Annotated in this window: 101 protein-coding genes and 3 tRNA genes (2 of these 104 only partly in view); 42 read left to right on the forward strand and 62 right to left on the reverse strand. The window is 34.9% G+C overall.

The window, feature by feature from the left end; genetic code table 11:
• Positions 1-59, forward strand: partial view of an L-glutamate gamma-semialdehyde dehydrogenase gene (pruA, locus tag FFWV33_RS01320; protein ID WP_108739226.1) — the 3' end only. It extends 1,570 nt beyond the left edge of the window; only the last 59 of its 1,629 coding nucleotides appear in the window; its start codon lies off the left edge, out of view; the stop codon is at positions 57-59.
• 186 nt (positions 60-245) lie between these two features.
• Here the strand turns inward: pruA and rsmG are convergent, their stop codons facing one another.
• On the reverse strand, positions 246-875 hold the full coding sequence (rsmG, locus tag FFWV33_RS01325) for a 16S rRNA (guanine(527)-N(7))-methyltransferase RsmG (protein ID WP_108739227.1): 630 nt from the start codon (positions 873-875) through the stop codon (positions 246-248).
• 111 nt (positions 876-986) lie between these two features.
• Here rsmG and FFWV33_RS01330 point away from each other — a divergent pair, with 111 nt between their 5' ends.
• The 3 genes from FFWV33_RS01330 to FFWV33_RS01340 all read left to right on the forward strand — a co-directional run bounded on the left by FFWV33_RS01330 (position 987) and on the right by FFWV33_RS01340 (position 4,250).
• Positions 987-2,084 (forward strand): fatty acid desaturase family protein, encoded by a 1,098-nt coding sequence (locus tag FFWV33_RS01330; protein ID WP_108739228.1) that lies wholly within the window; start codon positions 987-989, stop codon positions 2,082-2,084.
• A gap of 64 nt (positions 2,085-2,148) precedes the next feature.
• Entirely contained in the window at positions 2,149-3,339 is a 1,191-nt protein-coding gene (locus FFWV33_RS01335; protein ID WP_108739229.1) for a pyridoxal phosphate-dependent aminotransferase, read from the forward strand.
• Positions 3,340-3,659: 320 nt separating this feature from the next.
• The gene (locus FFWV33_RS01340) at positions 3,660-4,250 is read left to right on the forward strand and encodes a hypothetical protein (RefSeq protein ID WP_108739230.1); all 591 of its coding nucleotides are present in this window, start codon (positions 3,660-3,662) and stop codon (positions 4,248-4,250) included.
• 1,257 nt (positions 4,251-5,507) lie between these two features.
• Here FFWV33_RS01340 and FFWV33_RS01350 read toward each other — a convergent pair.
• Both FFWV33_RS01350 and FFWV33_RS01355 read right to left on the reverse strand, forming a co-directional pair.
• Complete coding sequence (locus tag FFWV33_RS01350; RefSeq protein ID WP_108739232.1) at positions 5,508-7,421, reverse strand: DUF2207 domain-containing protein; 1,914 nt, start codon at positions 7,419-7,421, stop codon at positions 5,508-5,510.
• Positions 7,422-7,424: 3 nt separating this feature from the next.
• Positions 7,425-7,979, reverse strand: coding sequence for a LemA family protein (locus FFWV33_RS01355; RefSeq protein WP_108739233.1), 555 nt, complete (start codon positions 7,977-7,979; stop codon positions 7,425-7,427).
• A 625-nt stretch (positions 7,980-8,604) separates the two neighbouring features.
• Between FFWV33_RS01355 and FFWV33_RS01360 the strand changes: the two genes are divergently transcribed.
• Entirely contained in the window at positions 8,605-9,270 is a 666-nt protein-coding gene (locus FFWV33_RS01360; RefSeq protein WP_108739234.1) for a DUF4844 domain-containing protein, read from the forward strand.
• 73 nt (positions 9,271-9,343) lie between these two features.
• Here FFWV33_RS01360 and FFWV33_RS01365 read toward each other — a convergent pair whose 3' ends face one another.
• The gene (locus FFWV33_RS01365) at positions 9,344-10,204 is read right to left on the reverse strand and encodes a helix-turn-helix domain-containing protein (protein WP_108742418.1); all 861 of its coding nucleotides are present in this window, start codon (positions 10,202-10,204) and stop codon (positions 9,344-9,346) included.
• Positions 10,205-10,295: 91 nt separating this feature from the next.
• Between FFWV33_RS01365 and FFWV33_RS01370 the strand changes: the two genes are divergently transcribed.
• The 10 genes from FFWV33_RS01370 to fabD all read left to right on the forward strand — a co-directional run bounded on the left by FFWV33_RS01370 (position 10,296) and on the right by fabD (position 19,321).
• Positions 10,296-10,658: a DUF983 domain-containing protein gene (locus FFWV33_RS01370; protein WP_108739235.1), complete on the forward strand. Its 363-nt coding sequence runs from the start codon at positions 10,296-10,298 to the stop codon at positions 10,656-10,658.
• A gap of 135 nt (positions 10,659-10,793) precedes the next feature.
• Positions 10,794-11,471, forward strand: a complete 678-nt coding sequence (locus FFWV33_RS01375) for a TIGR02117 family protein (RefSeq protein WP_108739236.1) — start codon at positions 10,794-10,796, stop codon at positions 11,469-11,471.
• A 16-nt stretch (positions 11,472-11,487) separates the two neighbouring features.
• Positions 11,488-11,880 carry an inner membrane protein YiaA gene (gene yiaA / locus FFWV33_RS01380; protein ID WP_108739237.1) on the forward strand — a complete coding sequence of 131 codons (393 nt, stop codon included), beginning with the start codon at positions 11,488-11,490 and terminating at the stop codon, positions 11,878-11,880.
• 174 nt (positions 11,881-12,054) lie between these two features.
• A complete protein-coding gene (locus FFWV33_RS01385; protein ID WP_108739238.1) occupies positions 12,055-13,914 on the forward strand; it encodes a peptidase U32 family protein in 1,860 nt (619 codons plus the stop codon).
• A gap of 147 nt (positions 13,915-14,061) precedes the next feature.
• Positions 14,062-14,523, forward strand: a complete 462-nt coding sequence (locus FFWV33_RS01390) for a ferritin-like domain-containing protein (protein WP_108739239.1) — start codon at positions 14,062-14,064, stop codon at positions 14,521-14,523.
• A 26-nt stretch (positions 14,524-14,549) separates the two neighbouring features.
• Positions 14,550-14,810, forward strand: coding sequence for a hypothetical protein (locus tag FFWV33_RS01395; RefSeq protein WP_108739240.1), 261 nt, complete (start codon positions 14,550-14,552; stop codon positions 14,808-14,810).
• Positions 14,811-14,919: 109 nt separating this feature from the next.
• Positions 14,920-15,495, forward strand: coding sequence for a Crp/Fnr family transcriptional regulator (locus tag FFWV33_RS01400; protein WP_108739241.1), 576 nt, complete (start codon positions 14,920-14,922; stop codon positions 15,493-15,495).
• A 333-nt stretch (positions 15,496-15,828) separates the two neighbouring features.
• The gene (locus tag FFWV33_RS01405; protein WP_108739242.1) at positions 15,829-16,971 is read left to right on the forward strand and encodes a hypothetical protein; all 1,143 of its coding nucleotides are present in this window, start codon (positions 15,829-15,831) and stop codon (positions 16,969-16,971) included.
• A 629-nt stretch (positions 16,972-17,600) separates the two neighbouring features.
• Positions 17,601-18,317 (forward strand): pirin family protein, encoded by a 717-nt coding sequence (locus FFWV33_RS01415; RefSeq protein ID WP_108739244.1) that lies wholly within the window; start codon positions 17,601-17,603, stop codon positions 18,315-18,317.
• A 131-nt stretch (positions 18,318-18,448) separates the two neighbouring features.
• The gene (gene fabD, locus FFWV33_RS01420; RefSeq protein ID WP_108742419.1) at positions 18,449-19,321 is read left to right on the forward strand and encodes an ACP S-malonyltransferase; all 873 of its coding nucleotides are present in this window, start codon (positions 18,449-18,451) and stop codon (positions 19,319-19,321) included.
• 78 nt (positions 19,322-19,399) lie between these two features.
• On the opposite strand, the gene FFWV33_RS01425 is transcribed toward fabD, so the two are convergent.
• The 3 genes from FFWV33_RS01425 to FFWV33_RS01435 form a co-directional block, all read right to left on the reverse strand.
• Positions 19,400-19,726, reverse strand: coding sequence for a hypothetical protein (locus tag FFWV33_RS01425; protein WP_108739245.1), 327 nt, complete (start codon positions 19,724-19,726; stop codon positions 19,400-19,402).
• Positions 19,711-19,905 (reverse strand): hypothetical protein, encoded by a 195-nt coding sequence (locus FFWV33_RS01430; protein WP_108739246.1) that lies wholly within the window; start codon positions 19,903-19,905, stop codon positions 19,711-19,713. Before FFWV33_RS01430 ends, FFWV33_RS01425 begins: the two co-directional genes overlap by 16 nt.
• A gap of 152 nt (positions 19,906-20,057) precedes the next feature.
• Positions 20,058-21,191, reverse strand: a complete 1,134-nt coding sequence (locus tag FFWV33_RS01435) for a DegT/DnrJ/EryC1/StrS family aminotransferase (RefSeq protein ID WP_108739247.1) — start codon at positions 21,189-21,191, stop codon at positions 20,058-20,060.
• A gap of 150 nt (positions 21,192-21,341) precedes the next feature.
• Between FFWV33_RS01435 and FFWV33_RS01440 the strand changes: the two genes are divergently transcribed.
• Positions 21,342-22,571, forward strand: coding sequence for a 3-deoxy-D-manno-octulosonic acid transferase (locus tag FFWV33_RS01440; RefSeq protein ID WP_108739248.1), 1,230 nt, complete (start codon positions 21,342-21,344; stop codon positions 22,569-22,571).
• 284 nt (positions 22,572-22,855) lie between these two features.
• Positions 22,856-23,056, forward strand: a complete 201-nt coding sequence (locus tag FFWV33_RS01445; protein ID WP_108739249.1) for a hypothetical protein — start codon at positions 22,856-22,858, stop codon at positions 23,054-23,056.
• Positions 23,057-23,326: 270 nt separating this feature from the next.
• Here FFWV33_RS01445 and FFWV33_RS01450 read toward each other — a convergent pair whose 3' ends face one another.
• The 4 genes from FFWV33_RS01450 to mutS form a co-directional block, all read right to left on the reverse strand.
• Positions 23,327-23,683, reverse strand: coding sequence for a DUF1508 domain-containing protein (locus FFWV33_RS01450; protein ID WP_108739250.1), 357 nt, complete (start codon positions 23,681-23,683; stop codon positions 23,327-23,329).
• A 115-nt stretch (positions 23,684-23,798) separates the two neighbouring features.
• A tRNA-Leu gene (locus FFWV33_RS01455) sits at positions 23,799-23,884 on the reverse strand.
• A 114-nt stretch (positions 23,885-23,998) separates the two neighbouring features.
• Positions 23,999-24,071, reverse strand: a tRNA-Gly gene (locus tag FFWV33_RS01460).
• Between the two features lie 145 nt (positions 24,072-24,216).
• Positions 24,217-26,823 (reverse strand): DNA mismatch repair protein MutS, encoded by a 2,607-nt coding sequence (mutS, locus tag FFWV33_RS01465; RefSeq protein WP_170111532.1) that lies wholly within the window; start codon positions 26,821-26,823, stop codon positions 24,217-24,219.
• Positions 26,824-26,988: 165 nt separating this feature from the next.
• Between mutS and FFWV33_RS01470 the strand changes: the two genes are divergently transcribed.
• Together FFWV33_RS01470 and FFWV33_RS01475 are read left to right on the forward strand one after the other, a co-directional pair.
• The gene (locus FFWV33_RS01470; RefSeq protein ID WP_108739251.1) at positions 26,989-27,444 is read left to right on the forward strand and encodes a DUF1573 domain-containing protein; all 456 of its coding nucleotides are present in this window, start codon (positions 26,989-26,991) and stop codon (positions 27,442-27,444) included.
• Between the two features lie 137 nt (positions 27,445-27,581).
• Positions 27,582-28,118, forward strand: coding sequence for an RNA methyltransferase (locus FFWV33_RS01475; RefSeq protein ID WP_108739252.1), 537 nt, complete (start codon positions 27,582-27,584; stop codon positions 28,116-28,118).
• A 41-nt stretch (positions 28,119-28,159) separates the two neighbouring features.
• Here FFWV33_RS01475 and folK read toward each other — a convergent pair whose 3' ends face one another.
• The gene (gene folK / locus FFWV33_RS01480; protein ID WP_108739253.1) at positions 28,160-28,669 is read right to left on the reverse strand and encodes a 2-amino-4-hydroxy-6-hydroxymethyldihydropteridine diphosphokinase; all 510 of its coding nucleotides are present in this window, start codon (positions 28,667-28,669) and stop codon (positions 28,160-28,162) included.
• Between the two features lie 132 nt (positions 28,670-28,801).
• Here folK and sppA point away from each other — a divergent pair, with 132 nt between their 5' ends.
• Both sppA and FFWV33_RS01490 read left to right on the forward strand, forming a co-directional pair.
• Positions 28,802-30,562 carry a signal peptide peptidase SppA gene (gene sppA / locus FFWV33_RS01485; protein WP_108739254.1) on the forward strand — a complete coding sequence of 587 codons (1,761 nt, stop codon included), beginning with the start codon at positions 28,802-28,804 and terminating at the stop codon, positions 30,560-30,562.
• A 128-nt stretch (positions 30,563-30,690) separates the two neighbouring features.
• Positions 30,691-33,324 carry an AsmA-like C-terminal region-containing protein gene (locus FFWV33_RS01490; protein ID WP_108739255.1) on the forward strand — a complete coding sequence of 878 codons (2,634 nt, stop codon included), beginning with the start codon at positions 30,691-30,693 and terminating at the stop codon, positions 33,322-33,324.
• A gap of 437 nt (positions 33,325-33,761) precedes the next feature.
• On the opposite strand, the gene FFWV33_RS01495 is transcribed toward FFWV33_RS01490, so the two are convergent.
• Positions 33,762-34,556, reverse strand: coding sequence for a DUF2797 domain-containing protein (locus FFWV33_RS01495; RefSeq protein ID WP_108739256.1), 795 nt, complete (start codon positions 34,554-34,556; stop codon positions 33,762-33,764).
• Positions 34,557-34,688: 132 nt separating this feature from the next.
• Between FFWV33_RS01495 and FFWV33_RS01500 the strand changes: the two genes are divergently transcribed.
• Positions 34,689-36,215, forward strand: a complete 1,527-nt coding sequence (locus tag FFWV33_RS01500; protein WP_108742421.1) for a GH3 auxin-responsive promoter family protein — start codon at positions 34,689-34,691, stop codon at positions 36,213-36,215.
• 187 nt (positions 36,216-36,402) lie between these two features.
• Here FFWV33_RS01500 and serB read toward each other — a convergent pair whose 3' ends face one another.
• The 4 genes from serB to FFWV33_RS01520 form a co-directional block, all read right to left on the reverse strand.
• A complete protein-coding gene (serB, locus tag FFWV33_RS01505; RefSeq protein WP_108739257.1) occupies positions 36,403-37,641 on the reverse strand; it encodes a phosphoserine phosphatase SerB in 1,239 nt (412 codons plus the stop codon).
• A 164-nt stretch (positions 37,642-37,805) separates the two neighbouring features.
• Positions 37,806-39,038: an ATP-dependent Clp protease ATP-binding subunit ClpX gene (clpX, locus tag FFWV33_RS01510; protein ID WP_108739258.1), complete on the reverse strand. Its 1,233-nt coding sequence runs from the start codon at positions 39,036-39,038 to the stop codon at positions 37,806-37,808.
• A gap of 71 nt (positions 39,039-39,109) precedes the next feature.
• Positions 39,110-39,784 carry an ATP-dependent Clp endopeptidase proteolytic subunit ClpP gene (gene clpP / locus FFWV33_RS01515; RefSeq protein ID WP_108739259.1) on the reverse strand — a complete coding sequence of 225 codons (675 nt, stop codon included), beginning with the start codon at positions 39,782-39,784 and terminating at the stop codon, positions 39,110-39,112.
• A gap of 305 nt (positions 39,785-40,089) precedes the next feature.
• Positions 40,090-41,415: a trigger factor gene (locus tag FFWV33_RS01520; RefSeq protein ID WP_108739260.1), complete on the reverse strand. Its 1,326-nt coding sequence runs from the start codon at positions 41,413-41,415 to the stop codon at positions 40,090-40,092.
• 347 nt (positions 41,416-41,762) lie between these two features.
• Between FFWV33_RS01520 and FFWV33_RS01525 the strand changes: the two genes are divergently transcribed.
• Complete coding sequence (locus FFWV33_RS01525; RefSeq protein WP_108739261.1) at positions 41,763-44,174, forward strand: GAF domain-containing sensor histidine kinase; 2,412 nt, start codon at positions 41,763-41,765, stop codon at positions 44,172-44,174.
• Positions 44,161-44,553: a response regulator gene (locus tag FFWV33_RS01530; RefSeq protein ID WP_108739262.1), complete on the forward strand. Its 393-nt coding sequence runs from the start codon at positions 44,161-44,163 to the stop codon at positions 44,551-44,553. The genes FFWV33_RS01525 and FFWV33_RS01530 overlap by 14 nt, the downstream gene beginning before the upstream one ends.
• A gap of 56 nt (positions 44,554-44,609) precedes the next feature.
• Here the strand turns inward: FFWV33_RS01530 and FFWV33_RS01535 are convergent, their stop codons facing one another.
• The 16 genes from FFWV33_RS01535 to FFWV33_RS01610 all read right to left on the reverse strand — a co-directional run bounded on the left by FFWV33_RS01535 (position 44,610) and on the right by FFWV33_RS01610 (position 61,710).
• Entirely contained in the window at positions 44,610-45,413 is an 804-nt protein-coding gene (locus FFWV33_RS01535; protein WP_108739263.1) for an MOSC domain-containing protein, read from the reverse strand.
• A gap of 98 nt (positions 45,414-45,511) precedes the next feature.
• Positions 45,512-45,583: transfer RNA gene (locus FFWV33_RS01540), tRNA-Glu, on the reverse strand.
• Between the two features lie 209 nt (positions 45,584-45,792).
• A complete protein-coding gene (locus FFWV33_RS01545; RefSeq protein WP_108739264.1) occupies positions 45,793-48,117 on the reverse strand; it encodes a multicopper oxidase domain-containing protein in 2,325 nt (774 codons plus the stop codon).
• Positions 48,107-48,583 carry a DUF305 domain-containing protein gene (locus FFWV33_RS01550; RefSeq protein ID WP_108739265.1) on the reverse strand — a complete coding sequence of 159 codons (477 nt, stop codon included), beginning with the start codon at positions 48,581-48,583 and terminating at the stop codon, positions 48,107-48,109. Before FFWV33_RS01550 ends, FFWV33_RS01545 begins: the two co-directional genes overlap by 11 nt.
• Before the next feature lie 17 nt (positions 48,584-48,600).
• A complete protein-coding gene (locus FFWV33_RS01555) occupies positions 48,601-51,132 on the reverse strand; it encodes a heavy metal translocating P-type ATPase (protein WP_108739266.1) in 2,532 nt (843 codons plus the stop codon).
• 86 nt (positions 51,133-51,218) lie between these two features.
• A complete protein-coding gene (locus FFWV33_RS01560) occupies positions 51,219-51,779 on the reverse strand; it encodes an AraC family transcriptional regulator (RefSeq protein ID WP_108739267.1) in 561 nt (186 codons plus the stop codon).
• A 54-nt stretch (positions 51,780-51,833) separates the two neighbouring features.
• Positions 51,834-53,048 carry an efflux RND transporter periplasmic adaptor subunit gene (locus FFWV33_RS01565; RefSeq protein ID WP_108739268.1) on the reverse strand — a complete coding sequence of 405 codons (1,215 nt, stop codon included), beginning with the start codon at positions 53,046-53,048 and terminating at the stop codon, positions 51,834-51,836.
• 2 nt (positions 53,049-53,050) lie between these two features.
• On the reverse strand, positions 53,051-54,295 hold the full coding sequence (locus tag FFWV33_RS01570) for a heavy metal-binding domain-containing protein (protein ID WP_245891614.1): 1,245 nt from the start codon (positions 54,293-54,295) through the stop codon (positions 53,051-53,053).
• Positions 54,295-55,548 (reverse strand): TolC family protein, encoded by a 1,254-nt coding sequence (locus FFWV33_RS01575; protein WP_108739269.1) that lies wholly within the window; start codon positions 55,546-55,548, stop codon positions 54,295-54,297. The genes FFWV33_RS01570 and FFWV33_RS01575 overlap by 1 nt, the downstream gene beginning before the upstream one ends.
• A complete protein-coding gene (locus tag FFWV33_RS19630; protein WP_108739270.1) occupies positions 55,535-57,472 on the reverse strand; it encodes an efflux RND transporter permease subunit in 1,938 nt (645 codons plus the stop codon). The genes FFWV33_RS01575 and FFWV33_RS19630 overlap by 14 nt, the downstream gene beginning before the upstream one ends.
• A gap of 7 nt (positions 57,473-57,479) precedes the next feature.
• Positions 57,480-58,760 carry an efflux RND transporter permease subunit gene (locus tag FFWV33_RS19635; RefSeq protein WP_108739271.1) on the reverse strand — a complete coding sequence of 427 codons (1,281 nt, stop codon included), beginning with the start codon at positions 58,758-58,760 and terminating at the stop codon, positions 57,480-57,482.
• Positions 58,761-58,811: 51 nt separating this feature from the next.
• Positions 58,812-59,501, reverse strand: coding sequence for a DUF3347 domain-containing protein (locus FFWV33_RS01590; RefSeq protein WP_108739272.1), 690 nt, complete (start codon positions 59,499-59,501; stop codon positions 58,812-58,814).
• A gap of 88 nt (positions 59,502-59,589) precedes the next feature.
• Complete coding sequence (locus FFWV33_RS01595) at positions 59,590-59,940, reverse strand: heavy-metal-associated domain-containing protein (RefSeq protein ID WP_245891615.1); 351 nt, start codon at positions 59,938-59,940, stop codon at positions 59,590-59,592.
• A 175-nt stretch (positions 59,941-60,115) separates the two neighbouring features.
• Positions 60,116-60,490: a hypothetical protein gene (locus tag FFWV33_RS01600; RefSeq protein ID WP_108739274.1), complete on the reverse strand. Its 375-nt coding sequence runs from the start codon at positions 60,488-60,490 to the stop codon at positions 60,116-60,118.
• 70 nt (positions 60,491-60,560) lie between these two features.
• Positions 60,561-60,902, reverse strand: coding sequence for a phage holin family protein (locus tag FFWV33_RS01605; RefSeq protein WP_108739275.1), 342 nt, complete (start codon positions 60,900-60,902; stop codon positions 60,561-60,563).
• 46 nt (positions 60,903-60,948) lie between these two features.
• Positions 60,949-61,710, reverse strand: a complete 762-nt coding sequence (locus FFWV33_RS01610; RefSeq protein ID WP_108739276.1) for an alpha/beta fold hydrolase — start codon at positions 61,708-61,710, stop codon at positions 60,949-60,951.
• Positions 61,711-61,898: 188 nt separating this feature from the next.
• Between FFWV33_RS01610 and FFWV33_RS01615 the strand changes: the two genes are divergently transcribed.
• Complete coding sequence (locus tag FFWV33_RS01615; protein ID WP_108739277.1) at positions 61,899-63,248, forward strand: hypothetical protein; 1,350 nt, start codon at positions 61,899-61,901, stop codon at positions 63,246-63,248.
• Positions 63,249-63,300: 52 nt separating this feature from the next.
• Here the strand turns inward: FFWV33_RS01615 and FFWV33_RS01620 are convergent, their stop codons facing one another.
• The 3 genes from FFWV33_RS01620 to FFWV33_RS01630 form a co-directional block, all read right to left on the reverse strand.
• Positions 63,301-64,155: a DUF4249 domain-containing protein gene (locus FFWV33_RS01620; RefSeq protein WP_108742423.1), complete on the reverse strand. Its 855-nt coding sequence runs from the start codon at positions 64,153-64,155 to the stop codon at positions 63,301-63,303.
• A gap of 5 nt (positions 64,156-64,160) precedes the next feature.
• On the reverse strand, positions 64,161-66,452 hold the full coding sequence (locus FFWV33_RS01625) for a TonB-dependent receptor (protein WP_245891618.1): 2,292 nt from the start codon (positions 66,450-66,452) through the stop codon (positions 64,161-64,163).
• Between the two features lie 219 nt (positions 66,453-66,671).
• Complete coding sequence (locus FFWV33_RS01630) at positions 66,672-67,385, reverse strand: pyridoxine 5'-phosphate synthase (protein ID WP_108742425.1); 714 nt, start codon at positions 67,383-67,385, stop codon at positions 66,672-66,674.
• 118 nt (positions 67,386-67,503) lie between these two features.
• On the opposite strand from FFWV33_RS01630, the gene FFWV33_RS01635 reads away from it, so the two are divergent.
• The 8 genes from FFWV33_RS01635 to murI all read left to right on the forward strand — a co-directional run bounded on the left by FFWV33_RS01635 (position 67,504) and on the right by murI (position 76,013).
• On the forward strand, positions 67,504-68,160 hold the full coding sequence (locus FFWV33_RS01635; protein ID WP_108739278.1) for a CBS domain-containing protein: 657 nt from the start codon (positions 67,504-67,506) through the stop codon (positions 68,158-68,160).
• Between the two features lie 49 nt (positions 68,161-68,209).
• Positions 68,210-69,094 carry an NAD kinase gene (locus FFWV33_RS01640; protein ID WP_108739279.1) on the forward strand — a complete coding sequence of 295 codons (885 nt, stop codon included), beginning with the start codon at positions 68,210-68,212 and terminating at the stop codon, positions 69,092-69,094.
• Between the two features lie 177 nt (positions 69,095-69,271).
• On the forward strand, positions 69,272-69,955 hold the full coding sequence (porG, locus tag FFWV33_RS01645; RefSeq protein ID WP_108739280.1) for a type IX secretion system protein PorG: 684 nt from the start codon (positions 69,272-69,274) through the stop codon (positions 69,953-69,955).
• 3 nt (positions 69,956-69,958) lie between these two features.
• Positions 69,959-70,699: an undecaprenyl pyrophosphate synthase gene (locus FFWV33_RS01650; RefSeq protein WP_108739281.1), complete on the forward strand. Its 741-nt coding sequence runs from the start codon at positions 69,959-69,961 to the stop codon at positions 70,697-70,699.
• Entirely contained in the window at positions 70,632-73,373 is a 2,742-nt protein-coding gene (locus FFWV33_RS01655) for a BamA/OMP85 family outer membrane protein (RefSeq protein WP_108739282.1), read from the forward strand. The genes FFWV33_RS01650 and FFWV33_RS01655 overlap by 68 nt, the downstream gene beginning before the upstream one ends.
• A 30-nt stretch (positions 73,374-73,403) precedes the next feature.
• Positions 73,404-74,603 carry an OmpH/Skp family outer membrane protein gene (locus FFWV33_RS01660; RefSeq protein WP_108739283.1) on the forward strand — a complete coding sequence of 400 codons (1,200 nt, stop codon included), beginning with the start codon at positions 73,404-73,406 and terminating at the stop codon, positions 74,601-74,603.
• A gap of 21 nt (positions 74,604-74,624) precedes the next feature.
• Entirely contained in the window at positions 74,625-75,125 is a 501-nt protein-coding gene (locus FFWV33_RS01665; RefSeq protein WP_108739284.1) for an OmpH/Skp family outer membrane protein, read from the forward strand.
• A 111-nt stretch (positions 75,126-75,236) separates the two neighbouring features.
• Complete coding sequence (murI, locus tag FFWV33_RS01670; protein WP_108739285.1) at positions 75,237-76,013, forward strand: glutamate racemase; 777 nt, start codon at positions 75,237-75,239, stop codon at positions 76,011-76,013.
• 1 nt (position 76,014) lies between these two features.
• Here murI and bamG read toward each other — a convergent pair whose 3' ends face one another.
• A complete protein-coding gene (bamG, locus tag FFWV33_RS01675; RefSeq protein WP_108739286.1) occupies positions 76,015-77,250 on the reverse strand; it encodes a BamG family beta-barrel-assembly machinery protein in 1,236 nt (411 codons plus the stop codon).
• Complete coding sequence (locus tag FFWV33_RS01680) at positions 77,251-78,573, reverse strand: DUF4270 family protein (protein ID WP_108739287.1); 1,323 nt, start codon at positions 78,571-78,573, stop codon at positions 77,251-77,253.
• Positions 78,574-78,802: 229 nt separating this feature from the next.
• Between FFWV33_RS01680 and FFWV33_RS01685 the strand changes: the two genes are divergently transcribed.
• Genes FFWV33_RS01685 through FFWV33_RS01705 form a run of 5 tightly spaced genes read left to right on the forward strand, consistent with a single transcriptional unit; the run spans position 78,803 to position 82,816 of the window.
• A complete protein-coding gene (locus tag FFWV33_RS01685) occupies positions 78,803-79,639 on the forward strand; it encodes a DUF6268 family outer membrane beta-barrel protein (protein ID WP_108739288.1) in 837 nt (278 codons plus the stop codon).
• Positions 79,640-79,654: 15 nt separating this feature from the next.
• On the forward strand, positions 79,655-80,647 hold the full coding sequence (locus tag FFWV33_RS01690; RefSeq protein WP_108739289.1) for a Kelch repeat-containing protein: 993 nt from the start codon (positions 79,655-79,657) through the stop codon (positions 80,645-80,647).
• A complete protein-coding gene (locus tag FFWV33_RS01695; protein ID WP_108739290.1) occupies positions 80,634-80,996 on the forward strand; it encodes a DUF4907 domain-containing protein in 363 nt (120 codons plus the stop codon). The genes FFWV33_RS01690 and FFWV33_RS01695 overlap by 14 nt, the downstream gene beginning before the upstream one ends.
• A 42-nt stretch (positions 80,997-81,038) precedes the next feature.
• A complete protein-coding gene (locus tag FFWV33_RS01700; protein ID WP_245891620.1) occupies positions 81,039-82,064 on the forward strand; it encodes a sensor histidine kinase in 1,026 nt (341 codons plus the stop codon).
• 35 nt (positions 82,065-82,099) lie between these two features.
• A complete protein-coding gene (locus tag FFWV33_RS01705; RefSeq protein ID WP_108739292.1) occupies positions 82,100-82,816 on the forward strand; it encodes a LytR/AlgR family response regulator transcription factor in 717 nt (238 codons plus the stop codon).
• Here the strand turns inward: FFWV33_RS01705 and FFWV33_RS01710 are convergent.
• Positions 82,813-83,337: a gamma carbonic anhydrase family protein gene (locus tag FFWV33_RS01710; RefSeq protein WP_108739293.1), complete on the reverse strand. Its 525-nt coding sequence runs from the start codon at positions 83,335-83,337 to the stop codon at positions 82,813-82,815. The two genes, FFWV33_RS01705 and FFWV33_RS01710, sit on opposite strands and share 4 nt — an antisense overlap.
• Positions 83,338-83,353: 16 nt before the next feature.
• A complete protein-coding gene (locus FFWV33_RS01715; protein ID WP_108739294.1) occupies positions 83,354-84,352 on the reverse strand; it encodes a PorP/SprF family type IX secretion system membrane protein in 999 nt (332 codons plus the stop codon).
• A 155-nt stretch (positions 84,353-84,507) separates the two neighbouring features.
• On the opposite strand from FFWV33_RS01715, the gene FFWV33_RS01720 reads away from it, so the two are divergent.
• From FFWV33_RS01720 to FFWV33_RS01730, 3 genes are all read left to right on the forward strand, one after another.
• The gene (locus tag FFWV33_RS01720; protein ID WP_108739295.1) at positions 84,508-85,401 is read left to right on the forward strand and encodes a NifU family protein; all 894 of its coding nucleotides are present in this window, start codon (positions 84,508-84,510) and stop codon (positions 85,399-85,401) included.
• A 132-nt stretch (positions 85,402-85,533) separates the two neighbouring features.
• Complete coding sequence (locus tag FFWV33_RS01725; RefSeq protein ID WP_108739296.1) at positions 85,534-85,893, forward strand: hypothetical protein; 360 nt, start codon at positions 85,534-85,536, stop codon at positions 85,891-85,893.
• 75 nt (positions 85,894-85,968) lie between these two features.
• The gene (locus FFWV33_RS01730; protein WP_108739297.1) at positions 85,969-86,793 is read left to right on the forward strand and encodes a mechanosensitive ion channel family protein; all 825 of its coding nucleotides are present in this window, start codon (positions 85,969-85,971) and stop codon (positions 86,791-86,793) included.
• 235 nt (positions 86,794-87,028) lie between these two features.
• On the opposite strand, the gene FFWV33_RS01735 is transcribed toward FFWV33_RS01730, so the two are convergent.
• The 4 genes from FFWV33_RS01735 to FFWV33_RS01750 form a co-directional block, all read right to left on the reverse strand.
• Positions 87,029-88,381 carry a M20/M25/M40 family metallo-hydrolase gene (locus FFWV33_RS01735; protein WP_108739298.1) on the reverse strand — a complete coding sequence of 451 codons (1,353 nt, stop codon included), beginning with the start codon at positions 88,379-88,381 and terminating at the stop codon, positions 87,029-87,031.
• A gap of 308 nt (positions 88,382-88,689) precedes the next feature.
• Positions 88,690-89,358: a tRNA (adenosine(37)-N6)-threonylcarbamoyltransferase complex dimerization subunit type 1 TsaB gene (gene tsaB, locus FFWV33_RS01740; RefSeq protein ID WP_108739299.1), complete on the reverse strand. Its 669-nt coding sequence runs from the start codon at positions 89,356-89,358 to the stop codon at positions 88,690-88,692.
• A 44-nt stretch (positions 89,359-89,402) separates the two neighbouring features.
• The gene (locus tag FFWV33_RS01745) at positions 89,403-90,689 is read right to left on the reverse strand and encodes an efflux RND transporter periplasmic adaptor subunit (protein WP_108739300.1); all 1,287 of its coding nucleotides are present in this window, start codon (positions 90,687-90,689) and stop codon (positions 89,403-89,405) included.
• 2 nt (positions 90,690-90,691) lie between these two features.
• Positions 90,692-92,065, reverse strand: a complete 1,374-nt coding sequence (locus FFWV33_RS01750; RefSeq protein WP_108739301.1) for a TolC family protein — start codon at positions 92,063-92,065, stop codon at positions 90,692-90,694.
• Between the two features lie 595 nt (positions 92,066-92,660).
• On the opposite strand from FFWV33_RS01750, the gene FFWV33_RS01755 reads away from it, so the two are divergent.
• Positions 92,661-94,070: a DUF4403 family protein gene (locus FFWV33_RS01755; RefSeq protein WP_108739302.1), complete on the forward strand. Its 1,410-nt coding sequence runs from the start codon at positions 92,661-92,663 to the stop codon at positions 94,068-94,070.
• Between the two features lie 3 nt (positions 94,071-94,073).
• On the opposite strand, the gene FFWV33_RS01760 is transcribed toward FFWV33_RS01755, so the two are convergent.
• The 18 genes from FFWV33_RS01760 to FFWV33_RS01845 form a co-directional block, all read right to left on the reverse strand.
• The gene (locus FFWV33_RS01760) at positions 94,074-94,289 is read right to left on the reverse strand and encodes a hypothetical protein (RefSeq protein WP_108739303.1); all 216 of its coding nucleotides are present in this window, start codon (positions 94,287-94,289) and stop codon (positions 94,074-94,076) included.
• 8 nt (positions 94,290-94,297) lie between these two features.
• Complete coding sequence (locus tag FFWV33_RS01765) at positions 94,298-94,840, reverse strand: DUF420 domain-containing protein (protein WP_108739304.1); 543 nt, start codon at positions 94,838-94,840, stop codon at positions 94,298-94,300.
• A gap of 3 nt (positions 94,841-94,843) precedes the next feature.
• Positions 94,844-95,530, reverse strand: a complete 687-nt coding sequence (locus FFWV33_RS01770; protein WP_108739305.1) for an SCO family protein — start codon at positions 95,528-95,530, stop codon at positions 94,844-94,846.
• 4 nt (positions 95,531-95,534) lie between these two features.
• Positions 95,535-96,182, reverse strand: a complete 648-nt coding sequence (locus FFWV33_RS01775; protein WP_108739306.1) for a hypothetical protein — start codon at positions 96,180-96,182, stop codon at positions 95,535-95,537.
• 84 nt (positions 96,183-96,266) lie between these two features.
• Positions 96,267-96,617 (reverse strand): cytochrome C oxidase subunit IV family protein, encoded by a 351-nt coding sequence (locus tag FFWV33_RS01780; protein ID WP_108739307.1) that lies wholly within the window; start codon positions 96,615-96,617, stop codon positions 96,267-96,269.
• A 19-nt stretch (positions 96,618-96,636) separates the two neighbouring features.
• Positions 96,637-97,620 carry a cytochrome c oxidase subunit 3 gene (locus FFWV33_RS01785; RefSeq protein ID WP_108739308.1) on the reverse strand — a complete coding sequence of 328 codons (984 nt, stop codon included), beginning with the start codon at positions 97,618-97,620 and terminating at the stop codon, positions 96,637-96,639.
• 42 nt (positions 97,621-97,662) lie between these two features.
• A complete protein-coding gene (locus FFWV33_RS01790) occupies positions 97,663-98,250 on the reverse strand; it encodes a cytochrome c oxidase subunit 3 (protein ID WP_108739309.1) in 588 nt (195 codons plus the stop codon).
• Positions 98,251-98,252: 2 nt separating this feature from the next.
• Positions 98,253-99,155 (reverse strand): heme o synthase, encoded by a 903-nt coding sequence (gene cyoE / locus FFWV33_RS01795; protein ID WP_108739310.1) that lies wholly within the window; start codon positions 99,153-99,155, stop codon positions 98,253-98,255.
• Positions 99,156-99,268: 113 nt separating this feature from the next.
• Positions 99,269-101,368: a gliding motility protein RemB gene (locus FFWV33_RS01800; protein WP_108739311.1), complete on the reverse strand. Its 2,100-nt coding sequence runs from the start codon at positions 101,366-101,368 to the stop codon at positions 99,269-99,271.
• A 150-nt stretch (positions 101,369-101,518) separates the two neighbouring features.
• Positions 101,519-101,890, reverse strand: a complete 372-nt coding sequence (locus FFWV33_RS01805) for a VanZ family protein (protein ID WP_245891621.1) — start codon at positions 101,888-101,890, stop codon at positions 101,519-101,521.
• Between the two features lie 10 nt (positions 101,891-101,900).
• Positions 101,901-102,281, reverse strand: a complete 381-nt coding sequence (gene gcvH / locus FFWV33_RS01810) for a glycine cleavage system protein GcvH (RefSeq protein WP_108739312.1) — start codon at positions 102,279-102,281, stop codon at positions 101,901-101,903.
• A gap of 81 nt (positions 102,282-102,362) precedes the next feature.
• Positions 102,363-109,532, reverse strand: coding sequence for a T9SS outer membrane translocon Sov/SprA (sov, locus tag FFWV33_RS01815; protein WP_108739313.1), 7,170 nt, complete (start codon positions 109,530-109,532; stop codon positions 102,363-102,365).
• Positions 109,533-109,550: 18 nt separating this feature from the next.
• The gene (gene ruvA / locus FFWV33_RS01820; RefSeq protein ID WP_108739314.1) at positions 109,551-110,132 is read right to left on the reverse strand and encodes a Holliday junction branch migration protein RuvA; all 582 of its coding nucleotides are present in this window, start codon (positions 110,130-110,132) and stop codon (positions 109,551-109,553) included.
• A 65-nt stretch (positions 110,133-110,197) separates the two neighbouring features.
• On the reverse strand, positions 110,198-112,477 hold the full coding sequence (locus FFWV33_RS01825) for an NADP-dependent malic enzyme (protein ID WP_108739315.1): 2,280 nt from the start codon (positions 112,475-112,477) through the stop codon (positions 110,198-110,200).
• 147 nt (positions 112,478-112,624) lie between these two features.
• Positions 112,625-113,059 carry a CBS domain-containing protein gene (locus FFWV33_RS01830; protein WP_108739316.1) on the reverse strand — a complete coding sequence of 145 codons (435 nt, stop codon included), beginning with the start codon at positions 113,057-113,059 and terminating at the stop codon, positions 112,625-112,627.
• A gap of 146 nt (positions 113,060-113,205) precedes the next feature.
• On the reverse strand, positions 113,206-114,126 hold the full coding sequence (gene queG / locus FFWV33_RS01835; RefSeq protein ID WP_108739317.1) for a tRNA epoxyqueuosine(34) reductase QueG: 921 nt from the start codon (positions 114,124-114,126) through the stop codon (positions 113,206-113,208).
• Between the two features lie 112 nt (positions 114,127-114,238).
• The gene (ruvB, locus tag FFWV33_RS01840) at positions 114,239-115,261 is read right to left on the reverse strand and encodes a Holliday junction branch migration DNA helicase RuvB (protein ID WP_108739318.1); all 1,023 of its coding nucleotides are present in this window, start codon (positions 115,259-115,261) and stop codon (positions 114,239-114,241) included.
• An 81-nt stretch (positions 115,262-115,342) separates the two neighbouring features.
• Position 115,343, reverse strand: a 1-nt sliver of a protein-coding gene (locus FFWV33_RS01845) for a cytochrome c oxidase subunit I (RefSeq protein WP_108739319.1). Its footprint extends 1,796 nt past the window's final position; just 1 of its 1,797 coding nucleotides falls inside the window; the start codon falls outside the window, past its right edge; the stop codon is cut by the window's right edge — 1 of its three bases falls inside, at position 115,343.

Consider the following 115,343-nt stretch of genomic DNA (forward strand, 5'->3'; position numbering starts at 1 on the left):
CAATCAAAGAGACTTTTGTAACTCCAGTAGATTACAGATACCCGTTTTTGGGAGAATAGTCCCTCGAGGGCGTACCCCCTAGCCCCCTGAAGGGGGAGAAAAAAAAGAGCCCACAAGATTTCAATTTTGAAATCTTGTGGGCTTTTATAATTATAGATTTAAAAAAAAGAAATAAAAATCAATCTTCAACCGATATTCTCGGTCGCTATTTAAACTTTTAAACAATCAAACCTTTAAACTTTTTTCTATACCACAAACTTTAACGGTAAGTGTACTACTTTTTTTGTTTCGAAAAATTCATCTTCAAAAATCGTAGCTAAATCATACTCTGTAGCCTTAGGGAAATCCTTCAATTCTTCGGTTAGATCACCTCCTTTTAGATATAAGATTCCGTTTTTCAATGCGTGTTTGTGCTGTTTTTTGATTTTAGTTTTTACCCACGAAACAAAATCCGGCATATTGGTAACGGCGCGGCTAACAATAAAATCAAAATCACCTTTTACATTTTCGGCTCTTATTTGCTCTGCTTTAACATTCTTCAATCCCAAAGCATCAGAAACTCCTTGTACTACTTTTATTTTTTTGGCGATTACATCAATCAAATAAAAACGAGTCTCTGGAAATAAAATCGCTAACGGAATTCCAGGAAAACCTCCACCTGTACCTACGTCCAAAACATACGTACCTGGTTCAAACTTCATGATTTTTGCAATTCCCAACGAATGCAAAATATGTTTGGTGTATAGTGAATCAATATCTTTTCGTGAAATCACATTGATTTTTTCGTTCCAATCATGGTATAAAAAATCCAATCTTTCAAATTGTTCTTTCTGAATTTCCGTCAAATCTGGAAAATACTTCAAAATCTCGTCCATTGTCTAATTTTTTAACAAAAGTAACACTTTTAAATCTTAAAATTTAGCCGAATTTCGCAAATAGAAATTTTTAATAATTACCTTTGCAAACTATTAGAACCTAAACTATTTATGAATTTGACTCCTCCAACTTTTCCAAGACAAGATGCTTTAAAATTTTTTAAAATTTTAAATTCTCGTGTAAACGAATATTTCAGGGAAAACAACATTAAGAAAACGGGGAACTGGAAATTGTATATCAAAACAGCTATTATGTTTTCGTTACTTTTCATTCCATACTTCGTACTTCTTTTTTTACCAACCATGCCATTTGGCATCCATTTACTCCTAAGTTTTGTCATGGGTGTAGGTATGGCAGGCGTAGGTATGAACGTGATGCACGATGGTAATCACGGCTCTTATTCGACCAAACCATGGATCAACAAAATAATGGGAGGTAGTATCTACATTCTAGCTGGAAACGTTTACAATTGGCAAGTACAACACAATGTTTTACACCACACCTATACCAACATACCTGGACATGATGAAGATCTTGAAGCAGGACGAATCATTCGATTCACCAAACATGCCAAATGGTATAGTTTTCATAGATTTCAACAATATTATGCTTTGTTTGCTTACGGCTTATTAACCATCAACTGGTGCCTAACAACCGATTTCAAGCAAATGGGCGCTTACCTAAAAAGAAAATTATCTTACGGTGGACCAGCAAATCCAAAAAAATTATGGACTGGATTAGTCATTTCTAAAATTGTATATTTCTCCTTTTGGTTAGTGGTTCCAATGTTGTTACTTACTTGGTGGAAAGTTTTAATTGGCTTTTTCATCATGCATTATACCGCAGGATTAATTTTGAGCATGGTCTTTCAATTGGCGCATGTGGTGGAAGAAACAGATAATCCAACACCAAATGAGTTGAACGAAATGGAAAACACTTGGGCAATACACCAATTGTACACCACAACCAATTTCGCACCAAAAAGCTGGCTACTTAACTATTATACAGGAGGGCTTAATCACCAAATTGAGCACCATTTGTACCCACACATTAGCCATATCCATTACGGAAAAATTGCTCAGTTTGTCAAACAAACGGCAAGCGAATGCAACCTTCCCTATTTCGAATATAAAACCATGTTTAGCGCTGTGGCAGCCCACATGAAACATTTGAGAGATTTAGGAATGCAACCAGAAATTACGCAATAAAAAAAAATAAATCAGTAACCGCTTTGGTTTCTTCACAGAGACCAAGCCTTTTAAATCAACCTTAATGAACCATATTCTTTCAGACAGAATTAACAATTTGGCTACTTCGCAAACATTGGCAATGGCAGCATTGGCTCGCGAATTAAAAGCGCAAGGAAAAGACATTATCAGTTTAAGTTTAGGAGAACCTGACTTCAACACACCAGACTTTATCAAAGAAGCAGCAAAAAGAGCTGTAGATGAAAACTATAGCACCTACTCTCCAGTAGATGGATACGGTGAGCTAAAAGATGCTATTTGCAGAAAATTCAAAAGAGACAACGAGTTGGATTACAAACCAGCAAATATCGTAGTTTCTACAGGAGCAAAACAATCATTGTACAACATTGCACAAGTAATGCTAAACGATGGTGACGAAGTTATCTTGCCTGCACCTTACTGGGTTTCGTACTTCGAAATCGTAAAATTATCAGGTGGTGTACCGGTTGAAGTTCCTACTTCTATCGATACCGATTTCAAAATGACACCTGCACAGCTAGAAGCAGCCATCACACCAAAAACAAAAATGATGTGGTTTTCATCACCTTGTAACCCATCAGGATCAGTTTACAACCGTGAGGAATTAACAGCGCTTGCAGCAGTATTAGAAAAATACCCAAACATCTACGTTGTAGCAGATGAGATCTATGAGCACATCAACTTCTCTGGAACTTTTTGCAGCATTGCCTCTATCCCAGGTATGTTTGACAAAACGATCACTGTAAACGGAGTTGCCAAAGCATTTGCTATGACAGGATACCGTATTGGTTATATTGGAGCACCAGAATTTATTGCAAAAGCCTGTACCAAAATTCAAGGTCAAGTAACTTCAGGAGCCAATTCACCAGCACAACGCGCAACAATCACAGCAGTAGATTCAGATCCATCTGTGTTAAAGCACATGGTTGATGCTTTCCATTCTCGTAGAGACTTGGTAGTTGGATTGTTAAAAGAAATTCCAGGAGTAAAAATCAACGTTCCAGAAGGAGCATTTTACGTTTTCCCAGATGTATCTTCATTCTTCGGAAAAACATTGAGAGGAACTGAAATCAAAAATGCAATGGATTTATCGATGTACCTTTTGGCCGAAGCAAACGTAGCTACTGTAACAGGTGATGCTTTTGGTAACCCAGACTGTATCCGTTTCTCTTATGCAACAAGCGACGACATTTTGAAAGAAGCTTTAAAAAGAATCAAAGACGCTTTGGCAGCTTAATTCTTTTTTCGATTATAGATTACAATGCCTCAAGATTCAGTTCTTGAGGCATTTTTATTTTGTATTATAATTGAAAAATACTGAGCTTGTCTAAGTATGGGCGTGCCACCAGTATCAAAAGGGGCTTACTTTCCTTTGCGGTGACAAAGCCCCTTTTACTACTGTTGTCGGGCTTTCGGCTATATCTCTTCGTTTCACTACGAGGATACCGCCTCTATCCCTCACGCAGGTATCGTGGTTGCATTCATGTATATTTCTGTTTAACGTTTTGTAGATCCAGAAAAAACGCATAAACTTGCTCTTTTTATAAATAGTAACATATGAACAAACTGACTAATTTCTTAGTATTATCATTTATCCTATTGAGTCTTAATTGCTTTTCTCAAACAATAGATGCTACTATCTTCTTCAAAGATGGAGGTTCAATAATAGGCTACGGATTAATTAAAGATAATAAGATAAAATTTAGAGTTTCATTAGATAGTAAAGCTGATTCTTGGGATTTTGAAATGGTTGATAAAATTGAATTTCAACATTTTTTCGAAAAACAAGTATATAAATACATTAAATTAAACAAAACTAATGACCCTGTTCTAATGGAGCTAGTTACCGAAGGAAAAGTTTCCCTTTATAGACTGACTGATTCTTCTTGGATATCGAATTATAATTTTGGATATAATCAGTATGTAGGAAATACTAAAATCACGAAAATAACTAACTTTGTAATTAGGAAAAATGAGGAGTACCCTTCATGTTTAAATTGTGAACTTTTCAATAAATGGAAAAAACGAACAATGGACTACCTAATTGATTGTCAAACTCTAATCAAGAAGATTAAATCGAATGAATTAACAGAAAGTGATTTAAAAGAAATAGTTGAGTACTACAATGACTTATGCACTGAATTATAATACTTCTGGCAGAAATGCATGCAAACGTCAAATTTTCCCATGCTAGCGCAAGGCTCTGCCTCATGCTAGCGCGAGCGTTTCGCTCGTGCACGCAAAGTTTTTCATAGTATGAAAACATAGAAATAGTCAATTAAGACTTTTGACACGAGTAAAGTGCAAGTCTCACACCTACCCTACTTCGATAGCTAGCTCCTAACATTCAAGCTTGTTTGGAGTAGTATACGTGTATATTTCTATTTTACGTTTTGTGGATTCAGAAAAAACGCATAAACTTGCTCTCTTTATAAATAGTAACATATGAACAAACTGACTAATTTTCTAGTATTATCATTTATCCTACTGAGCCTTAATTGCTTTTCTCAAACAATAGATGCTACCATCTTCTTCAAAGATGGAGGTTCAATAATAGGCTAAGGATTAATTAAAAATAATAAGATAAAATTTAGAGTTTCATTAGAGAGTAAAGCTGACTCTTGGGATTTTGAAATGGTAGATAAAATTGAATTTCAACATTTTTTCGAAAAACAAGTATATAAATACATTAAATTAAACAAAACTAATGACCCTGTTCTAATGGAGCTAGTTACCGAAGGAGAAGTTTCCCTTTATAGACTGACTGACTCTTCTTGGATATCGAATTATAATTTTGGAACTAATATGTATGGAAATAATATGTATGGAACTAGCCGAAAAATAACAAAAATAACCAACTTTCTAATCAGGAAAAATGAGGAGTATCCTTCATGTTTAAATTGTGAACTTTTCAATAAATAGAAAAAACGAACAATGAACTACCTAATTGATTGTCAAACTCTAATCAAGAAGATTAAATCGAATGAATTAACAGAAAGTGATTTAAAAGAAATAGTTGAGTATTACAATGACTTATGCACTGAATTATAATACTTCTGGCAGAAATGCATACTAACGTCAAATTTTCCCATGCTAGCGCTAGCGTCTCGCTCGTGCACGCATAGTTTTTCATAGTATGATAACACAGAAATAGTTAATTAAGACTTTTGACATGAGCAAAATGCAAGTCTCACACCTACGCCACTTCGATAGCTAGCTCCTATCATTCACGCGTGTTTTGTGGTTATATTCATGTATATTTCTCTTGTACGTTTTGTAGATTCAAAATTAACTTCTAATCATAACTATCATAAACAAACAGATGACCAACGATTCGGTTGAAGTATGCAAAACACCTAGTTGATTTAACGATGTTTTCTATAACAGTTAAGATGTAGGCAGCAACTACCAGCCGCCACCACCACCACCACCACCGCCGCCGCCAGAGCTTCCGCCACCTGAACTACCACCGCTCCAGCTTCCGCTGCTTCCACTAGAAGAGGAAGACGATGACCTTGAAGGTGTAGGATCAACTCTAGAATTGCTTACATTTTTAGAAATGCTCGATATAAAATGACTTGAATTTCTAAAACCATCATCGCCGGAGTACCAACTAGGATCATATTTGGCTAGTTCAAGAATCGTTTCAAATTGTTTTCCCCAAGCCACATCTACTTCCAAGGCAACTGCATATGGCAACAGCTCCTCAAACAAAGCCGGAGTTAATTCTGGTGGTTTAAGCATGTTCATTTTGTTTTTCTCTGCAGTTTCCAAATACAGCTTAAAGCCTTCTAGTCTCTCCAACGATTCGGCTCCTTTGACAGTGTACTTTCCTAAATTAAAACTGTAAATAAGATAGCCGATAAATACCGCAACTTGCACTCCAATTTCGATCCAAGATCTAAAGAACAAGGAGGCAAAATAAATAAATATTGCAGGCAACAACCACATAAAACACAAAATACCTCTAAGAATTATCCAACCCGAACCTTTCACTGTTTTCGACACCCAATAGGTTAAGGACGATGATCCGATTACTAGGACGATATAAAAAAAGTAATTCATATATCCATTAGTATGACTTAGAATCAAAAAGACCAGCCCCACATTAATAAAAATCAAAAACCCAATTGTTTTCTCCCAACCATTGTTGATATAGTAGTCTTCGACATTTATTTTTTTGGTTACTACAGACAACCAACCCTTGTACGCTTTTTCAAAAACCCTGTAACTAGTTTGACTTACAATTATTTTCTTCCTGCTCGCCATGGGCTTAAAAAGTGCTTTTTCCTCCTCACTTAAATTATTTGGAGAAGCATTTAATACCTCTATCTGGTATACTGTACTAGTTGTGAAAAGCGATTTTTCGATGGTAGAGGTTATTTTTATCGCTCCTTTGATAGCTACTTGCACCATCGATGCCATATATATTCCGTCGGTCACTGCTCTATTGTACACGTAGCCCACAATAGCGGGTGACCAATCAAAGGGAGGTCTAAATTCGGGTACAATTGTTTTTATAACAGGATCCTTCCCTTTTTTCTTCCATTGAAAAAAATAGAATAGCAACATTCCTAGTCCAAAAACTGTAGACCATAAATTGTTTTTAATTTTTTTATAAAAAGAAGATGCTTCCTGGATTTTACTCGGTGGTAAAACAATGCCTTTATCAAATGAAGCTGCTACAGTTAAGCCTTGAGTGGCGCCTAATCCTGTAACATAAAAATGAGCAATTGTTTTGTTGGAATCCAAACTTGCTGTGCCTTGCGAACCCTTATCTCCTTCATAGCCAGTGTACGCATTTACATTTCCAAAAGTAGCATTCTCATTTGGTAGATACAAAGTACAACTTGCTTTATCAATTGGAATATCCCAACCGTTTCCCGTTACGTTCCAATATAATTCATCGTATGAATCAAAATACCCAATTTGAAACGGAACAGTATACACTATTTCGTACTCATAAATACCTGAAGGCAGATCAATATCTTTGTCCCCAATGTATATTTTGAAATCACCGTCGGCTTCTTTTGTGAAATAATTTTCAGAAACCCCATCTTTTTTGATCGATTGCAGTGTATAACCCACATCGACAGCATTGCCATCAATATCTTTTCGGTTTAATGGCAATTGCCGTAACAAACCGTGCACAAATAGTTGCCCTTCTGCCTTTATGGTTATTGTTTCGTTTACCTGAATTACTCCAGAATGCTCTATTTTGATCGTTGTATCAAAATTTAATATGCGCTCTTGAGCATTATTGAAAAAGAAACACAGTAAGAACGAGACAGTGACAATTATTTTAAAATACTTCTTCATCAATTAGAATTTTACTTTTGGAGTTTCACGTACCGAAGCATCTGTCAACTCAAGGAAACTCTTTTTGGCAAATCCAAAAGCACCTGCAATAAGGATGCCTGGAAAGGACTCAACGGCCGTATTATAATCACGCACAGTACCATTGTAATAACGTTTGGATCGCTCAATATCAGTTTCTAATGTAGCTAAATCTGCTTGTAGACTTTGGAAATTGGTGTTTGCTTTTAAATCTGGATATTGTTCTGCCAAAGCAAATATTTTGGTGACAGCTTGACTCAAGCTGGACTCTAGTTGGTTTTTTTGTTCCGCATTTCCAGCGGTAAGGGCTTCGTTGCGCAGCTTTACAATTGCACTCAAGGTTTCCTTTTCGTGTGTTGCGTAACCTTTGATGGTTTCGACTAAATTAGGAATCAAATCGTATCTTTTTTTGAACATGACATCGATTCCGCTTAATGCCTCGTCTACCAAATTTCTTTTAGCTACGAAACCATTGTAAGTCATTATTAACAAACCAATCAAAAGAACACATAGTGCTAGAATTACAAAACCTACTATCATTTTTTTACTATTTATTATTTTTATAAAATTCTATTTTTTATGCTTTAAACCTCAAAATATCTTTTTAAACAAGGGCCTAAAATACACATTTTGAAACATTTTGTAGCGATTTTTGCTATAAAAGCTCTTTTTCTGAGATTACTCTTGAAGTAATATGCTATTTAATTAACCCTCTTTTCGAATCATAAACTTTCTTTTATCTATAAAATTGGCTTGCGTAAGGGATAGAAACGGAAATCCTTTTGTGGGGTGTTTTCGACCCCACAAAAGATTACAGTGTATAGCCCGACCCGCAGTTTTTACGGAGGGATACGCCCAAAAAAAGCATTTAATTTTAAAAACATCAAATTAAGTATGTACCCCACACATAACTTTTTGTTAGTATCGAACGAAAGCCTGAAATTGTAGAAATTATTATGGTAGTCCAATGCAGGCGCAAGCATCTCGCTCGTGCGTATAAAGGTTTTCATGATTTAAAAACAAATTATTGCTTGCAATTTTTGGTTTTAAGATTTGTAGACAACAACTAAACGGTACTTATTCTTAATAAAATCCTATCTATTCTGAAGTGCAAGCTTAATCTTTAAATACTGATTAATACAATGCAATTGACTAGCTTTGTTATATGTCAGAAAATCACAATATAGTAACGCTACTAAACGAATTTAGGAATAAGAGTAAGTTTTCTGCGGCTTGCTGGGAGGAGCGTGGGCTTAACCCTTCGAATATTGAAGTCTGTGATTATCTCGAAAATATTTTTAATGATTGTTCTGATCACCTCATCAAGGGGGTACAAAAAAATGCTATTGACAAACAATTAAAAAAAACAATTACAGACTGGTTAAATAGTTTGAGCAACTCACAATACGATACCGAGGAGCTAGAATTTATTTGTGATTACTTTTATCAACTAGCACAGATTGTCGAAGTCGATTTAAAAGACAGCTTAAACGTTTGGAATTACGGAAAAGTGCTTAACAATTTATTTAAAATCACCAGCTTCCTGAAGGGCAAAGAGAATATTATCGCTACCCTAAAACAACATTGCACCGATTGTAACGCACTACTGGAAACTTTTATTCTGAAAAAAGAAGCAGGAATACCAGATCACAACTGGCATGTTGTGAGATGTAATAAATGCAAAGGATACAACCTATTGTCACTAGGTCCCAATATTAAAGAACTACGTTACGGTGAATACCAAACCATTGAACAACTGGCAAAAGCTAGTTTTAACAAAGAGCAAGCAATGATACGCCTGAAGCAAATTAAAATTTTTAGAAAAAACTAAGAAAGCTATAACGGTCAAAGTCTTTCATAGAATCAACCATTACGAATTGTTTTCTAACAATTGCGAACTTCTATCATTTACTTAAACGAAAATCCTTGGGTGACATTCCTGTATTTTTTTTAAAGAACCGAGCAAAATAGGAATAATCATCGTAGCCTAACTCAAGTGCTATTTCACTAACGAGGCTATTTTTATCCATGAGCATTCGCTTCGCTTCCAATACTATTCGATTCGTAATTATTTCGGTTGTGGTCTTATTGACGGTTTCGTTACAGATACGATTGAGATGTTTAAGGGATATGTGCAAGGCATTTGCATAAAAAGAGGCTGCTTTTTCGGTTTTAAAGTGACTTTCTAAAACTTTTGCAAACATTTTCAATTTCGAATTATAAGCATGCACCTCAGAGGCAAAGGTTTCCTGATACTTTCGTGCCAGTTCAATATGAATGAGGTCTAACAAATTCATTATTTTGTCTTTTTTAAACAATTCATCTGATTGGCTTTCTTTAAAAATCAAGTCAAAAAATGGCTGTAAACTTTCCATTTCCTGTTTGGTCAAAATAATCTCTGACTTTGTATCATTCGAATAGAAAAACGGAAAAATATCAATTTCCTTTTCTCCAAAATACAGATTGTACATTTCTTGAGAATAGAATAACACATATCCACCAATATCCTCAGACAGACTCCAATGGTGCATTTGGCCCGGCTGTAGTACAAATACACTGCCGGGAGCAACGCTATAGGAATCAAAGTCTATCTCGTGCGTACCAGATCCTTTGGTAAAAAAAGCCATGACATAAAAATTGTGACGGTGTGGCTTCTCGACAAATGGATGTGTAACCAAATGTTTCTGGAACGTGTTTACATAAAAATCGGCTTGCACTGAATTGCAATTAAACTGCTGAATTGAATAAACTGGATATTTCTTCACTGTCAAAAATGTCTTTATTATGCTATAAGTAGCGAAGATAGTAAATAGCTATTTGAATGGTATAGAATATCTTTGTAAAAAAATAGGACCGATGGCACATACCTTGATAAATATTTTGAACAACACTTGTCCACATTGCCATGAAGGCAAAGTTTTTGACGAGAAATCTCCATTTTTAAATTTTGGTTTTCCAAAAATGCACAAAAGCTGCTCGCATTGTCATAACAAATATGAAAAAGAGCCTGGCTACTTTTTTGGTGCAATGTACATGAATTATGGTATCACGGTAGCAGAATCTATTGCTACTTTTGTGATTGCTCAACAATTTTTTACAGAAAGATTTGATCTTAGAATCATTCCGATCATAGCATTTGTTATTATTTTCTTTGCCTCTTTTAACATTCGCTTATCGCGAATGCTTTGGTTGTACATGTTCAAAAATTACTCGATGTAACCTTATAGAAAGCCTTTTACCTTTCGATAAAAAAAACAAGACAAGTACTACTTTCAAAATCAAAAACAATATTCTATATTTGACGCTAACATAAAAGTCTAGTTTGTAAAAAAATTCGACATAGCGTCACAACTTATGAATTGGAAGCCGATACTCAAATACACTGCAATTACACTCCTAAGTGTGGTAGGCTTTGTTTTACTATACAGTCTTACAGCCTACTGTTTATCAAGAATTACGGTAGATGGCGAACCACAGTCTTCGTCAGATGTTACCATATACATCCAAACTAACGGTGTACATACAGACATTGTTGTACCCATAAAAAGCGAACAAAGAGATTGGAGCAAGAATGTTTTATTTAAAAACACGATTGCAAAAGATAGCACTGCTCAATTTTTGGGTATGGGTTGGGGAGACAAAGGTTTTTACCTTGAAACACCAACTTGGGCAGATTTGAAGGCTTCGGTTGCATTCAAAGCAGCAACTGGACTTAGCACAACTGCAATTCATGTTACTTATTTTAAGACCATTACTGAAAATGAATCTTGCAAAAAAATCAATATTAGCAAAAAGCAGTATCGTAGACTGATCGCTTATATAGATACAAGTTTTCAAAAAGACCTCAACGGAAATTTCATAAACATAAAAACAAATGCTAATTATAGTAAACACGATGCTTTTTATGAAGCAACGGGTAATTATAGTTTGCTCCACACGTGCAACACTTGGGCAAATAATGCCTTGAAAAGCTGTGGCCAAAAAGCGTGTTTATGGACTCCTTTTGACACTGGAATATTCTTAAAATACTAATCAATAACAATTAATTATGGTACAAAAAACTTCAAACGCATTTATTGCAGCCTCATGGGTAGCTCTTGGAACAGGAATGACAGGTTACTTAATAGGACTTTGGAGATCGGAAATGGCGCTTAACGAAATCGGATATTATTTTACAATTTTAATGTTTGGTTTATTTGCAGTAATATCACTGCAAAAAAGTGTTCGAGACCGATTAGAAGGTTATCCTGTTACTGATATTTACTATGGACTATGTTGGTTTTCGACCTTATTGTCTATTGCATTATTAATTATAGGTCTTATAAATGCGACTTTATTACCTAGCGAAAAAGGTTTTTATGCCTTTGCTTTTCTTTTAGCCTTATTTGGTGCTATTGCTGTTCAAAAAAACACAAGAGACAATTTGGTTACCGAAAAATAGATACATCATTGTACGGACAGCCTTCTAGCTGTCCGTACAATAGCTACGTATTATTTACTAAAAAGTCTTTATTTAATTAGAAATCTTGAATATTTTATTAGACCTTTGCACACCTTTTTTTTCGTGTAAAACGAAAGCCTAAAGTTGTAGTAATTCAAATAGTATCATCAAAAGATGAAGAAAAAAATAGAGATTCTAGCCCCTGCAAAAGATTTATTTCACGGTATGGCCGCCATAAACAGCGGTGCCGATGCAGTTTATATTGGTGCTCCATTGTATGGTGCACGATCAAATGCCACCAACTCAATTGAAGATGTGGCGGCTTTGGTGCAATATGCGCACTTGTATCACGCACAGGTTTTTGTGGTAATCAATACCATTTTGTATGACAATGAGCTAGAAAACTGCCGAAAAATGATTTACCAATTGTACGATATAGGCGTAGATGCCTTGATCGTGCAAGATATGGCAATTATGGAAATGCAGTTGCCCCCGATCGTGATACATGCAAGTACACAAGCCAATAACCGTGATGCCGACAAGATTAAATTCTTGAAAGATGCAGGTATAAAACGTGTGGTTTTGGCGCGTGAATTGAATTTACATCAAATTAAAGAAATAAGTTCGGCTAGTGATGTTGAATTGGAGTTTTTTGTGACGGGAGCACTTTGTGTATCCTTTAGCGGAAATTGCTATATGAGTGTTGCCAACGGAGAACGTTCTGCCAACAGAGGTTCTTGTGCTCAAAACTGTCGTTTGCCATACAATTTAATTGATGGTAACGGCGATACATTGATTAAAAACAGTCATTTACTTTCGATTAAAGATTTTGATGTATCCGATCAGATTCCAAATTTGGTTGAAGCGGGAGTAGTTTCTTTCAAGATTGAAGGTCGTTTGAAAGATGTTGTTTATGTGAAAAATAACGTTTCCTATTTACGTCAAAAGCTAGACAGCTTTTTGGAAGGAAGCGACAAATACACCAAAGCATCTTCGGGTAAATGTACCTTTACCTTTGATTCGGCTTTGAACAAAAGCTTCAACCGCGGCTATACTGACTATTTTGTAAACGGAAGAGATGCCTCGATTGGTTCTTGGGAAAGTCCAAAATCAAAAGGACAATACATTGGTAAACTGATCAAAACGATTGGAAATGCGTACCAAATTGAAAATGGTGAACTATTAAACAACGGTGACGGACTTTGTTTTATCAACGAAGAGAACGAAGCCGAAGGTATTTATGTTAACAAAGCCGAAAACGGTATGGCATACCCTAACGTTTTTAAAGAAATAAAAGACGGTACCTTTATTTACCGAAATAACGATGCTGCCTTTATCAAATTGGTAGAACGTGAAGATAGTGCGGTACGAAAAATTGGCACTACCCTATTGCTAACCGAAAACGAAACTGGTTTTGAGTTAATCGTAACCGACGAAGATGGTTATGTTAGTATGGTAAAACTAGAAGCACCAAAGGAAGAAACCAAAACGGGACTTTCGATGGAAGACAACATCAAAACACAATTGGCAAAAACGGGATTTACTCCTTATACTTCTGACGAAATTAATGTGATGTTTACCAAAAACTGGTTTATGCCTATTTCTAAAATTAACGAAATGCGTAGAACGGCTTTTGAACAGTTGAGCGAAATACGTTTGGCAAATTACCACCGTGAAGAGTACCAAATTGTAAAAACGTCACACCCTTATCCTGAAACCAAATTGGATTTCATGTATAACGTAGCTAATAAAACTGCTCGAAAATTCTACGAACGCCACGGTGTTACCGAGATAGAACAAGCCTTTGAATTACAATGGGAACCTGGGAAATCACGTGTGATGACCACCAAGTATTGCATTAAATACGAACTAGGCAAATGCCCAATTCACCAAAAAGCAACTATGGGTGAAAAACTAAAAGAACCACTAGTGTTGAAACAAGGCGAATTGGAATACAAATTGAAATTTAACTGCAAACCTTGCGAGATGGAAATTTGGGAAAAAGACGCCGAATTTGAAATCGAAGAGTACTAAAACATACCTAGCCTCATTTTTTTAATGAGGCTTTTTTTTGTACTAATTTGAAGCTAAAGAAATTATATAAAATCCGATTCAAATTCTGTAAGACAAAAAAAGGATAACTGTGCCACCTTTGTATAATAACATTTAAAAAAAAATACAATGGAAAATACAGCCCACAACACAGAAGCAACAGTAAACATTTTAGAAAATTTAATCGTTATTCTTAATGATGGAAAACTTGGTTACACTAATGCTGCAGAATCAGTAGAAGATACTCATTTAAAAACTGACTTCTTAGTTTTTGCAAGAGAACGTTCGTTGATGATTGTTGAATTACAAGACGAAGTTAATAAATTAGGAAAGTCAACAGATACTGAAGGTGGACCAATGGGAGCTTTGCACAGAGCTTGGATTGACCTTAAATCTATTTTTACAGGAGGCGACAAAGAAGCTATCATTAATGCTTGTATCACTGGAGAAAAAGCAGCAATCGAAGAATACGAAAATGCACTAAAAGATGTACAGTTAAACACGATGCTACACCCAGTAATCATCAAACAAATGGCGAGCATTCAAAGTACGTTAGCTAGAATTGAAATGAAGAAAATGACTTCAATATAATTGAATAGCAGCTAAAAAAAGACATCATGAAAGATCACAGTAACAATACACACCAATCAGACACTGCAAAAATGAGGCAAGAAACTCTTGACTCAACTTTAAGTGACAGCTTATCACCTAAAAAATCGGCAGATACTACCGGTGCTGAAGATTTGATTGATGATATTAAAAAAGACAAAATTGATCCTTTGACCGAAGGCGACACTAATCTTGGATACGAGGAAAAAGCACCACGTAAAAAAGAATTAGAACAAAAAGAACATTTAGACCAGGATGAGGAATCATAAGTACTTAAGTCAAACAGACTAAAAAAACAGTAATCATAATTGATTGCTGTTTTTTTTTGATCGAAAACCATCCTCGATTTGCGTTAAAAATAATTGTACTTTTGAAACTATGAGCACGATACTACAAAATATTGCCAAGCAAATTGAATTAACTCCAGCTGAAGAATTGCTCTTTCTATCTAAAACAGAAGTTCAGACTTTTAAAGCTAAGTCGATACTTCATAGTAGTGGCTTGGTTTGCAAAAACTCGTATTTTGTTAATTCGGGTGTGCTTCGAAGTTTTAGTATTAATGATAATATCGTAGAACACATACTCACTTTTGCCTGCGCAGGATGGTGGATTAGTGACATGTACAGTCTACTATCACAAAAGCCTGGAACCTTATTTATTGAAGTTTTAGATGATGCCGAAGTTGTGATTTTATCGAAAGAAAATCAAGAAATACTATATCGCGAAATCCCAAAATTAGAACGCTTTTTCAGAATTCTAATCGAAAATTCATTGGTCGCCAACCAAGAACGATTAATGGACAACCTCAGTCTGTCAGCCGAAGAACGGTTTGAAAAATTCCAGAAAAAATTTGGTGACTTGCAACATAAAATTCCACAAAAGCAAATTGCCTCCTATATAGGCGTAACGCCTGAGTTTTTCAGTAAGATGAAAAGTAGGTTGTTAAGGAAGTAGTAATCGGTTTTCAGTCGCAGTTTTTAGTTATTGTAGAATATCTTTTCAATTGATTAAGTCTTCATTTTCCTTATAATTTTCAGCTGCATTTTGCAAAATACGTTTCATTCTGTTGCGTATTTTTTCTGGTTTTAGGACAATAAGACCTTTGATTCAATTACTAAATTGTAAATATAGCGTATGCTAAAAGAGTTGAATAATAAAACCATGAATTCTTCAAGTGATTGAAAGGTTTGTGGTTTATTTATTATTAATTTGCAATACATTTCGACCAAATATCAAGTAGTATGCTAGATGATTCGGCTGCGATTAAAATCCTTTAGCTCAAATAATATGTCAAACCGAACAATTAAAATCACAGTATTGTTACTAGTAGCTTTATTTGCTATTTCTTGTAAGAAAGAAATCGTCAAAGATGTTCCTAAACCACCTAAAGATAGCATAACTGTAGCAGAAACTATACAAGAACCAGAACAAGAGGAAGAAGAAATTGTTGGAGAAAAAATACAATTACCTGACGGGAATCGAGATTTTTTAAAAAAACTCATTTACGACGAAATTGGTTATGAAAAATATTCAAATCTACAGGTTACCAAATCACCCTACCAAGTTACATTTGATAACGATGGCGATTCGTATACTTTATCCTTTTCGATTATTAAAATATTTGATTTCAATAAAGACGGAATTATGGATTATGTGATCAACAGGAATTCAGAAGGAATGCTGGGCGGTAGCGCCAATTCCAATCAAGAATATTTATATTATATCATGAAAGATGAAACTAATTACTCAGAGTGTCATTCCATTTTGGGTTACGCACCATTTTCATACAATATAATTGACAAAGCTATATTTGTAAATAACAAATTTAAAATTGACATTACACAAAACTTTAGATCTTATGATGCAGATAATTTAGAATCTGCTTCGTTATCTTTTGTATACAAAAACGGTAACGTCTATGAGGAAACTTACTTGTCAGATTGTAAATTGGCGAAATTAAAATCTAAGACCATTTTTAAAGATATTCCTGAGATTGAAAAACGTGTCAGAAGTATAGAAATGCACAATTACACCGAGACCATAGAAGAAACCTTTAAAAATGGAGACACTATCATTACTGCAAATCTAGAAGGTTGCGATAATTTGAGTTTGACTTTTGAAAAGAAATACAACATTTCTAAAAATCAAATTATTACTGCCGAATTCAAAAAAAATGCTGGAATACAATTTTTGAAATTTCTAAGCAAGAGTACACAATTTCTAAAAGAAGCAACAATAGCAGAGAGATATTACAGTCAAAAACCGGTAACCGATAAATTTATAGAAACGATAAAAGGATATTCTTTCAGAATTTTAATCGAAAGAGATAGCCAATACAAAAATGAAATACGTTTATTGTTTCAAATAACTGTACTTGATAATCCAAATCAATTAGAGAATTGGGGTGTTACTACTCGCCAAAAAAATTGAAAACTAGGCTACTCTATAACTTCTAAAAAAGAATTAGTATCTTAAAATAATTTTAAAAATAGCACTGATAAAAGATCTGACACAATTTGAAATTAAAGAAATAGCCGAGCAAATGGATTGTGGTATGCGATGTTATCATAATATCAAAACAAACAAACTCTTGTTTTTTCCTGCTGATTTGGAGTTAGATGATGATTATGCCATAGAATTTTTTGAAGATGTATTAAACGAGCTAGAAAAAACCCTAACGATTATCACGAAATTGAAAAGCCCCAAAGTCGTGAATCCTTTAGAATCATTGAAGAATTTGCAAACACTGCTCAAATCGATGAAAAGTTTAGAATTAAATTGCAAACGGCCTTAGAACGTGAAAAACCATTTTCGAATTTTAAAACCTGTATCGATAATTCGGACTACAGAGATGATTGGTTTAGTTTTAAGAGCATTTGGTTGCAAAAATGGGTAAAACGTCAGATAGAAATTTATTCTAAAGAATAGATTAGCAGTTAATAATAACCAAAATATTTATGCAATTTAAACAGTCCTACTCTTTTCTTAACCTACATTAAGTGACAAACCCTTCCTCCTGTCGTAAATTTGTATAACAATAATCACTAAATTATAAAGTTATGGCAACTACAGTTTTACACACAGCAGATACAAGAGGAAACGCTAACCACGGATGGCTAAATGCTTATCATAGCTTTAGTTTTGGAAATTATTACAATGCAGACAGAAACCAATTTGGTGTTCTTCGTGTTTTGAATGATGATACTATTGCAGCAGGAATGGGTTTTGGAACACATCCGCACAAAAACATGGAGATTATTACGATTCCGTTTGAAGGCGATTTGGCACACAAAGATAGCATGGGAACCAGTTCTACCATCAAAAGCGGAGACGTTCAAGTTATGAGCGCAGGATCTGGAATTCAACACTCTGAATTTAACCCCAATGCTGACCAACAAACAAAGTTGTTCCAGATTTGGTTATTCCCAAATAAACAAGAGGTAACGCCACGTTACCAACAAATCACACTAGATCAATCGAAACAGAAAAATAATTTTGCTCAAATACTTTCTCCAAATGCAGATGACGAAGGCGTTTGGATCCATCAAGATGCCTGGTTTTTCATGGCCGATTTTGATGCTGATTATAGTAAAAAGTATGAAATTAAAAAAGGTGGAAACGGAGTTTACCTCATTGTAATCTCTGGGAGCATAACTGTTGAGGGAAAAGAATTAAATACCAAAGACGCTATTGGAATTACTGATTTTGAAACTTTGGAAATAAAAGCACAAACGGCAGCACGATTTTTAATCATGGATATCCCAATGAAAATGTAAGTAGTTTAAGTAACCCCTGAATGGTTTAAAACCCTTCGAGGGTTAAAATGTTGGTGCTCCTAAAAAAAATACTATTTTTGCAACCAGTTTTTAGTTCGCAACTTAAAACTTCAAACATTAAAAAAAAATTTATGAAAGCATACGTTTTTCCTGGACAAGGAGCACAATATACCGGAATGGGTAAAGATCTATACGACAACTCACCGCTTGCTAAAGAATTATTCGAACAAGCAAATGAAATACTAGGCTTCCGTATCACAGACATCATGTTTACAGGTACGGCAGAAGAACTAAAAGAAACCAAAGTTACCCAACCAGCCGTTTTCTTGCACTCGGTTATCCTTGCAAAAACACTAGAAGATTTTAATCCAGAAATGGTAGCTGGACATTCATTGGGAGAATTTTCTGCCTTGGTAGCGAATGGAACTTTGTCTTTTGAAGATGGCCTAAAACTAGTTTCCCAAAGAGCATTAGCGATGCAAAAAGCCTGCGAAATCACGCCTTCTACTATGGCTGCAGTTTTGGCTTTGGCAGATAATGTAGTCGAAGAGGTTTGTGCTTCTATTGATGGTGTTGTGGTTGCTGCAAACTACAACTGTCCCGGTCAATTGGTAATCTCAGGAGAATTTAAAGCAGTTGAAGCGGCTTGTGTAGCCATGAAAGAAGCAGGTGCAAAACGTGCATTGTTATTACCTGTAGGTGGTGCGTTCCACTCGCCTATGATGGAGCCCGCACGTGAAGAGTTGGCCGCTGCTATTGAGGCAACAACTTTTTCTACTCCAACTTGTCCTGTATATCAAAATGTAACGGCTTCAGCTGTCTCTGATGCTGATGAAATAAAGAAAAACTTAATCATTCAATTGACTGCTCCTGTAAAATGGACACAATCTGTGCAACAAATGATCGCCGATGGTGCAACTTTGTTTACCGAAGTAGGTCCAGGAAAAGTATTAACTGGATTGATTGGAAAAATTAATAAGGAAGCAGTTACTGCAAACGCATAATTAATTCTTCAGCAACCCGTTGAATATCTTGCAATAAAAATCCTCAAGAACAAAAACTGTTGTTGAGGATTTTATTTTTTAAAGCTCTTTTGCTTCTATGCAATGGTTATTTATTATTCCGGTAATCAAATAATTATTCTCTTTTTTTTCGAAAAAGATAAACCAAGTGGTTCTTGCATTTGATTTATAAAAAACATAATTCGAACCTAAATTACTAAGCTTTTTTGGCGTTATTCTCGACGTACTCAGCCGAATATGTCGTGGTACCGCATCGTAAATTTTGGACACATACTCTTCAGCTGTTTCTACAAACCCGAAATATTCCTTTTTGTATAAAATTTGGACTAAATCATCTAGCAGACCAATCACTTTTGGTGTGAAAATTACTTTTATTTCCCCCACCATTCCCTAATTCTCTTTAAAGCTTCAGCCTTTGCCTCCTCTGGAGTATATCCTTTGGAAAACTCAGCGTCAAAATTAAAGTCTTCTTGATCTGCCAAAGCAATTTTCGATTGAGAACCAGTGTAGGCAACAGTCGGTTCTTTTACCTCTAAAGACTGTTTTTTGTTTTTTTCTGTACTCATAGCTATTGAATGATTTTTTTGTAATTATATAAAGATGCTATACACTTCATTTAAAACGCATTAAAAAGCAAATTTACAAAATATTTGAACACAAAAAATCCCAAAACACAGGCACTGTACTTTGGGATAATTTTACATTTAGTTTGAAATTTTTACTTGTTCAAGAATTCCAATACACTGTTTGTTATAAATTCAATTTGATCGTCTTCCAATTCGGTATGCATTGGCAACGAAAGCACTTCTTTCACCAACTGATTAGTAACCGGAAAATCTTCTTCTTTGTAACGAACATCTACGTATGCTTTTTGCAAATGCAATGGAATCGGATAGTAAATCGCACATGGAATTCCTTTATCCAGCAAGTGTTGCATTAGTCCATTTCGATCTGCATCGACAATTCGTAACGTGTATTGGTGGAATACATGACAATCGCAAATATCACAAATAGTAGGTGCAATAATATTTTTATGACCTTCAAGCGCTGTTGAATATTTCATTGCTGCCGTTTGTCTCGCCTTATTATAGGTATCCAACAAAGGTAATTTTGCATTCAAGACCGCAGCTTGAATACTATCCAAACGAGAATTTACGCCCACAACATCATGGTGGTAACGTTCATACATTCCGTGATTTACAATTCCACGTATCGTATGTGCCAAAGCATCATCATTGGTAAAAATTGCTCCACCATCACCATAACAACCTAAGTTTTTGGACGGAAAAAATGAAGTCGCTCCAACGTGACCGATAGTTCCAGCCTTCTTTTTTGTACCATCCAAAAATTTACAGTTAGCTCCAATGGCTTGTGCATTATCCTCAATTACAAATAAATTGTGCTCCTTGGCCAAAGCCATAATTGCTTCCATATTAGCAGCACGGCCAAACAAATGTACTGGAACAATCGCTTTTGTTTTTGGTGTTATCGCGGCTTTAATTCTTTCGATCGAAATATTCATGTTGTACAAGTCAACATCAACCAAAACGGGTGTCAACTGCAATAAGGCAATCACCTCAACAGTAGCTGCAAAAGTAAAATCGGCAGTAATAACCTCATCACCAGGTTGCAAACCCAATCCCATCATGGCAATTTGCAAAGCATCGGTACCATTGGCACATGGAATAACGTGTTTTACATCCAAATAATCTTCTAGCCCTTTTTGAAACTGATGAACCTGTGGTCCATTAATATAAGTATTGGTATTCAAAACTTCTTGAATCGAAGCATTAACAGTATCTGCAATCTTATCGTATTGACTTTTTAGGTCAACCATTTGAATTTTCTTCATTGAAACGTAATTTATAGTTAGAAAGTTCGAAGTTGCTACATCCGCAAAAACGCACTACTTTCTTTAAAGGATAACAAAAATAGGGATTATTGATTTCAAACCAATGCAATTAAACTAAAGAAAACGTATTTTAGCCCAAAAAAATATCGAATGCATTTTCTCTACAATCTTATTATTGGTATCGCCTCCTATTTATTAAAAATTATAGCATTGTTTAGTCCGAAAATGCAATTATTCGTTTCTGGTCGAAAAACAGTTTTCGAGACACTTTCGAAAAAAATAGCTCCAAACGATAAAACAATTTGGATTCACGCCGCATCATTAGGCGAATACGAGCAAGGGCTACCTATAATCGAAAAATTAAAAGAAAAACACCCTACACATAAAATCATCATTTCGTTTTTTTCACCCTCAGGCTATGAGGTCCGAAAAAATAATACTATCGCAGATGCCACCGTATATTTACCTTTAGACAGCGAATCAAACGCTAAAAAGTTTATAGCACTCGCCCACCCAGAGATGGTTTTCTTTATCAAATATGAATTTTGGATTAACTACTTAGCAGAACTAAAAAAACAAAACATACCCACCTACCTTATTTCAGGTATTTTTAGAGAAAAACAGTTGTTTTTTAAATGGTACGGAGGTTTTTATCGAAAAGCACTAAGCACCTTTACGTACTTCTTTTTACAAAATGAAAGTTCGAAAACATTAATCGAAAATCTGGGATTAAAAAATGTTGTGGTTTCAGGCGATACTCGTTTTGACCGTGTAGCAGCTATTTTAGAGAAAGACAATCAAATTGATTTTATATCGAAATTCAAAAACAAAACCACAACGGTTGTCATCGGAAGCTCTTGGCCAAAGGATGAAGAATTACTGGTGCAGTATCTTAACGAGACCAATCAACAAGTTAAATTCATAATCGCTCCTCATAATATAAAGAGCGAACAAATTCAGCAGCTCCAAAGCAGTCTAAGCAAAAGAACAGTTCTATATTCACAAATGAAAGGTAAAAACCTTGAAGACTACGACGTATTCATTATTGATACGATCGGAATTCTAACCAAAATCTATAGCTACGCAGATATTGCGTACGTAGGCGGCGGATTTGGACAGCCTGGTGTTCACAACATTCTAGAACCAGCCACTTTTGGAGTCCCTATTGTTATCGGAACAAACTTTTCGCATTTTGCAGAGGCAACAGCATTAGTAGCATTGGAAGGATGTTTTTCAATTTCAAACGCATCCACTCTAAAAACGGTAATAGACAAACTGATTACAGATGTTAACATAAGAGAACAAACGGGAGCAATTTGCAGTCAGTTCATTAAAGAAAACACCGGTGCAACCGCTACCATTATGACCAAAATAGGGTAATAAATAAGCACCACCTATTCAAAGCTAGTTAATTTTGGATTTTTAGGCTCTAAAAAGTAGCGTTTACAAGTACAATTGTAATACAAAACAAACAAAAATACTAGCAGTTATCCTATTGACAATTATATTTTAATAGCTCAATATTAGCTACTTATCCATAAAAATAAGGGGTTAAATTAAAAATTCAATAAATTTTACAAAAAATAATTAAAAAAATATTCTACATATCAATTATTTTATATCTTTGCTCCGAATTAATAATTAACCTTTTATATTAAAGTAAGATGAAAAAAGTATTTTTAAGTTTAGCTGTAGTTGCTGTTTTGACTGTTGTATCTTGTAAAAAAGCTGACGCTGCTGCTGAAGAAGTTGTAGCTGTTGACACAACTGCTGTAACTGTTGACACTGTATCTGTTGATACTGCTGCTGTAGCTGCTGACACAACTGTTACAACTACTGAAGTTGAAACTCCTGCTGCTCACTAATCAAGAATTTATTCTAGAAAAATCAAAGCCATCTTTCAGATGGCTTTTTTTTGTTTTATATCGAAACAAGAAAAACATAGAACTAAAAAAAGGAACCCAAGAGACCAACTCCCGACTTCCTTTCGTTTCTATTCTTTATATCACCTACATATTACTTCATCTGTTTGTGCTTTCAGACTCGGGTCAATACAACCCTATTGCATTGTAGTATTTTCACACTACATCAACATTGGGACCCAAATATAAATTCATTTGGCATTATTTTAAAGTTTAACCCTCCCAGTCATCAAATAATACCTCTGAAGCTGCAAAGTCCAAAATCTCTGCCCTAGCTCCATATTTTACAATTTCATCAATTCCCTTTTGCGCCATAAGCACAGTGCTGTATTTTCGACTTACTGCAACCAAAACATCATCTAGTACCACTTTGAAATAAAACTTCCCTTTTGCGGTCTTATATTTCAAAAACGAGCAACTATCAAACTTTGCGCGCAAGAGTTCAGCTTCAGCTTCGCAATCCATACGCAATTCATAAGCATTACTGGTAAAAATAGGCTTACCCTTTCTTGAAGTGTATTCAAACTTATAATCCCCACTAAAACGCTTACTAATCACAAAAGACCCCATACTTAAACTACATTTTTTTTAGAAAATTAAAAATACAATCTTTATAACCAAATACATCAAAAAGATCGGCTTAGTTATAAACAAAAAAAAAGCCTCTTCAAAAGAAGAGGCTTTGTACTCAGAGCGGGACTTGAACCCGCACGAACATTGCTGTTCACTGGATTTTAAGTCCAGCGTGTCTACCAATTTCACCATCCGAGCGTTTGGTATTAATGGTTTTAATTTTCGAAAAAATTAATTGAAGCTTACCATTGTAGCTTTATATTTTTCAAAGATACTATTTTAATTGATATCTTTTTGAGCTTTTACGCTTTGAGCGAAAAACGGGGCTCGAACCCGCGACCTCGACCTTGGCAAGGTCGCGCTCTACCAACTGAGCTATTTTCGCATTTTCAATTCTTAAAAAGAACCGCGATACTTGTTCTGTATTGCGGATGCAAATTTAAGACTTTTATTGAGTTAAACAAGGGGTTTTGCAATATATTTTAAAATTATTTTTTAACCCCTTGATAACGTTTATTTTAAATATTGAATTATTTTCGAACCAACATCCTTTTCAGCTCATTTAGCTTCATTAACGCTTCAACGGGCGTAACCGTGTTAATATCCAAACTCAAAATTTCTTCTTTGATTTCCTCCAATAATGGGTCATCAAGGTTAAAAAAACTCATTTGCATCTCGTCTTTCTCTGCTTTTATTCCGTTTAGAGCGTCACTACTATGATCTTTCTCCAATTTCTTCAAGAGTTTTTGCGCCTTTTGAATCACAATCTGCGGCATTCCTGCCATTTTAGCTACATGAATTCCGAAACTGTGCGCACTTCCCCCCTTGACTAACTTTCGAATAAATAAAACCGAATCTTTTAATTCTTTTACAGAGACGTTATAATTTTGGATACGTGGTAATAGCTCATTCATTTCGTTCAGCTCGTGGTAATGCGTAGCAAACAAAGTCTTAGGCTTAGCCGGATGCTCGTGTAGATACTCCGCAATTGCCCATGCAATCGAGATTCCGTCATAAGTACTCGTTCCACGACCAATTTCGTCCAACAGTACAAGACTTCGATCAGAAAGGTTATTCAAAATAGAAGCTGTTTCATTCATTTCAACCATAAAAGTTGATTCTCCCATTGAGATATTATCACTCGCTCCTACCCTAGTAAAGATTTTATCAACGATTCCCATTCGAACTGCATCTGCAGGAACAAAACTTCCCATCTGAGCCAATAGCACAATCAAAGCCGTTTGCCTCAAGATAGCCGACTTACCCGACATGTTTGGCCCTGTAATCATGATCAGTTGCTGTGTTTCTCTATCCAAGAAAACATCATTGGCAATATAAGGCGTACCCAACGGCAATTGTTTTTCGATAACAGGATGGCGACCATTTTTTATATCCAATTCAAAAGTTTCATCCAATTGCGGACATACATATTGATTTTCGATTGCCAATTGTGTAAACGAACACAAACAATCCAACTGCGCAACTAAATTGGCGTTCAATTGCACTGGTTTTATATAGGTAGTAATCCAAGCCACCAATTGCTCAAACAGATCAGATTCAATTTTTTGAATTTTTTCTTCGGCACCTAATATCTTAGTTTCGTATTCCTTTAATTCTTCGGTGATGTAGCGCTCGGCATTTACAAGAGTTTGTTTTCTAATCCATTCTGTTGGCACTTTATCTTTGTGGGTATTTCGAACTTCGATATAATAACCAAACACATTATTGAAAGAAATTTTCAACGATGTTATCCCAGTACGTTCTGATTCTCGCGCTTCTATTCCAGCCAAATATTCTTTACCCGAAGTAGATATTGCTCTAAGCTCATCCAACTCTAGGTTCACCCCCGTTGCAATAGCATTTCCTTTCGAAATAGCCACAGGAGCCTCTTGATTCAAGGTCGTTTTAATTTTTTCGCGAAGCAATTCGCAACTATGAAAACTATCACCAATTACTTTTACCGCTTCTTGAGTACTTTGCAAAGCCAACGTTTTCATTGGAATAATGGCGTCTAAGGATTCTTTTAAATAAATCACTTCTCGAGGCGATACTTTGCCAGCAGCGATTTTAGAAATCAAACGTTCTAAATCTGATATTTGCTTAATTTGATATTGCATTTTCTGCAAGACCTCTTGACTTTCTTTCAAATAAGTCACCACTTGGTGACGGTTTTTAATTTTGTTCGCATCCTTCAAAGGCAAGGCCAGCCAACGCTTGAGCAATCGACCACCCATAGGCGAAAGTGTTCTGTCAATTACATCCAATAAGGTCACTGCATTGGGATTGTAGCTGTGGTAAAGTTCTAAATTTCGAATAGTAAAACGGTCCATCCACACATACGCATCTTCTGCAATACGTTGGATTGATGTGATGTGCTGCACGCGATTGTGTTGCGTTTCAGACAAATAATACAAGATTGCGCCAGATGCGATAATACCTTCCTTCAAATCTTCGATACCAAATCCTTTTAAAGATATAGTTTGAAAATGTTTGGTTAGGGTTTCAAAAGCATAATCCTCTTTGTAGAGCCAATCTTCTAGAAAAAAACAATGAAAATCATTACCAAACTGTTCTTTAAAATCATTTTTACTAGCTTTTGGCACCAATATTTCTGACGGGCTAAAATTTTGCAGCAATTTATCTATGTATTCCGTATTTCCTTGAGCGGTAAGAAACTCACCCGTTGAAACATCTAGAAATGAAACTCCGATACTCTTGCTTGTAAAGTAAACAGATGCCAAGAAGTTATTGGACTTAGAATTCAATACCTCATCATTCATGGATACACCAGGAGTCACTAACTCCGTCACACCACGTTTCACGATTGTTTTGGTCATTTTGGGATCTTCGAGTTGATCGCAAATAGCAACACGCAAACCTGCCTTCACCAATTTTGGCAGATAGGTATTAATAGAATGATGCGGAAAACCTGCCAAAGCAGTTTCAGTTGGTGACCCAGCACCACGCTTGGTTAAAGTTATTCCTAAAATTTTTGAAGCACGAACGGCATCCTCACCGAAAGTTTCATAAAAATCGCCCACTCTAAACAACAAACAAGCATCAGGATACTTCCTTTTGATTTCGTTGTACTGCTTCATTAACGGGGTTTCTTTTACTTCTTTTTCTTTTGCTGCCAAAATATTTATGTTTGATTTATGATTCACTGAAACTAGAAGCGAATTTATAGTTTTTAAAGCGAAAATGTAAATACTTGAAAAATAATCTTCATTTTTAAGGAAATTTTGTGGCATTGGCATGATATTTTCTTTAGTTTTGTTATACGAACTTAAAAATCTAACAAAATGAAAAAAATAGTTTTAATTGCCGTACTAGCGGTATTCGGAATCTCATCTTCTAATGCGCAAGAAACTTCAAAAAAAATGAGAGCATCTGCTAAAACTGCAGTAGCAAAAGTTGCTAATGTTAATGGAGCTGGTCTAGTTTTTGAAAATGAAACTATCGATTACGGAACAATTGCTCACAATGCAGACGGTAACCGTCAATTTGTATTTACAAATAACGGAAACAAGCCATTAATTATAACAAACACACAAGGATCTTGTGGATGTACAGTACCTACTACTCCAAAAGAGCCAATTTTGCCTGGTGCAAAAGGTGTGATTGGTGTAAAATATGCTACTGATAGAGTTGGACCTTTTACAAAAACAGTAACAGTAACCTCTAACGCTGAAGGACAAGCAACAAAAACACTTACTATTAAAGGAACAGTATTAGCTGATAACGAAAAAAAGAGCTAATTTTGCCCCACAATTTATAAAAGCTTCCAAATTGGAAGCTTTTTTTTTACCCTTTTACCAAGGCCGCAGTAGATAAGCAGGTTAGTAATAAAACCAAAAAAGGTTAATTTGCGGTAGCTAATTAAACAAAAAAAACAATGAGAAAGCTCGAAAACAGTGAACTAGAACGCAAATCAATTGAAGATTTTAAAAAATCTGAAAAAACACCCATTATCTTGGTTTTGGATGATATTCGTAGTTTGCACAACATAGGATCTGTTTTTAGAACTGCCGATGCTTTTTTGATCGAAAAAATTTATTTGTGTGGAATCACCGCTACACCACCCAACAAAGAAATGCATAAAACCGCTCTTGGCGCTACCGAAACTGTAGCTTGGGAACATCATGAAAATGTTTTGGATGTAATTTCGAATTTAAAAAAAGAAAACGTTTTGACTCTTGCTATAGAACAAGTAGAAAGCGCTACTTTTTTGCAAGATTTTAAAGTAAGTGCCAATCAAAAATACGCATTAGTTTTTGGGAACGAAGTTTTTGGCGTTTCTCAAGATGCAGTACAACTTTGTGACGGTTGTATCGAAATTCCACAACTGGGAACTAAACATTCATTAAACATTTCAGTAAGTGCTGGAATTGTGGTTTGGGATTTATTTCAAAAACTAAACTGGCCGCAATAAATCGGTATTATTTTCTACTGAAATTTCGATAAAAAAATTTTCTATAAAAAAGCTAGCGCTTGAACAACGACACATTCACTCTGATCTGAACAATTTTCGAGTAAAACAGGAATTGATTGTTTCAAGATAGGATGCTCCCAGTCTAAATTTAAATCAGTTAATGGCAATAAAACAAACTTTCGTTCTTGCATCAAAGGATGCGGAAGTTGAAGTTGCTCGCTATCTACCACTTCATTACCAAACAAGATTAAATCAATATCAATAATTCGAGATTGATAACCTAATTGCTCGCTACGGGTACGCCCCATTTCTTGTTCAATTGCCAAAGCTAGTTCCAAGGTTTCAATAGGCGTTTTATTCGATACCAACTCCAAGGCACAATTAAAAAAAGGATCACTCTCAAAACCCCAAGATGGCGTTTGATAGATTTTTGAAACTTGCGTTACCATGCCAATCTTTTCTTTAATCAATTGAATACACTGCACTATATTCTCTAGCTTATCCCCTTGATTTGTTCCAATTGACAGCACTATTTTCTTTCCTTCCTTCATTTTATTCTATTCTATTTCCGATTTAACCCCAAATTAACTAAAACATTTTTAGAAATAGGAATATATTTGTATAAACTAAATCGAACATAGCATAACTTTGTGCAGATCGATTCTTTTTAAAACGAAATAAATATGAGATTTTTAGGAAATGTATTAGCTACCATAGTAGGTATTTTTGTTTTTTGTCTATTATTCCTAATTGGTATAGGCGTGATCGCTGCTGCAGTAGGTGGCGGGTCTGAGGTGGCTACCGTAGACAACAATTCTGTTATTGAATTGAATTTGCAAGACGTATCTCTTGATTATGCCGGGAAATTCAAAGATCCTTGGATGAGTAAATTTTCTGCAGGAGATGGAATTGGCTTGACCGATATCATAAATGCGATCACTGTGGCTAAAACAGATGACAATATAAAAGGTATTTCAATTTTAAACAATAGTTCTGCTCTGGGAATGGCACAAACCAAAGAGCTACGTGATGCATTAGAAGATTTTAAAAAATCAGGAAAATTCATCATGGCCTATGCCAATACCTATTCACAAAAAGAATATTACCTAAACTCTGTGGCCAACACCATTTATTTAAATCCTGTTGGAGACATGGACTTTAAAGGACTTTCGTCTGAGATCATGTTCTACAAAGATTTGCAAGAGAAAACCGGAATCAAAATGGAAGTCATTCGACACGGAAAATATAAAAGTGCCGTAGAACCCTTTTTGGAAAATAAAATGAGTGATGCTAATCGGGAACAAGTTACTGCTTTACTACAATCTATTTGGAGTGCAACCTTGACAGATATTGCCATTAGCAGAAAACTATCGGTGGCAAAACTAAATGATATTGCCAATAATTTGGCCGCTAGAACACCTGAATTGGCAAAGCAAGAAAAATTAATAGACATTATAGGTTATGAAGATGAATATCACTCTGCTATTAAAAAAGCATTAAAAGTTGCAGAAAAAGAGGACTACAAAAAGATCTCGATAAGTGACTATACTTCTAAACTCTTGACGGAATCTGAGCTAACCGAAGCCGACGACCAAATTGCAGTCATATATGCGCAAGGCGAAATCCAATCTGGCGAGGGTGATGTGAATACTATTGGAGAAATATCGATGAATCGTTCGTTACAAGATGCAAGAAAAGACAAAAACATTAAAGCAATTGTACTACGCATCAACAGTCCAGGTGGAAATGCATTGACCTCTGATTTAATTTGGAGAGAAATTGAATTGACCAAAAAAGTAAAACCTGTAGTAGTGTCTATGGGGAATTATGCTGCTTCGGGCGGGTATTACATTGCGTGTAATGCGAATCAGATTTTTGCTGAGAAAAATACCATCACGGGTTCTATTGGTGTTTTTGGGATTTTGCCCAACTTTAGCCAATTAACTGCTAAAATCGGAATCAATATCGAACAGGTAAAAACAAATGAAAACGCTTCAGAATACAGTCCTTTTGTGCCAATTGATGAAAAATTCAAAGCGGTTACACTGGAAGGCGTTGAACACATTTACAAAACCTTTGTTACACATGTAGCCCAAGGACGAAAAATGACATTTGCACAAGTAGACTCGATTGCGCAAGGGCGCGTATGGACTGGAAACGAAGCCCTAAAAATAGGACTGGTTGATAAAATTGGAAACTTAAACGACGCTATCAAAGCTGCTGCAGCCATGGCAAAAACTAAAGAATATTCGACTAAGAATTTTCCGGAATTTAATAAAAGTTTTGAAGATATGTTGAGCCAACTCCCATTTGTGAAATCAAAATCTGATTTTATAAAAGAAGAAATAGGAATTGAGAACTACAAAATAATCCAGCAAGTAAGAAAATTGCAGGCCCGCAAAGGAATTCAAGTGATCATGCCTTATGAATTTGACATTAATTAAGCACAAAATACTACTATTGAAAAAGGTATTGATAATTGTATAAAACCAACAGTTACTCAAAGTCGTATATTTCAAAAACTGTTAGGCAACATTTTTGATGCTTATCGAATATTAAAAACAATTACAATATGGTTAAGAAAATCGCACTAATAATTGGAGGACTCCTTCTCTTGGTAATCGGAAGTTTATTTGCAATTCCTTATTTTTTTAAAGATCAAATTAAAGCAAAAATTGCTTTAGCTATAAATGAAAAAGTTGATGCAAACGTAAGTTTCAAAGATGCTGATTTAAGTTTATTCAAAAGTTTCCCAAATGCCACAGTGACTTTGGACTCTTTGGTAATCATCAATAAGGCACCTTTTGCGGGTGACACCTTGGTCGCTTTGGGTGAACTAAATTTAAAGATGTCTGTCAAAGAACTTTTCAAAGAAAACAATGAGGCAATAAGTATTCAAGGAATTACCAGCAAAAACGGATTGATCAATATCATCTTCAACAAAGATGGATTAGGGAATTATGATATTGCCTTGAAAGACGACAAACCTGCTACAGACAAAGCGAGTGATCCATTGAATTTATCGATTCAGGAATATAAGATTGAGAACTTTCAATTTCGCTACACCGACCAAGGCTCAAAAATAAAAATGGTTATTAATAGTTTAAATCATGAAGGAACAGGTGATTTTGCAGCATCAAAATTAGATTTAAAAACCAAATCTACTGCAAAAGTTTCATTAGATATGGACAAGGTCAACTATATGAAAAATGTAGCCCTTACGTTGGATGCAGTTTTAGGAATCGATTTGGAACAAAGCAAATACACCTTTAAAGAAAACAAAGCTTTAATCAACCAATTGCCATTGGAATTTGACGGTTTTATTCAAATGGTTGAAGCCGGTCAAGTATATGATTTAAAATTTAAAACCCCAACCTCTTCCTTTAAAAATTTCTTAGGATTAATTCCGGTGGCCTACGCATCAAGTCTTGACAATGTAAAAACCACGGGAGATTTCAGCGTAGTGGGATTTGCAAAAGGAACGCTTACCGAAACAACGGTACCAAAATTCAATATCGAAATCGCATCCAACAATGCTTCTTTTCAATATCCAGACTTACCAAAATCAGTACAACACATAGTTATTGATACTAAAATTATTAATGAAACCGGAATTTTGAACGACACCTATGTCAACCTAGACAAGTTATCGTTTCAAATTGATAAAGACGTATTTAATGCCAAAGCCAACATCAAAAACGTAACACAAAATGCATTGGTAGATGCAATGTTGAAAGGAACTATTAATCTTGGAAACCTATCAAAAGCCTATCCTATTAAATTGGACACACCCTTATCTGGGATTTTAAAAGCAGATGTGGAAACTAAATTTGATATGGAATCTGTGACTAAAAGTGACTACGCAAAAATATACAATGCAGGAACTATGAGCCTTTCTGGGTTTAAATACACGGATGAAAACGGCAAAGGAATGAATATTAGTACTGCCATGGTTCAATTTAATCCTAGTCAAGTAAATTTGAAACAATTTAATGCAACAACCGGAAAAAGTGATATTGCTGTAACTGGAATATTGGACAATTTCTATGGTTTTATATTTAAAAATCAAGAATTGAAGGGGAATTTCAGTCTAACTTCTAACCAATTGGCAGTAAGTGATTTTATGACTACCGAAGAGCCTGCAAAAACAAGCACTGAAGCCGCTAAACCTGCTGATGCCATGAAGATTCCTGCTTTTTTAAATTGTACGCTTAGCGCAAAAGCCAATACGGTTTTGTATGACAATCTAACCCTGAAAGATGTTTCGGGTAAACTTATCGTAAAAGATGAGAAAGTTACCATGGAAAACGTGAAAACATCCATTTTTGGTGGAAGTATTGGTTTGAATGGATCAGTATCTACTAAAGGAAAAACACCTGTATTTGATATGAATCTAGGTCTAAACCAAGTAGATATTGCACAATCGTTCACGCAACTGGACATGCTGAAAAAGATTGCTCCAATTGCCGGAATCATCAATGGAAAATTAAACTCAACCATCAAATTAAACGGAAATTTAACCAAAGACATGAGTCCTGACCTTACAACCTTAACGGGTGATTTATTGGGTCAGTTGCTTTCAACTACGGTGAATTCAAGTAATTCGACATTATTGACTGCGCTTACATCAAACATTAATTTTTTGGATTTAAGTAAAATCAATTTCAATGATTTAAAAGCAGCGGTAACATTTAAAGACGGAAAAATAAATGTTCGACCTTTTGACATTAAGTACAAAGACATCAAGGCTACCATTGGCGGTACACATGGATTTGACCAAACGATGAATTACAATTTAAAGTTTGATGTACCAGCCAAATATTTAGGTTCAGATGCGAATGCATTAATCGCAAAATTAACTCCTGCAGATGCTGCCAAGTTAGAAAACATTCCGATTAACGCTTTGATGACCGGAAATTTTTCGAATCCTAAAATATCGACCGACCTTAAAACGGCGGTTACCAATCTGACTAATCAATTGGTGCAACAACAGAAAGCAGCTTTGATTAGCAAGGGAACATCAAAATTAACCGACCTGATCAATAAAAATAAAAAACCGGGAGACACTACCAAAACGGTTATCCCAACCACTAAAGCTGAGGTGCAAGAACAAGCAAAAGTAGAAGTTAAAAAACAAGCTACAAACTTACTAAAAGGCTTTTTGAATAAAAAGAAACCTGCCGAAGAGCCAAAAGCTGCCGAATAAAAATACAAAAGCCGTTTTAAGATTAAAATCTTGAAACGGCTTTTTTTTTAGATTGGGTGTGAACTGAACAGCTTGGTTACTTCTTCATTTTTAGTACGACTTGCTATTGCGGGCACGGATTGCATGTCTGAGGTAGCTGTTTTTTTTCACCATAAAAGTCATATAAGTTTTGCCTTTATGATAAACTGAATATTGAGCACTGCTGTAAATTAAAGACCATATAAGTTTTTTTTTGCTAAGTAAAAAAGCGCTACAATCTTGTCATACTGGGAGTGTCTCACGTGAAAATTTATTAAACCATCATTATATTTAGTACAATCTCGCGTGAGGGATAGAAATGGAAAGCCCGCAAACAAGTGTAGCGATAGCGAAACTTGTTGAGGACTTGCAATGTATAGCCCGACCCGCTTTTTCTGCGGGTCACGCCCAAATAAAACTTACACTTTCAACTGCACCACATACCCCTCAGAACCTCGGACATTAAAAACGGTATTGTCTTCAAAAATTAGATATTGGCCTTTGATTCCGGTTAGTTTTCCTTGAAAAGTGGGTGTTTTGTCTAGGCTTAAACTTTTTACTTTGGTAGGATATTGCAAAACAGGATACTCCATTTGGTATAAATCATTTTTATCTAGAACGAAATACTCGCGTGCTTCGGCTGGAATAAGCGCCTCAAGTTTCATGCGTTCTGCGATTAAATCTGCTGCTGGGACGTCATTGGTTAACATTTTGCGCCAATTGGTTTTGTCGGCATAATGATTTTTTAGGGCTACCTCGGTGATTCCGGCCAGGTAGCGGTTGGGAACTTCGATAATAGAGATGGCTTCGTTAGCGCCTTGGTCGATCCATCGTGTGGGCACTTGGGTTTTGCGCGTTACCCCGACTTTTACCTCACTTGATAAGGCTAAATATACGATATGCGGTTGCAACTGCACCTTTTGTTCGTAATCCAAATCACGATCAGCTACGCCAAGGTGAGCGGTACTTAGTTCGGGACGCATGATCCAATCGCCCACAGCGGCACTCGAGTAAAAACAGTCGTAACAGAATCCTTGACGAAAGATTTTCTTTTTTTTACCACAATTCAAACATTGATAGCCCACAAAACTAATTTCGATCTCTTGATTCAGGATTTGGTTCATATTTAAAAAACTATCCTCAAAAACCAAATAGTACTGAATAGGATTTCCGAATTCTGTTTGCATTTTGGTAAGTACGCCTTCGTATGTCATAACACTATAGGATTTTTAAAATTTAGGATTTTATATATAATAATTTTAGTATTTTTGATACCGCTGTAAAATTAGCATTTGTTGACCGATATTCAAATCCTAATTCAAAAATCCTTAAATTACAATCAAAAAATGCCGCTAACCATCATCAATTCATTTGCTTCTTGGGTTTTAAAACAACGCATTCATCAAATTGAGCTTTTCTTGAAGTATCCTAATGAGGTTCAGGAAGAGTTACTTATGGACTTGATCCAGTCAGCACGCTATACTGAAGTTGGCAGAAAATATGGATTTGACTCTATCTTGTCTTACAAAACATTTTGTGATCGCGTCCCTGTGTGTACATACGAAGAGATTCAGCCCATGATTGAGCGCACACGTAATGGGGAACAAAATTTATTTTGGAATACCCATATCAAATGGTTTGCAAAATCAAGCGGTACAACCAATGCCAAAAGCAAATTTATACCCGTAAGCAATGAAGCGCTAGATGGTTGCCATTACAACGGTAGTAAAGATTTGTTGTGTATGTACTTGAACAACAACGAAAACTCAGAGATGTTTTTGGGCAAAAGTTTGCGCCTGGGTGGTAGCTCACAAATTTATGAGAATAACAACAGCTTCTTTGGGGATTTATCGGCGATTTTGATCGAAAACATGCCTATTTGGGCCGAATTCAGTAGTACGCCAAATAGCAAAATTTCGTTAATGAGCCATTGGGAAACAAAAATTGCTGCCATCATTAACGAAACCAAAAATGAAAATGTGACTAGTTTTGCTGGTGTACCTTCTTGGATGTTGGTTTTAATGAATAGAATGCTCGAAGAAACCGGCAAAGGAAATCTATTTGAGATCTGGCCGAACCTGGAAGTTTATTTTCATGGCGGTGTAAGTTTTGAGCCTTACCGTGAACAATACAAAAATATTCTTCCGAAAAACGATTTTAAATATTACGAAATATACAATGCCTCTGAAGGTTTTTTTGCCATTCAGGATTTAAATTATTCTGACGAATTATTACTGATGTTGGATTATGGTATTTTTTATGAATTTATACCAATGGATGTCTTTGGCACCGAAAACCAAAAAGCCATTCGATTGGTGGATGTCGAATTGAACAAAAATTATGCAATTGTAATTACCACCAATTCTGGTTTGTGGCGTTATCTGATTGGCGACACCATTCGTTTTACCTCTTTGAGTCCGTTTAGGATTAAAGTAACGGGGCGTACAAAGCACCATATTAACGTCTTTGGCGAAGAATTGATGATCGAAAATACAGACAAAGCCCTAGCCCAAGCCTGTAAAGCAATGCAGTGTGAAATGATCGATTATACGGTTGCACCCGTTTTCATGAAAGACAGAGAAAAAGGAGCACATGAGTGGATGATTGAGTTTAAAACGCCTCCTCAGGACTTGGAACGCTTTAGAACTATTTTGGACGAAAGCCTGCAAAACATCAATTCTGACTACGAGGCCAAACGTCACAATAATATGACTTTGAATCCACTAACAATTAATGTAGCTCGCAAGAATTTATTTTATGATTGGCTCAAAGACCGTGACAAACTAGGAGGTCAACATAAAATTCCGCGTTTGTCAAATAGTCGTGATTATTTGGAGCAATTAATAAACATGCAAGTTAAAGCTACTGTATAAAAATAGTACTTAATGATTTTTGATTTCTTTAAATTGATTTTTGACCTTTGACTTTTGACCTTTGATTTTTGACCTTTGATTCTTGATTTTTGATTTTTGAAAATCCCTCAAATTTGTATTTCATCAAAAAAAAAAAAAACGGTAGCACAATAAAGCACTACCGTTTGAATATATTTAGTTATAAATATTAGATCTCATCCATCATATCAATGTGTCTATCGTGGTATCCTAATAAGTATAGCACACCATCTAATCCTAGACTAGAGATAGACGTCTCAGCACTTTCTTTTACTGTTGGTTTGGCATGAAACGCAATTCCTAATCCCGCAAGATTGATCATTGGTAAATCATTGGCTCCATCACCTACTGCAATCGTTTGATTGATATGTATTCCTTCTTTCTCTGCAATCTCCTTCAAGTATTGTGCTTTCTTTTTACCGTCTACAATTTCGCCTAGATAGTTACCCGTAAGTTTTCCGTCTTTAATTTCTAATTGGTTGGCGTGAACGTAATCAATTCCTAATTCTTTTTGCAGGTATTCGCCAAAGTAGGTAAATCCACCAGATAAGATTGCTGTTTTGTAACCATAATATTTAAGCGCTTTCATCAAACGATGTGCACCTTTTGTGATAGGCAAATTGATTGCTACATTGCGCAAAACATCTTCGCTAAGTCCTTCTAGCAAGGCCATTCGCTTTTTAAAACTTTCGTTAAAATCGATTTCACCATTCATAGCCGATTCAGTAATGGCGCGTACTTGCTCACCTACTCCGTTTAAATCTGCCAATTCGTCAATAACTTCTGTTTGAATCAAAGTTGAATCCATATCAAAGCAAACCAAACGTCTGTTTCTTCTATAAATCGTATCTTCTTGAAAAGAAATATCGACATCCAAAGCTCTAGAAGTCTCCATGAAACTAGCCGTCATTGCTTTTTTGTTGACAATATCTCCCGACACAGACAACTGCACGCAAGAGCGAGGATATTCTTCAATATCAATAACCGATGTTCTTCCGGTTAATCTTTTGATCGAATCAATATTCAAATGTTGATCAGACATGATTTTGGTCACCGCTGCGATTTGTTTGGCCGCCAATTTTTCACCAAGAATATTAATGATGTAGCGTTGCTTGGACTGGGTTTTTACCCAACTCTCATAATCACTGATCGAAATCGGAATGAATTTTACTTTGATTCCGAGTTCATATCCTTTGAACAACAAGTCTTTCAACACGGGAGCCGAACAAGAGCCTGCTTTTATTTCGAATAAAATCCCCAAGGATAAAGTATCATGAATATCTGCTTGCCCTATATCTAAAATAATTGCATCATAAGTAGCCAAAACTGATGTTAACCCTGCGGTAACCCCTGGTTTGTCTTGACCTGAAACTTTTAATAAAATAATCTCCTTATCTTCTATTGCCATTTTATTTATCTATTGATTACGTTTGAACAAAAATCGGTAATCTAATGTTTATAAAAAAGGATAATCACCGATATTTTAAGAACAAAACAAATACATATTGTTGGAAAACAAAAAAACCTGCTCCAATGAAGGAGCAGGTTTTTTTATAGTTTTTATATTAATCGTTAAGAAGCGATCTCTAAACGTTTCAATAAATTTTTATTCAACGTCTCTTGAGCATAGTCTTTGTCAATTTCTAACACCTTGTTTTCAGAACTTGGAAGTTCGTACATGGCATCTGTCAAAATTGCTTCACAAAGAGAACGCAATCCACGAGCTCCTAATTTATATTCTAATGCTTTGTCAACAATAAAATCTAATGCTTCGTCTGTGATTGAAAATTCAACCTCATCCATCATGAATAACTTTTGATACTGCTTGATCAATGCGTTTTTTGGCTGTGTCAAGATGGATCTTAAAGTCGCTCTGTCCAAAGGATCCATATGTGTAAGCACTGGTAAACGACCAATGATTTCTGGAATCAATCCAAAATCTTTGATATCTTTTGGAATGATGTATTGCAATAAATTGTCTTTGTCGATATTGTCTTCATTTTTTGAAGTCGAATATCCTACTGCTTGACGGTTCAAACGTTTCGAAATAATTCTTTCGATTCCGTCAAAAGCACCACCAGCGATAAACAAGATATCTTGTGTGTTTACCTCAACAAATTTTTGGTCTGGGTGTTTACGCCCACCTTTTGGAGGTACGTTTACTACTGTTCCTTCCAATAATTTAAGCAAAGCTTGTTGCACACCTTCACCAGAAACGTCACGAGTAATAGACGGGTTATCACTTTTACGAGCAATTTTATCAATTTCGTCAATAAAAACGATTCCGCGTTCGGCTTTGGCAACGTCATAATCTGCTGCTTGAAGTAAACGTGTCAAAATACTCTCTACATCTTCTCCAACATAACCAGCTTCTGTCAATACGGTAGCATCTACGATTGCCAAAGGAACATCTAACATTTTTGCGATAGTTTTGGCTACCAATGTTTTTCCTGTTCCTGTTTGTCCCACCATGATGATGTTACTTTTTTCGATCTCTACCTCATCGTCTTGTTGCTGTTGCATCAAACGTTTGTAATGGTTATAGACTGCTACAGACATTACTTTTTTGGTTTGATCTTGCCCGATAACATATTGATCTAGAAAAGCTCTAATTTCTTTTGGCTTTTGCAAAATTAAATCTCCTACAGTATTCGCTCCTTTTCCAGATTTAATCTCCTCTAGCACTATGCCATGCGCTTGCTCGATACATTTGTCACATATGTGCGCATCGATACCTGCAATAAGCAAATTGGTTTCAGGCTTTTTTCGTCCACAAAATGAACATTCTAATTTTTCTTTTGCCATTCTTTTATAGTTTTCAGTCTCGGTTTACAGTCACAGTATTGAACACTGTGACTGTAAACTGCAAACTGATTTTATCCTCTTCTCAATACTTCGTCAATCATTCCGTATTCTTTTGCTTCGTCAGCAATCATCCAGTAATCACGCTCGCTATCAGTATGTACTTTATCAAAAGTTTGACCTGAATGGTGAGAGATAATTTTGTATAATTCATCTTTCAACTTCAACATTTCGCGTAAGTTGATTTCCATGTCTGTAGCCACACCTTGTGCTCCTCCAGATGGTTGGTGAATCATTACTCTTGAATGTGGTAAAGCCGAACGTTTTCCTTCTGCTCCTGCACATAAAAGTACTGCTCCCATAGAAGCCGCCATACCTGTACAAATAGTAGCAACGTCTGGTTTGATGTACTGCATCGTGTCATAAATACCTAATCCTGCATATACGCTTCCTCCTGGAGAGTTCAAGTAAATTTGGATATCCTTAGAAGCATCTGCGCTTTCTAAAAACAATAGTTGTGCTTGTACGATGTTCGCAATTTGATCATCAATACCTGTTCCTAGAAAAATAATTCTGTCCATCATTAATCTAGAAAAAACATCTAGTTGTGAGATATTCAATTGACGTTCTTCAATAATATAAGGAGTCATATTGGTAGGATTCATAGCAGCAATGATTTTATCATAATACATTGCGTTGACTCCTTGGTGCTTTGTAGCAAATTTTTTAAATTCTTTACCGTAGTTCATATTTTTTTATTTCAGGTTTAACTTTAAGTCTTCAATTGTGTAATTTATTGCAAAGGTCGTTCCGCTTTACAGATAATGTCAATATGTCGTATATTTTTTAGCCCAGATGGTAGTGGAAAGCTTTTTGAAATGGATGCCTATTTTTGTTGGTAAAAAAAAGCGACCAAAGGAAGCTCTTTTTTTGCCGTACAAAAAAGGCAGTAATGAAAAAACTTGTAACGAACAGCTGGAAAAGCTCCATAAAAATAAAAGAGCGCCAAAGAAAAACTTCTTATGACGCTCAAATATACTTAATTTTTTAGAAATTATTCTCCGTAAGACGCAGCAATAAATTCGTCATAAGTTACTTCTTTGATTGTTGGTTTTGCTTTTTCTTTGAAAACCTCCAATAACTTCTCAGCAACTACTTGCTCAGAAAGTCTTTTTACTTCGTCTTGGTTAGACAAAACTCTTGCAACGATTCCTTGAACTTCTTCGTCAGTTGGGTTTGTTTGACCAAATTGCGCCATTTGTTGACGGATATTTTTGGTTGTAAAAGTTTTTAAATCTTCAAAAGAAACTTTGATATCTGTTTGAGACATTGCTCTACCTTCGATCAATTGAAAACGCAATCCTTTTTCAGAACGCTCGTATTCAACTTCTGCTTCTTCTGGAGATAATTTTTTCTCTCCTACAGTTTGCAACCATTTTTTAAGGAAGGCAGCAGGTAAGTCAAACTTTGTGCTTTCGATTAAAAATTCAGTAACATCACCTAATAATTTTTGGTCTGCTTGTTGTGCAAATTGCGACTCAGCATCTTCTTTAATTTTAGCTTTCAACTCATCAAGAGAAGCTACAGTTCCTTCACCAAACAATTTATCAAACAATTCTTGGTTCAATTCTGCTGGCTCAGATGTAGTGATTTCTTCGATTGTGAAGTCAACATCAACTGCCAAATCATGTACGTTATCATGTGGTACTTTTAGGTAGTCCATCAATTGATGAGCATCTTCAAATAATCCACTAGTATTTACAGTAACTACGTCACCAACTTTTTTACCGATAAATTTATCTGCAGTTGCTTTGTCTTTGAAAGCAGACAATGCGATAGTAGTAGTATTTCCGATTCCTTCAGCTTCATTTGTAAAGATACCTCTCAAATCTACACCTTCAGAAACAGTTTCTTGAGGAACTGCAGTACCGAATTGTTTTTGAATACGCTCTACTTGTCCGTCGATTAATTTGTCATCAGCAGAAACTACATATTTTACGATTTGGTTTTCAGCTTCTAAGTCTAAAACGAAATTTGGTACTAAACCAATTTCGAATTCAAAAGTTAGTTCTTCTGCAGACCAGTCTAAATCTTCGTTAACTACAGGAAGTGGAGTACCTAAAAGATTCAATCTTTCTGACTGAATGAAACGTTCAAGAGCTAAATCAACAACTTTTTTGATTTCTTCTTTTTTGATCTCTCTTCCGTATTGTTTTTCAACAAGATCTTTAGGCACAGCACCTTTTCTAAATCCCTTAACTTGTGCCAATGGCATTTTTTCGTTGATTCTTTTGGTTATTTGACCTTTGTAATCCATGTGAACCACATTCATTACTATAGTTTCGCTTACTGCGTCTATTGCTACTCTTTTAATATCCATCTTCTTCTTTAATTTACATAATAAAATTGGGTGGCAAAATTATAAAATTTTTAGAACCCAAACAAGCTTTTTTATTTATTGGATGCCATCACATGATCATTACCCTAAAATGATAGCGCACTAATTATTAATGAATTAAACTAAAAATAATTTAAAGTACATAATTTAAATAAAAAAGACATAATCAACTCGTGTTTTTCACGGACTATTTGTCACTTTATCGGCTTAAGGACATAAGATGATAATATTTTAATAATTAATTTGTTATGCATTATAATAATCTTACTTTTATATCTGCTTTCTAAAGTAATTAAAAGTTTAGAGAGGAAAATACCGCAATAAAAAACATGAAAGAACCTACTACGCCACTGCATGAAGCTGAACGATTAAAAGAACTAGAATCCTATAAAATTATTGGAGAGCTCGAAAGTTCAGACTATGACTTTTTGACCCAAATGGCAGCTGAAATTTGTGGTACAAAAATCTCATTAATCAGTTTAATTACCGAGGATAAGCAGTGGTTTCTATCTCATCATGGGATTGACGCTAAAGAAACTCCAAGAGAACTGGCTTTTTGTGCACATGCCATAAATGAACCTGAGGAATTGTTTTTGGTAGAAGACGCAACGATTGATCATCGCTTTTTTGACAATCCGTTGGTGACAGGAGCTGCTCAAGTAATCTTTTATGCTGGTATGCCCTTGGTTACAGAAAAAGGTGTCCCGCTAGGAACTCTTTGCGTGATTAATGACAAACCACAAACCCTAAACAAAGACCAAGTCAAAAAAATGAGGTTGCTAAGCGCTCAAGTAATGAAATTACTTGAACTGCACAGACAAACCCTCACGCTCAAAAAGCAAAATATTGAATTACAAAAGGTTACTGAGCTATTCAAAGAAAGTCAACGGATTAATCATGTAGGTACTTGGGAACTTGACCTTACTACCAACGAAACAATTTGGACAGAGGAAGTTTTTAAAATTCATGAGGTTCCAATGAATTTTGATCACAATAAATCAAAAGCAGTTGAATTTTACCACCCAGAGGACCAACATATTATACTCGAAGCCATCACTAAAACGCTGGAGACAGAGGAACCTTATGATGTAATATGTCGCTTTGTTACAGCCAAAAATAATCATAAATGGGTGCGTGCTGCAGGCCGAATATGGAAAGAACCGGGGGAAAACCCAAAAATGATTGGTATTTTTCAAGATATTACTGAGCAAAAAAATACTGAAGATCAATTAAAAATAAGCGAAGAAGCCTTTAGAGGAAATTTTGAACACGGTGCCATCGGTATGGCATTACTAACCGAAAAGGGTAATTGGCTTAAAGTAAACAAGAAACTTTGCGACATACTGGGCTACCCTGAAGAAGAGTTTTTAAACCTATCCTTTCAAGACATAACACACCCTGAAGATGCAGCAACTGATCTATATTTACTAAAACAACTTATCCAAGGTAAACGTGACAATTACACGCTAGAGAAGCGTTACATTCATAAAAACGGTGCAATAGTACATATTATACTCGCCGTTTCTACTGTGAAAAACGAATTAAATAAAATACAATATTTTGTAGCTCAAATAGTTGACATAACCATAGCTAAGAATTTTGAATTAAAGCTATCAACGACATTATCCAATAAACAAGCTATTCTAGATGCAAATACGCAAGTAGCCATTATAGGTACAGATCTTAATGGTATTATTACTTTGTTTAATAAAGGAGCTGAACAAATGCTTGGTTACGATTCTAGCGAAGTAATTAATGTATGTAATACAAAAGCATTCCATCTAGAAAGTGAACTTAAAGAGTATTACGCACCAAAATTGCATAAATCTAAGAACGACATAAATAAGGATACTCCTTTTGGACAAAAAGTCCAAGTTGACCTACACCAAACTCATGAATGGACCTATGTACGTAAAGATAAAACGACGTTAACCGTTTTACTCTCGGTTACGCCAATTACACACGAGGGAGAAACTACTGGATACCTTGGCGTTGCCGCAGATATTACTGAGACTAAAAAAGCAGCACAAGAAACAGCAGCATTACTTGAAATAGCAGAGTCACAAAACGAACGTTTAAAGAACTTTGCTTATATCGTATCACATAATTTGCGCTCTCATTCTGGCGGAATTTCATCATTGATCGACTTAACAGAAGCGGAGTTTCCAACTTTTAGTGATACAGAAATTTTTGATTACCTAAAAAAATCATCACAAAACCTAACCGAAACTATACAACATTTGACTGAGGTAGTCCAAATTAACTTATCTGATAAGTCAAAGTTAAAACCTACCCTAATCAAACCATTTATTGAGAACACCTTTAACAGTCTAGTGATCCAAGCTCAAAATGCAAATTTCAAACTAATTAATAAGGTTTCAGATAGCATTGCAGTAAATGTAATTCCTGCCTATCTTGACAGTATAATTATGAATTTTGTGACCAATGCAATCAAATACAGTTCTCCTGAGAGAGATAGCTTTGTACAAGTTGAAACGGAACAGACGGAAAATTATGTCATACTTAAATTCATTGATAATGGACTCGGAATTAACCTAGAGAAACATGGCGACAAATTATTTGGAATGTACAAAACATTCCACAACCATCATGACTCTCGCGGAATTGGACTATTTATCACCAAAAATCAAGTCGAAGCGATGAACGGAAAAATTGAAGTTGAAAGCGAAATTAATAAAGGGACCACTTTTAAAATATATTTTGAACATGAAAAAAATTGATCAAGTCTGTATCATTGACGATGACCCTACTCATATATTTATAACAAAAAAATATGTTGAACTTTCAGGTCTGGTCGAAAATATCATGATTTACAAAAATGGCAAAGAAGCCTACGACCATCTAAAAGCTATTTTTACGGCCTCTGAAAAGTTGCCCGAAATAATCTTATTAGACCTTAATATGCCTATTTGGGATGGATGGCAGTTTCTAGAAGAGTTTATTAAAATTCCAATTAAGTCAAAAATTAATATTTTTATATTAACGAGTTCAGTAAGTGCAACTGACAAAATACAGGCTGAAAAATTTAACCTTAATGGAAATTACTTAGTTAAGCCTATTGCATTCAGCGAAATAAAAACGATTTTCAGCACGCTTTAACTTCGAAAAATGAGCTTTAGTTTTTATTCGATATAAAAAATCTAATGCTCATTTTATTACTCGAACATTATTTTCTCACCTACAGTGACCAAACCACTATCCTTGGCGATTAAATTTTGTCCGAAAATAACATTATTACCTTCCATTTTATATTTAGATAAGGTAGCGAGTGGTTCTTTACCTGAAACGATTCCTTTTTCTGGATCAACAGATATCATCACACAACGCCCACAAGGTTTAACTCCTTGAAATTGCTGATTACCTATAGTAAAATTCTTCCACCCTTCTTCCTCGTATGCAACACCACCCTGAAATACAAAATTGGGACGAAATCGCTGAATAGAAACGGGTTCTTTTAATCTAGAATTTAAATCATCCAATGATGATTGTCCAATTATTAAAAACGGATAACCATCTGATAACGAAGTAATATTATCCGACTCAATTGCATATCTAGGATCCACCTTTCTGTGACTCTCATCTGGCATGTACACTAGTCGAACCGAAAACCTTAAAATAGCCGAAAACCATTTAGCTATATTTTCATCTTCAACAATGGCCTGAACCTCATCTTCCCAAACCATACTCGATATAGCAGGTCCTTTTTTTGTATTCGAAAGTGATATTGTAACATTTGAGGCAGTTGATGGATGAGATACTTCTAAAAAACCATCCTTAATGGCTGTTTTAAACAAAACCATCTCTGGGAAATTTCGTTGTGTCACAAAAACACCAGCATCATCAACCAACATCCAACGACGGTCAAATTCAAGGCCGCGAGAGGTAACTTGAGATTGCTGCAATGAAATTCCGGCCAATGATTTTATTGGATAAATCCAAATCTGAGAGAGCTGAAGCATAACTGTTCATTTTTTTTCAAAACTACAAAAAACCTTCATTGAAGCCCATAAAAAAAGCCTCGAAAAATTTCTTTTTCGAGGCTTAGCCTTTTGAATTGTAGCCCGTAGCGGAATCGAACCGCTCTTACATGGATGAAAACCATGCGTCCTAACCGATAGACGAACGGGCCATTATTTCTTGTTGCGGTTGCAAAAGTAGTACTATTTTTGAGATTTGCAAAGACTAAACCTCAAAACACCGCTATTTCTTATAACCAACCGAGCGATATATTTTATAACCATTTCATAACTAGTACTTACCAGTTAAAAAAAGAAGGAAATATTTTTTAAGGATTTGTTTCTTTTTCTATATTAGCATAACCCTACCTAAGAAAACCCCTTAATAATTAACATTTACTCCAAAACCAAATCCCATATCACTATCATAATGAGTAGTTACACCTATGTTTTTCCCAACGATATATTTGAGACCTCCCATATATTCTTTGTCGGTGTTTACCATTAATGCCATTCTTAGCCTTTTGGTTAGCGGAATATCTTCACGCATCAACTGCAACCTTACATTTCCGTCATGAAAAATCTCCGTTTGAAAAACAACTAGCATGGGTAAAGTATAATTAAACCCCAAACTAGCCTGAATGCGTTTGTCTTTCGTACTGGTTTGATTAAAAATCGTTCTCTCCACTTCATTATGCCCTAATTTTCTATATCGAGCATCCAATCCGATGAAAGGCATAAACCATTGATTTTTACCAATGTATCGACCAATGTGTGTTTCTGACTCGTAACCGTGTTCATCATGATATCCCAAACGCCATTCGGTTCCAAAACTCCAACGTGCATTTTGCAACATGGCTTGCCCATCATTACCATTGCTAGCAAAATCATTTTCTACCATAACATGTAGCTGATCACTCTCTGACTGCAACTTTTTATATGCCTCTTTTTTATTAGGTATTAATGGATTCGGAGCAGAATTCTCATAGCTAAAAACCCTGTTCATTCCCGCCATCATGTGATACAAAATATGACAATGAAAAAACCAGTCGCCATCAGCATTTGCTTCAAATTCTATGACATCAGTTTCCATTGGCATAATATCAAGAACATTTTTTAATGGAGCATAATCCCCTTTGCCGTTCAACACTCTAAAATCATGACCATGAAGATGCATTGGATGGCGCATCATCGAATTGTTATATAATGTAATGCGAACAATTTCGCCCTTCTTGATTAAAATTTTGTCGCTTTCTGAGAGTACTTTATTATCCATACTCCAAACATAACGATTCATATTACCTGTCAATTCAAATCGAAGCTCGCGAGTCCCTCCATCCCCAGAAGACGGAGTGGGTAACGTGGTAACTGTTGGCGATTTTAGCATGCCATAGTTCAAAGTAACTATTTTAGCCTTTTTCGAATTCATGTCCATTTTTGAATGATCCATCTTCATAGTATTCGTTTCTGTTGTTTTACCATCAGTTTTTTTCATGGCCTCGTGATCCATTTTCGAATGATCCATTTTCATACTACTCATCTGCTCCCCTGCTTTCGACTGGTTCATGGAGGACTCTGGATACATGACAGCATTCATATCCATTTGTTGCATGCTCATTTCCATTCCCATATCATCCATGGTACCGTCCATGTTCATCATGTTATTCATCATTTTCATCCCTTCAAAATACTTTAATTTCGGTAGAAGATCGGCTGCCTTTTTCGTTCCTTCTCCAATGTAAATTGCAGTAGATTTGGTTCTATCTTCTGGAGTTGCTAAAAACGCATAGGAAGTATCTTTTTCTGGAACAGTCACAATCACATCATACGTTTCAGAAACACCAACAATTAATCTATCCACTTCAACTGGATCTACATCATTTCCGTCATTAGCCACGACTGTCATTTTTCCGCCACCGTAGGTTAGCCAAAAATAGGACGACGCTCCACCATTTGAAATTCGTAAACGTACTTTATCACCTGCTTTAAATTCTGACAACTGACTTTCCGTTTTTCCATTGATCAAAAACTTGTCATAATACACATCGCTAACATCCATTGCTAGCATTCGTTTCCACTCGTTGATTATTTTTGTCTTAAAGTGCCCCGCTTTTATCGCTTCAGCATAACTTTGAGTGGTACCTTTTTTTATTGCAAACCAATCTGAAGCGTTGTGTAACATCCTATGCACGTTTTCAGGTTTGTAATCCGTCCATTCGCTTAAAATAATAGGAACTTGTGGAAGATCATCAATTCCTTTTCGAAAGGTTGAGTCGTCTGATTTTTTCTTTAAAATCAAAGAACCATACATTCCTATTTGTTCTTGCAAACCACTATGACTGTGGTACCAATGCGTACCCGATTGAATTATAGGAAAACGATACACGTGCTCGGTTCTTGGTTTTATAGGCATTTGTGTCATATAAGGAACACCATCTTCTTTATTGGGCACAAACAAGCCGTGCCAATGCAGAGAGGTTCCTTCTTTCAGTTCATTGTACACATGAATTTCGGCAATATCCCCTTCGGTAAAAGTTAAGGTTGGCATTGGAATTTGTCCATTTACTGCGATCGCTTTTTTTGGTTTCCCTGTAAAATTGACTACTGTATCCCTAACATACAAATCATACCGAACTACCTTTTGAGCAGTAATTTTAGTTGAAACAAATACTAGTAAAACCAATAGCATTAAAGTATTATTTTTCATTTTCTAACCTTTTTATCATCAATTTCATTTCTTCTATTTCCTTCTTCTGAGCTTTTATAATATTATTCGCTAGCTTCTTAACCTCTGGATCTTTGACATCTGCTCTTTCACTAGTCAATATGGCAATAGAATGGTGTGGTATCATCCCTTTTAACCACAAAACATCACCAATAATTGGTTTTTGAGTTCGAACAAGAAATAAAGCCGAACTAAAAAGAAGTACACTCCCCAGAAATATCGCTGTATTTTTCTTCTTGTTTTTATACATTCCCATCATCATCATCAACATGATCACTGCCATTGCAGATATCCCGAGACAGCTCATGTAGAACCTAGTAAGACTAAAATATACATGGTCTATCGAATAAGTATTCAAGTACATTGTGATATACATTGCTACGAATGATAGGCCTAACATTACAAAGAATCTGCTGTAATTTTTATTATTCATATTATTATTTTCCATAGTACTATGATTTAAGATTAAATTTTTAAATTTCGTAATCTAAGCGCATTTGCAATTACCGAAACAGAACTAAAACTCATTGCCAAGGCAGCAATCATTGGTGAAAGCAATATTCCAAAGAAAGGATACAATACTCCTGCCGCAATTGGGATTCCGATTACGTTATAAAAGAAGGCGAAAAATAAATTTTGATTGATATTTTTCATCACGGCATGACTTAGTTTTTTAGCTTTTACAATTCCTTGTAAATCTCCTTTCACCAAGGTTATTTTGGCACTTTCAATTGCCGCATCTGTCCCCGTTCCCATTGCTATTCCTACATTGGCTTGAGCCAAAGCGGGTGAATCATTAATTCCGTCCCCTGCCATTGCTATAATTTTGCCTTCGGTTTGCAAACGTTTAATTTCATTAAGTTTATCCTGAGGCAAACAACCTGCTATAAACGAAGTCAAATGCAGTTCATCGGCCACAGCCTTAGCGGTGTTTTCATTATCACCAGTAAGCATAATGACCTCAATTCCTTGCGCCATCAACTCTTTGATCGCATTGGCACTTGTAGCTTTTATAGCATCTTTAATCGTTACATAACCTACCGCTAAGCCATCTACAGCAATGTAAGAAACTGTTTTCCCTAGTTTTTGCTCCGCTATGATTTGGTTTTCAAGTTTAACGTCAACTTGAGCATTCACTTGATCCATTAGTTTTTTATTTCCTAATGCTACTTTTTTACCCGCTACAGTTCCTACCACTCCTTTTCCTGTTATGGAATCAAAATCGTTAACTTCGTTTAAAACGATATTTTTCGCTTTCGCAAAATTGACTACGGCTTGCGCCAAAGGATGTTCGCTATATTGATTTACCGAAGCAATCAATTGAAGCAAATCCTGCTCATTATTATATACAGCCACCACTTTTTCTACTGAAGGTTTCCCCTCTGTAATTGTTCCTGTTTTATCTGTAATCAATACATTTACTTTGTTCATTACCTCTAAGGCTTCGGCATTTTTTATCAAAACACCTGACTGCGCTCCTTTACCAACTCCTACCATAACCGACATGGGAGTCGCTAATCCCAAAGCACAAGGACAAGCAATAATCAACACCGCAATCGCATTGATAAAACCATACACTAATGCCGGTTCTGGACCATAAATTGCCCAAACAAAAAAGGTAATTATAGAAACACTAACAACGATAGGCACAAAATACTTCGCGATGCTATCTGCTAGTTTTTGGATAGGCGCTCTAGATCGACTTGCATCAGTAACCATTTGTACAATTTGCGCCAACAAGGTATCTGAACCAACTTTTTCGGCCACCATTACAAACGATTTTGTTCCATTGATAGTTCCTGAGACCACCTCATCATCAACCACTTTATCAACCGGAATAGGTTCTCCAGAAATCATTGATTCATCAATAGTACTTTCTCCTTGCGTGATTTTTCCATCTACCGGAATTTTATCTCCTGGCTTGACACGTAACAAATCACCTTTTTTAATGTCATGAATCGAAATGATTTTATCTACTCCATCCATCACCAATGTGGCTTGAGTAGGAGCTAATTTCAACAATTCTTTTATTGCTCCACTAGTTTTACTGTGCGCTTTTGCTTCTAACAACTGTCCCAATAATACTAAAGTCAAAATTACTGTGGCTGCTTCAAAGTACAAATGAACACTCCCTGTTTCCGTTTTAAATTCTGCTGGAAATAGTGCTGGAAAAAACAACCCAAAAACACTAAATAAAAATGCTACTCCAGAACCAATTCCGATCAGGGTAAACATGTTTAGATTCCACGTTAAAACCGATTTATAGGCACGGACAAAAAACATACTACAGGCATAAAAGACCACGGGAAGCGATAAGGCAAATTGTACCCAATTCCAACTTTCCATGCTCATGACTTTCATCAAAGGATTATTCGGAATCATATCTGACATGGCAATGATAAAAATAGGCAAGGTAAAAAATAGTGCTATTTTCATTTTACGCCATAATTCATTGTAGGTTTTATTGTCATCGCTTTCTTTTGGCTCCATTGGCACTAAATCCATTCCGCAAATAGGACAATCACCGGGATGATCTTGAATGATCTCTGGATGCATTGGGCAAGTATATTCGACCTTTCGATTTACAATCGGCTGTTGTACCAGATCCATTCCGCATACGGGACAATCTCCTGCTTCATCATAAACTTTATCTCCCTCGCAGTGCATTGGACAATAAAACTTACCTGCTTCTACGGCCTGAGATTGAATTTTACTATGGTCGTGATTATGTGACGCCGAAGATGCGCAACATGATTTCTTTTTAACTTCAGGAACACTAGCTTCTTTGTCACCTTCCATTCGAATAGTATAATTACCCAAGCCCGCTAGTACGGTCGCAAAAGCGGTGGTTTCAATGTGATTATCCATGGTGATCACAGCTTCTTTTTTCTCAAGTGAGATATTAGCCTGAACACCTTCTATTTCGTTCAATGCTTTTTCTACTTTTTTACGGCAGCCATCGCAGGACATTCCGTCAATTATATAGGTATGTTTCATAATGTGGCTTTTTGAATATTACAATACAAAGATCCTACTATTACACCTCATCATTGTTACACAATTATGGAAGACATTTGCATCATTTATAAAGCATCAATTTGCTTGCGGTGATTATCTTTCAATTTCTTGAAATGGGTTGGAGTCATACCCGTTACTTTCTTAAATTGATTACTCAAATGAGCCACATTGCTGTAGTTTAACTGCAATGCAATTTGGCTTAAACTCAATTCGTCATAAATCAATAACTCTTTGGCTTTTTCGATTTTTTGAGCTATAAAATAATGTTCGATAGTAATGCCTTCCTCTTCTGAAAAAAGCTTACTCAATGCACTGTAATCTTGGTGTAGTTCAGTAGCTAAAAACTCAGAGAAATTGACTTTTAGTTTTTCATTTTGATAGTGCACTAAATCAATGATGAGGTTTTTTATTTTCTCAATAGTTTTACTAATTTTATCTTCTAATAATTCAAAACCAAGTTCCTTAAGAGCCACTGCTAACGACTGTTTTTCTTCGCTGGTTAATTCCCGCGAAAGAATTACTTCGCCTAAATTTACCGAAACTACAGCAAGCGACATTTTTTCTAAGACTGTCTTTACAGCGGCCTCACAACGACCGCAAACCATATTTTTTATATATAATTTCATTTAAACTTTATTATTTAAGAAAATATTGAAATCAAAATCACTATAAATACCAACCTACATTTTCATTCCCGCCATAGGATCTTTTCCTTTTCGGAATTCGTATTCGCTATTAACAGCATAAACACCGGTAATTACAATCTTTTTATTGGTATCTATTGTTGATGTAATTTCGATCATGCCATTAGACTCCAATCCTGTAGTTACCTTTAAGTTTTCAAAAACACCATGACTTTTTTCGACCCATATAAAAGTAACTTTTTCATCTCGAACAACAGCATCAATAGGAACAAAAATCCCTTTTTGATTGGATTGTGTTACCTGAACATTTGCCTGCATTCCGGGTTTTAAAAGCAAGCCTGGATTGGCTACTTCTAACTGAATCAATAGCAATCGTGTATCTGGATTAATCTCTGGATTGATAAAAGAAATTGTCGCTTGTACCGACTTGGATGGGAAATCTACAAATGAAATCGTTGCCGTTTGACCCAATCGCAAACTTTTGGCATAGTTGACATTTACTTGGGTTTCCAACCAAAGTGTGTTAAGGTTTGCGACTTTAATGATTGGGGCACCTTCCATGACATAACTTCCTTCAGTAGCCGTGATTTCGGATATTGTTCCGCTGTAGCTGCTATAAAAAGTAGTATACGGAGAGACTTCTTTGCTTTTTTTAACTGCCTCAATTTGTGCGTTTGATAATCCGTAAAACAAAAGCTTTTGCTTGGCCGCTGCCACCATCGTTTTGGCATTTTTTCCAAAATCTCCCGGCATTGCGAGTTGACTATAAGCCGAAACATAATCTTGTTTCGCTATTGCTATCGGCTCACTATACAATTGATAAATTGCTTGTCCTTTTTGAATAAAATCACCTTCGGTTTTAAAATATAATTTTTCAATTCGCCCCCCTGCTCTTGCCGAAATACTTTTTACTCCTTCTGGATTTACCGTCAAAACTCCAGTATAATCTCCTTGTTGACTTTGTTGTGACGTTCCAATAAAAGCTGTGCTGATATTCCCCAATTTAATTTGTTGGTCACTTAACGAAATCGAATTATAAGCCCCATTGTCTTTTTTTGCAGGCGTTAAATCCATGTGGCAAATAGGGCATTTCCCTGGCTTATCTTCTTTAATTTGAGGATCCATCGAACAAGTATAATAGATACTTTCTTTGAACTCACGAGTTTCGTGTTTATCTTCATTTTTAGAATTACATCCCAAAACGAATATAAAACCAATTATTAAAAAACAAATTTTATGTAGCTGTTTCATCGTTATTTCGTTTTTATAAAGCTTCCGCTATCAATTAAATACTGTGCATTTTGCGCTAAGCGATCTCCTACTACAACTCCGTCTAGCACTTGTAAAAAACCATTTATCTCTAATCCTGTCGTTATTTTAATAGCCTGAAAACCTTCGCCTTTTTTTACAAAAACCACTTTTTTATTTCCTAAACTAACCAATGATTCTTTTTGCAACCACAACCCTTTTTGGGGGTTGGTCTCCATTGATCCTTCAAGACGCAAACCAATAGGATATTTTAGTTTTTCATTATCGAGATACACTCTAATTCGGTTCGTTTTTTCTTTTGGATCTAATTGTGTTTCCACAAAATTTACTTTGGCATTCACCACTTCATTAGCGTCTAATTCTGATTTAATCTGAATCGACTGATTAATCTTCACAAGACTATTGTAACCTTGGATAACATTAAAAACAGCCCAAACTTTTTCAGTATTTACTAGTTTAAACACTACAGCACCCTTAGTTACATAATCGCCTTCTTTTAAACGCAACACTTCCGTAGCGCTGGTTTGTTGACGGGTTTGATTTTGCGAATCACTATTTTCAGTACCATCTACAATTCCGTTTGCAGGACTATAAATTGAAACTACTGGATTTAATTTTTTGGCTGTAGCCAAAGCATTTACTTGACTAGTACTCATTCCGTAAAGCAACAGTTTTTGTTTTACTGCCTTAATTATAGTAGCGTTTTGCGCATCATTTGCAATCAAATAAATAAAATTTTGCTGCTCTGTTTGCAACTCAGGACTATATAAATCAAATAGTTTTTGTCCTTTTGTAACCCTTTGAAATTTACGATGCACATACATTTTCTCGATTCTCCCGCTAATTCTTGCGGCGACATTCACACTTGAATTTGGATTATAAGTCACCGTTCCAGGTAAATTTACAGTACTTGCGATAACGGTATCTTTGACGGTTGTTGTTTCAAAATCGCCAACAACAAAACCATTGGCAGGCTGTAACAAAGCAGCAATAGCATTGCTATCTACTGGTTGATCCTCCGTAACTTTCTGAATTAAATCCATTCCGCAAATAGGACATTTCCCTGGTTCGTGTTTTATAATTTGAGGATGCATTGAGCAGGTGTAAATTTCTTCGTTATGACTGTGAGTTCCATGCTCATTTGAGTTTGAAACAAAATAATACACGCCAAAGCCAACCAATGCAATTAGTACAATCAACAAACTATATTTAAAATATTTATTTCTCATTATTTTGTTTCTAATTGTTTTTCTATTGCGACTTGTGTGCTTAAAATAGCTTGTAATTTATCTAACTTATCCAGTTGCGCCATATTCAACGCTTCCCAAGAATCTAAGGCTACAAATAATTCTCCTGTATTATTTTGCCAAGCTAAAATTGCAGTATCATAGTTTCTTTTTAAAGCGGGAATGATGCTTTTATCACTAATATCATATTGTTTGTGCAAGTTGATCAATGCCCTTTGCAAGCCCGAAAGCATTCCGGTTGCTTCATTTAAAATCATTTGCTTTTGCCATTCTAAACTTTCGTTTTTTATCTGGATGCTATTGATGGTTGCTTTATTAGATTTGGTAGACCAAGGCATCGGAATAGAAACCATTCCCATCAAAGAAAATTGTTGTGGCCTGTCACCAAAAGCAAACATATGATCGTATTTCACACCAAATTCAGGTTTCATTTTTGACTTTTCGATCGCGATTTTTAGTCCGTTTAGCTCCTTTGTTTTTTCAATAGCTTTTATATCGCTACGACTCTCAGAAAGTGAGATTGAATCGATCACTACAGCATTAAAATCTTTTAGATCTGCTACTAAATCAATTTCAAAAACAGTGTTTTTATCACTAGCCATCAAAGTATTTAGCAGGAACCTTCTTTGTGCTATCTCATTTTGCAACGTAACTATTTCGCTTTGCAAACTGCTGTATTGTGATTTTGCTTTGTAATAAGTTGCGAGTTTATCACTGTTGTATTTATAGCGTATTTCGATACTTTTAATCATGTATTCTAAAAGCAATAAATTCTCGTTGGCGATTTTTGTTTTTTTATCTAAAATTCCCCATTGGTAATAATTGGTTTTAGCCAAAGCATTCAATTCATTAATGGTATAATTTTTATTTTCTACCTCAACCGAAGACAACGCATTTGCATAATCCGCATCGGCTTTTAGCTTGGAAGCATTCGGAATCATCTGTGTAACTCCAACCATATAGGCACCCATTCCAGGATTCATGCCGTCTGCTTTCCACATACTAGTAGCATAAGGCGTCATGAACAAACCCGTATTAAGCTGTGGAGCAGACCAACTTCTAGCACCTTTTGCGGAGGCATCCATACTCTGAATTTCGGCATCATACATTTTCAGTTGTGGATTGTTTGTTTTTATTATTTCCAAAACCTGCTCTAATGACATCGTTTGTGCTTTTGCGAAAGCAGAAGACAAAATCAAACAACTAATCAAGATATATTTTTTAATGTTTTGCATCGATAAGATCTATTTTGCCTTTTGTTTTTAGCTCGTGTAATTTTGACATTTCAAAAACAACTGGCGTTACTAATAATACATAAATAATGGATGTGATCGTACCACCAATTAACGGAACTGTAATAGGAATCATCACATCTGCACCTGTTCCCGTGGACCATAGAATAGGAATTAATCCAAAAAGAGCAACAAATACAGTCATTAATTTGGGACGCAATCGCTTAGCAGAACCTTCAATAACATATTCTCTTATAATATCTTCATTGATTGTCTCAGCAGTATTCCCGTGTTTCGCAACCATTTTCATCATGGCTTCATTAAGATAAATAGTCATCAACATTGCTGTTTCTATCGCCATCCCGAATAAAGCAATAAAACCTACTGCAACGGCAACTGATAAATTTATACCGTAGAAATACACCATAAAAACGCCGCCAATTAATGCAAACGGAACAGTAATCATGGTTATCATTGCTTCTTTCATCGAATTGTATGTAAAGTATAAAATCAAGAAAATGATACAAATCACAATAGGTAAAATCAAACTCAAGGTTTTATTTGCCCGAAGTTGGTTTTCCCATTGTCCACTCCATTCTACATAATAGCCTTTGGGCATTTTGGTCATCATCGCATTCAATTTATCTTGCGCTTCTTTTACGGTACTACCTAAATCACGATCCCTAACATTAAATAGCACGCTCCCTCTAAGCATAGCATTTTCGCTATTAATCATAGGAGGACCGTCCGAAATTTTAATATCTGCCACAGTTTCTAGCGGAATAGGACCAAAATCCATTGTTTGAACCTGCAATTTCTTCAATCCGTTAAGGCTACTTCTATATTCTTGAGCATAACGCGCATTGACTGAAAAACGTTGTCGCCCTTCAATTGTAGTTGTCAAAGTCATTCCACCAATCGCCGCTTCGACTACAGTATTAATATCGTCAACACTGAGACCATAACGGCCAATCACTCCTCTTTTGGCTGAAATATCAATGTACTTTCCGCCTGTAATAGGTTCTGCAAACAAATCTTTTACGCCTTCCGTCCCTACTAATGCTCGTTTAATTTTTTGAGACAAAGCATCAATTGTATCCAGATTAGCACCATAGACTTTGATTCCCACATCTGTCCTGATACCAGTAGAAAGCATATTGATTCGATTAATAATAGGTTGTGTAAATCCATTGGTCACACCCGGAATTTGAAGTTTATTGTTAATTTCAGTAATAATTTCACTTTTTGTGATGCCAGCTCGCCATTCATTATGAGGCTTTAGTAACACAATAGTTTCAATCATACTAATCGGACTATTGTCTGTAGCGGTATTTGCTCTTCCTGCTTTTCCTAAAACATGTGTCACCTCTGGAATTGATTTTATCAATTTATCCTGAACCTGTAATATTCGTTTGATTTCTGAATTAGAAACATCCGGCAAAGTTACTGGCATAAACAAAATCGAACCTTCATCTAAAGGCGGCATAAACTCTGATCCTAATCTCGTAAACATTAATCCCCCAATTAGCAAAGCAACAATATTGACGGCCAAAACTGTTTTTCGCCACTTTAAACAAAAAATTAAAACTGGCGTATACAGTGTTTCTAGTTTTCTATTAATAGGGTTTTTAGACTCTGGTCGCAATTTTCCTTTTAGCAAATAACTAATTAAAACGGGGGTTAAGGTAATTGCCAAAAACGCATCTACTATTAGAATAAAAGATTTAGTCCATGCCAAAGGGCTGAACAATTTACCTTCCATTCCTGTTAACAAAAAGACAGGCAAGAAAGAGGCAATGACAATTAATGTCGAATAAAAAACACCTGGACCAACTAACTTTGAAGAATCTGAAATAAGCTTCATTCTTTCTTCCGAAGACAAAGGGTCGTGTTCTTTTTTAAATATTTTTTTTAATAAATTTTTCATTGCCCTACTATTGATTATTATCTAATTCTTCTTGTCTTTCCGAAATACTACGATAGGCATTTTCGACCATTACGATTCCGTCATCGACCACCACGCCAATTGCTAGTGCGATTCCGGTTAGTGACATAATATTAGACGAGATCCCAAAAGCTTGTAATAAAATAAATCCAATCGCTACTGAAATGGGTAACTGGATCAAAATAATCAGGGCACTACGCCAATGAAAAAGGAATAATAAAATCACAACCGAAACTGCAATCATCTCCTCAATTAAAGTTCCTTTGACAGATTCAATCGCTTGTTCTATCAATTCGCTTCTATCATAAGAGGTTTTAAAAGTTACTCCATCAGGCAAGCCTTTTTGGACTTCCTTCATTTTTTCTTTAACTGCTTTTATAACTTTATCGGCATTTTCGCCGTAGCGCATCACTACAATTCCGCCTACAACCTCACCTTCGCCATTAGCGTCAAAAACTCCTAATCGTAAATCACCACCCATTTGCACCGAACCAATATCGCTAACTTTCACAGGAACCGAATTGTAATTCTTGATAGCAATGTCTTCGATATCTTTTATGTTTTTTATATAACCCAAACCTCTAACGACATACGAGCGATCACTCATTTCAAATTTCCGACCACCAACATCGTTATTGCTTGTCTTTACGACTTTCATGACTTCCATCATACTCACATTATAGTATTGCATTTTAAGTGGATCCAAAACCAATTGGTATTGCTTTTCGAAACCACCAAAAGAAGCAACCTCAGCAACGCCTGGAACGGTTTGCAAAGCAAATTTCACGTACCAATCCTGCAACGCTCTTTGCTCACCTAGATCCATTCCATTGGTTTCCAAATGATACCAAAACACATGCCCTACGCCTGTTCCGTCAGGACCAAGTGTGGGAACTACATTTTGTGGTAACAATCGTTGTGCATAATTTAATCGTTCCAGCACACGGGTTCTTGCCCAATATGGATCTACATCATCATCAAAAATGATGTAGACAAAACTCATCCCAAACATAGAAGAAGCACGAATGTTCTTGATTTTTGGGATTCCTTGTAAGTTTGACACCAAAGGATAGGTCACCTGATCCTCAATTACCTGCGGACTTCTCCCCATCCATTCTGTAAAAACAATTACCTGATTATCAGATAAGTCCGGAATGGCATCAATAGGATTTTGTTGTACACTATAAATTCCCCAAGCAAACAAGCAGCCAGAAATGATCAAGACTATTGCCCGATTTTTTAAGGAAAATGATATTAGTTTTTCGACCATAATAGTTTAATTAATGAAAATATTTTTCATCTTAAAGGTTAGAATCACGTATTACAATTCTTTTGTAATTCTGCCACAAGTCAACATTTCAGCTCCGTAATATGGATTTTCAATGTCTTTAACTTCACTAATCCAGTACCCGTTTTTCCCTTGATTGTACATTGGGCAATAGTCTTGGTACAGTTTTTTATCGGTAGTAAACATTTTAATAAAGTTATGCATGTCAGCACTTAATAAAGCAAACGCATTTCTTTGCGCAGCAATTTTACCTGCATTCTCAGTGATTGTTGCGGTGTGTTTCTTAGCAGCATCAGCAATAGTGCTGTATTGCTTTAGTAAATCAGCTTCAATTTTGTCCGTGGTCGTTTTTTGTAAAGTTGTTTCTAATGCTTTGCTTGATGCAGTCGCTAATGCAGCGTCATCATTAGCTAAAGCATTTTTTAGTTTTAAATAATCATTTAAAATCATATCGATTGAAAAACCTGATTTGCTTTTTGTAACGTCCATTTCTTTTACTTCTTCTACCACTTCTTCATGGGTTACAGGCACCGTTAAGGCCATTCCGCATTTAGAACATTCTTCTCCTTTTTTACCGTGTACTTCAGGATGCATTTCGCATGAATATTGTTGGCCGTCTGCTGTTTCCTTGGTTGCTTTATCTGTCGTTTCTGATTTGTTGTCTTTACAAGAAGTAAAAGTGATTAAAATTGCCAACACCATTATTTTTGTTATATTTTTCATTTTATTTTATTTTAAAAATTAATTTCGTGATTTCATTTACAGATCAAGTAAACTTACTTCTCTGCAATACTGTATGTTTTTGTTTAATTTATTTTGAAACTTTAGATCCTTCAACCACTGTATTGCGTTCATATTGACAACACACAGGTAGTTTATTATATGCCTTATCTGAAGCGAGGTGTTTGTCACTTTCATATCCCGATAGCGCTATTTTTTCCAAAACAGCATCAAGATTGGTTTTAGTTTCATCATAGGTAATGGTTGCTACTTTTGACTCAACATCCCAAATCACATGAGATAGATTATTAGAGTTAGCTGCTTTTTCAATTACTTTTTTACACATACCACAGTTTCCATTAACTGTTACGGTTTCTATTTTTGCGTTTTTTATTTGAGCGAATGAGATTGTTGTTGATAGCAATAGAGTTATTGCTATCATTACTTTTAGAAATGATTTCATTTTAATACTATATAGAGTAGAATAAATAATTAGCTTATGCAACAAAATAAATATAAGACATAGTTATTTTGAGTTTTACATTAAGCCGATAAAAGTAAAGATGGTAAACCAAAATGGTTTAAAATGGATAGAACTATGGCTATCCAAAGTGTATTTAGCCTATTTTAGGTATAAGCCATAAAGAAGAATAACCGTCAGAAAGAAATCCTACGGCTTGATCTATTTTTAATTTCTGAACAGAGAAATCAAAACAATTAAAAGGAATTGTCGCATCAAAAGCCAAGAAAGCTATTGTCTGTACAGAACTTGTACTACATTTTGAATGACCACATTTGCCGTCACAACCTTTTTTATCTTCTTTAGATTTTTTTGAACAGCAATCCATTTTTTCTGCATCCTTGGATGCCATTTTTTCTTTGGCGCATTCTTTTTTAGGAGCATTAGATTGTGTATTCCCACATGCCATAGCGCTATTAGGCATCAAAAAGACGCCTAATAGTACTAGTATATATATGTAGAAATTTTTCATTTATTATCTAATGTTTGACAAAGCTACAAAAAACTGCTGTAGTGGCATTAAAATTTTATGTTAAAGAAATTTAGTTCTTACCTAACACAGCAAACATAATAGACTGAGATAGTGACAATACAACACTAAACAATAAAGCAGGTAAGAATCCATCAACAACAAAACCGCCAACTATGGCTGAGCATAATAAAATCATGATGGCATTGATCACCAGTAAAAACAACCCCAACGTAAAGATGGTAATTGGCAAGGTAAAAAGTTGAATAAGTGGTTTGATAAATGTGTTTAGCAAACTCAAAACAAAGGCAACAATAAAGGGAGTTGCATAGCCTACAACGTGAATCCCTTTTAAAACATGTGACAAAATCACAACCAATATAGCCGTGATAACCATTCTGTATAATAATTTCATAAATATGTGTGTTTAAAACAAAGGTAATTTATTTTAGTTTTAAAAATTACTTCAAAAAATCGCTTGCGAATTGATGAAACAATTTAGGGTTCTCAGCATGAAGCCAGTGTCCAGCATTTGGGATCGTTTCCAGTTTCATGTCTGGAAAATGAACATTGATGTTCTCAATATCAGCATCCAAAATATATTTTGAATTTCCACCACGAATAAAAAGTGTTGGTTTGTTGAAAAAAGCATTATCTGGAAGCGCTACTCCTATCTCATTTACTTTTTGGTTAAAAACAGCCAAATTAAATCGGAAGGCCAATTGCCCCGGTTCGATCCAATACAAGCTCTTCATCAAAAATTGACGGGTACCAAAATCGGTGATAAAGTTACCAATGATTTCTTCAACCTCTGAGCGGCTTGGTTTTTTTGAAAAATCGACAGCATTCAGACCAGCCAAAATTGTTTGGTGGTGCTGTGGGTAAAATTTCGGACCGATATCGGCAACGATTAATTTATGAACTTTTTCTGGATACGTACAAGCAAACAGCATAGCGGTTTTACCTCCCATAGAGTGACCGATGACGTCTACTTGTTCTAAATTGTGCCCAACACAATAATCATAAATATCTTTGGCCATGATCTCATAATTAAAATCGTCTGATTGCATACTACGACCGTGGTTGCGCATGTCGAGCATGTGTACCTCAAAACCTTCGGTACTAAATTGCGTTCCGATTGTTTTCCAGTTATCTAGCATTCCTAGAAACCCATGTAGGATTAAAAGCGGTTTTCCTTCTCCTTCTATTTTTGAATATAGCATTTTTCTATTATTAGATATCTAAATACAAAGATAAGAAATGAAAGAGTAATAAGTAAACAGCAATACGAATTCAAACAAAAATATCACTAAAAGTGGGTATTGTATCTCAATTTCAATTGCTTAATTTTGTAGGTGTATTTCACATAAACAAAGCTTAATAAATAGCGCCAAATCTTAAAAATTAAATTATGATCAAAAAAATCCTTTTAATGGGACTTGTTGTCACACAACTTACTACATCATGTACAAATTCTGGCACAGATACAGCCACTGAAAACCTGTCAGATCAAATTGCAACCTTAACCAAACAACCTTATTCTGCATTAACCCCTGCACAGCAAAAAGTAAAACTAGAAGCAGAAGCAAATGCTATGTTAACTCAAATGGACAAATCAAAAACGTCTGGAGCAGTAGAAGCTATTCAAAACTTAGGGCGCTTACTTGACATAAGTTCTGTTGATATATTTAATGGAAAGAATGATAATAAAATTGCGGACATCTTAAATGTATCGGGAGTTTATGGTATCTACACATGGAATAACTCAAAAAAAATCTGGGTTAGAACTACTTCAACTACTGAGTTAAAATTTATTTTCCCTGCAAAATCATCTCAAACAGCGAACAATGCCTCGTTAACTTCAAATGCAACTTCCTCAGACATAAAGGTTAATCTTATAGACACGTTTGGAAATTGGATTTACAATAATACTACACAATTGTATACGCAAACAGCTTCAGTATATGATGAAATTTACTTACCTACATCTGTAGATGCAACTTTAACTATAGACAACGCTCAAGCAGCGACGTTTGCAACCAAAGGAAAATACAACAATGGAAAAAATATCCCTGTAGAATCAAGTTTCAAAATGGTTTTAAATGACGGTTACGCTTATGAGATTAGCGGTATAAAAGGAGATCCAAATTCTGCACAATCATCATTTTCATACAATAACAAAAACCTAGTAAAATTCACCGCTGGAAGTACTGCCAAAATTGATGCATTAATAGATGATAGCTCCCTAGTTTCATACAGAGGATCTGCAAATGGTCTTGTTGAAATAATGGACAACTTCGTTATTATAGCAGATATAGACATCGCTGCGTTAGCAAATGACGAGGCAGAGTTAGAAAAAACTTTGATTGAACCAACATACAATACTAGCACTTATTATTCTAAGATTAGTGAATATAATAGAGCATACTCTGCTGCTGCGGTAAAATCGCAGAATAAAAATACTAAATTAATTTTGGTTTCTAAAAAAGATGGAACTAAAATTGCCGACGTAATTCAGTCCTCAGAAAAAGGATATAGCTATACTAATTATTCTGTCTGGGTTAAAGACAATAGTACTAATGGCGGATACTGGAGCTGGAACAGTAACAACAATGCCGGAACCCTTGTTCAACAATATGACGAAGTCCTTTATTTAAAGTTCAACGACAATACACAGGTTGAAATGAGTGCTTATTTTTCTAGTGGATTTGATGATTTAGAAAAAAAATTCGAGGATTTCTTAAAAGCTTTTGAAAGATAGATAACTTCAAAAACTGACTTAAAGCCGAACTGAAAACCTATTCAGTTCGGCTTTATTTTTTTAATGGTGTACGCACAATAATTGTACTCTGTCCATAACCTGTCCATAATCCTAAACCTCCTTTAATATTTGATTTTAAACTTGAATTTGAAGGATATATAGGATTCCTACCATTTACAATTTCGTTTTGCCAACTATTCCAAAAATCAAAAGCTTCTTTATTTAAAGTTTTTAATTTCACATAAATCAGATCTCCATCAGTAAAATAAGGTCTGAATTTAGTTTTAGGAAAAATTAATATACCTCTATTGATCTGCATCGAGACCAAACTCGAATTAAAACTATCATCATTTAAGTTTCCATAAAAAGCAGGCACAAAAATAGGCTCCTCTTTTTCGATTCTTGTAGTGACTTGATAATAGTTCTTTTCGAGAATAGGATCTTCAAATGTTATAAAAACATAGCCAGTAGTATCTTGCATACTCTCCTTTATATAAGTCGCGGTTTTCAAAGGAACAGTATTAGGAATTGTGGTTTTGGCCTGAATTATGCGATCTAGATATTCAATTTTTAAAGAATACTCATTGCCAGATTTACCAAGTAATTCACTGCCATAATAAATAAAGGGTGGGATTCGATCATTATTCCTTTTCAACCTTAAAACCTCTTCATTTTGACCATCAGAAACAGTAATTTTTGCTGATCTAACGACATGGTTTAATATCGTTGTAGAATCTACCGCAGCAGCAATTGGAATACTTGTTGATAAAATGACTTGCGCATAATCACCCGACTCAATCCAGCCTTCGACCACAATTTTTGATTCTAATTGTGAACTTTTATCAAAATCGGCTTGATCACATTTAATAAACAATACACTTATAATTACTATAATAAAGTATTTCATATACATCAAAATTTAAATCTCCAACTTATAGAAGGAAGAATGGAGTAAAGTGTTTTTCTTTCGGGATTAACCTCTATATTTTGTTTATCTTTATCAATGGCAACATTCAAAACAGTGTAGATTGGATTTTCTATATTAAAGGTATTAAAAACAGAAAAATTAAGTGAACTTTCGTTGACTTTAGTTTTTATAAGAAAATAATTAACCGATAAATCTGTTCTAATATAATTTGGCATTTGAGAATTATTATACTTACCATACTCTTTTACAGGATTATTATTTATAAAATACCAAGATGTAGGAGTCGTGAAACGATTACCAGAACTATAGATTTGCGTAATTCCAAAATTCCATTTGGAATTCAAATCATAAGTCCCAACAATAGCAAGGTTATGTCTGCGATCATACTTTGCAAAATAACGTTCCCCATCGTTAATTTGATCAAATTGCCGATTAGCCCAACTCAAAGTATAACTCAGCCATCCTTTAAATTTACCGCTATTTTTTTTCAGCATCCACTCTAAACCATAAGATTCCCCTCGCCCTACCAAAACATCATTTTTAAAAGTTGTAATTTCATTAAACTGAGTCACGCCATAAGGGTATTCAATTAAATTATTCATAGTCCGATAAAAGATATTTGTAGAAAAATCGAATTGTCTCTTCAAATTTAGATTGTAACCCAAAGAAAATTCATTGGAAGACTGAGCAGGAATACCATCCGAAGTAGCAACCCAGAAATCAGTTGGAATACCAACACTAGATGTTGTAATGAGATTTAAATATTGATTTTGATGCGTATAAGACGCAAAAAACGAGCTGTTTTGCAGGGGATTAAATTCTAGAAGCAATCGAGGTTCTGCTCGTAAAATAGCTGTTTTTCCATAATCAGAACTATAATAATTAATTCGCAAACCAATTTCAGCAACCAACTTATCTGACAACCTCGGCTTTGCAGCGGTGTAGATTGCTATATTATTTGCTTTATATATTTTAGGTTGCTGGTCAATCATACTAGCACTTAAATTTTTTACATCAATTCTTTGAGGTTGCAATTCGTAATTACTAAACTGTAAACCTGATTCAAAAGGAATATTACTAATAGTATAATTTACAGCATTAGATAATCCAAAATCTTTAACATAGGAACCAATATTAAGCTGTACACTAGCTTGCTCCATCCTTAAATTATTTTCATACCACGTAAAGTAAACAGAATTAGTCATTACTGTTTTTTCGGATAATTTGTACTTCCATGCGGACGATATAGTTCTATTACTCCATTTTAAATTTGCATTTAATGATAAATTTGAATCTGCAATTCGTAAAATATCTCCGCTTACAAAAGCATTAACAGTAAATAGATGCTTATTTGATGGTGCAGTAATAAAGGTTAAATTACCATCTCCAAAACTATACTTCAAATCTTTAGTATCACTGTTTTTATTTTGTTTTGAAGAATCAAATAGCGGAGCAATGATCTCGTCAATATATGTTTTCCTTCCTGAAAGATACAAGCCCATTTTGTTAGTTATAGGGATTGCTACAGTAGCCTGAGAAGCCAAAACCCCTATATTACCTTTAATTGAAAAATTCGTTGGTAATTTATCTGTAGGAGAAACTGCAACAGTAGCACTTAATCTCCCTCCGTTCCTCGCATTTGAATTGGATTTGTCAAATTGTACTTCTTGCACATGGTCTGGATTATAAAAGGGAAAAACACCTAATAAATGAGACATCCCATATACGGGTGTCGTTGCATAAAGCATTAAATTATGCCCAGGATCACTTCCTCTTACATACAAATAGCCATTTGCATCTCCTGAATTTTGAACTCCAGGTGTCAGTTGTAATAATTTAATAATATCCGGCACACCCATCAATGATGGGACCGACGATAATTTCTCAGGGGCAAATATTAAACTATTTCCTGAAGAAATAGAGAGCATTTTTTTTGCATTTGAGAAAATCACAACCTCTTTTAACGAACTACTTTCTTTTTCTAAGGTAAAACCTAATTCGCTATCGACTTGGAAACTGCACTTCAAATTCTGCCTATCAAAACCAATACAACTAATATCAATATCATAAATACCTGCAGACAATTTAATTTTGTATTCGCCCACCTTATCAGTTACAATACCATAGCTCTTATTACCCGACACAAATACTAATTTAGCACCTGAAATCGGATGTTCTTTTTTATCCTTAACGATACCTGTTAATGAAATTTCAGATTGACCTCGGGACTTTAGGCAAAACAACAGTAATAAAGTAGAGAGTATAAATGCTTTCAATCGCTCATTTTTAATAAAGCGCTAAAGTAAGCATTTACATTGTAAAAATATCATTGTACACCTACTTGCTCTAATCAAATGTGAACTGCAAAAACTTTTTAAAAATATCTTAAAACACGGGCATATTGCGTTATATTTTCCACAAAGAGGATTACAGCAAGTAGCTAACACGTACTTTCAAAAAAATCTTCTTTCACGAAAGGTCACGCCCCAATTATTTTATTTTAATTTTTGCAAATACATGTTCACAACATTTTCGAGACCTAAATATAAGGACTCGGCAATAAGTGCGTGACCAATGGATACTTCTAAGAGTCCTGGAATATTTTGCTTAAAAAACTGAATATTATCTAAACTCAAATCGTGCCCTGCATTGATTCCTAACCCAAGTTCGATGGCCAATTCAGATGCTTTGATGTAAGGATCAATTCCGCTATGGTTACCCAGACTATATTGGTGCGCAAAAGCTTCGGTATACAATTCAATACGATCTGTACCTGTTTTTTTTGCTCCCTCAATCATATCCAATTGTGGGTCTACAAATATAGACGTACGGATATTGTTGCGTTGAAACTCCTGGATCATCTCGGTCAAATAGGCTTGATTTTGAACCGTATCCCAACCTGCAGATGAAGTAATGGCACCAATAGCGTCAGGCACTAAGGTTACTTGCTCTGGTTTGCATTCTAAAACCAAATCGATGAAATTATGTTGTGGATTTCCTTCGATATTAAATTCGGTATAGACTACTGATTTTAAATCTCGAGCATCTTGGTAGCGTATGTGACGCTCGTCTGGGCGTGGGTGAATGGTGATTCCATGCCCACCAAATTTTTGAATATCGGCAGCTACTTTTAGTAAATCAGGCACATTTCCGCCACGGGCGTTGCGCAAAGTTGCTATTTTATTAATATTTACACTTAACTTTGTCATGGGAATACTTTTTGTTTCGGTATTTTTACAGAATATTGACCACAAAAATACAAAGTAAAAGGTAGGTGGATTTGCCTTTTTTTGATTATTTTGCATAAAATTAGAGGATTTATTGACGATGAATATTACAGACTACATAACAAACGACTACAAACCCCTTGACTGCCAAGAAACTATTGAGACAGTGAAGGACTTTTTTGCGGAATTACATTTTTCGCATTTTCCCGTTGTTGAGGAAGGCATGTACATTGGAAGCATTGCCTCTGACGACATTGAAACCTTTGATGACGACAAAAAAATCATCGATTACAAATATACGCTCGAAACTTTTTTTGGTAGATCGAATGCGATTTGGCTCGAAATATTAGAGGTGTTTGCAAAAAATCATAGCAATTTGATTCCTGTACTTGACGGTGAAAATCGTTATGTTGGGTATTATGAAATTGAAGAGATAATGACCTTTTTTCACCAAACTCCGTTTTTAAAGGAACCTGGACGCATTATCAAAATTAAAAAAGGGGTTCTAGATTACTCCATGAGCCAAATAACACAGATAGTAGAAAGCAATAATGGAAAATTATTGGGTCTATTCATATCCGAATCTGATGTGGATTCTATTGAGGTAACTTTAAAAATAAGCCTTGGAGCTATAAATGAAATTGTTCAAACCTTTAGAAGATACAATTATGAAATCACCTCTGAACATGTTGAAGATAATTACATCAACAATCTAAAAGAACGATCCGATTATTTGGACAAATACTTGAACATATAAGTTTAAGATCAACTACTAAACAACACTCACCATCGATTCAATCACACCAATGAAAATAGCCATTTACGGTCAATATTACCAAGACAGCACAGAGCCCATAATTAGGGAAATACTGGATTTTTATTCGAAAAAGAAAGTAGTATTGGTAATGGAAAAGAAATACCAAGAGATGCTATTGGAACAAAAAATTATCGATAAAGAATATCCAACCTTCTCTACTCACGACGAAATTAACTCCAGTTACTTCATGCTTGTGAGCATAGGTGGCGACGGTACTATCTTGAGGGCTGCAACGTATGTGCGTGATTCTGGTGTACCTATATTAGGAATTAATGCTGGAAGACTAGGTTTCTTAGCCACTGTGCAAAAAGAAAACATAAGCGAATTTTTGCAACTTGTATTGGACAAAAAACATACATTATCAAAGAGGACACTACTAAGTTTGACCTGCTCTCCGTCTAATGAAAGTTTAGAAGACATCAATTTTGCTATGAATGAGGTTTCAGTAAGTCGAAAAGACACCACGTCGATGATTACTATAGACACTTATTTGAATGGTGAATATTTAAATAGTTATTGGGCTGATGGATTAATAATCTCTACCCCTACTGGATCCACAGGATACTCTTTGAGTTGTGGAGGACCGATTTTGACGCCAGAAACCACTAGTTTGGTCATAACGCCAATATCTCCGCACAATCTTAATGCTAGACCATTAGTAATTCCTGATGACACCGAAATCAGGTTGAAAGTATCAGGAAGAGAAGAAAATTACTTGGTTTCACTTGATTCACGCATTACCTCTGTCGGTAACGAATCAATATTAAAAATCAAGAAAACTCCTTTTAAAATTAATATGATTGAGATTCCGGATGAAACTTTTTTGAAAACCTTACGTTCCAAGTTACTTTGGGGAGAAGATAAACGCAACTAATTTATAGTTATTTCGCAAGCCAATTATACGAATACGGCTTATTTTTCGTTTTCAATTTATCAAAATGAGATAAATTATAAACTAAAAGGCCTAATAATCAAATACCAGTATACATTTATCGCAAACCATATTGTTTGGTAGTGATAATTATTATATTTGCAGGCTATTTCGAATAAAATGACACAAAAAATCAGCTTATTTATTTACTTTTTACTAAGTACATCACTTTATTCTCAAATTCATGAGGTAGGTGTTTTTTTGGGAGGAAGTAATTTCATTGGAGATATTGGTCCAACAAACTACATCAATCCAAATGAGCCCGCATTAGGAATTTTATACAAATGGAACAAAAGTCCTAGGCATGCGTATCGTATATCGTACACGCAAACAAAGCTAGCTTCAAACGATTTAAATTCGAATGAAGGCAGCCGTAACCTAAGAGGGTACAATTTTGAAAATAACATAAAAGAACTATCTTTAGGCCTTGAATTCAATTTTTTTGACTTCAATTTACATGAATTAGGAAACAAAACAACACCCTATATATATAGTGGTATGACCTATACGAGATATAGTAGTTTGCACTTCAACTCAGGTGAGCAAGTTGATGATTCTAGAAAAGGTACAGTAGGAATACCTATTATATTAGGAATAAAAACAAGATTAGGTCGTATGTTTGTGCTAGGATTAGAGGCAGGAGCACGATATACATTTGCAGACGACATAGACGGTAGCAGACCTGCGAACGAAAATCTAAGCCAATTGAGCTTTGGAAACATTAATAACAATGATTGGTATGTTTTTTCGGGGGTTACATTAACGTATACCTTTGGTGAAAAACCTTGCTATTGTACAGATTAAAAAATGAACTTACTAGACAAAATAGACAAAGACAATTTGCCAGGACATATTGCTATCATTATGGATGGTAACGGTCGCTGGGCAAAAAAACAAGGGTTCTTTCGTGCATTTGGCCATGAAAGAGGAAGTGAGTCTGTAAAAGACATCATTCAGACTTGTTTTGAATTGGGCATTCAAAATCTTACTTTATATACGTTTTCAACTGAAAACTGGAACAGACCAAAACTAGAGGTTGATACTTTGATGAAAATCTTAGTAAAATCGCTAACTAAAGAACTGGTGCTGCTTGAAGAAAAGAAAATTAGACTGACAACGATTGGAAATTTCGACAAATTACCTGACAATGCAAAAAAAGTAATCAAGGGAGTCGTTGATAGAACAAAAGATCACACCAAAATGACTATAACACTAGCACTCAGCTATGGTTCTAGAGAAGAGTTAGTTAATGTGGTAAAAACAATCAGCGATAAAGTTAAAAATAATATAATTTCAATTGACGATATTGACGATTCAGTTATTAATGAGCATCTTTACACGCATGATTTACCAGATGTAGATTTATTAATTAGAACTAGCGGAGAACATCGTATTAGTAATTTTCTACTTTGGCAGATTGCATATGCCGAATTTTATTTTACAGATATATTATGGCCTGACTTTAAAGAACAAGATTTATATGAGGCTATTATTAGTTATCAAAAAAGAGAACGAAGATTTGGAAAAACAAGTGAACAAATTAAATAAATTTTTAGTGTTGAACAACAGTATAAAAGCAGTATTAACCTTTTTATTTTTGGCAAGTTTTTCGCAAGTCAAAGCACAAAAGAGAGTTGATTTTGACAAGGGTGAAAAATACATCATCGCCAAAGTGGCTCTTACAAACAAAATAAGTTTTAACGACCAAACAGTAGTTACTTTTTCTGGATTAGAAAAAGGACAAACAATTACTGTACCAGGAGAAGAAATTAGTAGCGCCATCAAAAAACTAGGTAAACTAGGTCTTTTTGATGAAATTTCGTTTTACATTAATAAAATCGAAGGAGATAGTATTTATTTAGACCTAGATATCAAAGAGTTACCAAAACTGAGTGAGGTAAAATTTGTAGGGGTTAAAAAGAATAAAGTTGACCAATTAATCAAAGATAATGGTCTAACGCAAAGCAAAGTAGTAAATGAGAACTTAATTACTACCACTAAAAACTACTTAGAAAACAAATACAAAAAAGATGGTTATTTTAATACTAAAGTAAACATCAAAACAATTCCGGATACTACTGCAGTCAATCAAGTGAAGATGCTTGTGAATATTGACAAGGGTGAGAAAGTAAAAATCCATGAAATTGATTTTGTTGGTAACGAAAAACTGTCTGATAAAACATTGCGTAAGGCAATGAAAAACACCAAACAGAAAAACCCAATTCGAATTCTAAAAGCTTCGAAATTTATAAAATCGAAGTACAAAGAGGATTTAGAAAAAGTGATTGCTTCGTATAAAGAAAAAGGATATCGTGATGCCAGAATTGTATCTGATTCTGTTTCATTTAACAAAGAAAAGAACGCACTTGCAATAAAAATCAAAATCGAAGAAGGTAATAAATACTATTTTGGAAATATCAAATTCCTAGGAAACACAGTTTATCCTGACCAATTTTTGAGTCGTATAATAGGTGTTAAAAAAGGAGAAACCTATAACGGTGTTTTATTAGAAAAAAGAATTGCAGATAAATCTAAACCTGACGGTGAAGACATTACGAACTTGTACCAAAATAATGGTTATTTATTTTCGAACATCAATGCCGTTGAGGTAAAAACTGTTAATGACAGTATTGATTTTGAGATTAGAGTTACCGAAGGTCCATTGGCTTATTTCAACAAAATTACAGTGGTTGGAAATGACAAGACAAATGACCGCGTTATTTACAGAGAATTACGTACCAAACCAGGTGAAAAATACAGTAAAGAATTATTGGTAAGAACCATTCGTGAGATTGGTCAATTAGGATTTTTTGATCCTGAGGCTATCGATCCAAAATTTAAAAATGTAGATGCAAGTGCAGGTACAGTTGATATTGAATACAACTTAGTCGAAAAAGGATCTAGCCAAATCGAACTACAAGGTGGTTATGGTGGTGGTGGATTCATTGGAACACTCGGACTGTCGTTCAACAACTTCTCGGCAAGAAATATCGGGAACAAAGAAGCTTATAAACCATTACCAATGGGAGACGGTCAAAAAGTATCGTTGCGTTTGCAAGCAAGTACCTATTTCCAAACGTACAGTTTATCATTTTCTGAGCCTTGGTTCGGACAAAAGAAGCCCGTACAATTTAGCACTTCACTTTCATATAGTAAACAATTTTTAACCAATTTCACCTCTTCATCAGGAGTTGATAAAAGCAAGAGTTTTAACATCTTGACATTGTCTGTTGGTTTAGCAAAAAGATTAACTGTGCCGGATGATTTCTTTGTATTATCGCAAAGTTTGAGTTACCAACATTATGATTTGAACAATTACAACACAGGTTTATTTACCTTTGGTAACGGACAATCACGAAATCTAGCCTATACAATTGGTTTAACAAGAAATAACAAAGGGGTCAACCCTATTTTCCCGACCTACGGATCTGAAGTAAGTATTTCTGCTAAATTTACTTTCCCATACTCGTTGGTAAACGGAATCAATTATGCTGGTTTAGGAGACCTTGAAGCGTACAAATTAAAAAGCACAACTGCAGTTACAGATGCAAGTGGAAATGTTACGCCTGCAGGAACCTATTATGATGCTAGTGGTAATGTAGTATCTACCTACCAAGAAGCAGGAGCTGATGCTTCAAAAGTAGACCAACAAAAATACAACTGGTTAGAGTATTACAAAGTGAAATTCAAAGCAGATTGGTATACTAAAATCTATGGTAAATTAGTTTTAAGAACCTTAACTGAGTTTGGTTTCTTAGGTGCTTATAACCAAGATAGAGGTGTGATTCCTTTTGAGCGTTTCTATGTAGGGGGAGATGGAATGGCTAATTACTCAATGGATGGTAGAGAAACAATCCAATTAAGAGGATATACCAACAACTCGTTGACGCCAATTATTACTGATTTAACTAGTAGTAGATATGGTCAACAAATTGGAGGAACAGTATATAATAAATTCTCTATGGAGATGCGTTACCCAATTACCTTAAAATCTTCAGCATCTATCTATGCATTAGGATTTTTGGAAGCTGGAAATGCATTTGCAGATTTCAAGACTTATAATCCTTTTGATTTAAAAAGATCCGCTGGTGTTGGACTACGTGTATTTATGCCTGCCTTTGGACTACTTGGAATTGATTTTGGACATGGATTTGATGCCGCTACCGGACAAACGACTAAAAGCGGATGGCAAACCCACTTTATTATTGGGCAACAATTTTAAGAACAGTTAATTTTTCAAATTTCATAAGATATGAGAAAATACTTTTTAGTTTTAGCAGTTACATTAGCGAGCACGTATACGACAAGCGCCCAAACTAGAGGTACTAAAATCGGGTACATTGATATGGAATACATTTTGCAAAATGTTCCTAATTATACAGAGGCTAATGCACAGTTGGAAATCAAAGCACAAAAGTGGAAACAAGAAATTGAGGTTAAAAAAAATGATCTCAATAAGGCAACAGAAGCATTAAATGCTGAGAAACCGCTATTGACTAAAAGTTTAATCGAAGAAAGAGAGACAGAAATTAAATTTCTTGAAAAAGAATTGCTAGAATTGCAACAGCTAAGATTTGGACCAAACGGAAATTTATCTACTCAAAAGACCGATTTAATTAAACCGATTCAGGATCAAGTTTTCACTGCGATACAAGATGTTGCTGAACAACAGAAATATGATTTCATATTTGACAAGACATCGGATTTTACAATGATTTTTGCTGCCAAAAGATATGACATTAGTGATTTGGTACTGCGAATCTTAAATCGTTCGAATAAAAGAGAGCAGCTAACAAAAAAACAACTTGAAGCAGAACTTGCCAGAGAAAAGAAAGAAGATGCAGTAGATGTTAATCCTAATCTTGTAGACAGACAAAACGCACTAGAAGCAAGAAAAGCAGAACGTGAAAAATTACTTGCAGATAGAAAATTGGCTGCTGAACAAAAGAAAAAAGATGCAGAAGATAGAAGAGCTGCTTTAATTGCTGAGCGAAATGGAACTGCTGTTCCTAGTTCAAATGCCACCACATCTAACACAGAAGATGCCAAAGCTGCAGCGCAACAAAAGGCAGATGAAGCTCGACAAGCGCAAGAAGATGCAAAAGCAAAAGTTCTTGCCGATAGAAAGCAATTGATGGAAGACCGCAAAAGAGAATTGGAAGAAAAAAGAGCGCAAGTTCTTGCTGAAAGAGAAGCTAAAAAAAGTGGCACGGTTTCTGCCTCTACTAAGATAGAAGCGGCACAAGCCAAAACAAATAAGCCAGCTGAAACAGTAAAAGCAGCCGAATCTACTCAGACGTTGACTACGGAAGAAATTAGAGCGAAAGCGCTTGAGGAAAGAAAAAGAATCATTGAAGAACGAAAAAAAGAGATTGAATTAAAACGCGAAAAAGCATTACAAGTTAGAGATTCAATTAAGAACGCTAGAGAATTACAATTAAACAATAAATAATTACTTAATATTTAAAAACCGATGAAACAAATTAAAACTTTATTAATTGCTGCACTATTTATTTTCGGAGCAAGTCAAACTATGAACGCACAAGCAAAAACAGCTCACGTTGATGTAAGTGAAATCATGGCCAAAATGCCAGCAATGCTTGATGCTCAAAAGCAACTTGAAAAACTAAGTGGTACTTATGATACTGACTACAAAAAGATGGTTGAAGAATACCAAGCAAAACTAAAAAAATACGAAGCAGAATCGGCTACAGTAACTGATGCAGTTAACGGTGACCGTTCAAAAGAAGTGCAGGATATGCAAAAGAGAATTGTTGACTTTAGAGACAACGCTCAAAAAGAATTACAACAAAAAGAATCTGATATTGTAAAACCATTAATGGAAAAAGTGAGAGCTTCAATCCAAAAAGTTGGAAAAGCAAAAGGTTTTCAATATGTTCTTGACGGATCTACTTTATTACTTGCTGATGGTCCAAACATCACAGCTGACGTAAAAAAAGATTTAGGTTTCTAAAAAACGACTTTTACAAAAAAATTATACCGTTCCTTTTCTACCCAGAAATTGAACGGTTTTTTTTTGAGTAGTGAATAGGAATTTTAAAATAGAGCGACTAACTTTGTGTAGATGGACAACAACAAACCGATAGGTATATTTGATTCTGGAATAGGCGGTACTTCGATCTGGAGTGCTATCCATGCCCTGTTACCAAATGAACAAACAATTTACCTGGCTGATAGTAAAAATGCTCCTTATGGTCAAAAATCAAAACAAGAGATAATTGATCTTTGTATCAAAAATACCGAATTCTTATTACAAAGAGATTGCAAACTTATTGTTGTAGCCTGCAATACTGCTACTACAAATGCAATAAAAGAGCTTCGTGAATTGTATCAAGTACCCTTCATCGGAATTGAACCTGCCATCAAACCAGCAGCTTTAAACTCTAAGACGCAAGTTATAGGCATATTGGCCACACAAGGAACCTTGTCAAGCGAATTGTTTACACAAACAGCAGAAAAATTTCAATCCACAAAAATAATTGAACAAGTTGGCCATGGATTAGTCCAATTGATTGAAGCTGGTGAAATGAATTCACCTGAAATGTATGCACTTTTAGAATCTTATTTACAACCAATGATCACGGCAGACATTGATTATTTGGTTTTGGGCTGTAGCCACTACCCTTACCTCATACCACAGATAAAAAAGATACTTCCAGAGCACATTCATATCATAGACTCGGGAGCTGCGGTAGCCAAGCAAACACAGAAAATACTGGAAACAAAAATAGGGTTCACCACTTCAAAAAGTAGCAAACCCTTATTTTATACCAATACCAATCCCGTGGTATTAAAGGATATCATTGGAGGACATTATAATGTATTGGAAAAAAATTTTTAATTTAATCGAATTTTCTTTTGACAAACCAAAGTCCATCTAAACTTAAATTAAGTGATATTTTGTGATAATTCTCTTTGATTAAGCCGCTGGTTATGCTTCCTTTTTGACCATAAGAATAAGAAACATTCAACCTTGAGAACATATTATCCAAAGGAATCGAAACTCCAACTGATACTGCTACATTTCGAATTCTTTTACCTTCTATCTCTAGATAACCCGTATCATAATTAAATCCTGTAGAATATTTCATTCGATCAAAATAAGAGCGACCTTGCTTAGCACGCTCAAATGAAAGTCCTGCTGCAAATTTATCTTGGTTTAAAAACAATCCGTAAGAATCGGATTGATTGGTATTTGACCAAAAACTCTTTGAATAATCCGCTGTAAAACTAAAATTCTCTTTGAAAACTTTACTAATTCCGAACCCTATTTCTAATGGCATCTTGTAATCATCAGAGTCCAAAGTAAGATCAGTTGCTACCACTGTAGATCCTGCTGAACTAGTAGAAGTGATTGTACCTGTTTTTGATGCATTGATAGTAGTTGGTGTTTTGATAGTTGTAGCAATAGTAAGAGTAGAATCAACCTCAAACTGTGATCCTACCGTCATTCGAACACCTCCATAATTGGAATTTTTTTGAATATTTAATAATGAATTCGAAACAAAATAATTCTCATTAACGGCTGTATTTCCAAACAATACAGATCCTTTTGCTCCAACAGACCACTTTGGGCTTATTCGATAGCCGTATGAAACATCAAAATCATTTAGTCCGCCCGTACCTGTAGCGCCATATATGTAACTCTCGTTACTATCTTTTATATCTAAGGCTAGATTTGAAATAGTATATGAACTACTAGAATATGGTTTTAAAGCGACACTTACACCCGATCTTTTACTAATTGGAAATGCAAAAGCGATATGCGAAAATTGCATATTGTTCCGGCTTTCTTTAGTAGAAACATCCTGGTAACTTGTCGAAATTGCTTTTCCCCCTACGTCGAGTAAAAAATGATTTTGGTACATAAATCCCAATGCAGCGGGATTCAAACTGTTAATAAATTTATTTGTAGGCAAAGCACTTCCTGATGATCCTATTGCAGGCAAAGAACCATAATCTGCCTCATATTCTGACCCCAAACCAAAAAGGGAATAAGGTGAACTAGAAATGCTTTGGGCATAATTTGTCTCGCAAAGCAATAGTAAAAAAGCAATCAATATTATTTTAATTTTCATCTAGTAAGAGATATAATAGAGTTTTAGTTGTAATTTATTTTCTTTGCTAGCTTGATCGGCAAGCACTACCCTGTTTACACCTTTGGTTAGATTAGGTAGTACAAAAAGTAACGAATACTGCTGATCAGTCACTCTCAGCAACTCACTTTGAAGAAACGAACCAACAGAAACCGTGTAACCAATTGTTTCGTTAAACTCATCTTTTTTAGTATTTAAAATGGCGTAGGCTGCAGCACCTGAAGAAGTTGTCAAGGAACTTTTAATTCGATTTAAATGATCGACTACATAAACTTGTAGCGAATCAGGCAAGGGATAATTATCTGTATACGTACCGTTTGCCGGCTTTATTGTAAGCTGTGCATCAACAATTACTCCGTTGGTATACAATCTTTTCAACTGTTTAATATTAGGTATCTCGACTCTGCAAGCAACTCCTGTACCCGATTGTATATAACTTTTATTACCCGTTTTTAAGCTTGATAAGTTGAGTGTAGAGCTTGGCAGATCACTTATAACTGTACCCGTTTTGTCCAATTTAAAGTTATTAAACTGCTTTGCGGCATCAGTTATATTAAAAGTCTTAACCAAAGAAGTTTCACTCTCCGATGGTGATTTGGAATAATAAAGGCGTAATTCACTAGCCAAATTAAAGCCCATGACTGAGGATGAATTTCCTGCCGTTGGAGTAATTACAAATCCTTTAAAATATTCAACAAATTCATCTGAATTCGCTATTTGGTTACTTCTTAACTTTTGAAAAAGGGCTCTACCAAAGACGGAACTCAAAGCTACAGATACAGAATCTTGACTGTTTGGTTTCGGTTTATAAGATACTGTTCCTAAAATTTCAGCATCGTACGTCAGGTTAGAATCGTTATGAAAAGTACCATCTTCTAGAGTGGCCTTTACATTTTGTTGTAGTCTATGAATATCAAATGAATGTACTTTCAGCGTATCTCCGTAATAATACCTATCCAGTTTCATCACCATTCTAATGGAATCAAATACATAACTAGACCCATCAGTGTCTGATGAAGTAGCATTGATAGAATAACTATCTCCTGTAAGTTGAAAATAACTTTTCGCCTCTACTTTTCCAAATATAGGGTCGGTATAGCTTCCAACTGCAATGCGCAAGCGACTAGAGGTTACCAAGGAATCAATTTGAATCGTAGACACATTTACTGCGAAGGTATCTACCAAAATAACATTATTATTGGTTTGAAGGAATTCAGAACCAACTACAAAATTACCTGCATCAATATCCGAATCACACGAAATAGCGATAACCCCTAATATCAATAGTAAAAAACGTTTGTACATATCACTTTTTGAACAAATATAAAGTAGAGCAAATCATGACACCTAATAACTTATACTAATGTGACTAAACTGTCTATGAAAAGCACCATTCGCTCTACAAACATCAATAGAAATAGCTTAACGAATCCGACTGCTAAAACAGCCAATTAGTCTATGAAAAAAGCGGTTCTATATATCTTCTTTTTTTAAAAATATTTATACCGCTACTTTTGGCCTAATAGTTTCATTCATGACAAAAAATTTATTTATCAACTTCCTATTTATGATTACCACCACTTTCATATCTGCTCAAAATAGTGTCATCATTGATGCTACTATTGGTACGCAGTCAACTGGTGATTTTAATAAAAATGAGAAAAACATTAATATCACGAGCAGTCATGCGCTAACCACCACTACTGCAATTAACAACGCTGTAGAATATACCAATACCTCGTTCAATATTAAGACGGTGTGGAACAATGCTATAGAACAATTGAATAACCTTCAAAAAGTATCCTATACACTTGGAGTTAAACAATCTTTATCAAGTCAATGGTCGATCCAGGCAAATATAAATCCTGTAGCTGCCTTTAAATCAAATTTTAAGACTTCAGAAATCATACTATTAGGCGGACTTGGTTTAGAGCATTCCTTTAGTCCAAAAACACAATTAACTGTCGGACTACAACGAAATACCTATTTTGGAAAAAAACAAATACTACCTACAGTTACATTACATCATCAAATAAGCAACAGCATCAATGTAGATCTAGGTTTTCCGTCAACGCAATTTTCTTATTCGAATAATCCTCATACGACTTTTAGACTTTCGACACAAATCCAAGGGAGTTATTATACCATCACCCCTCAATTACAAGATAGTAACTCAAATTCAACGTTACAACTTTCGACCATAAGTTCATTAGTTGAATTCGAAAGAAATATTGATTCAGATTGGTTTTTGACTTTTAAAGGAGGATATCAGAACAACAGTACATTTAAATTGACAGAAAGCAATACAGTTACCAATCATAACAACACCGAAGGCCTTATTGCTGCCTTTGGAATTAAATACAAACTCTAATACAATTACATAATTATGAATATTTTCAGAAAAAGTTTTCTACTTACAACCCTATTAATAGGTGCCACATTTATCAGCTGTAGTTCAGACGACTCAACAGAATTAGTTGGAAACTGGATTAAGAAATCATCCTTTGACGGACCTGCACGTTCAAATGCTACGAGTTTTGTAATCGGCGACTTTGCATATGTTACCACAGGATACACAGGAGACGAGTACCTTAATGACATGTGGTCATACAACTCAACAGGTGATTATTGGGAACAAAAATCAAGTTTTACAGGTGTAGCAAGAAGCGCTGCCTCAGCTTTTGAGCTTAACAGCAAAGGGTATGTAGGACTTGGATATGATGGAACCAATAGATTAAAAGATTTTTATCAATATGACCCTGCCCTAAATCAATGGACTAAAAAAGCTGATTTCGCTGGATCTGCTCGTTATTCTGCAGTTGGTTTTCAAGTAGGTGGTAAAGCTTATTTTGGAACAGGTTATGACGGAAATTATCTAAAAGATTTTTACCAATACGATGCAACCGCAGATTCATGGACACTTGTTAGTGGATTTGGTGGTAATAAAAGAAGAAATGCTGCTGTTTTTGTAATCAATGACAAAGCATATTTAGGAACAGGTGTAAACAGTGGAGCATATCAAACTGACTTTTGGGAATTTAATCCTGCGACTGACGTTTGGACTAAAAAAAGAGATTTGGATGACGATGAAGAGGATCACGATACTTACTTAATAACAAGATCAAATGCAGTTGGATTTGCAATGAATGGCTTAGGGTATATTGGTTGTGGAGAATATTCGAAAACTATTTGGGAATACAATCCTACCACCGATATTTGGAATGAAAAAACAGCTCTTGAAGGATCTGCTAGAACAGATGCTATCGGGTTTTCAATCAACCAAAGAGGTTTTATTTTACTAGGAAAATCAGGAACATCTTATTTTGATGATGCCTGGGAATTCAAACCACAAGACGAACAATCAGATGACGACAACTAATATAAATACTAACAGCTTCTGGAATTTTTTCCAGAAGCTGTTTCTTGGTTCAAAGCAGTTGCAAATAGTAGCACTAGTATTATTTACAACTCTATTTATTGCTTGCAACAAGCAGCCAAATACTACCTTAGCAAGTATTAAAACACCAACAGGTTGGGGATATACTATTAGCCATAATGACAAAATAATTATCAAACAAAGCATCATTCCTGTTATTGATAAAAACGTTAGTTTTCGATCAGAAAAAGACGCATTAAAAGTTGGTCAACTGGTTATAGAAAAATTGAACAACAATTTATCGCCCACGATAACCAAAAATGACTTAAATTTATTGTCGATACAATTATAAATGAGGCAAGATCAAATTAAAAATACAAATTCGAACCAAATAATGATTCATTTCGTTATTTGGTTTTTGTTTATCATGGCGGCTTCACTTCCGTTTTATGAGAGTAAATCAAATATCAATAGTGATTTCTATTTTCAATGGATATCGGGTATAGGATTATTTTATCTCAACTTTTACTACCTAGTACCAAAACTTCTTTTACAAAAAAGGCTTTGGGAATACCTCTTATTACTGCTTTCGATTATTATTGTATTAGTTATTGTTCGTATTACCTTTTTTCCACATGAAGCACCGCCGGATGAAGGTGTCAAAATAATGACGACCAACGGAAAAACGATTTTAAGACGAAGACCACCTTTCTTTAGGAAAGCGCTTCCTGCTTTATTTTACCTTTTTATCACTGCAGGCAGTACCGTAATCAAAACATTGTCTGAGTTTTACAATGATCAGCAAAATAAACTACTTGCAGAGACAAATAGAACAGCTACAGAGCTAACCTATTTGAGAAAACAAACCAATCCACATTTTCTATTCAATGCCTTAAATAGTATTTATTCTTTAGCCTATCAAAAATCAGACAAAGTACCCGATGCAATTGTCACTCTGTCTGAAATGATGCGTTATATGCTTTATGAGACCGATAATAGTACGGTCTTCTTGGAGAAAGAGCTCAACTATATCAAAAATTATATTGATCTACAAAAACTGCGTTTGAACAATATCGAAAATATTTTCGTGAATATTCATGGCAATACCGCCGACAAACAAATTGAGCCTTTACTGCTCATTGATTTTGTCGAAAACGCTTTTAAATATGGAACTGATTATAAGGGAGTTGCTTTTGTAAAAATCAAAATCACAATAGAAGAGAATAATCTTGATTTTTGGATCGAAAACAAAATGCAAGAATTTCATAAAGACCCGAAAAACTCAGGTATTGGTTTGAGTAATATTGAAAGCCGACTTAATTTATTGTACCCCAACGCACATCAATTAACAACGTTGGAGTCTGATGATAATTATACTGTACACTTAAAACTAAAATTAGACCACATACTTAAAAAGTAGGTATCTTTACCGTAATCTGAACTAAAAATAAAAATATGAGATGTGTAATTATTGATGATGAACCCTTAGCGGTAGAATTGATAAAAGGATTTGTAAGCAAGATTGAATCTCTTGAACTTATTCATACCTTCAATAATGCGATTGATGCTATTTCGATTATCAATCAAACAGCTGTTGATTTGATTTTTTTGGATATCGAAATGCCTCATTTCTCAGGAATTGATTTCTTGAATGCCATTGACAAAAAACCGTTAGTGATTTTTACCACTGCTTATGAAAATTATGCTGTAGAAGGATTTAATTTAGGTGCCGTAGATTATTTAGTAAAACCTATTCCATTCAATCGCTTTTTAAAATCGGTTGCGAGAGCACAGCAACTTCACAATCCTATTCCGGCCACTGTTTTAAATTCAAATGCTATTTCGGCACCAGAATTAGAACAGGATTTCATGTTTGTAAAAGCCGATTATGAGAATATAAAATTGAATTATTGTGATATTTTATATATCGAAGGTTTAAAAGACTACGTGAAGATTTACACCACAGATCAAAAGTACACACTTACTTTGATTAGCCTTATAAAATTGGAGCAAAATCTTAGCAGTAAAGGGTTTGCTAGAATTCATAGATCGTACATCATCAACATTAAGCATGTTAAATCGGTACAAAAAAACAAAGTACTAATTGATGATAAACGTATACCAATTAGCGAAAGCTACAAAACTGCTTTTTTCGAAAAAATAAACATTTAATCTTCGGGTTCCACTTTGTACCAGCTGGAGTACAAAACGTAATTATTTGCAATACGCTCCACTTCTCCTGAAAAATCAGATTCCGACAACTCCTTTACCTTTTTGGCAGGAACACCTGCCCAAATAGAACCTGAAGTTACAACCGTATTTTGAATAACTACGGCTCCGGCAGCAATGATTGAGTTGCTCTCTACTACACAATTATCCATAACTATTGCTCCCATTCCTATGAGCACGTTATCATGTATCACACAACCATGCACCATAGCATTGTGACCAATAGAGACGTTATTCCCAATAATAGTTGGATACTTTTGATAGGTACAGTGTATAATAGCACCATCCTGAACATTCACTTTATTACCAATTTTAATATAGTTTACATCACCACGAATCACGGCATTAAACCACACACTACATAGCTCACCAAAAACGACATCACCAACGATTGTTGCATTTTCGGCAACGAAGCAGTCCGCAGGGATTTGCGGTGTTTTACCATTAATTGTTTTAATTAGCATCTAGGACTCTTTTAAATTAATTAATCGCAGGACAATTACACTCGTATTTTTCTCTTTTGCAAAACAGGTTAAGTCCCAAAGTAATTTGGTGGTATCCTCCGTTATCAAATTTCACGGCTCCCGTGATATGTGAGTAGGTGTAGGCGAACATGAAATTTTTGTAATTAACACCAACTATAGGTGTAATATATTGTAAATGTTGCACTGCGATTCCATTTCCACTTGCATATTGCGCACCATCTATCGACCTACGATAAGATAACCCACCCCAAAGTGTACCAAAATCCATGCTTTTGTATGCTTTTAAATTTAAATCCAAACTCTTTTCTTTTGTTTGATCCACAGATTGAAACAATACTGAAGGTTCCCATAAAATTGAATTTTTATCCCCGAAAACATACCCAACACTCAATAAATATTTCCTTAGATTATCACTCTCAAATTCTGAATAAATATTTCTTCTAGTCTCTAATAAATTTTTGACAGTTGCATGCGCATAAAAATCCAAGTAATTATAAGAAGCACCGATATCAAAAGTAGGATACGAATCTTTTTGAACAATTGTACCATTAATTAGCGGATCAAAATTACCTGATTGAGCAAATTTAGTTTCATCCAATTGACTTTCAACCAATCCAGCACTAATACCGAAAGACAATTGATTTAAATCAATCTCATCTCTTGAAAACATTAAGTGATAAGCATAACTTAGTTTCACTCCTTTTTGCGAGTGGTACCCGTTTTGATCATTAAAAACAATAATACCGGCTCCTGCTTTTTCGCTTATCCTACCATTAAAACTCAAGGTTTGCAAAGAGGGCGCATCTGATTGATCAAACCACTGTTTGCGTGACGTCAATCGTACTTTGGCACAATTAGCAGCCCCTGCCATTGAGGGATGAATAAGGTAATAATTGTCTGAGAGATAATCAGAATATACCGAAATACCTTCCTGTGCAAATGTATATCCACTAACAAACAAAACAAGAAGTAACGTTTTTATTTTACCTAACATCGATACTATTTTAAAAAATATGACTACTGAAAACAAAGTATAAAGAGAATTCTACCACTTTAAAATCTAAAATAAAGTTAATTTATCCATTTATATCCCAAATATAGTTATTCATAGAAAATAACTTTAGTAAATTTGTAGAAATTTAAAAAATCATGACAAAAATTCTCATAAAAGAAACACAAAACCCAACTATATTAAAATTTGAATTTGAAGATTTCATTACAAAAAACGAAAATTTCGAGTTCAAAAATATCGATGAAGCTAAGGCTTCTCCCCTAGCACAACAATTATTTTACCTTCCGTTTGTAAAAACAGTATACATTTCAGGTAATTTCATTGCTATCGAAAAGTTTAGCATTGTAGAATGGGATGATGTAAAAGACGCTGTAGCAGAACAAATAGAGGAATTTGTTAGCAATGGTGGTACAATTATTACAGTTGATGAGAACAAACCAAAGAAAAAACCCGTAACCGTTTACGGAGAATCAACACCAAATCCTTCTGCGCTTAAATTTGTTGTGAGCAGCATGTTAACTAAGAATGCTGTTGAATTCAAAAACATTGATGATACCGAAGCTTCGCCATTAGCCAAAGAATTATTCAAATATGCTTACGTAAAAGAAGTTTATATTGATGAAAACTATATTTCGGTTACTAAGTATGATTTTATTGGTTGGGAAGAAATTACCTTAGAGCTACGAACTTTCATCAAACAATACATTGAAAATGGAGGTACGGTACTAGACGAAAATTTTATACCAAAAACAGCAACAGACGAAGCCGCAAAAGAAGCGAACTTTGATTCTCTTGATGAAACTTCTCAAAAAATTATCAATATCTTGGAAGAGTTTGTAAAACCTGCAGTTGCTGCTGATGGTGGGAATATTGCTTTCGACTCTTATGATGAAACAACAGGTACAGTAAAGGTAATTATGCAAGGTGCTTGCAATGGTTGTCCATCATCTACTTTTACGTTGAAAAGCGGAATCGAAAACATGCTAAAAAGTATGTTGAACGATGAGAAAATCAATGTAGAATCGGTTTAAAAGAATTATTGGTATAGATAATAATTCTGATATTTTTCATTTATTTAATTTATTTTCAATAAGATAGCGCTTTAAAAAATTCTTGAATTAAAAAAAGAGGTGTTTTTGTTTGGAACTAAATTTATAACAACCATGGGAATATCAAATTTTATCACCAATTTATTTGGCTCAGCCAAAGAAACAGCTTCAAACCTTGCTGACAAAGTAGAAAACATTGCTGAGGATGCTGTTAATGCGGCCGCACCAATGTTGGAAAAAGCAGAAAATTTTGCAGACGAAAAATTCAGTGAAGCCAAAGAAAACTTTGGACAATTAGCCGACAAAGCGGAAACTGCCTTTGAAGATGCAAAAGTAAGTGTTGCTCCCTTGGTAGACAAAGTCGAAAATTTTGCCGAAGAATCTATTTCGAAAGTAAAAGATAGCGCCGAAGAATTAATGGAAGATGTGAAAACAAAAACATCTGAAACCATTGAAAGCATAACAAAAAAATAAGTGAAATTCAATTTCCTTATCTTATTTTAAAAACCTAAAACCTTCTCTAGCAGAAGGTTTTTCATTACAATCAACATGAATTTAGATCCAAATTACATTACCACTTACACTAACAAAATCCTGAAAGAAATTATAGAATATTCCCCTAGATTAATTTCAGCTTTTATAATTTTATTTCTTGGCCTGTACGCCATTCGAATCATTAATAGACTTGTTCGAAAGATAATGCTCAAACGAAACCTAGAAGTAACACTTTCTCAGTTTTTAGGTGACATTTTATTATGGGCGATGCGCATATTATTATTTGTTACATTCATTTCTAAGCTCGGGATAGAAACATCTTCTTTCGTAGCTATTTTGGGAGCTATGGGTCTAGCCGTTGGCTTGGCTCTACAAGGATCACTATCCAATTTTGCAGGTGGAATGCTTATCATTATTTTCAAACCCTTTAGAGATGGTGATTTGATCGAAGCTCAGGGTCTAATCGCTACGGTAAGTGAAATTCAGATTTTTGTAACCAAATTGGTAACCGCAAACAATCAGGTAGTATTCATACCTAATGGAATCCTTTCTAACGGAATTATAACAAACTACTCCATCAAAGGAACGCGTAGAGCAGATTTAACCTTTTCCGTTTCATACGAATCAGATATTAAGCAAGCAAAAGACATCATCTTAGATATTTTAAACAACAACCCTAAAGTCCTTCAAGAACCAAAGCCTGATGTTTTTGTAAAAAACTTAACTGATAGCGCAATAGAACTTGCTGTTCGTCCATGGGCGAACAAAGAAGATTTTGGAAGTGTGTTCACAGAGACATTAGAAAGCTGTAAAAATGCCTTTGATCAAGCAGGAATTATTATACAACCTTATGTCAAAGAAAAATCAGTCAGCAAGTAATTTAGACTGTTTATTTGAAATTATAATATATCACTTTACATAAAAAGGTCAAAAGGATAGATCCATAAATAATATGGTTTTATCCTTTTGACCTTTTTTTTATACATTAATAACGCATTATTTTCAGCATTCAAACACCAATTTAAAATATTAAAAATAGCATCCTGAATTTTTGATATTCGTAAAAATCTACAGTTCTATCTTAAGTTTTTGCACTGTGTATTCAAATTGAAAACTATCGAACCGGAATGGGAAATAAGGGTAAACTAGCATGTCCTAATTCATCTATCGCTTGCACTGCAAAAAGAAAATTATCCTTTGAATAGGGAACTGTAATTGTAGTATCGGTTGCAAACACTGCTTTCGTCCAATTGACATCTGATGTTTCTCGAATTAATAATTGATATCCATACACCTTTTTACCTTCGGGAGCTTTCCAAAGAAGAGTCGAAAAATTAGTCAGGTCTTTCACTTCAATTCCAACATTGGATGGTGCTTTTGGCGACCAAGCAAGGTTTGCCAATGTAGCTAAATTGGAAGCGGCAATTTTACGTAGGTACTCAAAATCCATGAATTCAGGGAGATCGCCATATTTTAAGCTTTTTTCAGTTCGAATATCTTGATGTTGGTGATCATAATTTTCATTCATCTCACAAAACCGAACCGCTGTAAAACCATTTTGACTAAAAGGTGTATGATCACCACCACGTAAAAAACGGTCATTTCGGTATACTAGAGTTACATCAAGTTGTGCCACGTATTGATCTGTTGTGGACTTAATGTAACGAGCTAGTTGTCTCGAAGGACTATCATTGTCTCTATTAATTTGTTTTCGCATTTTTGCCTCTTCAGCAGTTTCTAGATATGGTGTAGCTTCACTAAACACTCGAACTTTGGTATTGTCACGTAAATTGGTACCGCTAGATAAACTGTTCCCTATCATGTCATTGTTCAGCATAGCAATAATATTCCAATTTTCTCTTTTAGCCAATTCAGCCAAATGTCTTGCACCATATAAGCCCTGCTCTTCACCAGTAACAGCAACAAATAGTAAGGTGTACGGAAAAGAACGCTTGCTCATTATTTTGCACAATTCCATCATTGCAGCTACACCTGACCCATCATCGTTTGCACCTGGCGCATCTGACTTGGCGTCCATCACATCTGTAACGCGTGAATCCAAATGACCGCTTATAATCAACATTCGATCATCTGTTGCGTCTGTTCCTTTCAACAAAGCCATCACATTTCCCAACTGGCTATCTTGAGCGATGCGTTTACCATCTGCTTTAATTGTAAAATAATCAATAGTTGCTGTGAGTCTACCGTTTGATTCTTTTGCATATTGATCGAATTCTGATTTGACCCACTGCTGAGCCGCCCCTATTCCCCTCGTTTTACTTTTAGTATCACTCAAGGTATGTCTAGTTCCAAATGAAACTAGCTTTATCACTGTGTTTTCCAGATTTTCAGCTTTGATTTCCGAAATCATTTTATCGATTTCGGGGTCGCTATTTTTGATTTGTGCTGTAGCTATGGTAGAAAAAAACAAGAAGCTTAGCGAAAATAGGATCGTTGATAGTTTCATCTTTTACATTAATTAATTTACAAGAGCCAAATTTAGGTAAAAAAACATAATGAGTACCAACCAAACATAACCTTTAAGAGTTGTTTAGCTTAGATTTTGTCTCGTTAAAATAAAGGTGAATTTAAAAATTTATAGATAAAATAGAGAACAATGTGTCTGAAATTTTCTTGTAACTGTTTTACTAATTCTATTAAAATCAGAAGAAAACTAATAGCCATTAACAATTTATTATGTAAACATTCGACAAACACTCCTCCAAAAGTCGATGAATTTTAATTGAATGCAACATTAATTTTAGAATAAAATAATTACTTTTTTGAAGTTGTAATCATAAAATCTTTCAGGTAGAAAGGTTCAAAGTAAGCCACATCTACAGTGACCTCATTTTTGAATAATTCATAACTCAAAATGCTCATTTCTCTAGCAGATGGGTATATAATATTTTCAAGGAAGATAAATTTATCCCCGGTCAAAACTGTCTTGCATTTCTCAGCACAATCACCAACAAAATACAAAGGTCCTTCTAGATCAGTGAAAGATTCTTCAGTTATGATTTCGGCTTGTATTTCTCGTTTGCTTTGCAGACTTGCATCAAAAATCGCACTGTATACTTCCATACGCCTAGCATCTAGCATTGGCACGATTACGCCATCATTTACGTTAGCTTGAGATGCTAATGACTTTAAGGTATCAACGGCAATAAGCGGAATACCTAGCGCATAACACAATCCTTTGGCTGCAGAAACGCCTATACGCAAACCCGTATAGGATCCTGGACCTTGACTTACTGCTATGGCAGCTAAATCTTGAAAACTAATAGTGGCATCAACTAAACATTGCTCAATAAAAACATGCAACTTTTCAGCATGAGAAAAACCAGCTTCGGCAGCTTCAAGACAGACAATAGTTTCTCCATTTTTGGCAATAGATACCGAACAATTTTTGGTAGCCGTTTCAATATTTAAAATATAACTCATGGATGATGTAAAATTAGTAATGCAATCAGGGCGCAAATATAAATCTATTTTGCCTCTTTTGCAGATTTCAAAACGACTTTATCACCAGAATTAAGTTCTTTTGACACCGTGTTGTAAGGCCCTGTAATCACAACGTCCCCTTTTTTCAAACCACTAATTATTTCTATATTAGCATCATCTTGAATACCCGTTCTTACAATTCTAATTTTTGCTATCTCCCCTACTTTTACAAAAACACATTCCAGTTTTTTATCTTTCTTCACCACTTTATCATCATCGGCTACTTCAACTTCGACTACATCTTTGGTCGATAGCGTATCCGATTTCACTACGATAGAACTAATTGGTACATTTAGCACATTTGCTTTCGTTTTGGTCACAATATCAACAGTAGCAGTCATTCCTGGTCTAAAAGGCGAATAGGTAGACGGTTTACCAACTACCAAATCTTGATACGATTCTTTCAAAATTCTAACTTTAACCTTAAAATTTGTCACTTGATCAGCAGTCAAATTACTACTAGCCGAATTGGATATGCTCGTCACAACACCTCTAAAACGCTTTTTCAAGTAGGCATCAACTTCGATATTAGCGACATCACCTTCTTTAATTTTTACAATATCATTTTCATTCACATCTACTTCAACCTCCATATTGTTCAGGTTGGCAACTCTCAATATTTCGGTACCGGCCATTTGTTGTGTACCCAAAACACGCTCACCCAATTCTACGTTTAGCATAGAAACCGTTCCATCAGCTGGAGAATAGATTAATGTTCGACCTAAATTATCTTGCGCTTCATTCACAGATGCCAAGGCGCTTTGTACATTAAAGTAAGCCGTTTGTTTGGTCGCTTTCGCCACCTCAAAAGCAGCAATAGCCTTATCCCAATCCGATTTGGAGATTATTCCTTTACCAAACAAAACTTTATTACGCTCGTAACTCAATTTTGATTCGGTATACTGCGCATCTGCTTGTGACAAACCAGATTTCGAACCCGAAAGACCAGCTTTGGTTCTATTTAAACTTGAGGTATATAGATCCGGATTGATTTTTACTAGCAAATCTCCTTTTTTGACCAATTGCCCTTCCTTAATTGGTAATGCAATAATTTCTCCCGAAACCATTGAAGCAATTTTTACCTCTATTTCGGGCTGAATTTTCCCCGTGGCAGAAACAGTTTCTACAATAGTTCTACTTGCTACTGTTGCAATTTCGACTTCCACTCCTTTATCACCGCCACCAATCACACCTTTTTTAACGAGGGTAACCAAGACAGCAATAACGATAACAACAAGGGCTAATAAATAATATAATCTTTTCTTTGACATGGTTATGGTATGTTTACAATCGGAATCCCAAAATAGAATTCCAAAATCTTAATTTTAAATATATAATCGTACTTCGTTCTTAATACTTCCGACTGTGCATTAGACAGTAAAGTTTGTGATTGACTCAATTCGAATGCGTTCATTAAACCAACATCGAATTTTTCTTTTGCATATCTAAAAGATTCCTGTCTAGCTTCAAGCGCTTCTACTGAAGATTCATGAGCTTTTAAGGCCCCTTTGGCATCTGTAAACGCAGTATAAACCGAGCGCTCAAGATCTAAGTTTTGTTGTTCAAGTGCAATCTTTGACTTTTGAAAGTTTACTTGAGAACGTTCAACATTATTTCGAACTGAAAAACCGTTAAGAATTGGAATATTCAATTGTAACCCAAACGACTGTCCTTTGTTATCATTAAATTGTTGAAAAAATGGCGGTGCACTTTGAAGTCCGATAATACTACCTGTAGCATCACGCAAGGGCACATCTGAATAGGAAATCCTCGTATTATAGTTGTAAAAACCCTTCAATGTAGGCTGAAAAGCTCCTCTTGCAATAGCAATATTCTTCTCGGCAATAGCCAAATTTGTTTCAGCAATTCGCAAAGGAGTTCTTTTTTCTTTGGCAACTTTTAAAATAGACTGTGGATCTTCTGTCAAAATATTGTATCCGACTTCAAAAACACTTTTTTCTTCTATGTCGAAAGTAACGAAATCCTCTAATTGAAGCAATTGTGCCAAACTTAGTTTAGAAATTAGCAGTACATTTTCGGCGGTAACAATTCTTTGATTATCAGCAGCTACCGTTGCCTTACTATCTAATAAATCTCCGCGTGCAATCGTACCCGTGTTGACCAACTCTTGCGTACGTACATTTTGCTTTTTATCAATTTCTAATTGTACCTTTTGAACTTTTAAATTTTCTACATTAAATAGTACCTGCAAATAAGCATTTGCAACGTTTAGCGAGATATCCTCTTTCATTTTGGTAAGCTGATATTGAGCAGCAACTAGTGAAAGGTTGTTTTTTCTAAGTGTATTCTGATTTTGCAAACCTTTATAAATATCTACACTCACAGTACCTGCTGCAGAAGTAAATTGCGTGGTCTTATTTTGCAAAATACCCGTTGTGATATCCTGATTAAGACCAATATTCCAAGAATGAGAAGAAGACGCATTTACTGATGGTAAAAAGTTACCAAAGGCCTGCTTCTTGTCAATTACTGCCAAATCAACATCAAGATCAGATTGCTGAATAGAAATGTTGTGCGTAAGGGCATAGGAAACACAATCTTCAAGTGTCCATTTTTTTGACTGTGCACTTGCTATTATTTGAGACAGAAAAAGAGATAATAAAAGTAAATTAGTAATTTTTTTCATGTTGATCGTTGTAGAAGCTTTTCTTCAAAACAAATCTATGAATTTTAAAAACAACAGACTAATCAATTGCAACGAAAGAACGCACAAAAAAACTCCCATCTATAAAGACAGGAGTTAAAACCAAACAAATACCTTCATTTAAAAACTGGATATTATATGCTTACTAATTCAAAATGGTTTTAAAACAGAGTAGTATTCTCTACAAATACTACAGTATTTTCTATACTAAATTACAAAATACTATATAGGTTGACCATAAATTTCAAAAAAAAACCAAGAGCAAACTGGTTCGCCAATTCTAACCTATTTTTAATGCTAAATAATTGCAAAAATTTTTCCCAAAACCAAAGTTACCATCGAAGAAAAAGGAGGATTTCGAGCTATTCTTTATTAATTCTTATAGCCATTATCACTTTTTAACAATAGCAACCTAGTTGGTTATAAAATTTTAACTACAAAAAAATTCATTATTTATGTGCGAAAAAACAACATTCAACATAAAGAATACTTTTTAATACTCAAAAATAAAGACCATTAATACCTTTATACCTTAGTAATAATTTTTACTTTTGACTTCAATAAAGACATCCTAAAAATGAGAAGAACTTCATTCATAATTTTGCTTATAACTACACTTTTTTTAAATTCTTGTAGTACATTACAAAAAATAGATAGCTTAAAACCTGAACCAGATGATGCAAGCCCTATTGTATATGAAACCGTTCCCTCGTTTATAAACTTACCCATCAAAATCAAATTAAAAGATATCGAAAACCAAACGAACAGTCTTCTTAATGGTTTGATTTATGAAGACAATACTATAGAAGATGATGATATCGCTTTGAAAATTTGGAAAACTGCTCCAATTAAAATTTCGAATAATGGAAGCACTGCCACAAACAATAGCACGACAACTGTACTTCCATTAAAAATGGAATTTAAATACCGCATTGGCACCAAAACATTGGGAATCGAAATGTATGATGTTCGCACCTTTAATCTAAATGGTATCGTTACGCTAACAAGTAAAGTGCAACTGTCCAATTGGAAATTGAACACCGTAACAACATTAAAGTCTATAGATTGGAGTGAGAGTCCAACCATGACTGTTTTAGGCAAAAACATGCCGATAACCTACCTTGCCAATCCTGCTTTAAAAATTTTTAAAACTAAGATCGAAAAAACGATAGACGAAACCATTGAAAAATCAATGGACTTCAAACCAAATGTTCTGGAAGCCTTAGACAAGATTAGCACTCCATTTCAGATAAACGAAGCCTATGAAAGTTGGTTACGTATCAATCCTACTGAAATCTATGCCAGCAATGCGCAGCTACAAGGCGATAACTTAATAATGAACATGGGTTTAAAATGCACCATGGAAACATTAATTGGTAGACAGCCACAAACAAAATTCGATTCCTCTAAAATAACTTTGAAGGCAGCATCAAAAATTCCAAACCAAATAACAGCCAACATTATTGCGGTATCGAGTTATAATGATGCTTCGAAAATAATGACAAAAAATTTTAGCGGTCAAGAATTTGGATCAGGTTCTAAAAAGATTAAAGTACAAAAAGTAGACCTTTGGCACAAAGATGGTAAAATGATTATAGCGCTAGAAATGATAGGTAGTATTAACGGTGCTATATATTTGTCTGGTTTTCCAAAATATGATGAAAGTAGGAAAGAAATTTACTTTGACAATCTTGACTATGTACTCGATACCAAAAGCAAAATTATGCGTACTGCAAATTGGTTAGGTCAAGCCTATATCTTAAAAAAGATTCAACAGAGCTGTCGCTATTCAATAATTCCAAATTTAGAAGAAGGACAAAAAACATTGATGACGTACCTCACCAATTACTCTCCAATGCACGGCGTTTATGTCAATGGAAAAACAGATGCTATTCGATTTGAAAAAATACAACTTACTAACAACGCCATACTTGCCTCATTAAAAATAAATGGCACGATAGATATCACTGTAGATGGATTGAAATAAAGATTATTTATTATTCTTTTTCATCTTGTAAATGGCGTAGGCGGCTCCTGCAACCAACAAATAAGGAATAACCATTAAGTAGACAATCCCATCATTAACTGCTTCTGCTTGTACCTTATTTGCGTCGCCTCCTAACGAAGCACGACACATAGCACATTGCGCTTGGGCAGCACAACTAAATAAAAAACTAAAAACGATAATTAGAAAAGACTTGCGCATATCAATTATTAAAAATTATAGTAAGGTGCAATCATGAGATATACCACCACACCTGTAACAGCTACATACAACCAAATAGGAAATGTAATCTTCGCTATTTTTTTATGCTTATCAAAGACCTGAGCCAAAGCTCTAACGTAAGTAATCAACACCATAGGAATAATGGCAATAGACAATATAATATGCGTAATCAATATAAAATAATACACATATTTAATAACACCCTCACCACCAAACTTAGTAGAATCTGAAGTCATGTGATAGGCTATATACATCACCAAAAAAGCTAATGAACAACCAATAGCAGTCTTCATTAAATTTTCATGTAATTTTAAATTCCCATTTTTCACAGCAAATACAGCTGCAATCAAGATTATTGCGGTCAAACCATTGATAGACGCATAGATTGGTGGCAAGAAACTCAATGGAGCTACATCAAACCCTAATTTTCTTAAGTTAACACCAAAAAGAATTGCAACTACTACCGGAATAGCGATAGACAATACAACGATCCATTTATTATATTTCTGTTCTAAATCTTCCTTTTTCATCTTTTATTCTTGTAATAAAATGCTAATATCTTGTTGTAAATCTCTAACACCTTTCTTATCTAATCCATCGTAATATAAAAGTGGGTTACCGAAATCATCTTTACGAGATCTAATTTTTCCATTCTTATCAATTAAGGCAAATAAACCCGAATGCTCAAAACCACCCGCAACATTTCCGTTTTCAGCCGCATATAAATTGAAACCACTGTTTGCTAAACCTAAAATCACAGCTTTATCACCTGTCAAAAAATTCCAGTTAGAAGAAGTTACACCTAACAACTTTGCATGATCTTTTAAAACTTTCGCAGTGTCATGCTCTGGGTCAATGGTGATTGAAACAATTCCAAAATTTGGGTTACCGAAAAATTTCTTTTCTATCGTTAACATACTTTGATTCATCTTAGGACAAATAGAAGGACAAGTGGTAAAGAAGAATTCCAATACATATACTTTTCCCTTGTAAGTCTCATTACTGATATCAATGTTGTCTTGGTTTCTAAAATTAAACTTTGGTGCTGGACCTATTTCAACTAATTTCCCATCTACTTGATTAGAGTTCGAAACATTATCCAAACGTTCCCCCTTGACAATATCACCTTCTTTAAAACGATCAACGATTTTTGGGATGGCATATATTCCAAAAATTAAGATGATAAATGAAATTCCGATGTAAGATTTATTTTTAAACATACTATTACTTTAATAATTGCTTGGTTGCATTATGATTCTTTTTTAAGGCTGCTCTGTACTCGTATAAAATGATCTTGAAATCATCCAACATCTCATTACTTAATTCTGCAGGATGAAATGTATTATAACCTTCTTTGTAATCTTTAGCCTCTTTTCGGCCTCTTAGGTTTCTTGCTTTATCCACTATGTATACATTAGGCGTACTTGCTTCGTTACTTAATTTACCTTTAAGTTGCAAACCTTTGTAAAAAGTATCAATCTCAGACTTGGGCGCGAATAAAAAATGCCAGTTTGACACATCAGTAAACTCATCAAAAGCATCCATAATCTTTTTCACATCGTCTTGTGTACCATCTGCACAAATCATGACAAACTGCAAATCTTTGAAGGTATGATACCTTTGGTATATCTTTTCATTTAGATTAAAAAGATTCCCTCTGTTTTTAAGAACATCAGCTCCTCCAAAACCTAGAATAGTAATTTTACCATCAAGATGGACCTTCTCCCCGTTTAGGGACTGCCAACTCCCTACGTCAGGAATCTTAGTAGTAATTACAGGTAATTTAGTAAAACCATTAACACCCGATGCAAAAAAAAGATACGCAACAATAGGCAAGACAAACAATATAAAAAGCACGCTATTCTTCTTCATTTAAGACAAAATTTAATAGCACAAAAGTAAGCAAAAAAAAAGGTATCCGAAAAACGAATACCTTTAGTTTGAATTAATATAGTGTTAAAAATTCCACTTAATAGTTGAATCTTTAAAAACCCCATAAATATAATGTCCTTCTGTTAAAAGGATAAAAAGTAAATACAATACTAAGAAGATTAAAGGAATCACGACTGAGTTTTTCAACCAAGTAGTTTCACCTCCCATGTGCATAAAAGACCATACGATGTAATATGCTTTAAAAACTGTAAGACCGTAAAAGATCCAGTTCAAAAGATTCATACCAAGTAGGTCAGAAAAATAAAGAAAGTCTGGCTTTACGATACCTAAAATTACTTCTATAATAGTTACAAAAGACAATATTCCAAAAACCTTCCAGATTTGTCCTGTATTTGATTCATGTGCGTGTGACATAATAATATTTTTTAAAAAATTAAACTAGATAGAAAACTGTAAATACAAACACCCAAACTAAATCTACGAAGTGCCAGTATAATCCAACTTTTTCAACCATTTCATAACTCTTACGTTTTTCATACGTTCCAACAAGAACATTGAAGAAAATAATAATATTGATTATTATTCCAGAAATTACGTGGAAACCGTGGAAACCTGTAATAAAGAAAAAGAAATCAGCAAATAATTTATTCCCGTATTCGTTTCTAATTAAGTTCGCTCCTTCAACTACATAACTAGCATCTGCTAAACGAGTATCAGACTCCGCTCTAGATAAAATTGTTTTTTGTTTTGTATCTTGGTTAACATGTTCCGTTCTAATCAACAATTCAGGATGTGCTTTAAATCCTGCTTGCACTTCAGCAACTGAATAAGTTGGCAAAGATCCTTCACCTAAAAACCAAACACCTTTATTTTTTGTATGTTGTTCTCTTTCTTCTGGAAGAGTTGCAGCAAATTCAGCTAAAGCTACCCGCTTACAGTCTTTGTCAACAAATTGCAACAAACTACCACCTTTAGTCTCAATAGCTCCGTATTCTCCTTTGATGAAGTTTTTCCACTCCCAAGCTTGAGAACCAACGAAGATTAAACCTCCGATAATGGTTAGAAACATGTAAACTGCTACTTTACTTTTCTTCATTTGATGACCTGCATCAACAGCCAAAACCATTGTAACAGATGAAAAAATCAAAATAAAAGTCATTAACGCCACATAATACATCGGAGCAGATACTCCATGCATAAATGGAAAGTGTGTAAACACCTCATCAGCCAAAGGCCATGTTTCAATAAATTTAAACCTTGAAAAACCGTAGGCTCCTAAAAATGCTGAGAACGTTAAGGCATCTGACACGATAAAAAACCACATCATTAATTTACCATAACTTGCTCCCATTGGCTCGTTTTCGCCACCTCCCCAAATTTTTCCTTGATTGTCTGCAGTACTAACTGTCGCTCCCATAAAAATTATTCATTAAAAAGTTCCCAAATTTACGTTTTTTTCTTATTTAAAGAAATATAAAAATACAAATAAACACACCCACAAAATATCTAGAAAATGCCAATACATCGCAGCTAGTTCTATACCAAGAGTTTGAGTAGCATTGTACTTTTGTTTAAAATGATTATAAATTACAATTAGTAATGAAATAAGCCCTCCAGCAAGGTGCAACAAGTGGACAACTGCTATAACATACATAAAAGTTGTCGTAATTACGCTAGATGCCCCCGTAGGATAATACCCCATAGCTATCAACTGCGAAAAGCCTACAAACTGCAAAACAACGAACAATAAACCCAAAACCAAAGTACTCAATAAATACCCTGTAGTAGCTTGTCGATTATCTTTTTTAATAGCAGTTTTAGCCAAATAGATGGTAACACTACACCCAATAATAACTAATGTGCTACCAAAAAAAGCAGTAGGAAAGTGAAAGTCTTTCAACCAGTCTACCCTAGATTTACTTACAATATAAGCACTTGTAAGTCCTGCAAACATCATCACCATGCTTATCATCGCAAACATTAAGATCATTTTGTATGATCTACTTGTTCGGGATTGGTGCTCCTCTGTTGTCATCGTCATTCCCATAATTATCTTAAAAATTTATCTACTATATAAACAATTTGCAGCAACGATATATATGCAACACTAACTAACATTAATGTTCTCGCAGCTTTTGCAGTTCTCTCTTTATATAACTTAACTGCATAAAATAACATCCATACTCCAAGCAAAAATACCACAATTGCAGCATAAATACCAATAAATAATTGACCTGTATACCCAAAAGAAGGTAACAAAGAAGCTATTACCAACCAAACGGTATATAAAATAACTTGCAATGCAGTTCCTTTATCTTTTTTACCAGTAGGTAACATGAATATATTTGCCTTCTCATAATCATCATACAAAAACCAGCCGATAGCCCAAAAATGCGGGAATTGCCAAAAGAACTGAATCAAAAATAAGGTCCCTGCTTCAATTCCAAAATCTCCACTTGCTGCTACCCATCCTAACATGAACGGAATCGCTCCTGGAAATGCACCTACGAAAACTGACAACGAAGTCACCGTTTTAAGTGGTGTGTAAACACTTGTATATAAAAAAATTGAAATCGCACCAAACATTGCTGTTTTCGGATTGATCAAATAAAGCAATACAATTCCTGTCACTGTTAATAAAGTCGCTACTAAAAGCGCAACAGAAGATGACATTCTACCAGATGGTACCGGACGATTCTTGGTACGATCCATTAAAATATCCAAATCTTTTTCAATTACCTGATTAAAAGCATTTGAAGCACCCACCATACAATATCCACCAACCATCAACATTGCCAAAACAGACCATTGAAAAGGATGTTCATCACTGAAACCTAACAGATATCCTGCAATCGATGAAAACAAAACACTAATAGCAAGTCCAGCCTTAGTAATTTCTTTAAAATCAGAAAAAAGGGATTTAACAGAAAATGTATTTTGTATAGAATTCAAGCGGACTTTATTTGATTTTTAAACTTGCGCAAAGGTACAAATTAGATTGGAGAATATAGAAGCTAGATTTTAGATTTTTTCAATAAAACCGTTAAAAAAACCAATCTCAGCAATTAATAATCAAAATACCAATTAAACACATCAGTACGCAAACCAATACTAAACCAATTCGTACTTTCTTTAAATACCGTGGCAGTATTTTGCAACGGATTTACATTTCTATAAATAATGCTTGCAAACACTTTTAAATTGGTTGCTGGATTAACCAAATAACCTGCCTGCACATCTCCAATAAAAATATTAGTTTTGTTTCCTTGCCCTACCACCACGCCTGAGTCTGCATAGCGATCAACATCATAATCTCGATAAATATTACCACCGTAATTTGAATTATCTCCCGTATCTGCAAAGTCAAATCCTCGAACACCTACAGTAAACTTTGCATCTGCATACAAACGACCTTTACGGTACCTAGCTATTGCTACAAGCTCCTCGAAATTACCGCCCCATTGGTGCCCCATACTTTGATTGTTGTGCCCATAATTTGTAATAGGATCACTGTGCGAGTACACATAAGGACGTACATGATTAAATTCTAACTGCAGTAACAAGTTTTCAACATTAAAGGCATTATAATATTTGGCTCCCAATTGATACCCAAATTTATTTTTCCAACTATTATCTCTCTCTTTAACATCACCCAATGAAAATTCATCTAGCAAAAACTGCCCATAAAAGTTAACTTTATTATTCCATTTGTACTTGAAAGTCATTCCCAACATTGCGTTACCGGTACGTGCGGACGAAGCGAACTCTACCGAACGGTAAAAAATAAGGGGATTTACAAAACTAGCATCAAAACCTCTATCATTGGTATTGGTCCAAATCACCGATTCAAAAAAACCTAAATTAAGTTTGTTTGAAACATTCCAGCTCAAATAATGATTAGCCATAAATTTCGTGGCATAGGTACGCTCTAAGGTAACCTCTGGTCGTACATCTTTGAGCCACATAAAGGTATTGGTATATTTTATTTTCCAAAAATTTGTATTGATTTTAAAATATGGATAAGGACTAGCTCCGTCAGCCTCTAACAACGAACGGTAACCATCACCAATAAAATTTCGACCATAACCCAATTGCAAATCAATAAATTTACTAGGCGTATACGTTAAGTTCGCCTCAGCTAAAGGAAAATCATAGGCATCCGATTTAAAACTTTTGGCTATACCTACACCAGGAATAATGGCTGGATCACCACCTACAGGTTTTATCGATTCGGCATATCTATTAAAATAATCTGCAAATCTACCTTGACTTTCATAGATAGTCGTGGTGAAATTCAGTTGTGTACCCAAACCACCTCTCAAATTGATAGCGCGCGTATTCACGTAGGTGTACGAAGCAATACTTTGACTGGCTTTACCTAATTGTAAATCGACAACAGGATTTAATGTAAACCAATAACCATCTCCTTGAATGGCAACCATATTTTCATTCCATAACTTTCGAGCCCACCAACCATCGGCCTTTTTTTTGAGCTTGTCATTTTCTTTTTCGATATCATAATACTTATTCACTTCAGTATATGTATAAGGTTTTGAAGCCGTATGATTATTACTACCCACTTGATTCATCGCGGCATCAAAATGCGAATAATAACTATGAGAAAAAGGAATATTTAAATGACTATGAAGCTCTGGACTTTCAAATTTTTTATAAACTATTCGATCTAACTCTGTCAATTGTTGGTTTTGAGTTGCTACGGCAGCTGCATTTACTGGAACAACTTTTACATCTGCGCTTTGCAAAGGAATTGTAAAGGAGAAATTATATTGCGAGTAAGTTGGTTTACCATTATAAGTAGCAGGCTGTATTTTTCCGAATTTAGCAAAAACTCTTTTGGTCTCTTTGATTAGATTTTCGTCAACAGCATTTACAAATACCACCTTAAATACACCATTGGCATCCACTTCAAACAATACCCTTACTACTCCTGTGAATTTATTTTCTATCAAATGATCAGAGACAACAAAATTCTGAAAAACAAAAGCTTGAACTTCCGAGTAGAAACAACTTTCTAAATCGATACTTTCTTTTCCTTTACAATTTTCGAATACAGGAAAACGCTCCTCAAGACCCACCGCTCCATTTTGTCCAAAAGAGGAACAAAACACTATTAAAAACGTAGAAACAATAAAATATTTTTTCATAAAAAATTCAAATATTACTAAACTCATGCCCACTACACCATCTAAGCGTAGAACTCATTCGATAAAAAAGCGTACAATGCAAACCTACCAAAATTAAATACAGTATAAATACGATCCTAAAAAAAAAATCCCACCTAAGTGGGATTTTAACTATTTCAAACAATTTTTTATAATTTTCAAACTACCTAAATAGCAGCAGAACGCTATGGCTATCGTTGCTCCAAACATATTTGCCACCACATCTAAAGGGTCGGCAGCTCGGTTTTCAGTAAAATATTTTTGCATAAACTCAATAGCTATACCCGTACTTACCGAAAAAAGAAAGGCACTTGTTAGTGCTTTTGATATCGCACTCTCTTTAAACTCTAATCGAAAGTAAAGAAACCACAATGTGGTAAACACAAAATGAAAAGTAGCGTGAACGTATTTATCAAAATTATCAATTCTGATTTTTGGAGCACCATCAAGCGGTGCCAAACACATTACGAGTACTATAAAGGTCCAACTTATCGCTGCACCCAAAAAAAGCTTTTTAAGCACCAATCAATGCTTTATACTCTTCATCAGAAAGTAATGTTTCAAAATCAGCTACATCTGTAACTTTAACCTTGATCATCCATCCTGCTCCATAAGGATCTGTATTTACTGCTTCAGGAGTACTTTCAAGCTCTTCGTTGAAGGAAACAATTTCTCCAGCCAAAGGCAAGAACAAATCTGAAACTGTTTTTACAGCTTCTACTGTTCCAAAAACTTCATCTTTTTCAAGTACTTGATCCAAAGTTTCTACTTCTACATATACAATATCACCCAACTCTTTTTGAGCAAAGTGCGTAATTCCTACTGTAGCAATATCACCTTCTAAACTAACCCATTCGTGATCTTTAGTATATTTTAAATTTGATGGTATACTCATTTTATTTTTATTGATAATTAGTACTAATTTTTATATTGCAAATGTAACAATCTTCTATTTAATTTGTCTTCGGATCTAAAATTAATTACCAAAATTATATCGTAGTGTAAACCCTGAACGAATATTTGTCAAAGGGAAACTCGTCGAAATGACCGCTTGAGAAAAAGAGTGATCATAATAAAATATTGCCGTTAGGTTTTTACTAAAGGAATAATCTGCCGTCATTTTCACAGACCAAATATTTTGACCTCCTGCCAATTGATTATTGTCATAACTTAAATAACGCACAATAGTTTGATTATTTCGATACGACAAATCAGCTTTTAGATTGATATCTCCTTTAATAACGCCCGTTGGATTATCTGCCAATCGAGAAGAGAATATCACATCTTTAAATCGATATCCTAATCCAACTACATACTCAAGTCCTTTTACCTCAGTAAGTAAATTGTTATCAAAACTCATTGATAACGCTCTATCCTTTTTAATTTCTGTTAAGAACTTGAAAGCATTTTTTAATTCGAAATCAACTCTAATTAAAGGATTAAACTGTTCGACTAAGTTAATATTCGAAATAAGTGTTTTGCTATAAAAATTTCCGTTATCGTCTGTCCCATTAGGATTAGCATCATAATTAAAATTAGATCTGTACTGATTAACCGTGTACGAAGCTCGGTAATTATGCTGTAATGAAAAACGTTTAAAATGCTTTTTGAACATGCCGTAACGCATTAGACCATTATATTTAACTGACCAGTTTGGAATCGGGAAATTCCTAAATGCTCCTAAAGAAGTTGATCCTGCATCTCCACCTGTGTATGCTGCTAAGAAAGAAGGCAACAATACCGCTTGACTGGTTTTGCCAAAACCTATAGGATATCCATCTGCATCAATATTTGCCACATTATTTATATCAATCCCTTTTGCCGTTGCCAAACGATTTGCGACTACCAATCTATTATCCCTAAATTCATCAAAAACAACAGAAGATATTTCGTTTCTTTGTGAAAAAGCAGATCCAATCATCACTGTCGAAATAGAAAACATTCCGTAAGTATAGGGTGAGCGAGAATTATATGTTCCATCTGCAGACACATCGTACTGTTCTGAATAGTTACTCGAATACGTTCTGTCAGCAGTTAAATCAATTTTCAAATCAGGAAACAAATCTACATTGGCAGTTCCTTTGAAAGCTTTTGTACTTACTTGTGTGAAATTTTGATTAAAGTCTTGATAATTCGTTAACCAACCATTCTTAGCCGCTTCATAACGTACGTCTTCTTGACTACCAAAGATAAAACCTAATGTTGGTTTTGAAGTACCAAAAAATCCTAATCCAGGAGTATAACCCGGCAGCACCGTTCCGCTATTGTCAGTATAATTAAACTGAATATTTTTAACACTAGTCAAAACACCAATCAATCCATCCATGAATGGACTTCCTTTTTCTTGCGCATTATTTGACGCTATATTTACTACTTTTTCACCTGGTTTTGGCAATGCTTTAGGGGTTATCAACTGCTTACCGCCAGTATTTTTCGTGAGACCCAAGTACTTGTACAGCATCTCCATGTTCAACGACCCGTTCAAGGTATGTGATCTTGCATTCTGAATCGTATTTCCTAGATTATAATTAGCACCATCAATTTCTATATTAGATAAGGAAGTCGATGATCGTTGCCAACTATAATTCCCTGTATAAGTATAATTTGCTTTTACAAAACTAAACAAAGGAATTTTGTTAATTGGAATATCATAATTCAATACCAATTGTTGTGTATGGTTGTATGGATCACCACTGTCCCAATAGCCATCCCAAATACTAAAGTTCTCAATCAGCTCATCATCTGAATTCAAATAATTCTTAACAATATTTGCTGACGAGGCAGTGTAGTTTAGCTTCAATGATTTTGTCAAATTAAAGTTCACACCGTACTGGTAATTAAAGCCAAAATTTCTTCTGTACAAAGGATCTAACCCGATACCTTCTACTTCAACTTGTCTAAATTGTTGGCGGTTATATTGTCTATTAATATTGGTATTAAAGGTGATACTTGACGGTAAATAATTAAAATTAAAGTCACTCAACATTTTCCAATACGAACTTTTTTTCATGAATTTTGTTTTCTTGAAAGGCTCTATCGGCTTAGAATTAAAATTATATGAATAGTCCACAGAAGTTATTGACTGTTGGTCCAAATAATCTTCTATCTCATAATCATGACGTTCTACAGTATTTAAGGATTGAGAAAAAGTAAAGTTTTCAGGATCATAAACATGTTGTTTTTGCTCCGGACTTCTTTGTTTTCTAACTCCTATAAGATTAATACTTGTTCTCTTGGTATAATCAATTGCTCTATTAACTATATTATCTTTCTCTGCTTGACTTTCGGTATTTGCTAATAACTCTTTAATTTTGATATCAGAATTAAAAGGATCATAAAGCGGTGTAATAGTTTCTTCTCCAACGGAGTAATTGAACGGCAAATTTATTCCCCATTTACTTGGTAATAATTTACCCAAATTAATATTGGTCACTATATTATATTGCTGAATATCTTCACGACTACGCTCGTTTGCACCTTGCTCAATAGCTCCAAAACCAACAGTGCTTTTCTTACCTGTTGCAGAGATAGTAGCAAAATCGGCTAAATTGGTATCTACGTTTAACAAAGCAGCCATACCTCCTGAGTTATCCATACCTGCAAGACGTAGCTCATTGAACCAAACCTCACCTTTTACTTTCCCTTCGGCAGTAGTCGCATTACTTTTTATCCCGACCATCAAGGTACGTACCAAACCAAAATTTGGATTCCCTTTGACACCCAGCGTTAATTTATTCGATTTCGAACCCAAGCTATTATCGAGCTCATCTTCATCTTGGAAATAGATTCCATCCAAGGGTAAGGTAGAAATATCGATTGTTCTCGACCTAATTTTTAAACTAGTCAATAAACTAAGTGCTAAATCAATCTGATTACTTTCGGGCCAAACTACCTCTTCGCTTAGTTTTGCACATCCAGAAGGTTGTGTTACTTTTAACGGAATTTCTATTTGATAAAAGTTATCTGTAAAGTCATTTCCAAAACGAATAAAACCAACTAATTGATCATCATTCAACAAGGCTTGGTTAGGCAAAGATTCAGCATGCAAGAACATTTTTAATTTCTTGTACTGACGCATATCAATACTTACATTTTTATAAACTGCTCTTGAATCTTTTGGTTCTAATCCACTACCTGATACGCGCAAAGAAAGCGACTGCTCATTTTGATTAATGACTGTATTGTTATTAAAGAGTTGCTCTCTCACAACACCCGGAGGTTGAATATAATTTATAGGACAACGTGCATTGTTCTCTTGAATATTTACAGCCAAAACATCTAGATCTGTACCATCATCTGTTGGATTGGTGTCTGAAAAATCAAGTGTATTGGTATAACGTCTCCACTCTCCACGTACGAGGTCTAATGATCCGAAACGCAAAGTTACCTCTTGGTCAAAACCTGTCATAAACATTCTCATAAAGCGAATCGATCTAAAATCGGTAATCTCTCCAATTTTATTTTGCGGTTGAGCTACCGGAATTTTGAATTGCAACCAACGAGCAGAAGTAGTCTCACCATTTGGCAAATCTACCTGAGTCTCACGTATATCGGTAATATTACTATCACCAATTTGCATTCCTTGTCTCATATCAATACTGTATTCATAGTAAGCATTGATTGTATTCATCGTATTATCACGGTTAACATCTTCAACATCTGGTGCAGTTGTGGCCGCACGATTGGCATCATTAATATCTACAGCAGAGTTTCCTTGTAAACCGTTATAATTTTTATAACGATCAACGATACTCCCGGTAGTATTTAAGTAATAAGTGTAATCATCAGCAGCTGGATCGGCAGCACTTGCAAAATTATTATATACCTCTGCTTCTTGTCCGTTTGCTAATCCGTCCAAACCAACATCTTGATTTGATCTATTATTTACATCCGTATCAAAGGCATAAATCAAAGATTGAGATGCAGGAACATCTCCCCACAGTGGTCTAGGATTAGTCAAAATTTGATCTGGTCCTAAACCGTTTTCAAATTGCTTTCTATTATCTTTCAAAACATCTTCAGATATTTCACCTAGGTTAAAATATACTTTTCCGGTATTTCCTGGAGAAACTGTACCGTTACCTACATAAGGATCTTGTACCCAAAACTGAATATATTCTACATTTCCTTGTTCGAAATTGGTCGAATTAATAGCTCTCATTATACCCCCAAAATTATCTCTTGGGTTAACTGAGAAATTTGCATTGTTATTATAAGGCCCTCTTTCAGAAGGAAAATAGGTTAAGTCTAACGTGCTTACCACTTGCGTTTGTCCTAAAGCAATATCGGTAACAGGATAAAGTTCTCTACTATAAACCCTTCTAGTTTTATTTAAAGAAAGATCACTGTTTGAAATTCCAGCTGGTTTTGAAGTATAAAATATTGGGTCAATCGTGTACCATGCCAATTTGGATCTCTTGTAACCGTAGGTTAAATCGTTTGCTGTACCAAAAAAGTTATAAGCACTATTCATATTGCTCTCTGGCGTAGAAGCAAGGCTCCAAGCATAAGCAGATCGCATATCAATTGTTGAAGTAGAACCCTCAAAATCATCTACATAAATGGTGCTCTCTCCTCCAAAACTATCGATTTTTGAAGCATTTGGTTTCAAGAAAGCAATTTCACCGCGTACAGATAAATTAGACGGTACATCGGTATCAACGTTCGGTAATTTATTAACTAGACGTGTAAAAAACGGAACCTCAGTGGAGAAGTTGGTGTTAAAGCCAAAAATAGTATTATTTATAGATTCTTGACCATAATTTGATTTAGTAGTAAAAGGTCTTTCGCTCATTTTTAATAGAGTCCCACCAACAACAAATTTATCTGAAATTTTGTGCTCCACATTCACACCCATAAAACGAGTGGTTTGCTGGCCAAAAATAGAATTGTTTTCTAAAGATACATTGATCGGAGTATTTGAAGCTTGTAAAGAAGCATCCAAAATCTGGACACGACCTAACTGATAATTGACACTATAGTCAATACCCTCAACCAACTTACGTCCACCTGCCGTTACAACAACAGATCCTTGAGGCACATTGAAGGCTCCAATAGGAATACCGTCACTTCCTGTAGATTTATATTTTCCTCGAAGTAAAAATTTATTTTTATCACTGTCCTGCAATGCACCCGATTGTGTACTACGATACATACTAGGGAAAACATATTTTTTCTGATTGCCATTGTAAGTCGTTGGATCTGCATAATTACTTACATCAGTAGGATTATTTTTATCTTTTAATTTATCAAACAACAATTGTCCAAAAGGTTCTTTGGATGTAAATATAATTCGTCCGTTTTGTGAATCCATTGTTAATCCTTCGATAAAATCAAAAAAACCATCTCCACCTGTTTGTGGATCATTGTTGTAATTTAATTTATCCAAATTAAAGACCTTCAACAAAGGATTTTCGGCAATTTTATCTTTAACATCTGGATTCGCTGGAAAAGGAACTTTAGCACCTGCAGAAGTTATAGCCTCCGTTATATAATTTATCGGCGATGGATCTGTATATAAAATATTAAATCTAAAGTCTCCCTGCTTTACTTGATAAGCACCCGGGATTTGATAAATATTCTTCATCATCAAATTCCATATCGGATTACCTACATTCGTTAAATTACTTTTCAATAATTTCAAAATCAAACTTTGCGTTATTACCGCTTGATTTGAATTTGTTCCTGTAACTACTGTAGACTCGATACCATCGTTTCCAAATTCTCCAACTTGATATACTTTATCACCAATAGTATATTCAAAAGCAACCGCCAAAACTTCGTCATTTGACAAACGTTGCTGCAATGATATATACCCTAATTGAGTATTATAAGAATATTCGTTCGGCAAAAGTTTTCTAGCATTTTCCAATTTCGAATAATCTTGGCCTTCTCTAGCTGTAAATCCGTTGAAACCTGTGTTGGCAGTAGCCATTTCTCGAATATCACCATTCAATAAACTGCTCCCGACACCTATTTGCCCTGGATCGTACTTATTATTTTTATTATCTGTAGGGCTATTGATAGGATTGTTAAACATGCCCGCAGGTGTTGCTTTAACTACCAAGTTACTATTGTCAATACCAGTATACTCAGCTTCACCTAAATCTTGTAACGCAATAATATTTCGAAGATTATTTGAGTTGGTAGTTATTCTATTTTGCTTGTTGGTCACCCAAACTTCTAATCGGGTAATTTGAACCCTGCTATCAATAAAAGGATAATTTGTCAAAGCAGAATCGTACTTATTTCTAAAATATTGAGATAAGAAAAAGTGTCTATCGTTATCATAATCCAAAGCGTAGACATCAAAGTCTTGAATAGTACCTCCACCCTGCACTACTACACTTTTTGTTTGTGATTTTTGTTCAGAGAAAACTCCTGTCACGGTAGTTTTACCAAATTGCAATTGAGCCTTCAAACCAAATAAGCTTTGTGCTCCTCGAATTAACGAACTGTTAAGTGGCATACTTACATTTCCGACTTCAATTTTTTGGATAATATCGTCTTCTGTAGGTGTGTAATCTAATTTAAGTAAATTTTGAAAAGCAAAAGTAGATTGTGTGTCGTAGTTAGCATTTACATTTAAACGTGTACCCACCTTCCCCATCAAACTCATGCTGATTCTTTGATTAAAATCAAACGCTAAATTGGAGCGATTTCTAGGAGAAAAAGACGGATTGTCTTGTTTTGAATATCGTGCACCCAAATCCATTTCAACAGAACCAGTTGGCTTTACGTCGATAGTATTACTCCCAAAAATAGTCTCAAAAAAACCGCTATTTACATAATATTTGGGTAATAAATCTTTTTTTGCGTCTTCACTACCTGCTTTTTTTCCATCAATAGCATCCGATTTTTGTTTAAAATAATCTCTCATAGATTCTTTTACAACCAAATCTTCATATTCCTTTGGAGTTAGAATAATAGGATAATTAATAGAAAAACCATCAACAGAATTGGTATAAATATAACGATCTGTTTTTGGATCATATGTGTATGCTGAAAGTATACTTTGTGGTTCTTTCATTTTGACTCTTCCCAAAGAATAGCCTTTTTTTATAGTATCCTGTGGCTCTACATTAACCTGAGCCATTGATACAAATCCACAAAATAAAACAAGCAAAAAAGTAAAATTCCTACACATATAGTCGTGTTTTGTTTTTTATAAGTTTTTCAACGCCTTCTTTATAATCGTTTCTACAGAAGCATCTGGGTCTTCCTTAACGATTTTTTCAATTATTTTCTCAGAAGCTTTTCGAACAAAGCCTAACACCTCTAGAGCAGATAACGCTTCATCTCTATTTGTATTGCTTTGCGAAATCGAAACTTCATCGATATCGTACAATTTCAACATTTTTTCTTTCAAATCCAAAATAACACGTTGCGCTGTTTTGATTCCAATACCTTTAATAGATTGAATTGTAGCCACATCACCAGAAGCAATAGCATTGATAATTTGCTTTGGATCCATGGACGACAACATTTGTCGTGCAATATTAGCACCTATTCCTGAAACTGAAATCAACAATTTGAAAATTTCTCTTTCTGATTTTTCTACAAAGCCAAATAAAGTATGTGAATCCTCCTTTATTTGAAGGTAAGTAAACAACTTTATAAAATCTGTTGTAGGTAGTAATGAATACGTATGCAACGAAATATTGACATGATACCCCACTCCACCACAATCGATTACAACATCGGTTGGTGTTTTTTCAACTAATTTCCCTTGTAAATGTGCTATCATATCATCAATAAAAACACCTATAACTCAACAGAATCGAGTTATAGGTGTGTTAATTATTACTTCAATTATTTTTTTCTTTTTCCTTTTTCTTGTGCATCTAAAACAGCAATTGTTGCCATATTAACCATCTCTTCAACACCTGCACCCAATTGAAAAATGTGTACTGGTTTGCTCATACCCATCATAATTGGCCCGATAGATTCTACTTTATTCAACTCTTTCAGCAACTTATAAGTAATGTTTGCAGCATCCAAATTAGGGAAAATAAGTATATTCACTTTTTTACCTACCAATGTAGAAAACGGAAATTTTTCTTTTAACAATTCCGGATTCAATGCAAAGTCAGACTGTATCTCACCATCCACAATTAAATCAGGATGATGTTCGTGTAAATAGGCAACTGCTTCTCTCACTTTATTTGCTTTTGGATTTGAAGATGATCCGAAATTAGAATACGAAACCATCGCAATAACAGGCTCTACACCAAACATTCTAGCAGTTTTGGCAGTCATTAAAGCAATTTTAGCTAATTCTTCAGCAGTTGGATCTATATTCACAGCCGTATCAGACAAAAACATCGGTCCTCTTGCAGTCATCATCATATTGGTGGTCGCTACTATTGACGCACCTGGAGCTTTACCTACCAATTGTAACATTGGCTTTAAAACTGTAGCATAACTTCTCGTATGTCCAGTAACCAAACCATCAGCTTCACCTGTATTAATCATCATGGCTGCAAAATAGTTACGCTCACGCATCAAACGTTGGGCGTCATACAAGGCAATACCACGTCTTTTACGAGATTCAAAGTACGTTTCTGCAAAACGCTTTCTTCTTCCGTCTTCAGCTTTATCTTTAGGATCGATGATTTCTACATCAGCATCAAAACCAAGCTCTCCTTTTAATTCTGAAATTATTTCTTTGTTACCTAATAAGATCGGAATTGCAACCCCTTCTTCCAATACAATTTGAGCAGCTTTCAAAACATCAAGATGTTCTGCTTCAGCAAATACAATCCTTTTCGGATCCATTTTTGCTTTGTTGCTGATCATACGAAGCATTTTATTATCGTTACCTAAACGCTCCAATAAATCCTCTTCGTATTTTGCCCAATCAGTGATCGGGTTCAGCGCCACTCCAGAGTCCATAGCTGCTTTTGCTACAGCAGGAGCAACAATCGAAATCAATCGTGGGTCAAAAGGTTTTGGTATAATATATTCTTTACCAAAAACTAATTTGGTAGCACCATAGGCAACGTTTACTTGTTCTGGTACCGACTCTTTTGCAAGTAAGGCAAGCGCTTGAACAGCAGCCATTTTCATCGCTTCATTAATTTTGGTTGCACGTACATCAAGTGCTCCTCTAAAAATGTATGGAAAACCAAGTACATTATTAACCTGATTAGGATGATCTGAACGACCCGTAGCCATAATCACATCTTTTCTTGTTTGGATTGCTAAATTGTAATCAATCTCAGGGTTTGGATTTGCCATAGCAAATACAATAGGATTTTCAGCCATTCCTAACAACATATCAGCAGACATAATATCTCCTGATGATAATCCCAAAAATACATCAGCACCTACTAGAGCTTCTCCTAAAGAGATTGGCTCCATATCTTTGGCAAATTTTAATTGTAATTCAGAAAGCGCAGGATTGTTTTTGGTCAACAAACCTTTACTGTTAAACATCAAAATATTTTCAAGTTTTACACCCAACAACATATACAAATCAGCACAAGCTATCGCAGCAGATCCGGCTCCTGAGACAACCATCTTTACATCCTCTGCTTTTTTCTCAGCCAATTCCAATGCGTTTATAAGTGCTGCTGAAGAAATAATAGCAGTACCATGTTGGTCATCATGCATTACCGGAATATTCAATTCTTCAACCAACCTACGTTCAATTTCGAACGATTCTGGAGCTTTAATATCCTCCAAATTAATTCCACCAAAAGTTGGTGCAATATTTTTTACGGTTTGGATAAATTCTTCTATATTTTTTGTATCCACTTCAATGTCAAACACATCAATATCAGCAAAGATTTTAAAAAGCAACCCTTTACCTTCCATTACTGGCTTTGACGCCTCTGGACCAATATCACCTAAACCTAACACTGCGGTTCCGTTCGAAATTACAGCTACTAGATTTCCTTTTGCAGTATATTTATAAACATTATTAACATCTTTAGCAATTTCCAAACAAGGCTCTGCAACACCCGGTGAATACGCCAATGATAAATCTCTTTGCGTGGCATATTTTTTAGTTGGAACTACTTGTATCTTCCCTGGAGTGGGCTTTGCATGATACAATAATGCTTCTCTTCTTTTACTATCCTTGTTCATATTCTTTATTTTTATCCTAATCTACAAAGATATAAGTCTTGACTTAATAAGGAAGCTTTTATCTTAATCTTTTCTTAAAAACAAGTCGAAACATAAACAAAAAAAGGCCGCAATAATTTGCGACCTTATAAATCATTATATATTTAATTAACTTTGAGTACCGTTTATATAGGAGTCCAAGTGATCAATTGTATTTTTTTGTTTAGCAATAGTAGCTTTTACAATGTCACCAATCGACACTACACCGAGAACTATATTATTTGCAACTACTGGTAAATGTCTAATTCTCTTACCACTCATTAAATTCATGCAATAATCAATAGTATCTGTTGGTGCAACTGTAATAATACCCGTTCCCATAATATCTTTTACCAAAGTATCTTTTGAAGTTTTATCTTTCAAAACTATTTTTCGAGCATAATCTCTTTCTGAGAGGATTCCAACAATTACATCATTATCCATCACCAATAATGCTCCAACATTTTTTTCGCCCATGACCTTTAAGGCATCATAAACAGAAATTGTAGAAACTATAGAGAACACATCTCCTCCTTTAACGCTTAGTATTTGATTTACAGTCATATTGATAATAGTTTTAGAATACTAAAGTTATAAAAAAAATCAACATATTACTAAAAACCTAAACAATTTGACCAAAAAAAACTTAAGAACGATATTATTTAACAGAATTCACAAGTAAAAGAACCTTAACAAATAGCATTTTGAAATTATTGCAAGAATTTAATATTTCTAGTAATCCCAGAATATTTGGAGCGTTTAAGAGGAGAGTCTTTAAAAACATGCTTGAAAGTATCCTCAGTGATCTCTTCCCAGTCTTTTTTTGACATTGACAAAAGGTGCGAATTAGGATCAAATAGCGGTTCCTTATGTGGTTTAGAAAAACGATTCCAAGGGCAAACGTCTTGACAAATATCACAACCAAACGCCCAATCATCAAATTGGCCTTTCATACTATCAGGAATATTCTCTTTTAATTCAATAGTAAAATAAGAAATACATTTACTACCGTCTACCACATAAGGCGCTATGATCGCTTGAGTCGGGCAAGCATCTAAACAAGCAGTGCACGAACCACAGTGATCTGTTACCGCATGATCATAGTCTAATTCTAAATCAATAATAAGTTCCGCTATAAAATAAAAGGAACCCACTTTTTGTGTAATGAGATTACTGTTCTTTCCAATCCATCCCAAACCAGATTTAGCAGCCCAAGCTTTATCCAAAACTGGAGCAGAATCCACAAAAGCACGACCAGACACATCTCCAACAGCCGTTTTAATCGAAAATAACAATTCGTTTAGCTTGTCTTTAACAACAGCGTGATAATCGGTTCCGTAAGCATACTTCGAAATCTTATAACTATCTTCTACTTGTTTTTTTTCCGGAAAATAATTCAGCAACAATGAAACCACCGTCTTACTGCCTTCTACCAATAATGTTGGATCTAATCGTTTATCAAAATGATTCTCCATATAGGCCATTTGACCATTATGATTTTTGTTCAACCAATTTTCTAACCTAGGAGCTTCTGTTTCTAAAAAACCAGCTTTAGAAATACCACAAGACAAAAAACCGAGGCGCTTGGCTTCGAATTTTATGAATTGTGTATTTTCTGTTTTAGAAATAATGTAATATTTTAAATTTTAAATCAGCATAATAGGGCTCCGGATATTAGTATGTACTCTCTAATTGATTTTTTTTCGAAAAAAAAATCACAATCAGAAGATACAGCTTAAAATACTAAAAAAGTCCTCCTTGAATATTGGTCTTGATACGTCCCAAATGTTTATAAGCTTTATCAGTAACTTCTCTACCTCTAGGTGTACGCATGATAAAACCTTCTTGTATAAGGAATGGCTCATACACCTCTTCAATAGTTTCACTACTTTCAGATACAGCAGTCGCTAAGGTTGACAAACCAACTGGACCTCCTTTGAACTTATCAATAATAGTTGTCAAAATCTTGTTGTCCATCTCATCCAAACCATGAGCATCAACGTTCAAAGCTTTTAAACTATACCGAGCAATTTCAATGTCAATAGTACCATTCCCTTTTATTTGAGCAAAATCCCTTACTCTTCGTAATAAGGCATTCGCAATACGAGGTGTACCACGGCTACGACCTGCAATCTCTATAGCAGCTTCATGTGAAATTGGCATTTTCAAAATTGAAGAAGATCGCTCTACAATACTTGTCAATAATTCGGTAGTATAATATTGTAAACGAGAAGAAATACCGAAACGAGCACGCATTGGCGCAGTTAATAATCCTGAGCGCGTAGTGGCGCCAATCAAAGTAAACGGATTAAGATTAATTTGAACGGTTCTAGCATTAGGACCAGACTCAATCATTATATCAATCTTAAAATCTTCCATGGCAGAATATAAGTACTCCTCCACTATCGGACTTAACCGGTGAATTTCATCAATAAATAAAACATCGCGTTCGTCAAGATTGGTCAGTAGTCCAGCCAAATCACCCGGTTTATCCAACACAGGACCAGAGGTAATTTTAATACCAACTTCTAATTCATTAGCCAAAATGTTTGCCAATGTCGTTTTACCCAAACCTGGAGGACCATGAAACAACGTATGATCCAAAGCTTCATTACGCTGATTAGCTGCTGCCACAAAAACCTTGAGGTTTTCTAAAACTTGATCTTGACCAGCAAAATCATCAAAAGACAGCGGTCTTAATCTTTTTTCAAGATCAAATTCTTCCGAACCAAAACCATCTGTAGTAGGATCTAAATTTTCATTCATCTAACAAATATATAACAAAGTTTCATAAAATAAAAAATGCCTTTCTGTAATAGAAAGGCATTTTTTAAATATATTTTTTTTC

Origin of the sequence: Flavobacterium faecale, assembly GCF_003076455.1 — a bacterium.
Taxonomy (GTDB): Bacteria; Bacteroidota; Bacteroidia; order Flavobacteriales; family Flavobacteriaceae; genus Flavobacterium; species Flavobacterium faecale.

Bases quoted from the DNA above. Each gene is read 5' to 3' on its own strand.
- rsmG (WP_108739227.1), bottom strand. From the start codon at position 875: ATGGACGAGATTTTGAAGTATTTTCCAGATTTGACGGAAATTCAGAAA.
- FFWV33_RS01330 (WP_108739228.1), top strand. From the start codon at position 987: ATGAATTTGACTCCTCCAACTTTTCCAAGACAAGATGCTTTAAAATTT.
- FFWV33_RS01335 (WP_108739229.1), top strand. From the start codon at position 2,149: ATGAACCATATTCTTTCAGACAGAATTAACAATTTGGCTACTTCGCAA.
- FFWV33_RS01340 (WP_108739230.1), top strand. From the start codon at position 3,660: ATGAACAAACTGACTAATTTCTTAGTATTATCATTTATCCTATTGAGT.
- FFWV33_RS01350 (WP_108739232.1), bottom strand. From the start codon at position 7,421: ATGAAGAAGTATTTTAAAATAATTGTCACTGTCTCGTTCTTACTGTGT.
- FFWV33_RS01355 (WP_108739233.1), bottom strand. From the start codon at position 7,979: ATGATAGTAGGTTTTGTAATTCTAGCACTATGTGTTCTTTTGATTGGT.
- FFWV33_RS01360 (WP_108739234.1), top strand. From the start codon at position 8,605: ATGTCAGAAAATCACAATATAGTAACGCTACTAAACGAATTTAGGAAT.
- FFWV33_RS01370 (WP_108739235.1), top strand. From the start codon at position 10,296: ATGGCACATACCTTGATAAATATTTTGAACAACACTTGTCCACATTGC.
- FFWV33_RS01375 (WP_108739236.1), top strand. From the start codon at position 10,794: ATGAATTGGAAGCCGATACTCAAATACACTGCAATTACACTCCTAAGT.
- yiaA (WP_108739237.1), top strand. From the start codon at position 11,488: ATGGTACAAAAAACTTCAAACGCATTTATTGCAGCCTCATGGGTAGCT.
- FFWV33_RS01385 (WP_108739238.1), top strand. From the start codon at position 12,055: ATGAAGAAAAAAATAGAGATTCTAGCCCCTGCAAAAGATTTATTTCAC.
- FFWV33_RS01390 (WP_108739239.1), top strand. From the start codon at position 14,062: ATGGAAAATACAGCCCACAACACAGAAGCAACAGTAAACATTTTAGAA.
- FFWV33_RS01395 (WP_108739240.1), top strand. From the start codon at position 14,550: ATGAAAGATCACAGTAACAATACACACCAATCAGACACTGCAAAAATG.
- FFWV33_RS01400 (WP_108739241.1), top strand. From the start codon at position 14,920: ATGAGCACGATACTACAAAATATTGCCAAGCAAATTGAATTAACTCCA.
- FFWV33_RS01405 (WP_108739242.1), top strand. From the start codon at position 15,829: ATGTCAAACCGAACAATTAAAATCACAGTATTGTTACTAGTAGCTTTA.
- FFWV33_RS01415 (WP_108739244.1), top strand. From the start codon at position 17,601: ATGGCAACTACAGTTTTACACACAGCAGATACAAGAGGAAACGCTAAC.
- fabD (WP_108742419.1), top strand. From the start codon at position 18,449: ATGAAAGCATACGTTTTTCCTGGACAAGGAGCACAATATACCGGAATG.
- FFWV33_RS01425 (WP_108739245.1), bottom strand. From the start codon at position 19,726: ATGGTGGGGGAAATAAAAGTAATTTTCACACCAAAAGTGATTGGTCTG.
- FFWV33_RS01430 (WP_108739246.1), bottom strand. From the start codon at position 19,905: ATGAGTACAGAAAAAAACAAAAAACAGTCTTTAGAGGTAAAAGAACCG.
- FFWV33_RS01435 (WP_108739247.1), bottom strand. From the start codon at position 21,191: ATGAAGAAAATTCAAATGGTTGACCTAAAAAGTCAATACGATAAGATT.
- FFWV33_RS01440 (WP_108739248.1), top strand. From the start codon at position 21,342: ATGCATTTTCTCTACAATCTTATTATTGGTATCGCCTCCTATTTATTA.
- FFWV33_RS01445 (WP_108739249.1), top strand. From the start codon at position 22,856: ATGAAAAAAGTATTTTTAAGTTTAGCTGTAGTTGCTGTTTTGACTGTT.
- FFWV33_RS01450 (WP_108739250.1), bottom strand. From the start codon at position 23,683: ATGGGGTCTTTTGTGATTAGTAAGCGTTTTAGTGGGGATTATAAGTTT.
- FFWV33_RS01470 (WP_108739251.1), top strand. From the start codon at position 26,989: ATGAAAAAAATAGTTTTAATTGCCGTACTAGCGGTATTCGGAATCTCA.
- FFWV33_RS01475 (WP_108739252.1), top strand. From the start codon at position 27,582: ATGAGAAAGCTCGAAAACAGTGAACTAGAACGCAAATCAATTGAAGAT.
- folK (WP_108739253.1), bottom strand. From the start codon at position 28,669: ATGAAGGAAGGAAAGAAAATAGTGCTGTCAATTGGAACAAATCAAGGG.
- sppA (WP_108739254.1), top strand. From the start codon at position 28,802: ATGAGATTTTTAGGAAATGTATTAGCTACCATAGTAGGTATTTTTGTT.
- FFWV33_RS01490 (WP_108739255.1), top strand. From the start codon at position 30,691: ATGGTTAAGAAAATCGCACTAATAATTGGAGGACTCCTTCTCTTGGTA.
- FFWV33_RS01495 (WP_108739256.1), bottom strand. From the start codon at position 34,556: ATGACATACGAAGGCGTACTTACCAAAATGCAAACAGAATTCGGAAAT.
- FFWV33_RS01500 (WP_108742421.1), top strand. From the start codon at position 34,689: ATGCCGCTAACCATCATCAATTCATTTGCTTCTTGGGTTTTAAAACAA.
- serB (WP_108739257.1), bottom strand. From the start codon at position 37,641: ATGGCAATAGAAGATAAGGAGATTATTTTATTAAAAGTTTCAGGTCAA.
- clpX (WP_108739258.1), bottom strand. From the start codon at position 39,038: ATGGCAAAAGAAAAATTAGAATGTTCATTTTGTGGACGAAAAAAGCCT.
- clpP (WP_108739259.1), bottom strand. From the start codon at position 39,784: ATGAACTACGGTAAAGAATTTAAAAAATTTGCTACAAAGCACCAAGGA.
- FFWV33_RS01520 (WP_108739260.1), bottom strand. From the start codon at position 41,415: ATGGATATTAAAAGAGTAGCAATAGACGCAGTAAGCGAAACTATAGTA.
- FFWV33_RS01525 (WP_108739261.1), top strand. From the start codon at position 41,763: ATGAAAGAACCTACTACGCCACTGCATGAAGCTGAACGATTAAAAGAA.
- FFWV33_RS01530 (WP_108739262.1), top strand. From the start codon at position 44,161: ATGAAAAAAATTGATCAAGTCTGTATCATTGACGATGACCCTACTCAT.
- FFWV33_RS01535 (WP_108739263.1), bottom strand. From the start codon at position 45,413: ATGCTTCAGCTCTCTCAGATTTGGATTTATCCAATAAAATCATTGGCC.
- FFWV33_RS01545 (WP_108739264.1), bottom strand. From the start codon at position 48,117: ATGAAAAATAATACTTTAATGCTATTGGTTTTACTAGTATTTGTTTCA.
- FFWV33_RS01550 (WP_108739265.1), bottom strand. From the start codon at position 48,583: ATGGAAAATAATAATATGAATAATAAAAATTACAGCAGATTCTTTGTA.
- FFWV33_RS01555 (WP_108739266.1), bottom strand. From the start codon at position 51,132: ATGAAACATACCTATATAATTGACGGAATGTCCTGCGATGGCTGCCGT.
- FFWV33_RS01560 (WP_108739267.1), bottom strand. From the start codon at position 51,779: ATGAAATTATATATAAAAAATATGGTTTGCGGTCGTTGTGAGGCCGCT.
- FFWV33_RS01565 (WP_108739268.1), bottom strand. From the start codon at position 53,048: ATGAAACAGCTACATAAAATTTGTTTTTTAATAATTGGTTTTATATTC.
- FFWV33_RS01570 (WP_245891614.1), bottom strand. From the start codon at position 54,295: ATGAGAAATAAATATTTTAAATATAGTTTGTTGATTGTACTAATTGCA.
- FFWV33_RS01575 (WP_108739269.1), bottom strand. From the start codon at position 55,548: ATGCAAAACATTAAAAAATATATCTTGATTAGTTGTTTGATTTTGTCT.
- FFWV33_RS19630 (WP_108739270.1), bottom strand. From the start codon at position 57,472: ATGAAAAATTTATTAAAAAAAATATTTAAAAAAGAACACGACCCTTTG.
- FFWV33_RS19635 (WP_108739271.1), bottom strand. From the start codon at position 58,760: ATGGTCGAAAAACTAATATCATTTTCCTTAAAAAATCGGGCAATAGTC.
- FFWV33_RS01590 (WP_108739272.1), bottom strand. From the start codon at position 59,501: ATGAAAAATATAACAAAAATAATGGTGTTGGCAATTTTAATCACTTTT.
- FFWV33_RS01595 (WP_245891615.1), bottom strand. From the start codon at position 59,940: ATGATAGCAATAACTCTATTGCTATCAACAACAATCTCATTCGCTCAA.
- FFWV33_RS01600 (WP_108739274.1), bottom strand. From the start codon at position 60,490: ATGAAAAATTTCTACATATATATACTAGTACTATTAGGCGTCTTTTTG.
- FFWV33_RS01605 (WP_108739275.1), bottom strand. From the start codon at position 60,902: ATGAAATTATTATACAGAATGGTTATCACGGCTATATTGGTTGTGATT.
- FFWV33_RS01610 (WP_108739276.1), bottom strand. From the start codon at position 61,710: ATGCTATATTCAAAAATAGAAGGAGAAGGAAAACCGCTTTTAATCCTA.
- FFWV33_RS01615 (WP_108739277.1), top strand. From the start codon at position 61,899: ATGATCAAAAAAATCCTTTTAATGGGACTTGTTGTCACACAACTTACT.
- FFWV33_RS01620 (WP_108742423.1), bottom strand. From the start codon at position 64,155: ATGAAATACTTTATTATAGTAATTATAAGTGTATTGTTTATTAAATGT.
- FFWV33_RS01630 (WP_108742425.1), bottom strand. From the start codon at position 67,385: ATGACAAAGTTAAGTGTAAATATTAATAAAATAGCAACTTTGCGCAAC.
- FFWV33_RS01635 (WP_108739278.1), top strand. From the start codon at position 67,504: ATGAATATTACAGACTACATAACAAACGACTACAAACCCCTTGACTGC.
- FFWV33_RS01640 (WP_108739279.1), top strand. From the start codon at position 68,210: ATGAAAATAGCCATTTACGGTCAATATTACCAAGACAGCACAGAGCCC.
- porG (WP_108739280.1), top strand. From the start codon at position 69,272: ATGACACAAAAAATCAGCTTATTTATTTACTTTTTACTAAGTACATCA.
- FFWV33_RS01650 (WP_108739281.1), top strand. From the start codon at position 69,959: ATGAACTTACTAGACAAAATAGACAAAGACAATTTGCCAGGACATATT.
- FFWV33_RS01655 (WP_108739282.1), top strand. From the start codon at position 70,632: ATGAGGCTATTATTAGTTATCAAAAAAGAGAACGAAGATTTGGAAAAA.
- FFWV33_RS01660 (WP_108739283.1), top strand. From the start codon at position 73,404: ATGAGAAAATACTTTTTAGTTTTAGCAGTTACATTAGCGAGCACGTAT.
- FFWV33_RS01665 (WP_108739284.1), top strand. From the start codon at position 74,625: ATGAAACAAATTAAAACTTTATTAATTGCTGCACTATTTATTTTCGGA.
- murI (WP_108739285.1), top strand. From the start codon at position 75,237: ATGGACAACAACAAACCGATAGGTATATTTGATTCTGGAATAGGCGGT.
- bamG (WP_108739286.1), bottom strand. From the start codon at position 77,250: ATGAAAATTAAAATAATATTGATTGCTTTTTTACTATTGCTTTGCGAG.
- FFWV33_RS01680 (WP_108739287.1), bottom strand. From the start codon at position 78,573: ATGTACAAACGTTTTTTACTATTGATATTAGGGGTTATCGCTATTTCG.
- FFWV33_RS01685 (WP_108739288.1), top strand. From the start codon at position 78,803: ATGACAAAAAATTTATTTATCAACTTCCTATTTATGATTACCACCACT.
- FFWV33_RS01690 (WP_108739289.1), top strand. From the start codon at position 79,655: ATGAATATTTTCAGAAAAAGTTTTCTACTTACAACCCTATTAATAGGT.
- FFWV33_RS01695 (WP_108739290.1), top strand. From the start codon at position 80,634: ATGACGACAACTAATATAAATACTAACAGCTTCTGGAATTTTTTCCAG.
- FFWV33_RS01700 (WP_245891620.1), top strand. From the start codon at position 81,039: ATGATTCATTTCGTTATTTGGTTTTTGTTTATCATGGCGGCTTCACTT.
- FFWV33_RS01705 (WP_108739292.1), top strand. From the start codon at position 82,100: ATGAGATGTGTAATTATTGATGATGAACCCTTAGCGGTAGAATTGATA.
- FFWV33_RS01710 (WP_108739293.1), bottom strand. From the start codon at position 83,337: ATGCTAATTAAAACAATTAATGGTAAAACACCGCAAATCCCTGCGGAC.
- FFWV33_RS01715 (WP_108739294.1), bottom strand. From the start codon at position 84,352: ATGTTAGGTAAAATAAAAACGTTACTTCTTGTTTTGTTTGTTAGTGGA.
- FFWV33_RS01720 (WP_108739295.1), top strand. From the start codon at position 84,508: ATGACAAAAATTCTCATAAAAGAAACACAAAACCCAACTATATTAAAA.
- FFWV33_RS01725 (WP_108739296.1), top strand. From the start codon at position 85,534: ATGGGAATATCAAATTTTATCACCAATTTATTTGGCTCAGCCAAAGAA.
- FFWV33_RS01730 (WP_108739297.1), top strand. From the start codon at position 85,969: ATGAATTTAGATCCAAATTACATTACCACTTACACTAACAAAATCCTG.
- FFWV33_RS01735 (WP_108739298.1), bottom strand. From the start codon at position 88,381: ATGAAACTATCAACGATCCTATTTTCGCTAAGCTTCTTGTTTTTTTCT.
- tsaB (WP_108739299.1), bottom strand. From the start codon at position 89,358: ATGAGTTATATTTTAAATATTGAAACGGCTACCAAAAATTGTTCGGTA.
- FFWV33_RS01745 (WP_108739300.1), bottom strand. From the start codon at position 90,689: ATGTCAAAGAAAAGATTATATTATTTATTAGCCCTTGTTGTTATCGTT.
- FFWV33_RS01750 (WP_108739301.1), bottom strand. From the start codon at position 92,065: ATGAAAAAAATTACTAATTTACTTTTATTATCTCTTTTTCTGTCTCAA.
- FFWV33_RS01755 (WP_108739302.1), top strand. From the start codon at position 92,661: ATGAGAAGAACTTCATTCATAATTTTGCTTATAACTACACTTTTTTTA.
- FFWV33_RS01760 (WP_108739303.1), bottom strand. From the start codon at position 94,289: ATGCGCAAGTCTTTTCTAATTATCGTTTTTAGTTTTTTATTTAGTTGT.
- FFWV33_RS01765 (WP_108739304.1), bottom strand. From the start codon at position 94,840: ATGAAAAAGGAAGATTTAGAACAGAAATATAATAAATGGATCGTTGTA.
- FFWV33_RS01770 (WP_108739305.1), bottom strand. From the start codon at position 95,530: ATGTTTAAAAATAAATCTTACATCGGAATTTCATTTATCATCTTAATT.
- FFWV33_RS01775 (WP_108739306.1), bottom strand. From the start codon at position 96,182: ATGAAGAAGAATAGCGTGCTTTTTATATTGTTTGTCTTGCCTATTGTT.
- FFWV33_RS01780 (WP_108739307.1), bottom strand. From the start codon at position 96,617: ATGTCACACGCACATGAATCAAATACAGGACAAATCTGGAAGGTTTTT.
- FFWV33_RS01785 (WP_108739308.1), bottom strand. From the start codon at position 97,620: ATGGGAGCGACAGTTAGTACTGCAGACAATCAAGGAAAAATTTGGGGA.
- FFWV33_RS01790 (WP_108739309.1), bottom strand. From the start codon at position 98,250: ATGGGAATGACGATGACAACAGAGGAGCACCAATCCCGAACAAGTAGA.
- FFWV33_RS01800 (WP_108739311.1), bottom strand. From the start codon at position 101,368: ATGAAAAAATATTTTATTGTTTCTACGTTTTTAATAGTGTTTTGTTCC.
- gcvH (WP_108739312.1), bottom strand. From the start codon at position 102,281: ATGAGTATACCATCAAATTTAAAATATACTAAAGATCACGAATGGGTT.
- sov (WP_108739313.1), bottom strand. From the start codon at position 109,532: ATGTGTAGGAATTTTACTTTTTTGCTTGTTTTATTTTGTGGATTTGTA.
- ruvA (WP_108739314.1), bottom strand. From the start codon at position 110,132: ATGATAGCACATTTACAAGGGAAATTAGTTGAAAAAACACCAACCGAT.
- FFWV33_RS01825 (WP_108739315.1), bottom strand. From the start codon at position 112,477: ATGAACAAGGATAGTAAAAGAAGAGAAGCATTATTGTATCATGCAAAG.
- FFWV33_RS01830 (WP_108739316.1), bottom strand. From the start codon at position 113,059: ATGACTGTAAATCAAATACTAAGCGTTAAAGGAGGAGATGTGTTCTCT.
- ruvB (WP_108739318.1), bottom strand. From the start codon at position 115,261: ATGAATGAAAATTTAGATCCTACTACAGATGGTTTTGGTTCGGAAGAA.